This window comes from Nocardia sp. NPDC058176 (assembly GCF_042883805.1).
Classification (GTDB): Bacteria; Actinomycetota; Actinomycetes; order Mycobacteriales; family Mycobacteriaceae; genus Nocardia.
Genome location: NZ_JBHVVA010000002.1, coordinates 57,672 through 146,233, shown reverse-complemented (window position 1 = coordinate 146,233; position 88,562 = coordinate 57,672). Strand labels below are relative to the sequence as shown.

Sequence of the window (88,562 nt, the reverse complement as noted above, 5' to 3'; positions counted from 1 at the left end):
CGGGGCGATGCTCAAGCTCACCCACCAGATCGGTGACTATCGCGGCGCGCAGGGCGACAACATCGCCAAGACCTGGTCGGAGACCTACCGGGTGCTGGCCGAGCGCGCGATCGCCCAGGGCGATCTGGTCGCCGACCTCGACGCCGATGTGGTCGGCCTGCTGCTGCACGAGGTGACCGCGGGCGTGCACATCGTCGCGGTCGGCACCGAGTCGATCGAGGAGATGGCGGGCCGGATGGAACGCGCCTGGTACTTCCTGCTGCCCTCGCTGGTGCCCGCGGAGAAGCTGTCCTACTTCCGCGAGTTCGCCGCCCGCCGCCTGCGCCGCTACGTGGTCTGATTCAGACGCTGCGGTCGGCGGCGAGCACGGCCCGCACGTCGTCCTCGGCGCCCGCGGTCTCGATCCTGACCTCGTCGCGCCCGAAGGCGTGCAGCAGCAGTTCCGACGGCGGCCCGGTGAGCACGACCTCGGCGCCCTCGGCCTTGTGCGCGGTGAGCCGCTCGCCGTTCGGCGTCGCCAGCACGACCGCGGCCGGTGACTTGCGGTAGGCCCCGCGGGCGACGGCGCGCAGCGCGGTCCACAGCCGCGCCTCGTCGCGCTCGGCCAATTGCCTTGGCTCCCAGCCGGGTTCGGCGCGGCGCACGTCCTCGTGGTGGATGTACATCTCGGTGAGGTTGACCATCGCGTCGACCGGGCGCAGCGGCGACCACCACGGCGGGCCGGTGCGGATCTGCTCGGTGAGTTCGGCGAAGGAGCGCTGCGCGATCTGGGCCTGCTTGGCGTCGAGGTAGCCCGACAGCGGGCGCACCAGGATGCCGATCGCGGCATCGGGCCTGCGTTCGCGCACCACCAGGTGCGCCGCGAGGTCGTGCACGGTCCAGGTTCCGCACAGCGTCGGCGCGTCGGGACCCGCCTCGATCATCGATTCCACCAGGGCGCGGCGTTCGCGTTGAGCCAGACTCACGACTCGACCCTACGCGCCCGGCGCACCGGTGCCCAACGCGTCCGCGGCCCCGGTGCGCGGGGCGATGGGCAGGTCGAACGGGCTGTTCGGGGAGTGTCGGTGCCGGTGATTAGACTTCGATACGGCTCGTCGACCCTTCCGTCCGCGTATTCAGGAGCGAACATGTCCTCCCTTCGTCCTCCGCTCGCCGGCCTGGCCGAGGCGGCCGGGGGTGATGCCGCGCTGCGCACGGTCGCCGACCTGATCGGCAAGTCCGGTGTCGAGCTGGTCGCGCCGTCGGCGGTGCGTCCGTTCGTCGCCGCCACGATCACCCAGCAGCAGCCGCTGGTCGTGGTCACCGCGACCGGGCGCGAGGCCGACGACCTGACCGTGGAGCTGGCCGAGATCCTCGGCCCGTCGGTGGCGATGTTCCCGTCCTGGGAGACGCTGCCGCACGAGCGGCTCTCACCCGGCCCCGACACCGTCGGGCGCAGGCTCGAGGTGTTGCGCAGGCTGGCCCACCCCGAGGACACGAACTTCGCCGAACCGCTGCGCGTGGTGGTGACCACGGTGCGCTCGCTGATGCAGCCGATGACGGCGGGTCTCGGCGACATCGAGCCGATCGTGCTGCGCGTCGACGGCGAGTCCGATTTCGACGAATTGCTCGCTCGCCTGGTGGAATTCGCCTACACCCGGGTCGACATGGTCGGCAAACGTGGCGAGTTCGCGGTGCGCGGCGGCATCCTCGACCTGTTCCCGCCCACCGCGGATCATCCGGTGCGCGTGGAGTTCTGGGGCGACGAGGTGACCGAGATCCGCCCGTTCTCCGTCGCCGACCAGCGCTCGCTCGGTGACCTCACCCTCGACACCATCGTCGCGCCGCCGTGTCGCGAGCTGCTGCTCACCGCGCCCGTGCGCGAACGGGCCGCCGCCGTCGCGGCCGACAACGCCGCCGACGCCGCCCTGGTCGAGATGCTGGACAAGATCGCCGAGGGCATCCCGGTCGACGGCATGGAGGCCCTGCTGCCGGTGCTGGCCCCCGGCAAGCTGAGCCTGCTCACCGAGGCGCTGCCCGCGGGCACCCATCTGCTGCTGTGCGATCCGGAGAAGATCCGCACCCGCGCCGCCGATCTGGTGCGCACCGGCGAGGAGTTCCTCGAAGCCTCCTGGACCGCCGCCTCGTTCGGCAGCGATGCCCCGCTGGGCGCGCACGGCCTCGACCTGGCCGCCTCCGGCTACCGCAACCTGCCCGAATTGCATTCCAGCGCCGACGAACTCGGCCTGCCGTGGTGGACGCTGAGCCCGCTGAGTTCCGGCGACCCGGTCGAGGTGAACCTGCCGGTGCTGGCCGGGCCCACCGCGCGCGGGTCCGAGGAACTGGTCGCCACCATCTTCGCCTCGCTGCGCGCCCACGTGGCCACCGGCGGGCGCGCGGTCGTCGTGGTCACCGGCCACGGCACGGCCCAGCGCGTGCTGGAACGGCTCGGCGAGGCCGAGGTCCCCGCGGCCCTGCTGGCCGCGGGCGCGGTGCCGGAACCGGGCGTGGTCGGGGTGCTGTGCGGTTCGCTGCACGACGGCCTGATCTTCGACGACGCCGGACTGGTCGTCGTCGCCGAATCCGATCTCACCGGCAACCGGGTCACCGCACCCACCGAGGGCAAGCGGCTGCCCGCCAAGCGCCGTAACCAGGTCGACCCGCTGGCCCTGTCCGCGGGCGACATGGTGGTGCACGACCAGCACGGCATCGGCCGCTTCGTCGAGATGATCGAGCGCACCGTGGGCGGCGCGCGCCGGGAGTACCTGGTCATCGAGTACGCGCCGGGCAAGCGCGGCCAGCCCGGCGACCGGCTGTTCGTGCCGATGGAATCGCTCGATCAGCTCTCCCGCTACGTCGGCGGCGAACTGCCGAGCCTGTCCAAGCTCGGCGGCTCGGACTGGGCGAACACGAAACGCAAGGCGCGCAAGGCGGTTCGCGAGATCGCGGGCGAACTGGTGCAGCTCTACGCCGCGCGCCAGGCCGCGCCCGGGCACGCCTTCGCCCCGGACACGCCATGGCAGCAGGAGATGGAGGACGCCTTCGCGTTCACCGAGACCGTCGACCAGATGACCGCCATCACCGACGTGAAGTCCGACATGGAGAAGGCGGTCCCGATGGACCGCGTGGTCTGCGGTGACGTCGGCTACGGCAAGACCGAGATCGCGGTGCGCGCGGCGTTCAAGGCGGTCCAGGACGGCAAGCAGGTCGTGGTGCTCGTCCCGACCACGCTGCTGGCCCAGCAGCACCTGCAGACCTTCACCGAGCGCGTCGCCGGGTTCCCGGTCACGGTGAAGGGGCTCTCGCGCTTCACCGATGCCGCCGAGTCCAAGGAGATCATGGCAGGTATGGCCGACGGCACGGTCGACATCGTGGTCGGCACCCACCGCCTGCTGCAGACCGGCGTGCACTGGAAGGACCTCGGCCTGGTCGTGGTCGACGAGGAGCAGCGCTTCGGTGTCGAGCACAAGGAACACATCAAGGCGCTGCGCACCCACGTCGACGTGCTCACCATGTCGGCCACCCCGATCCCGCGCACCCTGGAGATGAGCCTGGCCGGTATCAGGGAGATGTCGACCATCCTCACCCCGCCCGAGGAGCGCCACCCCGTGCTCACCTACGTGGGCGCCTACAACGACAAGCAGGTCACCGCCGCCATCCGCCGCGAGCTGATGCGCGACGGCCAGGTGTTCTACGTGCACAACCGGGTGTCCTCGATCGACAAGGCCGCCAAGAAGATTCGCGATCTGGTGCCCGAGGCGCGGGTGGTCGTCGCACACGGTCAGATGAACGAGGACCAGCTCGAACGCACCGTGCAGGGCTTCTGGGAACGCGAATACGACGTGCTGGTCTGCACCACGATCATCGAGACCGGCCTCGACATCTCCAATGCCAACACCCTGCTCGTGGAGCGCGCCGACTCCCTCGGCCTGTCCCAGCTGCACCAGCTGCGCGGTCGCGTCGGCCGGTCCCGCGAGCGCGGTTACGCCTACTTCCTGTACCCGCCGGAGAAGCCGCTCACCGAGACCGCCTACGACCGGCTGGCCACCATCGCCCAGAACTCCGATCTCGGCGCCGGTATGGCCGTGGCGATGAAGGACCTCGAGATCCGTGGCGCGGGCAATGTGCTCGGCGCCGAACAGTCCGGTCACGTCGCCGGGGTCGGGTTCGACCTGTACGTGCGGCTGGTCGGTGAGGCCGTGGAGGCCTATCGCGCGGCCGCCGACGGCAAGCCGATCGTCACCGAGGAGAACAAGGAGGTGCGCATCGACCTGCCGGTGGACGCGCACATCCCGCCCGACTACATCGCCAGCGACCGGCTGCGCCTCGAGGCCTACCGCAAGCTCGCCTCCGCCCAGGACGACGCGGCGCTGGCCGCGGTCGTGGAGGAGCTGGTCGACCGGTACGGCCCGCTGCCGGTGGAGGTCGGCAGGCTGGTGTCGGTGGCCAAGTTGCGCCTGCTCGCGCGGTCCTACAGCGTGTCCGAGATCGTGGTCACCGGAACGACACTCAAGGTCGCACCGCTGACCCTGCCCGATTCCAAGCAGCTCCGGCTCAAGCGGATCTACCCCAGCGCCACCTATCGTCCGGCCAGCGGCCTGGTCCAGCTCCCGCTGCCGCGGGTCACCGACAGTGTCGGCGCCGACCGGGTGCGCGATGTGGCCGTGCTGCAGTTCGTCGCGGATCTGCTGCTCGCGCTGGACGGCAAACCCCAAGGGATGGTGGATCTCTCGGTGCCGACCGAAGCCACGGCGGCCCGATGAGCGGCGAGTTCTCGCAGGAGGCGGCCGATACCGCCGTCGTCGCGGCGGGCCTGGCCGATGCCGTCGAGGTGATGGACCGGCTCTGGCATTTCGGCGGCTGGGAGACCGCCCAGACCCACGACTCGCTGCGCCCCTACCTGCTCGAGGAGACCTACGAGCTGCTCGACGCCATCGGCGCCGGCGACGCCGAGACCATCAAGGAGGAACTCGGCGACCTGCTGCTACAGGTCCTGTTCCACTCCCGGATCGCCGAGGCCGCAGGCGAATTCACCGTCGACGAGGTGGCCGCCGCGCTCGTGGACAAGCTCGTGCACCGCAGCCCGCACCTGATCGCGGCCGATCTGCCCGCCGACACCTCGGTGGCCGACAAGATCGCCGCGCAGGAGAAGGCCTGGGAGGAGCGCAAATCCGCGGAGAAGGCCCGCCGCTCCTGCCTCGACGGCATCGCCATGGCCCAACCCGCGCTGGCGCTGGCCGAGAAGGTCCGCGCCCGCAGCGCCCGCGCCGGACTGCCCGACGACCTGGTCCCCGCCGCGCTGCGGGTGGTCGAACTCGGCGGTCCCGACAGTGCCGAGGAGCGCCTGCGCAAGGCCACGCTGGCCTTCGCCGATGCCATCCGCGCTGCCGAAGACGCCGCGGAATCCGCACGCGGAGAACGCCTTCCGCTCACGGCGGAGGACTGGCGGGCCTTCTGGCCGCACTGACCAGCGGCCGACGCGTCAACGGTCGCGGCGGTGACGACAGGTCATGGCACCACGACATCGACGCCCATCGGGATACCGGGATGGTCGGTGGTGAGATCGATGTGCACCCGGCCCGGCCCGGTGGGCAGATACACCGACGGCGCCTTGCGATCGAGTTCCTCGGGCGTGCAGAAGGTATTGATGCACAGGAACGGTTCCAGGTAGCGGGTTTCCGCACCCGCCGCGCCGGTGTCGAGATTGCGCCAGTGCAGTGTGGCGTGCAGATTACAGGCGCCGATCGGGTTGCTGGGAGTGAGCCACCACCCCGAGATGAGCTGCAGTGTCACGAAATGCTCGGCGCCGATGGGCGTGCCCCGGTGATAGGCGTTGGTGCTCACCGGACCGTCGTAGGCCGCGCCGGAGGCGGTGAGCGGGCCCGCGCAGATGCCTTCGCCCATGGTCGCTGTCGGCCCGATCGTCACCGGAACGCGCGCGCACGGTCGCGGGCCCTCGGAGGAGTAGAAGGGCACGCAGCCCTCGGTCCCACCGGTGGGAGTGATGGCGGGCTCGGCCTGTGCGAGCATCGGTGTCAAGGCGGCGACACCCAGGAGCGTGACCGCGGCGGCACGCAGCGAATTCCGAATGATCATCACACCAGCCTGTCGTCGACGAGCTTCGATCAGTTACCGATGGGCTAACGATACGCCGCCGGTTCCGGAACCTCACAGGGTCTGAGACGTTGCTGAGATGTGGTGGTCAATCCTCGCTGTGCCAGCGAGCAAGGGCCGCAGCGAATTAGACTCAGGGGGCGCGCACCGTTCGCGGTGGGCGCGTCGTGTCCGACGATCGTCGAGGTGAGGCAGATGGCAACTGGAATCGAACCCGCACAGCAGGAGACCGCGATCGATCACCCAGAACTGGATGTGTTGCCGGTCTGGCCACAGGAGACCATCGCGGTGCTGGTGACCACCGATGCCGGTCCGCACGCGATCCCCGTGTCGTGGCCGGTGCGCGCAGGTGACCGCCGGATTCTGCTCAGTCTGAAGTCCGATCGCGGCTCGCTGGCCCGGTTGCGGGCGCAGCCGCAGGTGGCGTTGCTGATCCTGGGTGGCGGTAATGTCGCGCTGTGTGCGCGCGGACGGGCCACCGTGCTCGCCGAGCAGATGCCGTCGGCGGCCGATTACACGGCCGTGCAGCTCGATGTCGAGGTGATCGACGACCACCGGCAGTCGGCCTTCGCGGTCGACCGTGGCATCCAGCGCACCGTGCTCGACGACACCGAGCTGCGCGCGCTGGAGGGTCGGGTCGAGACCCTGCGGTCCTGGGTGGACGACAAGCACTGACCCGGCCGAACGACGTAAGTTCCCCTACAGCACACCATCTGGACAGAAGGGTTTTCATGAGCGTCACACTGGCCAAGGGCGGCAATGTCTCGCTGTCGAAGCAGACCGACAATCTCACCAAGATCGCGGTGGGTCTCGGCTGGGACGTCCGCACCACGACCGGCGCCGACCACGACCTCGACGCCAGTGCGCTGGCGACCGGCGCCAACCTGAAGGTGCTCTCCGACCAGCACTTCATCTTCTACAACAACCTGCGCTCGCCGGAGGGCACGATCGAGCACACCGGTGACAACCTGACCGGTGAGGGCGACGGCGACGACGAGATCATCAACGTCGATCTGGCCGCCACCCCGCCCTCGATCACCAACATCTTCTTCCCGGTGTCGATCCACGACGCTCAGGCCCGCGGCCAGTCCTTCGGGCAGATCCGCAACGCCTACATCCGCGTCACCGACGCCAACACCGGCGTCGAACTGGCTCGCTACGACCTGTCCGAGGACGCGTCGACCGAAACCGCCATGGTCTTCGGCGAGCTGTACCGGCACAACGCCGAGTGGAAGTTCCGGGCCATCGGCCAGGGTTACGCGTCGGGCCTGGCGGGGATCGCCCGCGATTACGGTGTGAACATCTAGGACCGGGGAGGGAGGCGGTCGAGAGGTCGACCGCCTCCGTCTCAGCTCGCCTGTGTCGCCGGGATCCGCCGCGGCCGGGCCGTGCCGGCCTGGTCGAGCAGGGCGAAGTACTTGCGGAGCATGAGGGCCGCGGTGGTCGCCAGGCCCGCCGTGAGACCCCACCAGACGCCCGCGGCGCCCAGGTGCAGCGGGAAGGCGAACAGGAGGGCCGCCGGGAGGCCGACGCCCCAATAGCCGATCAGGGACAGGCGGAAGCCCGCCGAGGTCTCCTTCAGACCGCGCAGCAGGCCGGTGCCGATGTTCTGGGCGGCGTCGAAGAACTGCAGCACGATGCCGATGAGCAGCAGCGTGTGCGCGATCGCGAGGGTGTCGGTGTCGGTGCTCTCCAGGAACGGGGCCAGCACGAGGTTCGGCGCCAGCACGTAGACCGCGCCGGTGACCACGGCGAGGACCGCCGCGTGCCGCAGCGCCAGCCAGGCCAGCGCTTTGGCGTGGCTGTGCTCGTCGCGCGCCACGGCCTCGCTGACCAGGATCGATGCGCCGTGCGAGATACCGATCGCCACCTGGAACACGATGTAGATGATCTGGTAGACCACATTGTGCGCGGCCAGCGCGGCGGGCCCGAAGCTGCCCATCACCAGCGCGAGCACCGAGAACATCCCGGCCTCGGAGCCGTAGGTGAGCGCGATGGGGGTGCCGAGGCGCAGTTCCGCGCGGACCATCGACCAGCGCACCGGCCACGGCCGCGACGGCAGGGTCGCGCCGAGCCGCTCGTCGCGGCGCACCATCGCCCAGAACACCGCGAAGGTGATCAGGAAGACCAGCGAGGTCGCGATGCCGACCCCCGTGAGCCCGAAGGCGGGCAGACCGGCCCAGCCGTGGATGAACGCCAGCGCGAGCACCAGGTTCAGCGCCACCGAACCCAGCGTCACCAGCAGCAGCGCCTGCGGCCGCTGCATGCCGACGGTGTATTGCCGCAGCACCTGGAACCACAGACACGGCAGCAGGCCCGGTGCCAGCGCGATCATCATCGGGCGTGCCGCCGCCAGCACGCCTTCGTCCTGCCCGAGCCAGGGCAGTACCCAGCCGAGGCCGATCAGCAGCGCGCCACCGGCCAGACCGGCCAGGGTGGCGATGACGAACGCGGCCCGCACGATCGCGCGGACCTCGCCGTCGGCCGAGCGACCGCGCTTGCCCGCGGCGCTCACCGCGCCCGCGATCTGGTTCCCGCTGCCGGTGATCAACCCGACGCACATGGTGCGGATCTGGTTGAACAGCACGAGCGCGAGGCCACCGGCGGCGACCTCGCGCACGCCGAGCGTGCCCATCAGGGCGAGATTGGTCGTCGAGATCGCGACCTGCGCCAGCTGGGTGAGCGCGATCGGCGTCGCCAGCCTGGCCAACGCGCTGCTGTCGGTGATCCTGCCGGTCACCACCGCACCCTGTTCGTGCGGCGCGCGATCGCGCTCACCTGACCTCCATCAATTCGTCGTGGCGGCGCAGCGGGGAATAGCGGCGCAGCAGGGTGGTCACCGCGCATTCGGCGGCGGGGTCGAGCAGCTCGCGCGCGCTCATCCAGTCGTCGTCGAAGACCGTGTCGAGGTACTTCTCGCCGCCGTCGCAGACGATGGTCACCACGGTCGATCCGGCGGGGAACTCCTCGAGGCGCGCCAGGGCATTGTGCACCGAACCGCCCGCCGATCCGCCGATCAACAGCCCGTGTGTCCTGGCGACGGCGCGCGTGGTGGCGAAGGCGTCGACATCGCTGACCTTCACGCCCTCGTCGAGCAGGGCGTAGTCGACGGCGGTGCCGATGGTCGCGCCGGGCGGGGTGCCGGTGCCCGACTGCCAGTACGGACCGCCCTCGCCGCCGAAGGCGATCGAGCCGACGGGTTCCACGCCGATCACCCTGGCCGGTTTGCCGAGATCGCGCAACCGCGTGGCGGTACCGAACAGCGAGCCGCCGGTGCCGACCGCCGAGAGCAGGATGTCGACCCGTTCGACCTCGGCCAGCAACTCCTCGGCCACCGCGTAGTAGCCGACGGCGTTGGCGTCGTTGTTGTGCTGTTCGGTGAAGTAGGCGTCGTCACGGGCGGCCGCCATCGCCTCGGCGAGATCCTCTCGTGCCGAGGTGGCCAGCTCGTCGTCGCCGTCGTCGGCGACGAACACCAGGTCGGTGCCCATGGCTCGCATCGCGCGCAGTTTGTCCTTACAGGCGTGGTTGTCGACCACGGCGGTGAATCGGTAGCCACGTTCGGCCGCTACCACCGCCAGGCCGAGTCCGGTGTTGCCGGACGTCGACTCGATGATATGCCCGCCATCGCGCAGCAAACCCCGCTGCTCCGCGTCGAGCACCATCGAACGGGCCATTCTGATCTTCGCGGCGCCGGTCGGATTGAACTGTTCGAGCTTGAGTAACAGTCGGGTACCGGTGTCGGTGACGGCGAGTTCGAACAGGGGAGTGCGGCCGATCAGATCCGTCACGCGCGTGACGAGAGCCATGGGGTGTTCCTCCATCGGGATTCGGGAGCTCGGGTGGATCAGCGGGGTGGCGCGTCCAGACGCCAGCGCAGCCGGTCGGCGCCTGCGGACAGGACCACTTTCGGCGGAAGCGGCAGTTCGTGGAACGGGGACTCGTTGGAGTCCATCTGATACCCGGCGGTGTTCGGGTAGACGAGCAGATCGCCGACGCGGGCGCGCCGGGGCAGCGGGATGCGCCGCCTGCTCAACAGGTCGGACTCCAGACAGGTACTGGCGCCGACGCTGGTCGGGGTGTGGTGGCCGGGGTGTGCGGGCCACAGCACCGGATCGGGCAGGTATTCGCTGTCGAACCACTGCTCGGAAAGGCTCAAGCTGGTGCCGTCGACGGTGAGGATGTCATACGGCTCGGCCCCGACCGTACGCGACTTCACCCCTTGCACGCGGAAGACCGAGCTACCCGCCCGGTCGAGCAGGGCGCGGCCGGGTTCCACGGCGAGGCGAATGCCGTTGTCGCGCAGTCGTTCGGCGAGGCCGTGGTGGGTGAGGATCGCGGTGAGCATCGCCGCGCCCGGCACCGGGAAGTGGTACGGGTAGTACCCGCTCCTGGGCGGGCTCGCGTGGAACCAGTTGTCGCTGACGGTGTCCCGGAACCGGGCCCAGGATTCGGCGTCGAGGTAGTCGACCCCGAAGCCGCCGCCGATCGAGATGGTGTCGGCCGGATGGCCCTGCGCGCGGGCGCGCAGGCAGAGCTCGACCAGCGCGGCGGCCTGCTCCGAGCGTGCGACGGCGTCGTAGCCGGACAGGTGGAAGCTGAAGCCCGACAGGGTGATCGGTCCGCCGGGACGCAGCTGCTCGACGGCCTGACGCAGTTCCTCGGAATCGAGACCGAATCGACTGGTCGAGCCCTCGGGCAGCACCCGCAGCACGATGCGGGCCGGAATACTCAGTCCGACAAGCAGTTCGAGCTCGTCGAGCGAGTCGACCGCGATCAGCGCCCGATGTCGCGCCGCCAGCCACAACAGGTCAGCGGACTTGGCGGGCCCGGTGATCATCAGATCCTCGCCCCGCACCCCCTGCGCCAACGCCGCGACCAACTCGCCCGCACTGGCGACATCGATCCCGGCACCGCTGACCGCGCACGCCCGCGCCACACACGCCGCCTTGTTCGCCTTCTTCCCGAAGTACACGAACCCGTCGACCCCGGCCTGGACGAATGCCTCCTGAAAAGCGGTGACATTGCGTACGACCCGCTCGGGGAACAGCACATGAAACGGCCCACCGACCGCTTCGGCGATGTCCCCGAGCAACTGCGGGTCGTCGAGCAGCCGCCGTTCCACCGCGTCGACATACGCGGGCATCGGTGGTGCGCAGTGCGCTTGTGCCCCAGACGAACTCCCCTCCGCGCACAATCTGTGCGCGGAGGCGTCGGCTGCCGTGCTCATCGACGAGCCCCGGCACCCGCTAGTCCCACAGCGGCACCTCGGTACCCCGTCCCTCGGCGATGGCGCGGGTGGCCAGCGCGTGGGCGACCGCGATGTCGGTGAGCACCAGGCCGCTGTTGTAGACGAAGATCTTCTCGTCCTCGCTGCGGCGGGCGGGCCTGCTGCGGGTGAGGATCTGCGGGAGTTCGGCGTCGACCGAGCGCAGGGTGCCGTCCGGTCCGACCATGTCGGTGCCGGTCAGCGCCATCTGGGCCGCGCTCGTGGCGACCACCCGATCGGCCTCGACCAGCGTCGACGGGGCGAGCCCGTAGCCGACCAGCACGGCCACCGAACCCGGTGCCAGATGCTCGGATTCGAGCGCGACCTGGGTGCCGGGACCGGCGGTCGCCAGCACCACATCGGCGGTTCCGGCCGCCGCGTACGGATCGTCGACCACCTCGAGCAGCGCGTGTGGCGCCGCCTCGGCCAGGTACGTGTGCACCGCCGCCAGTCCCTCGGTGTGTGTCCCGTAGACCATCAGCTTGCGCAGCTGCGGGTTCACCGCCAGCAGATGCGGCAGGGCGTTGCGGCCCTGGGTGCCGGTGCCGATGAGCAGCGCGCTCTCCGCACCCCGGCGCGCCGTCTCGCGCACCAGCAGCGCCGAGACCGCGGGCGTCCGCAGCGCGCCGACCCTGGCGCAGTCCATCATCGCGATCGGCGCACCGGTGGTGTCGTCGTAGAGGGTGATCGTGGTGTAGTACCGCTTGGTGCTGCGGTCGTGGCCGGGATCGAACTTGTAGGAGGTCTTCATGGCGACAACCCGGCGCCGGCCGTCGCGGCCCAGCATCGCGTAGGACACCGACGAACCGCCGGGATCGGCCACGCTCAGCTTGCGCGGGTTGTCGGATTCGCCCGCCGCGAAGGCGAGATAGGCCTCCTCGACGGCACGCACCACCTCGGCGGGCGTGATCGGCACGTCGGCCAGGTCGCTGCGGGAGAGCACCCGCAGCGGGATGCTCCGGTCACGGTTGTTCAACGGATCCTCGTTCATCTGTACTGCCCCGCTCTGCTGTCCGATCGGTGCTCGCCCGGAACGGCGCGACCACTCGCTGGCCGTACCCATTCTCGGACGACTCCTGCGCGCGCCGACGCCGTTCGGGCAGCCGGATGTTCACGCGCTTGAGCCAGCGATCGGTGCCGTCGTAGCGGGCACGGAAGGGCACCCGCCCGTGGACGGCGACGTCGTTGTCCACCAGCAGGATCTCGCCGGGGGCGAGCGCGGGGGCGTGGCAGACCCTGGCCAGCTCGGCGGTGAGCCGGGCGTAGGCGGAGCGGAACACCGGATCGGCGTCGTCGAGCGGGGTGTAGGCGGGATCGTAACGCAGTGTGGCGCCGCCGGTTTCATCGAGCCAGACGGTCGGCAGGGCGGGGGCGGGGTGATCGAAATCGGTGCCGTAGGACACGTCGGGCAGGATCGGCACCGTCGGGGTGGTGAGCGCGGCCAGGTCGTCGTCGGACAGCTCGACCCGCCGCACCGACGACACCGTGGTGGCGACCCGGTCCGGATTGCGCAGGCAGGCCAGCATCAGCAGGTTCGCGCGCCGGGCGTGGAAGGCGTCCTCGGTGTGCGGGCTGAGCAGGGTGGAACTGCTCGCGCCCGACTGCTCGTCCTCGTGCCCGGCCGCGGGCACGATGTTGTTGACCAGCCTGCCGTTCTGCTGCCCCTGCCAGCCGAACGGTTCGCCCGCGCACCGCGCCAGCAGCAGCATGGCGATATCGAGTTCCAGCGAACCCGAGTGCGCCGGATCGGCCGCCGATTCGGCGGCGGCCTGCCAATGCCGGGGTGTCGGACCGAATTCGGCGTCGTCCACGCGCAGGCCGCGCACCACCGTCGCCCCCGCCGCGGTGGCGGGCGGGCGGACGGCCGCGCGCACCGTATCGGGCAATTCACCGACACATTGCTCGATCTCGGCGAGCAATGCCGGATCGTGCAATGTGGTGGTGTGTGTTTCGTCACCTAATCGGTGACGAATGTCGCGAGCGAGCGAGCGCACGGCAATAGCGGCGTCGGGCTCTAGCTCGCGATGTTCGATGTCGTGCAGGTGAAGTGTCATACGTTCGGACAGAACGCTTTTCACCGGCCTTCCCTTCTTCGCATCGGTCGAACGCGGGTGATGTGGAGACTCGATGTGCGAAGGTAGTGCTTGGTATCTAATTAGGCAAGACTTACCTAAAGCGTTGACTCGTAAATAGCCAATTCATATAACGAAGCTTTCTACCCCAAAGCCTGCGGTGATGGAAATCCGGGGGTGTGTTCGGCGCGCTGCGGTTCGGTATCGGTCGTGATGATCACCACCATCCGGCATCCATTTCAGGTTAGCCTCGCCTGGTTTGCTTTGTCGGAAAAGGGGTTCCGGCGCACGCGGTTCTGAGGGAAGGCAACAACACGATGGGGATCACGCGCAGACAACTGCTGCAATCCGGGATCGGCGTCACCGCACTGCTGCTCGCGGCCGCGTGCACGAGCGAGGACGGCTCCGGCACCGCCCAGCGGGGCGGCACACTGCGGGTCGGCGCGCTCGGCACCGCCGCCAGAATCGAACGCGATCCGCACGGCAATCTCAGCAACGACAGCGATTTCCTGATCGCCTCGCTGGTCTACGACGCGCTCACCGTTCCCGGCGCCGATCCGACCGTCGCCCCGCGGCTGGCCTCGCACTGGGAAGCCGACGCCGACAACCGCCGCTGGACCTTCACCATCGCCGAGGGCGCGAAGTTCCACAACGGCGCGCCGGTCACCGCCGAGGACGTGGTGTGGTCGATGCGCAGGCTGCGCTCGGTCGGCGGTGCGTCGAAGATGCCGGTCGCCGAGGACGACCTCACCGCCGACGGCCCCCACCGCGTCGTGTTCACCGTGCCCGAACCCAATACCCAACTGCCGCTGCTGCTCCGGCTGATGACCTTCACCGTTCCGCGGGGCACCACCGACTTCACCGCCGCGATCGGCACCGGCCCGTTCCGGCTCGAGTCCTTCCAGGGCGGTACCGCGCGACTGGTCCGCAACGAGGACTGGCACGGCGCGCCGCCGCTGCTCGACGCCATCGAGGTGACCATGTTCGACAGCGTCACCGCGCTCGGCAACGCGGCCATCGGCGGTCAGATCGACCTGGCCTCCAATGTCGGCGCCATCGCCGGGCGTACCGCCGCCGGACGCGGTGACCTGCAGGTCGTCCGGCGGCCGGACGACACCATGGTCGGCGTCGCCATGCGCACCGCCGACGGTCCGTTCGCCGATGCCAGGGTGCGCACCGCGCTGCGCCTCGGTGTCGACCGGACCGCGCTGGTCAACCAGGTGCACTCCGGCTTCGGCACCGTCGCCGCCGACATCCTCGGCACCGCCGACCCCGCCTACGACACCGCCCTCGCCCGCCGCGACCGCGATGTCGAGCGCGCGAAGACCCTGCTGCGCGAGGCGGGTTTCGACACCGGCCGCGGTTACCCCTTCGTCACCAAGGCCGAGGTCGCCGGTGAGGTCGAATCGGCGAAGGTGATCGCCACCCAGCTCGCCGAGATCGGCGTGCGTCTCGACGTACAGGTGGTCGAGCCCGCCGCCTTCTACGACGATGTCTGGCTCACCGCGCCGCTGTACACGGTGTCGTGGGGCACCAACGACTCGGTGGTGTTCTTCGCCGAGAAGCTGATGTCCTCGGGCACCAACCGCAATGAAACCGCCTTCCACGACGCGGAATTCGACGCCGCCACCGCCCGCGCGCTGGCCGCCTCCGGTGACGAGTACATCCAGGCCTGCAAGGAGATCCAGCGCATCCAGTTCGAGCGCGGTGGCTATCTCGTGTGGGGCATGGCCGACGGGATCGACATCGCGGCGTCCTCGGTGCGTGACCTGCCGACGCTCGGCGGCTTCGCCCGGGTCCAGCTGGAACGCGCCTGGCTGGCGTGAACACGGTGCGGGCCTTCGTCGTTCCGGTGCTGCGGCGGCTCGGGCTGCTGGTGGTGCTGCTCGCCATCGTGTTCGTCGCGGTGGACCTGCTGCCCGGCAGTGCGGCCCGTTCCGCGCTGGGCCGCGACGCCGATCAGGCCGAGCTCATGGCCAAGGAACACGAGCTCGGCCTCGATCGCGCCTTGCCGGTGCAGTTCTGGCACTGGATCTCCGGGGTGCTCACCGGCGATTTCGGGCAGACCGCACGCGGGAGTTCGATCGGCGCGCTGCTGGCCGACAAGTTCCCGCAGACGCTGCTGCTCGGTGGCATCGCCCTCGTGCTCACGGTGGTGTTGTCGCTGGCCCTCGGCTGCTGGTGGGCCCTGCGCCCCAACGCCTTCGGTGCCCGCGTCCTGCAACCGGCCACCACCGTCTCCGTCGCGGTGCCCGAATTCGTCTGCGGCACACTGCTGATCCTGGTGTTCTCCTTGGCGACCGGGTTGCTCCCCGCGGTGACCATCACCGGTCGATCCGGCTTCCCCGCCGGTCCGGAGATGTTGATCCTGCCCGTCCTCGCGCTGGCGATCCCGCAGATCGGCTGGAACACTCGGATCGTGCGCTCGGCCCTCCTCGACGTCGCCACCGCACCGCACGTGGAAAGCGCCGTGCTGGAAGGACTTCCGCCCCGCACCGTCCTCCTGCGGCACCTGCTGCCCTTCGCCGTCCCGACCATCGTCGCCGGATACGCCACCTCCGTCGGCATGCTCTTCGGCGGCGCCCTCGTCGTCGAGACCCTGTTCAACTACCCCGGCATCGGCGCCGTCCTCGCCGGTTCCGTCGCCGACCGCGACACCGCGACCGTCGCCGCCGTGGTCGCCCTCACCGCCATCGTCATCATGGCCCTCCTCGCCACCGCCGACTTCGCCCGCACCTGGGCCTCCCGAGGCGCCCGATGACGCACCACACCCCCGCGGATCAAGATCACCAGGCACTGGTGGCGGCGGCCTCTCGATCGACGGTGACACCAGTGCCTGGTGATCGACCGTCCAGGTGGTGGCGGTGGTCGGTGGCGGCGGGCGTGGGGCTGGTGGTGCTGCTCGCGGTCGTCGGGCCGATGCTCGCGCCCCATCCGGTGGAGCGGGCGGTGGGGATGCCGTTCGCGCCGCCGAGTGGGGAAGCGCTGCTCGGCACCGATCGGCTGGGGCGCGATGTGCTCAGCCACCTGCTCACCGGGGGAACGCATCTGCTGGTGGTCTCGGCGGTGATCGCGGTGGCGGTGACGGTGTTGTCGGCGGTGCTCGGGACGGTCGCCGCGGTGCGGCCGCGCGCGGGGGCGGTCATCGAACTCGCCGGTGACCTGGTCATCCTGCTCCCGGCGGTGCTCGGCATCCTGCTCGTGCTCACCGCGTGGCCCCAGGGCGGGGAGGCCGCGTTGATCACCGTCGCCCTGGTGTTCGGCGTGCCCTATTGCGCCCGCCTCTTCGCGGCCGCGGCGGCGAGCATCGCGAGCACCGGCTACATCGAAGCCGCGATCGCCAGCGGGGAATCCCTCCCGCACCTGGTCTTCCGGGAGGTCCTCCCCAACCTCCGCGCCGTCTTCGCCACTCAGCTCGGCCTCCGCTTCGTCGTCGCCGTCTACCTCGTCAGCACCGTCGCCTTCCTCGGCCTCCCCGGCATCGGCCCCGACAACTGGGCGATCATGGTCCGCGACAACGCCCCCGGCCTCCTCCTCAACCCCTGGTCCGTCCTGGCCCCCAGCGCCGCCATCGCCATCGTCGCGGTGGGGGTCAACCTGGTCGTCACCGGCGGCACCACGAACCGTCGACGCGTCACGTCGAAGAAGAACGCCCCGACCAGCGCGGCCGACCCAGGTTCTGGTGCAACGACCTCTGTGCGAACCAGCACGGGAGGGTATGAGACCTCGGCGGTCGACGGAAGCACCGCAGGGGTCGATCATGCGGATGCCATGGCAGGGGACGCTGCCGACGTGGTGGTGGTCGATGGGTTGCGCGTGGTCGCCGAGAACGGGGCGGTGTTGCTGGCGCCGCTGTCGTTTCGGTTGGTCGCGGGCACGGTTACCGCGCTGACCGGGGCGTCGGGGGCGGGGAAGTCGACGGCGATGCGGGCGTTGCTCGGGCATCTTCCGGTCGGGGCGCGGCACGAGGGCGCGGTGTGGGTCGGCGGGCAGGACGTGTTCATTCTCGATGCTGTTGCGCTGCGGTCATTTCGGCGTGAGCGGATCGCCTATGTCGGCCAGGACCCCGGCTCCGAACTGAACCCGCTGATGCGGGTGCGCAGTCTCCTCGCCGAAGCCGCACCCACATCCACCGCAGACGACCACCGAGCCGTCCTCGAACGCGTAGGCCTCGACTCCACCTTCCTGCGCCGCCGCTGCGGCCGCCTCTCCGGCGGCCAGCAACGCCGCATCGCCCTCGCCCGCGCCGTGCTCCGCCGCCCTACCGTCCTGCTCCTCGACGAACCCCTGGCGGGCCTGCACGGCGCACTCCGTACCGAAATAGCCCGCCTCATCACCGATCTCGCCACCAGCGAGTCGACCGCGATCCTGCTCTCCGGCCACGACACCGCCACCGTTCACGCCATCGCGGACGAAGTAGTCGAGGTCGTCCCGCTCCACGTCTTGCCGATCGCCGACGACTCGGGTGCCGGCGGCCGCGCTGCCGCCGAGGCATGCTCTCGGAGCCGTCCGGTCGCCGAGCCTCTCGGCACCGTCGGGGGCGCTGGAGCGGGGGCGAAGTCCACCGAGGTGGGCGGACGGAACGGTCTGGTTGCCGAGCGGGATGGTGCGGCCCGGCCGACTGGCTCGAAACCCGCGCGCGATCTCGGTGGACCGGCCGGCGTGGTCGAGCCGATCGATGAACCCGGGCGAGCGGCGTCTACGTTCGAGACCGGCGAGAACGGGCCGACGAGCGGTGCCGGAGCCGGTTCGGCGGCGGATGCGCCTACGGCGGGCGTGGTGTTCCGGGCCAGCGGGATCGGGGCGTGGGCGGAGGGCCACGAGTTGCTCGCCGATGTAGAGCTCAGCGTGCGGTCGGGGGAGGCGTTGGCGGTGGTCGGGCCGTCCGGGGCAGGGAAGACGACTCTGGCTCGGGTGATCGCGGGATTGCACACATCGGCGACGGGGACTGTCGAATTGCGAGGTGTGCGAACCGTGGTCGGTCGACGCAGGCGAATCAAGTCCGAGGTCAATGGAATTCAACTGGTCACGCAGAATCCCCTTGCCGCCCTGAACCCCCGCCGCACCGTCGAGCAAACCCTCGCCCGCCCGCTGCGCCGCATCGCCCGGGTCCCGCGCCACGAGGTCCGCGCCCACGTAGCCACTCTGCTCGCCGACGTGGAACTCCCCACCGACCTGTCCACCCGCCACCCCCATGAACTCTCCGGCGGCCAACGCCAACGCGTCGCCCTGGCCCGCGCTCTCGCGGCGAAACCGGCCGTCCTGATCTGCGACGAGATCACCACCGCCCTCGACACCGCCACCGCCGCCGCCATCATGACCCTGCTCGATCACCTGCGCGCCGAACACGGCACCGCCGTCCTCCTGATCAGCCACGACATGGCACTGGTCACCAAGCACTGCACCGAACTCCGCACCCTCGACCACGGACGGGTCGTCGAATCCGGTGCCCCGGCAACCGTGCTGGCGGGCCCCGCGCACCAGGCGACGGCCGACCTGATCGGGTGATCGATATCGCGTCGACTCTGAGAACTCGCTGTGAGAGGTGCGTCGAGGCCCGTGGATCTGGATGATTGAGCGGGTGTCTGTGCAGAAAGTCGGCGTCTTCGCCGCCGTGGCGATGGCCGCGCTGCTCGCGGGGTGCAGTTCGCTCGCGTCCATCCCCGGTGACATGCCGCCGGGACCCGGCGCCGCGCTGCCCGTCATCGATGTCGAAGCGCCCGGCCGGGCAGCCGCGCAATTGGCCGGGTGGGCCGGCGAGCAATCCGGCGCGCTCGGCATCGAACCGATCGCCCTCGAGGCCTACGGGTACGCGGCCGCGGTGATGGCCAAGTCGCGGCCCGAGTGCGGGATCGCCTGGACCACACTGGCCGGGATCGCCAGCGTGGAGAGCGGCCACGGCACCCATCGCGGCGCGGGCATCGATGCCGATGGCACCGTGCGCCCCGCGATCATCGGCGTCGCCCTCGACGGCACCAAGGGCAATGCCGAGATCCGCGACACCGACGGCGGCGCCCTCGACGGCGACACCGTCTACGACCGCGCGGTCGGCCCGCTGCAGTTCATCCCCGAGACCTGGAAGCGCTGGGCGGTCGACGCCAACGGCGACGGCGTGCTCGACCCGCAGAACATCGACGACGCCGCGCTCACCGCCGCCCGCTACCTGTGCACCCGCGGCGGCGACCTCACCTCGGCCGATGGCTGGCAGCGCGCCCTGTTCGCCTACAACCAGTCCAACAAATACATGCATGTGGTGCGGGACCGGGCCGCGGCGTACAGCATCGGGCGCCGTGCCTAGTCGTGGTCGCCCGGAGTGCCGGTTACTCCACGTCACGCCGAGACGATAGGCTCGGCACCGCACGGCCAATCCCGTGATACCTACCGTGCCTTCCGTCGTAAGGAGTCGTTTTCGTGGCCATCATCGAACAGGTCGGAGCTCGCGAGATTCTGGATTCTCGCGGCAATCCCACTGTCGAGGTCGAGATCGCCCTCGACGACGGCACCCTGACCAGGGCAGACGTGCCGTCCGGCGCGTCCACCGGTGAGCACGAGGCCGTCGAGCTGCGTGACGGCGGCGACCGCTACGGCGGCAAGGGTGTCACCAAGGCCGTCGAGGGTGTCCTCGACGAGATCGCGCCCGCCATCATCGGCCTCGACGCCGTCGAGCAGCGCACCGTCGACCAGGTCCTTCTCGACCTGGACGGCACCCCCGACAAGTCCCGCCTCGGCGCGAACGCCCTGCTCGGCGTGTCGCTGGCCGTCGCGCGCGGCGCGGCCGAGTCCTCGGGGCTCGAGCTGTTCCGCTACCTGGGCGGCCCGAACGCCCACGTGCTGCCCGTGCCCATGATGAACATCCTCAACGGTGGCGCGCACGCCGACACCGGTGTGGACGTGCAGGAATTCATGGTCGCCCCGATCGGCGCCCCCACCTTCCGCGAGGCGCTGCGCTGGGGCACCGAGGTGTACCACTCGCTCAAGGCCGTGCTCAAGGAGAAGGGCCTGTCCACCGGTCTCGGTGACGAGGGCGGCTTCGCCCCCGACGTCGCGGGCACCGTGGAGGCGCTCGACCTGATCAGCGTCGCCATCGAGCGCGCGGGTTACAAGCTCGGCACCGATGTGGCGCTGGCGCTCGACGTGGCCGCCACCGAGTTCCACACCGAGGGCGAGGGTTACAAGTTCGAGGGCAAGGTCCGCACCGCCGCCGAGATGGGCGAGTTCTACGCGGATCTGCTCACCCGGTACCCGCTGGTCTCCATCGAGGACCCGCTCTCGGAGGACGACTGGGACGGCTGGGTCGCGCTCACCGACGCCATCGGCGACAAGGTGCAGCTCGTCGGCGACGACCTGTTCGTCACCAACCCCGAGCGCCTCGAAGAGGGCATCGCCAAGGGCGCGGCCAACGCGCTGCTGGTGAAGGTCAACCAGATCGGCACCCTCACCGAGACCCTCGACGCCGTCGAGCTCGCGCACCGCAACGGCTACAAGACCATGATGTCGCACCGTTCGGGCGAGACCGAGGACACCACCATCGCCGACCTCGCGGTCGCCGTCGGCTCGGGCCAGATCAAGACCGGCGCCCCCGCTCGCTCGGAGCGCGTCGCCAAGTACAACCAGCTGCTGCGCATCGAGGACGCCCTCGGTGATTCGGCACGCTATGCCGGTGACGTGGCCTTCCCGCGTTTCACCGGCGATTTCTGATCGGATGACAGGGTAGGGAGCGAATGACCGAGCGACGTGCGCGTGGGACCAGTCCGGGTGGACGAGGCGACCGCCGCACGTCGCGGGCCGCGCGCTCCCGCCCCAGTCACCTCGACGCGCCCGGCCGCCCCGCGGCGGCCAAACGCACCACGCGCCGTCGCCCCGAATCCGCGACCGGCACCAAGCGCAAGACCGGCGGCAAGCTCGACCGCAACGAACACACCATCCTCGGTCTCTCGACCGGTAAGGCGGTGGTCCTCGCGGCCGTGCTGTGCGGCCTGGCGCTGACCCTGGCGGTGCCCACCCGCACCTACTTCAGCCAGCGCGCCGAAGCCACCGCACTGGCCCAGCAGCGCGCCGAACTCGACGCCGACCTCGCCGCCCTGCGCGATCGCCGGGCCCAGCAGGAGGACCCGGCCTACATCCGCTCCGAGGCGCGCGACCGGTTGCGCCTGGTGATGCCCGGCGAAACCCCCTACATCGTGCAGGTTCCCGGCATCGAAGCACCGGCGCCGCCGCCGATGAGTACCCGCACCGCGGCGCCCGACCCCTGGTACACCGACCTGTGGCGCAGCATCTCCGAACCAGCCCCGGAAGGACCACGGTGACCGCACCGAACGAACGCGACCTCGAGATCATCGCCCAGCAATTGGGCCGCGAGCCGCGCGGTGTCCTCGCCATCGCCTACCGCACCCCAGACGGCCGCCCCGCCGTGGTGAAGACCGCCCCGCGCCTACCCGACGGCACCCCGTTCCCCACCCTCTACTACCTGACCGACCCCCGCCTGACCGCCGAGGCGAGCCGTCAGGAATCGGCCGGGGTGATGCGCGAGATGACCGAACGCCTCGCCACCGACCCCGAACTGGCCGCCGCCTACCGCGCCGCACACGAGTCCTACCTGGCCGAACGCAACGAGATCGAGTCCCTCGGCACCGATTTCACCGGCGGCGGCATGCCCGACCGCGTGAAATGCCTGCACGTCCTGATCGCCCACTCCCTGGCCAAGGGCCCAGGCGTGAACCCCTTCGGCGACGAATCGGTCGCCTTGGCCGCCGAGGCCGGACTACGCGGCACCGCCGTCCCCGCCGACTGGCCCGCAATCCACACCTCCGACGAGTCGGCCTAGGAGGCCGTCCAACCACGGCCGAGCGGCAGCGTCCGATCCGGCCGATGAACTGGGCCGGGTCCGACGATTACAGCGAGCGGCGGTCCGATCCGGCCGACGAGAAAGCCGGGGCCCGACAGTCACGGCGAGCGGCGGCTGATCCAGCCAACGAGCTGGCCCCGGCGTTGCTGCGGGCGACGGTGTCCGATACGGCTGACGAGCTGGGCAGAGCCTCGACACACGGCGGGCGACGGTGTCCGATCCAGCCGACGAGGAGGCCGGGGCCGGCGATTACGGCGGTCGGCGGCGTCTGATCCGGCCGATGAGCTGGGCCGGGCGCGGCGGTTATGGCGAGCGGCGGCGGCCGATCGGGCCGACGGGCAGGGCAGGGTTCGGCGGGCGTTGGTACCGGTGTCGAGCGGTCGGGGCCAGGGTGTCGGTGTAGCAGGCATAATCGCGGGCAGCGACCGGTGCATGGCGCCGGAGATCAGGAGGAACCATGGGTGAGCGCATCGCCGCAGTGGACTGCGGAACCAACTCGATCCGGCTGCTGGTCGCCGAGGTCGGCGCCGACGGTGGCCTGACCGACGTGCACCGCGAGATGCGCATCGTCCGGCTCGGCCAGGGCGTCGACGCCACCGGTCGTCTCGCCCCCGAGGCGATCGAACGCACGCGGGCCGCGCTGGCCGACTACGTGGACGTGATGACGGCGACCGGCGTGACGCGCGTGCGGATGGTCGCCACCTCCGCCACCCGCGACGCTGCCAATCGCGACGACTTCTTCGAGATGACCCGCACCGAACTCGGCCAGGTCGTGCCGGGCGCGGTCGCCGAGGTGATCACCGGTGACGAGGAGGCGCGGCTGTCGTTCGCCGGTGCCGTCGGCGAATTGTCCGCCGACGCCGGGCCTTTCGTGGTGGTCGATCTCGGCGGCGGGTCGACCGAGTTGGTCGTCGGCGACGAGAACGGCGTCCAGGCAGCGCATTCCGCCGACATCGGCTGCGTACGCGTCACCGAACGCTGTCTGCCCGGCAATCCGCCCACCGCTGAACAGATCACCGCCGCACGGGAATTCGCCCAGCAGCGGCTCGACGAAGCGTTCGCGAAGGTCCCGGTCGACCAGGTGCACACCTGGGTCGGTGTGGCGGGCACGATGACCACGATCACCGCCGTCGCCCTCGACCTCCCCGAATACGACGCCTCCCGCGTCCACCTGACCCGCCTCAGCCTGGCCGAGGTGCACCAGGTCTGCGACCGCCTGATCGCCATGGACCACGACGAGCGCGCCGCCCTCGGCCCGATGCACCCCGGCCGCGTCGACGTGATCGGCGGCGGCGCGGTCATCACCGAGGTCCTCGCCGACGAACTCGCCCGCCGCGCCGGCGTCACCGAACTCGTCGTCAGCGAACACGACATCCTCGACGGCATCGCCATGTCGATCGTGAACGCCGCCTGACCGCAGATCTGGACCATTGATCACCAGGCACTGGTGGCGTTCGCTTCTCGACCGATGCTTGCGTGAGTGCCTGGTGATCAACCGTCCAACACCGTGCCCGGGGCGAGGGGCGAAGGCGCCTTGGTGCGGGCCCGCTACGTTCGCCGTGCGCCGGACATCACGGCGTATGACGACCGCACTGGTGATCGGTGTCGACGGCGTCGCCCAGGTGTAATCGGTGCGGGGGCTCGCTACCGTCGCTGTGCGCTGGACATCACGGCATGTGGCGATCTGACCGGTGACCGGTGTCGGCGGCGTGGCAGCGGGGTCGTCGGTGCGGGGGCTCGCTACCGTCGCTGTGCGCTGGACATCACGGCATGTGGCGATCTGACCGGCGATCGGAGTCGCCGGCGTGGCAGCGGTGTAGCCGGAGCGGGGGCTTCGCCGATCTCGGCGATCAGTTCTCGTCGGCGTTCCGCGCTGATCATCCGTCGATCGCGATAGGTGAGCGCACCCTCGAGCGCCCACAGCATTTCCAGTGTCAGACCCTTCACCTCGGCCGCGCGCAGGCGCCGGTAGGTTTCGGCGGCGCCGACCGCTTCGAGCTCGTCGAGGGAGTGCACGTCGGCAGCGGCCAGCATCGGTGCGGCGGCTCGGCCGATCTCGTAGCCACGCACGCTCCACTCACGAATCCGCAAATGCGCGTCGCCCCGGACGATTTCGGCCTGGCTCCATACGGCCGCACGCAAGCCGTCGGGGTCCCCTGGCCTGTTCTCCCGTGCGAGGACTTGCGTGCGCGCCTGCCGGGCGACACTCACCATCGGCCGGAATCGCCGGAAGATCTGGATCTCCCCATCGTGCCCGTGATCCCATTGGTCCAGGTAGGCGTGGTCGGTGCCGTAGCGCGTCGAATCGAGGGCGCTCGCCTGTAGTGCCCAGGCGCGGGCGTCTTCCGGGGTGTTCGGCGTGAGTACGAGCAGTCCTCGCCGACGCTCGATGTGTCCCCGTACCGTCCGATGATGGCGCCGGTCCCACCACTCTCCGCGTGCCTCCGGGTCCTGCATCCGATCCAGACCGAACGTCTGCCAGCGCACGGTGCCACACGAATCACCCAGTGGCAGAATCTGTTTCAATCCAGCGGCCGACCGATCATCGAACCGCGTACACCACCCCGGCACCAGTACGATCGGATCGGCCGGATCCGCGTCGAACGGCGTCGGCGCCAGGAACTCCCGGTCGATCAGCACAACCGTCCCCGGCCGCGCCTGATACAACAGTCCCCACAGCAACCGTGCCAACAGCCGCGCCCCATGATCGTCGGACAGCACATGCCAGGTCTCGTGAAACCGATTGGTGCTGAACCGAGCGTGCGTGCCCGGCCGCAACGTGATCACCGTCCGCGCACCACGCACCGACCGCACCTCGTGCCGGTGCAGTTTCAACCCATCACGCACGGATCGGGCATTGCCCGGACGCTGTCGCTTCATCCCCTTGATCAGGCCACACGCCGAACGGTCAGGCAACAGATTTTTCCACTCGGTAATTTAGTTTCCTGTGTTAACGACTTCTGCTCTGGAGTCGATGTGTCTGATGTCGAATGCACTGGTGCGCACCAGTTTTCGATTCGACATCCATCGAACAAAGGATCGACCATGTCGTTCACCAAGCTGCTCGGCGCGAGCGTCGCCGCCCTGGCCTTCGGAGCCGTCGTCGCGGCCGGGCCCGCTGTCGCCGAATCGAGCATCCCCGCGCCGGTCAGCGCACCCGTGCCGATCGAGCTCTCGACGGGGAGCGCGCTGACCGACTTCTTCGACACGCTGCTGCGCTCCCTGCACTGCAAGTCCTCCTACGAGTGCGACTACTAGCACCCGAGCTCCACTTGTCGCTCTCTGCATCGAATATAAGGACAACGAAATGCGTACTGTACGAACCCTTGTCATCGCCGCCCTGGTCGGCTCCGCGGCCATGATCGGCACCGGACCAGCCCTCGCCGCCGAGGCCAAGCCGATCGGCCCGTCGTGGGGATTGCCGTGCGACCACCCGCTCATCGGGCTCTGGTGCCTGATCGGTAGCGGCTCGTAGGACTCCGGTTCGAAGCCTCGGTGCGCTCGGCGATTCGGCCACCCGCACCGAGGCTTCGCTCTTTCCGGGATCTCGGCCAATCCTTAGACATATGGACTCATATGTCTTATTTTGGATACATGAGCACAACGACGTCTCATTCGGTCGGCTTCGAGCTTCGCTCCGGAGAGACCTGGCGAGACCCCTGGTCCATGTACGCCGCCCTGCGCGATCACGACCCCGTGCACCGGGTGATCCCGGCCGGGCGCGCAGACGACGACTTCTACGTCCTGTCCCGGCACGCCGACGTGTGGACCGCCGCGCGCGACCCCGCCACCTTCTCCTCCGCCGCGGGCCTCACCGTCGACTACATCGACCTGGCGACCGCCGGATTCGGCGGTGTCAAACCATTCGTGTTCATGGACCCGCCCGAACACACCGACTTCCGGCGCAGGGTGTCACCGGGATTCACGCCGCGCCAGGTGAATTCGGTCGAGCCCGCCGTGCGCAAGTTCGTCGTCGAACGGATCGAGCGGCTGCGCGCGGCGGGGGAGGGCGACATCGTCAAGGACCTGTTCAAGCCGCTGCCCACCATGGTGGTCGCCCACTATCTCGGTGTCCCGGAACGCGATCACGGCAAGTTCGACGAGTGGACCGACAACATCGTCGGCGGTGCCGTCGCCGGAGCCGGGCTGGCCGCGGGCGACCAGAACGCTTTCACCGCGGTCGGTGAAATGGTCGGCTACTTCGGTGAACTGATCGCCCGCCGTCGCCTGGAACCGGGCGATGACACCATCTCGCATCTGCTGGCCTCCGGCCTGGGCGCCGACGGTGACAACGAGGGCCTGATCGCCATTCTCGGTTTCGCCTTCACCATGATCACCGGCGGCAACGACACCACCACCGGTAATCTCGGCGGCGCGGTCCAGTTGCTCACCGCCAATCGGGACCAGTGCCAGCTGCTCATCGACGACCCCACGCTCATCCCGGACTCGATCGAGGAGTTCCTCCGGATGACCTCACCGGTGCAGGGTCTGGCTCGCACGACCACTCGCGATGTCGAGTTGCACGACACGACCATCCCCGAGGGGCGTCGCGTGCTGCTGCTCTACGGCTCGGGCAACCGCGACGAACGCGAATTCGGCGCCACCGCAGCCGAACTCGACATCCGCCGTAACCCCAAGCGCATTCTCTCCTTCAGCCACGGCCACCACCACTGCCTCGGTGCGGCCGCGGCCCGCATGCAGGCCCGGGTCGCGCTGGAGGAACTGCTCACTCGCTGCCCGGACTTCACCGTCGACCTCGACGCGGTGCGGTGGTCGCACGGCAACTACGTGCGCTGGCCCGTCTCGGTGCCGTTCCGTACGGTGGGCGCATGAGCGGCGACTGGCTGACCACCGAGCGGGCCGACCTGGCCGCCGAACGCATCCTCGACGCGGCCGCCGAACTCTTCGCCGAACACGGCGTCGCCGCGGTCGGCATGGCCGACATCGCCAAGGCCGCCGGCTGCTCCCGCGCCACCCTCTACCGCTACTTCGACAACCGGCACGCGGTCCGCATCGCCTTCGTCCACCGCGAAACCCGCCGCATCGTCGCCAACCTGAACGACCAGGTCAGCGACATCACCGACCCCGGCGCCCGAGTCATCGCGGCCATGCTCGGCGCCCTGCGGGAAGTCCGCGCCAACCCCCTGCTCATCGCCTGGTTCCGCCCCGGCGACTCCGGCACCGCGGGCCGCATCAGCCAGGACTCCGACGTCATCGAATCCCTCGCCGCGGCCATGTTCACCGACACCGACCTGACCGACCCCGAACGCAGCCGCCTCGCCCGCTGGCTCACCCGCATCATCGTCTCCCTGCTGGCCGCTCCCGGCCGCGACGAGGCCGACGAACGCGCCATGCTCGAGGATTTCGTCGCCCCGATCATCACCCGCACCTTCGTCTGACCGGACGTGTGACATCGCGGCGTCCCGCCAGAAGAATTAGAACGTGTTCTATATTCGAGGGACAGTTCCGGCGATCCCTCGGGAGTTCACGACATGTATCAGTGGTCCGACGAAGACCTGATGTTCCGCGACGCGGTGCGTGCCTTCATCGCCAAGGAGGTCACCCCGCACATCGAGCAGCTGGAAAGCGGCGCGCTGCCGCCGTTCGACATCATCCGCAAGTTGTTCGCGACGTTCGGACTCGACGAGATGGCGCGCGAGGGACTCGAAAAGTCCCTCGCCCGTGAAGAATCCGGCACCACCGGCTCGGGGAAGCCGAGCGGCGGATTCAGCGGTGCGGGCAGCATGGGCGTCGTCCTCAACAGTGAACTCGCCGGTGTGAGCCTCGGCCTGGTGGCGTCGATGGGGGTGAGCCTCGGTCTCACCGCGGGCACCATTCGCAGCCGCGGCACGCTCGCCCAGAAGAAGCGCTGGCTGCCGGAGTTGGTCACGATGGCCAAGGTCGGCGCCTGGGCGATCACCGAGCCGGACTCGGGTTCGGACGCTTTCGGCGGCATGAAATCCTACGTCCGTCGTGACGGCGAGGACTACATCCTCAACGGCCGCAAGACCTTCATCACCAACGGCCCGCATGCCGACGTCACCATCGTCTACGCCAAGCTGGACGAAGAGGACGGCCTCGATCGACGCGACCGCAAGGTGCTGGCGTTCGTGCTCGACAAGGGCATGCCCGGTTTCGTGCAGAGCCCCGCGTTCAAGAAGATGGGGATGAACTCCTCGCCCACCGGCGAACTGTTCTTCGAGAACGTCCGGATCACCCCGGACCGCCTGCTCGGCGAAACCGAGAACCCGGCCAAGGGTGACGGAAAGGCCAGTGCCAAGGAGTCTTTCGCGGCCGAGCGCATCGGCATCGCCTCCCTGGCGCTCGGCATCATCAACGAATGCCACCGCCTGTGCATCGACTACGCCAAGTCACGCACCCTGTGGGGCAAGGAGATCGCGCAGTTCCAGCTCATCCAGTTGAAGCTGGCCGAGATGGAGATCGCGCGAATCAACGTGCAGAACATGGTGTTCAACGCCATCGAGCGCACCGCCGCCGGCGACGCGGTGACCCTCGCCGAGGCATCGGCGATGAAGCTCTACTCCTCCCGCGCCGCCACCGAGGTCGCGATGGAGGCCGTGCAGCTGTTCGGCGGCAACGGCTACATGGCCGAGTACAAGGTCGAACAGCTCGCCCGCGACGCCAAGTCCCTGATGATCTACGCGGGCAGCAATGAAATCCAGGTCACCCACATCGCCAAGGGTCTGATCGCCGGGTAATCCGGCTCGTATACTGGGAAGATGCGCCTCCACCGGAGTGCTTTCGCCGGCGCCGTGGTCGCCGCCGCTGTCGTCGTTCTCGCGCCGTCGACGTCGGCCACGCCGTCCTCCGGCGTGACCGTCGAACCGCTGGCCGAGATCGACATCAGCGCATTCAGCCCCTTCGCGACGCTGCCCAGCGAGTTCACCTTCCGGCGGATCACCCTCGCACCCGGCGGCACCCTCGGATGGCACTACCACGACGGCAATGTCCTCGCTCTCGTCACCGCGGGCCAGGTGACCCGATACGAGGCGGACTGCGTCCCGACGACATACTCCGCCGGTCAGGGCCTGTCCGAGACCGTCGGCCCAGACCACGTCCACGTAGGCCGCAACCTCGGCAACGAGCCGGCCGAGTTGTACGTCGCGTACATCAACCGCGCGCACGAACCCCTCTTCGTGGACGCCGCCGCCCCGGACTGCCCGTAGCCACCGGCACGGCCGCGACTTCGGCGGTTCAGCACGCGGTCTGTGTGAGCGCCGAGTGTGCGAGGGTGGGGGACATGACGGTCGAACGGTTCGAGGTCCAGCGGCATATCGCCGCGTCACCCGCGGAAATTTTCACGCTGCTGTGTTCCCCCGAAGGGCACGTGGCCATCGACAGTTCGGGCATGCTGCAATCGGCGGAAGGCAAGCCCGTCACCGGCGTCGGCGACGAGTTCATCGTGCACATGGACCGCGAGTCGCTCAACGACCTCCCGATGGGCAAGTACGACGTGACAGTGATCATCACCGAATTCGAGCAGGACACCCAGCTCGAGTGGACGATCTCGGGCACCATCCAGCCGCCGATCGAGCACCGGTACGGCTATCGCCTGGCGGCCGTCGACACCGGCACACTGGTCACCTCGTACTACGACTGGAGCAAGATCGCCCCCCGCTACCGCGAAGCAGCCATCTTCCCGATCATTCCCGAGTCGGCCCTGCGAGCCACCCTCGGCATCCTCGCCCGCACCATCCAGAAGTAGTTCCTCGGGGACGCTATTGCCCAGTGCGCTCGCGGTGCTTGCATCCCGGCCAGCAGCACGGCCGCCGCTGCCCCTCTTCCAGTTCCTCCTGGGTTCGGCGGATGCGCCGCTCCCGGGTAGCGGCCTGTTTGGCGTCCTCGACCCAGCAGATGAACTCGTTGCGGGCCAGTGGGGTGATGTCGCGCCAGGCCTCGAGCGCCACGGAGTTGGCGGCCAGTGCCGCGCGGAGGTCGGCGGGTAGCTCATGGACCACCCCGCCGGGTACTCGCTCACCGCTCATGAGCCCACGGTAGCGCGCGATCGACGGCTGAGAAGCCACCGCCCCGCAGGGCGTCGAAACGGGGCGTTCAGTCGCCGAGGCAGGCTCCGGCACCGCCTGCGGCCAGCGTTTCGGTGCTGCAGTAGGCGGCCGTCGGGTAATACGGGCCCATGGTGGTAGCCGGGTCGCTGCCGGAGTCCTGGGAGGCCTGGATCGAGGACGGGTAGAAGGCGGCGCTCGGGATCATGTTCCGCAGGAACAGCACCTTGTCGACGTCGGTGCTTCCCCATGGAATCACCGTCACGCCCGGGTCGAGGTTCGCGGGCAGATCTTCGGGCGCGGCGACCACATAGGTGTACCGGCCGGACCCGTCGATCGCGGTCTGGAAGTCGGCCGCACAGGCGACGACGGGGTAGGGCGAGCGCAGATCGTTCTGGCACATCGACCAGTACCGCACCTGCTGGTTCGGGTCGGTCGGCGATTGCCCCGCCCGGGTGTCCGGGAAGGTCGGTGCTCGACCGCGCACCACCAGCAGGCGCCCCGGCTGGTGACTGATGCGCGTCCCGATGTACTTGTTGTCGCCGTTCGGGAACAGCCCGGACGTGCTCGCCGGGTTTCCGAACGTCGCCTCCGGTCGTCCACCCGGGAACGCGCTCGCGGCGGCCCCGGCGATCGCCTGGTCGAAGGCGGCCTTGGCGACGCCGGCGACCGGGCCGGTGTACGCGGCCGGGTCGAAGGGCTGCGCGCACGGCTGACTCGGCACCTCGGCGCCCGCGATCGAGAGCTTCACATCCGGCAGCGGAACGCCGCCGCTGGGCGAGTTCGGATCGTCGGGCACATAGACCCGGACGATGACCAACCCGATCGGAGTGCTCTGCCCATTCGCGACAGCCTGCAACTGGTTCCGGCTGTGATCGGCCGGCCCGTTGACCAACGTGGCGTGCCAACGCCGCTGTTCCGGGGGCAGCGCTTCGGCGTCGGCGTCGACGAACGGGTTGGCACTGCCCGGATCGGCGACGATCTGGTCGTCGCGCAACGTGTCCACGGTGTCGAGATCGGTCCCGTAGGTGTTCAGCGAGAAGTACCGGGCGGCCGGGTAGGTCCCGGACAACTCGATCGAGTCACCCGGCCCCAGCGCATAGGGCATCACCCAATACGTCGAGTTCGCGTCGGGGAAAGCAACATTGAGCACCGTGCTGTTGGACATGAACCGCCAAGCGCACAACGGCGAATCCGCCGAAGCCGGCGCGGCAAACCCCACCACGGCCGCGATCATGGCCAACACACAACCAACGCGAACGATCAACCCCACAACCGAATGCACGACGATCCCCTTCGCTACCCGAGCTGTCGAAGAACCCGCACGCCCACGTCACCGCGGCAGTCTGCCGGACCAACATAGCGGAATCGATCCCCCGACTCGACGACGCGGGCATGAACCTCGACCGCGGCCGATCGTCCGCCGAATCACCGCCTCCCTGGTCCGGCCTGAGCATCGCTCCGGAATGCGGGTAAACCTCCGGGTCTTCCCGGATGTGTGTACCGAATTCCGCCGCCTACAGTTCCTGCATGACCGAGAAATACTGTCTCCCTAGAGAAATGGATGGCAGGTAGCCGTGGATTCCCTTGTCAGTCGTGGTGGGTTCGCCCTCGTTGTGTTGCTGCTGTCGGCCGTCGTAGCGGGATGTGCGTCGGAAAACAACACTCCGGACGAGAGCTATCACTCGACAGAGGTGACGATGCAGAATGCCGGAACAACAATCGGCGGTACGCTGACCCTCCCTGATCGAGACGGACCGTTTCCCGCGGTGGTTCTGATACCCGGCGGTGGAAAGCAGAACCGTGATGAGGAATTCGCCCAGCACAAGCCCTTTCTGGTGCTGGCCGACTCTTTGACCAAGGCGGGATACGCGGTCCTCCGAACGGATGACCGCGGGGTCGGCGCGACGACCGGCGACAAGAGCGAGGCCTCCTACGACGACTTGGCCTCGGATGTCCTCGCCCAGATCTCTTACCTGCGGCAACGACCGGATATCGATCCCACACGGATCGGGGTTCTCGGTCACAGCCAGGGCGGTTCGCTGGCGCCCTTGGTAGCGCAGAAGGCCCCTGACGAGGTGGCCTTCGTCGTGCTCATGGCCGGACCCGCGCAGACCGGCTGCGCGGTGCTCCAGCACCAGATGCGTGTGCAACTCCAGGCGACCGGAACAACCTCCGCCGATCGCCTGGCGGCCAGCGACGACGCCATCCGAATCGAGTGCGACCTGCTCCGCGACGGCAATTTCGACGAAGCGCGAAAGAATGCGCGAGAAGCGAATCAACAACTACCGGAAAACGAACGGGCCCCTGACGAAGCCATAGACCTGGCAATCAATCAGGAATACGCATCCCAGGCGACTCACGACCCCGAACCGGCATTGAGATCCCTGCGGATCCCCACTCTCGCACTGTTCGGCAGCAAGGATGTCCAGGTCGACGCCGCGGCAAACGAACCGCTCATGCGAAACTTCCTGTCGAACAATCCGAAGGCGACAGTGCACACCTTCGAGGGCGCCAATCATCTGATGCAATCAGCGGACACCGGCATGCCGGACGAATACGTGCGAATCGAAACCACGATCGACCCGGCAGTACTCGACTACCTGAAGACCTGGCTGAATCGAATGGTGCGCAACTAGACCTTCGCCAGTGCCCAGCCGACCGCCCCGCTCCCGGCGCGCCTACGGTGCGCGCCGGGCCTCCGGCATCGCGCATGCCAGCCCATCGGCCATTCCGGTCGGCCGCACACCGAGGCCCTGATTGAGCCGGGCCCGCTGGTTCTCCCACGCGATGCTCGCCGCCAACTCGGCCAGCTGCGCCTTCGAGAGATGAGCGAGCAGCGTTTCGCGCAATTCATCGATCTCGACAGCCGGAGTAGCCGTCATCGCCTCCGCGAACGCGATCACCAGCTTCTCCAACTCGGAATAGGCATCGCTGGTCCGATACCGGGGCAGGTCGACGAGCTGCTGCTCGGTCAACCCCGACGTATGCGCGAGCGCCGACCCGATGTCCAGACAGAACTGACAGGCCACCAGCCCCGCCGTCTTGAGCTCGGCCAACTCCTTGAGCCGGGGATCCAGCTTGTTGCTGAACAGCAGTGCCGTCTCGTACGTCATGGTCGCCGCCGCGATCTGCGGCCGCCGCCCGAGCCACCCGACCAGATCCCCCTGATGGCGCCGAGCCTGCCCCATCACCTTGGCGTACGCCCGAATTCGCTTGGCCACCCGCATCGATAACACCCCTTCGTGCCGACGATTCACCTACTCCTGAACCTACGCCGGGGTCCCCGCCGAACCCAGGGTGATTCTCCTCGCTCGGCATGTCTCGATATCGAGACAGTCGGCATCGCGATTTTCGCTCTTCGGAACCGTCTACGCCGCAACGACCTTGTTTCCACCGGACCGCCCGCTGCTTGCCGCCACGGTGCGCGCACTTCCCACAGCCTCGACCTCGTCGACCGCACACCCGGAACCTGACCTGCGTCGTGGCGCGTCCGTCACCACGCCGGCCGCTGATCACGCTCGGCTTCTGGAGTCTGCTGGAACTCGTCGTGGCCGATGCTGTCAGTCCGCACCAGGACGCCTGGGCAGGGTGGGAATTCGTCGGTCGGTGGAGCCGGCAGGTGATAGCGCCGTGTACGCGGAAGCGCGACTTCGACAAGCTTGCCTTCCTCGAGCATCCACAGGCCGAAACAACTGTCCTCCTCGTCGTGGATCAATACCTGAACGCTCTCCGGTCGGGGCCACGGGAGAGCCTCGAGGCACGCGAAGAGTCCCGTCCGGGGTCGCATCCGCTCGAATTCGGTTGCCCAGCCGACGCCGAAGGAACCAGGCCACTGGCTCTCGATCGGCTCGAAACGGCCTCTCCAGCTACGACTTTCATCGTCACGGGTCAGCGGATCCATGACCTCGCAAGCGTCCAAGGCCAACACGATGACCTCCGCAAATCTGCTCATGACTCCAAATCAGAGCACGTGCCGCAGAGTTCTGGGCAATGTCACCAACAGTGACCCCCGATCGAGTTGAGTGGTCGCTACGCGGCCACCGGTCGCGATACCACCAACCTCGCCGGGGGCTCGTGCAGCTGCGGACTCACTGCGGACCGAGCAGGCCGGTTGAGCAGGGAAGCTGCTCCGACCGGCCTTATACCTGCGGCATCAGAGTGCCCCCACAGGGACTCGAACCCTGACTTGGCGGATTTTAAGTCCGCTGCCTCTGCCAATTGGGCTATAGGGGCGTCCGGGACAGCCTAGCGACTCGTACGGTTGTACCGGAATTTCCCTGTCATTGATTGTTGTCGGCGTGTCGGGGTGGGGTGGGTTGGTGCAGGTCAGGGGGTTTCAGCGGATGGTGACGACTTGGGCGTGCCAACCGGTCGCTCCGTTCGGGAACGGGGTGGTGCGTTCTTCGGGCTGGGTTCGGCCGGTCTGGTCGGTGGCGCGGACGCGGACGGTGTGGGTGCCGGGGGTGGCGTCCCACTGGTAGGTCCATTGGCGCCAGGTGCGGGTGGAGTATTCGGCGGCGAGGGTGGCTGGTTGCCAGGGTTGGTCGTCGATCTGGATCTCGACGGCGGCGATGCCGCGGTTCTGGGCCCAGGCCACGCCGGCGACCACGACCGGGCCTGCGGCGAGGCGGGCGAAGCCCGAGGGGACGTCGATGCGGGCGGCGGTCTTCACCGGTGCCTCGGCTGACCAGCCGCGACGGGTCCAGTAGGCCTCGGCGCGGTCGAATCGGGTGACCTCGAGATCCACCACCCACTTCGTGGCGGAGACGTATCCGTAGAGACCGGGGACGATCAGCCGGGCCGGGTAGCCGTGTTGCTGGGGGAGTGGTTCGCCGTTCATGCCGACCGCGAGCAGGCCCTCGCCGAGCGCGGCGATCGGTGTGCCCGCGGTGAACCCGTCGATGCTGCGGGAGAGGAGCATGTCGGCGTCCGGGTCGACACCGGCCTCGTCGAGGAGGTCGGTGAGTCGGTAGCCCGTCCAGGTGGCTGTCCCAGCCAGTGGTCCGCCGACCTCGTTCGAGACGCAGGTGAGGGTGAGCACCGATTCGACCGCCTCGCGGCTGCGCAGATCGTCGAAGTCGAGGCGGATCTCGCGCTCGACCATGCCGTGGATGCGCAACTCCCAGTCGGTGCTCAACAGCGTCGGAACCTGCAGGGCGGTGTCGATGCGATAGAACTCGGTGTTGGGGGTGAGGAAGCGGGTGATGCCGGGGACCGGTAGGTCGACCGCGTCGGTGACGGCGGGCGCGGCGACGCGGGGACTCGGCAGCAGGAAAGCCGCACGGTCGGCGACGATGTCGCGCAGTCGAGTACCGATCCAGCGGGCCGCGGGCACCGTTGCCGCGGCCAGTACACCGGCAGCCGATGCCGCGACGAGGAATCCGCGACGGGACAGTCCCAGCCCGTGGAGGCCACCCTCACCTACCGGGGGACTGGGCTCCCCCGAACGGGCCACACTTCGGGCGAGCAACCCATAGATCACAACACCCGAAACCACACCACCGAGCAACCCGGGCAACACGAAAAGCATTGTGGCCCCTGGACGTTGCATCGCCAACCAGGCGAGCACCACCCCGAACCCGACCATCACCACCGCGCCGCGCACCCCACGCCCGGCGAGCAGCCCGATCGCCACCGCCCCGACGACCATCACCACACCCATCGAAACGAACAGCGCGATCTTGTCATTCGTCCCGAACCGGCGAATCGCCTCTTCCTTCAACCACTCCGGCGTGTTGTCCACCATCGTCGCGCCGAGCACGAGGAACGGCGAGGACCGCGGGCCGACGAAGGCGGCGACGAGATGGCCGACGCCGAGAAACACCGCGGCAGCGACGATTCCGGCGAGGGCACGCCGCCAGCGGGAGAAGGGATCGGTCATGGGAGGCTCCTCGGTCGGTCCGGCCGAGGAGCGGCTCCCGCCGCGCTCAGCCGAGCAACATACTCGTGATGGGTGAGGTGGTGGGTCCGGGTGACCCGCCGGCCGGTTCGACGGTGACGGCGAGCGTGTCGGCCGAGGACGCGAGCGCGACCACCGTGCCGTCGCCGGACATCACCTGCACCGACCGCGGATCGCCATCGGGCGGAATCACCCACAGCTGATAGGCCTGGTCGGCGGACAGGGTCGGCAGCCCGCGCAACGACACCGCGGCCGCGCCGAGATCGGCCGAGGAGTGCACGGTCATCTCGCCACCGCCCTCGATCGTCGTGCTGCCTTCGCGACTGCCGGGCGCCTCGATCACCTGCTGGGCGGTGATCGCCCCCGGCTCCTGCCCGGCGCGATCGACACCGATCCCGATGCCGACTCCGACAGCGACCGCCACGGCAGCCGCCGCGGCGGCGATCCAGCGGTAGCGGCGGGACCGCCGGGCGGCGAGTTCGTTCGGCGCGGGGAAGCGCTGATCGAGTGCCCGCAGCAGCGCGGCTTCCAGACGGCTCGGCGGCGCGGTCGCGTCGATGAGCGTCATCGCGGCGAGGGTGTCGTGCACCCGCCCGACGGCGAGGTGGAAATCCTCGGCCATCACCGGATCGGCCGAGGCCAACCGGTTCTCGATCTCCCGGCGACGGGTCTCGTCGACGGCGTCGAGGGCGTAGGGATACACCTCGTCGTGCAGCGACCAGGAAGTGGGCCGATAGGAATCGCTCATCGGGTGTCACCTCCTGTCAGGCAGTTCTCCAGGCGTTTGAGCCCGTCTCGAATACGGCTCTTCACCGTGGGCAGCGGAATTCGCAGGGACTCGGCGACCTCGACGTAGGTGCGCCCGCCGTAGTAGGCCAGCGCGACCGCTTCCCGCTGCAGCACGGTCATGGTGTCGAGACAGTCGAGGACCGATTGTTCGTCGAGGCGCTGGTCGACCGCCTCGGCCACCGAATCGTGATCGCGGCCGAGATGGGCGTGCCCGAAGACGATGTCGCGTTCACCGGCGGACTGTTCGGCGCGCACCCGGTCGACCGAGCGCCGGTGGGTGAGCATCATCAGCCACCCGACCGGACTCGCCCGGCCCCGGTCGTACTCGGCCGCCAGCGTCCACACCTGGAGGTAGACCTCTTGAGCCACCTCCTCGGCGACGCTGGGATTGCGCAGCACCCGCAGCGCCAACCCGAACACCCGCCGCGAGGTGGCGCGATAGAACTCGGTGAACGCCGTGCGATCGCCGTCGGCGACCGCGCCGAGTAGTTCGACGAGCCGGTCCTGCATCGCCGACTCGCTCCCGGCACCGGCCGGGCAGGCGGCGCCGGTCTCGGAGCGCAAGCGGATCTGCGACAAGCCCGGCTCGTTCGTCATCGTGTGACCCCTGCGTGCATGAGAGGGACTTCGGCCAGCACCCGCGTCCGGATGGGTGTGGTCGAGATCTTCCTCCGCCACGGCGCTCAGGTGTGGGAACCGCGCCGCGAGCGTCATGGTCACGCCGCAGGCGGCTGGAGCACGCTGTCGATCATGTAGACGGTCGCGTTCGCGGTCTGCACGCCGCCGCAGATCACCGAGGCATCGGCGACGGTGAACGTCTCACCGGAACCTTCGACGGTGACATCGGCGCCTTCGACAGTGGTGTGGGTGCCGCTGATCTGGCCGGGCTCGATACGGCCGGGAACCACGTGATAGGTGAGGATCTGGGTCAGCATCGCCGAATCGGTCTTCAGCGTCTCGACGGTGGCGGGGTCGAGTTTCGCGAAGGCGGAGTCGACCGGGGCGAAGACGGTGAACTCGCCGCTGTTGAGGGTGTCGACCAGGTTCACGTCCGGGTTGAGCTGGCCGGAGACCGCCGAGACCAGGGTGGTGAGCATGGGATTGTTGCTCGCCGCGACGGCGACCGGTTCCTGGGCCATCCCGCTCACCGAGCCGGGACCGTCGGGAACCTGTGCGGCGTATTCGGCGCAGCCGGGCCCGACCGGGCCTGCGGCGGGCGTGCCCGCGGGGGCGTCGGTGGTCGTCATCGCCGGCGGGCTCATCGTGGTGGTGGCATCGGCGGTGTCGGAATCGGAGTCCGAACAGGCCGAAGTGCCGAGTACGGCGGCGGCGAGTACGGCCGTCGCCATCATGGTGGTGTGCTTGATTCGCATCTGCGTCACTTCCGTTCGAGCGGCGCGACGGCCGCGGAGCTTTCGACGCAGGGACTTCGGCTGGCCCACCCGCTCGGATGGGCCGGACCGCGAATCAGCACACCACCGGCGAACTACAGCTCGCGTTCGGCCTTGCCCAGCTTCGAGTGCCTGCGCCCGTAGGCGAAGTACACCGCGACGCCGATGAGCATCCAGAGCACGAAGCGGATCCAGGTGTCGACCGAGAGATTGACCATCAGCCACAGGCAGGCCACGACCGCGAGGATCGGCAGCAGCGGCACCCACGGCACGCGGAACCCGCGCGGCAGATCGGGCCGGGTGCGCCGCAGCACGATGACACCCACCGACACCAGGACGAAGGCGAACAGCGTGCCGATGTTCACCATCTCCTCCAGCGTGCCGAAATCGACGAAACCGGCGAGCACGCAGCAGATGATGCCGACGATGACGGTGAGCCGCACCGGCGTGCCCCGCGAACCGGTGTGCGCCAGCCAGCGCGGCAGCAGCCCGTCGCGCGCCATCGCGAACAGCACACGGGTCTGGCCGAGGAACAGCACCATCACGACCGTGGTCAGACCGGCCAGCGCGCCGATGGAGATGACGTTCTTCGCCCAGTGCACCCCGTGCAGCTCGAAAGCCGTTGCCAGGGTGGCGTTCTCACCGGCGAGTTCGGTGTAGGACACCATGCCGGTGAGCACCAGCGAGACCGCCACGTAGAGCACGGTGACGATGGCCAGCGAACCGAGGATGCCGCGCGGCACCGCCTTCTGCGGGTTCTTGGTCTCCTCGGCGGCGGTGGCGACCACGTCGAAACCGATGAACGCGAAGAACACCAGGCTGGCCGCGGCGAGCAGGCCGTACCAGCCGAAGTTGCTGCCCTCGGCGCCGGTCAGGAACGAGAACAGCGACTGGTGCAGACCGCTCGCGGCATCGTCGACCGCTTCGGCGGGCGGGATGTAGGGACTCAGGTTCGAGGCCTTGAAGTAGGTCAACCCGAGGACGACGACCAGCGCGATGACCGCCAGCTTGATCGCGACCGCGATGGCCGAGACCCGCGAGGACACCTTCGTGCCGATGGCGAGCAGGATGGCCAGCACGACGATCAGCGAGACCGCGCCCCAGTCGAAGGTGACCGAGCCCAGCTTCATCGTCGCCGACTCGAACCCGAACACCGTGCCCAGATACTGCGACCAGCCCTTGGCGACCACCGACGCGGCGAGCGCGAATTCCAGGATCAGGTCCCAGCCGATGATCCAGGCGATCAGCTCACCGAAGGTGGCATAGGAGTAGGTGTAGGCACTGCCCGCGACGGGCACGGTCGAGGCGAACTCGGCGTAACACAGCGCGGTCAGGCCACAGGCGATCGCGGCGAAGACGAACGCCAGCGAGACCGACGGCCCGGCGACATTGCCCGCGGTGCGCGCGGTGAGGGTGAAGATGCCCGCGCCGACGACGACCGCGACACCGAAGATCGTGAGGTCCCACGCGGTGAGATCTTTGCGCAGCCGCGAATCGGGTTCGTCGGTGTCGAGGATCGATTGCTCGACGGATTTGGTGCGGAACAACCCACGCCGGGCGGGCGGTCGGCCCGCCGCTGGTGTGACTTCCGGTGTCGGCACGGTCTTTCTCCTTCTGTACGAACGTAGCCGGGGATTACCCGGAGTTGGTCAGTGCACGCCTTGCATGCGGCGCTTGATCCACGGGGCGCACGCGATGACGACGAGACCCGCCGCGATGGCGGCCGCACCGCTGAAACCGAAGTAGGACGTCTCGCTGTCGGGGCTGTAGTAGCGGGCCAGCGTGCCTGCCATCGAGGTGCCGATGCCGACCGAGAAGAAGTACAGCGCCATCATCTGCGAGCGGAACGCGGCGGGCGCGAGATGGGTGGTCACCGCGAGACCGATCGGCGAGAGCAGCAGTTCCGAGACCGCGAACCCGCCGAGGATGACGAACACCGCCAGCACCGGCACGGTCTTGCCGTCGAAGCCCGACAGCAGCGCGAACAGCCAGAACGCGATGCCCATCCCGATCACGCCGAGGCCGAACTTGATCGGCGTGCTCGGCGCCCGGTTGCCCAGCTTGGTCCACATCAGCGCGAACAGCGGCGAGAGCGCGATGATCCACACCGGCTCGACCGAGCCGATCCAGCTCGCCGGCGCCTCCCAGCCGAAGATGCGCCAGTCGATGCGCTCGTCGGAGTACACGGCGAGCATGGTGAACATCTGCTGGAACAGCGACCAGAACACCGCGTTGGCGATGAACAGCGGGATGAACGCGCGCACCCTGGTCCGCTCGACCGGGGCCACCTTGGGACTGGTGAGCAGGACCGCGAAGTAGGCGATCGAGGCGACGACGATGACGCCGGTGGTGACATCGGAGAGGTTGTCCAGGGTGATCAGCTTCGTCAGCACCGCGATCAGCACCGCGACGGCGGCCACGGCGAGGGCGCCGAGGATCGGGGTCAGCTCGCGCCGGGTGATCGGGTTGGGCACCTCGCGCCCGTGTGTGCCGAGGTTGCGCCGGAAGACGACGTACTGGGCCAACCCGAGGGTCATGCCGACCGCGGCGGCACCGAAACCGGCGTGGAAGCCCCACTCGCGCTGCAGCAGGCCGGTGAGCAGCGGGCCGGTGAACGCGCCGATGTTGATGCCGAGATAGAACAGCGTGAACCCGCCGTCGACGCGCGCGTCCGTGGGCGAGTACAGGGTGCCCAGCAGCGAGGAGGCGTTGGCCTTGAGCGCACCGCTGCCGAGCGCGACGAGTACCAGGCCGACGCCGACTCCGGTCAGCCCCGGCAGCACCGCCAAGGCCAGATGGCCGACCACCACGACGACGCCGCCGTAGAGCACGGTGCGCTCCATGCCCAGCACCCGGTCGGCAATCCAGCCGCCGAGCACGGTGGACAGATACACCAGGCCGCCGTAGGCGCCGACGATGCCGAGCGCAGTGCCCTGATCGAGGCCGAGACCGCCGTCGGTGGCGGAGTAGTAGAGGTAGTAGCCAAGGATCGTGAGCATGCCGTAGAAGGAGAAACGCTCCCACAGCTCGACTCCGAAGAGATTCGTGAGGCCGATGGGGTGCCCGAACAGGGTGCGTTCGGCAGCCGCATCGGCGGGGCCGGGCTGGTCGCCGAGCCGCTCTTGGTCCATGGACATAGGGGAACGATCCCACGTCCAAACGGTGGACAGCAATTTTCCGGCATCTGTCCGGTTCGGCGTGCCGCGCCGCCGCGACCACCGCAAACCTGTCGCGCGGTGTGCCTTCGCACGAATTACGCTGGAGGGGCTCGACTCCCGCGACGGACGAGGAAATCAGACATGCTGACTGCCGAGGTGACCGTCCCGGTGGACCGTGGCGCCGCGTTCGCCACCCTCGCCGACGGCTGGCTCTACGCGAGCTGGGTGGTCGGCGCCTCGCACATCAGCGGGGTCGACCCCGACTGGCCCGCGGTCGGCAGTGCCATCCGGTACCGGTTCGGACTGTGGCCGGTGCTGATCAGCGATTCGACCGTGGTGCGCGCGGTCGACGCGCCCAACCGGCTCGAGCTGGAGGCGCGGCTGTGGTCGATCGGCTCGGCCTGGATCCGGCTCACCCTCGCCGAGGACGAGCCGGGTCGCACCACCATCCGCATGGCCGAGCGGGCCGTGCGCGGCCCGGCCCAGCTGATCCCCGGCCTGGCGCAGGACCTGGTCTTCGCGGCTCGCAACCAGGAGTCGCTGGACCGGCTGGCCGATCTGATCCGCGCCAGGGCCGGGGCTTGACCTCGCCTACTGACTCGGCGCGGGCAGCTCACAGTTGTCGACCTTGGGATTGACACCGACGTAGTTGAGCGGGCCCGCCAGCATCGTCACCGCGATGGTGCCGAGGGTGGCGCAGTTCTGCTCGCGTTCGGTGTAGTAGCCGCGCTGACCTGCGGCGATGATGCCGACGAGCAACCAGACCAGGACCACGAGCGACAGAATGCGTGGCATGTTCGTCACCTCCGGCCTCAGTAGTAGTGCCGACGGCCGCCGACGGGACGGCCGATGCTGCCGGTGATCGCCAGGACAACGCCGATCACCAGGAGGATGACACCCGCGGTGTTCAGCAGGGGAATGCCGAACACCAGTCCGGCGATGAGGAGTACTGCACCGAGAAGAATCATGGAACTCAACCTGTTCGATCGGAAAACACTGTTCGCGGCGGGCCTGGTGGCTCGCTCGCAAGGGGCGTATGCCCGGAATTCCGGATCGAAAACAGCTTCGGTTGCGCGGGAACGGATTTGCGGGGCGGTCAGCGGGGCGCGGTGGCGTCGCGGCGCGCGGCCGTCGCGTTGTCGGCGGTCATCCGGTAGGCAGTGCGCTCGAGCGTCGACAGGATCTCGGTGATCGGCAGGTTGCCGGTGGCGAAGCGGCCGATCAGGGCCAGCGCCATATTGCCCATGATCAGGCCGAGGTCTTCCAGATAGCGCGGATCGAGATCGCGCAGCGCGACCTCGGCGACCGGCAGGATCGCGGTCAGGCCCTGATTGTCGAGGCGTTCGCCGCCGGGCCCGGTGCGGGCGTGATGGTAGGCGACGAGCATCTTCGGATTGCGTTCCCAGGGCTCGAAGACCGCGCGCAAGATGCGAAACAGGCTCTCGCGCACCGTTTCCCCCGGTTGGACCGGGGCGATGTCGGCGTAGGTGTTGGCGTCCATCCACTGCTGTAGCGCGGCGATGATCAGCTCGTCCCTGGTGCGGAAGAGCCGATAGATCTTGGCCAGCGACACGTGGGCGCGCGCGGCGACCGCGCGCAGCTGAACCGCTTCGTAGCCTTCGGAGTTCAGCAGCTCCAGCACCACCGCGATGATCTTCGCCGATGCGTCCGATTCCGTTCCGCTGCTCACCCCTGAATGGTAACGTCGCCCACCGGTAACCCAGTTACCGCAGGATGTATGCCTCGTCTACGACGCCGAGACCGACGAAAGGCGGCCCCGCCCGCGGGGTCGACGACCACTCCATGACTTCCCTGTTCCCCCGCGCGGCCCGCCACTGCGGCGCCGTGGTCGCGGCGCTGCTGCTGCTTCCCCTCCTCGCCTCCGGTCAACCGGCGACCGGCGCGCCCCCGAACCGCGCCGTCGGACTCGCCGACTGCCTGCCCGGCTCCCGGCCCGAGACCGGACTCCAGGGCGACGTCCCCGCCGCCGACCGCGACAGCGGCCGATCCCGCGACGGATTCCACTGCAATCTGCGCCTGCTCGGCACCTCGGCGGGCCGCGGTGGCGGCATCACCTCGGTCACCTATGACCACTGTGCCTACATCGGCACCTTCTTCCCCGGCAATCTGCTCGGCCCCGACCAAGGCGTCCGCGTCATCGATGTGTCGGACCCGACCGCGCCCGTGCACACCACCACGCTCACCGAACCGGCCATGCTGGCCGGCACCTGGGAGAGCCTCAAGGTGAACCGGACCCGCGAACTGCTGGTCGGCGCCGGGGTTCCGGCACTGACCGGCGCCGGTCTGCTCTCGGTCTACGACATCAGCGACTGCGCGCATCCCCGGCTGCTCAATCCGGGGCCGGGCACGGATCTGGCACTGCCGGTGCCGATCACCGCGCACGAGGGCGGCTTCTCCCCGGACGGGCTCACCTACTGGGCCTCGGGCACCGCGCCCGGCCTGCTCAGCGCCGTCGACCTCACCGACCCGGCGAATCCACGGGTGATCTGGCAGGGCCTGCCCGGCCTGTCCATGCACGGCTTCGGCTTCTCGCCCGACGGCACCCGGATGTATCTGGCGAACAACATGGGCGGGCTGAAGATCCTCGACGTCGGCGCGGTGCAGCGCCGTGAGCCCGAACCGCGCGTGCCCGAGCTCGCCGACCTGCCGTGGACCGACGGCTGGGCCACCCAGCACAACGTGCCGGTGACCTACGGCGGGGTGCCACACGTCTTCGCCGTCGACGAGGCGGGCTCGGGCGGGGTGAAGCTCATCGACGTCTCCGACGAGCGAAATCCCCGGATCACCCGGTCGATCAAGCTCGAGATCAACCTGCCCGAGCATCAGGACAGCATGATCGCCTCGGCCTCGGGCGGTTCGCTGTTCGCCTACGACGCGCACTACTGCGCCGCCGACCGGCCCGTCGACCCGACGGCGCTGGCCTGCAGCTGGACCTCCTCGGGCATCCGCGTCTTCGATGTGCGCGACCCGGACGCCATCCGCGAGATCGCCTACTTCAACCCGCCCGCCCGCACCGGCGAGAACGCCGACCTGTGGAACTCGCCGCACACGCTGGCCTCGATCATCGGCCCGCCGCTGCTGGCCGCGCCCTCGGTGGCCCAGGCGATGCTGCGGGGCGAGTTCGATCCCGAGGAGGCGATCGGTTCCCGCACCGGCACACTGGCTTTCGGTGACCTGTCCACCGACTGGTGCTTCTCACCGCCGGAATGGCGGGGCAACCAGCTGTGGACCACCTGCGCGGACAACGGATTCCTCGCGCTGGAACTCTCGCCCGCGATCTACACCCCACCCGCCGATCAGCTCTCGACCACCGGATCGTGATGCGCGAGAACCTGTTCCGCGCGGCGGCGCTGGGCAGTCTCGCGGTCCTGCTGCTGGCCATGGGCGCTGCCCTTCGGCCGTGGCTGGTCGCGGGGGAGTCCGCACCGGTGCTCGACGCCGTCGAGATCGGTTTCGTGCAGGACATGGTGGCCCACCACGGTCAGGCGCTGATGCTGGTCCAGCGCCTGGACCGCGACGCCGATCCGGCCGTCGTCGCGCTGGCCGGACAGATCGCCGACACCCAGCGCACCGAGCTGGGGATGCTGCTCGGCTGGCTGCGGCTGGCGGGTGCACCCGTCACCAACGCCACCCCGATGTCGTGGATGCCGACCGGGCACGCACACACCGGTTCGACTGTCCCGCAGCGGGACTCGGCGATGCCGGGCATGGCGAGCACCGCCGATCTCGACGAGCTCGCCGCTGCCGAGCCCGGGCGCGCGGAGGTGCTGTTCCTGCGACTCATGCAGCGCCATCACCACGGCGGCATCGCGATGGCCGCCGCCGTCGACGCCCTGCTCACCGGCGGCGAAGTGCAACGCAGCGCCCGCGACATGATCACCGAGCAGGGCCGCGAGGCAGGCCTGCTCGGTCTCCTGCTCGACCAGCGCGGCGGGTGAACCCCACTTCTGCTGCTGCTGAATTCCTCGCCGCCGCCCCCACGGACGATGTTCCACTCCCGATGAAGGTTGACCACATGTCGAAGTTCACCCGCCGATCCCTGCTGACCGGCGCCGCCGCCGCCGGCCTCGCCCTGGCCGCCGCGCCCGCGGCCGCGCTGCCCCGACCTGGAATCGGCGCCCGCACCGGCGGCGTGCCGCTCACCCGAGAGGAACGCCGGGTGGTGGTGATCGGCTCGGGTTTCGGCGGCGGTGTCACCGCCCTGCGGTTGGCCCAGGCGGGCGTGCCCGTCCTGCTGCTCGAGCGCGGAAAGCGTTGGGCCACCGGGCCGAACGCGCAGACCTTCCCCCGCGCCTCCGCGCCCGACAAACGGCTGCTGTGGCACCGGTCGGACCCGGTGCTGTTCGGGCAGCCGCTGGTCTTCGAGCCGTATGTCGGTCTGGTGGAAGCGATTCCGGGGGAGGGCATGACCGCGCTGTGCGCTGCCGGTCTCGGTGGCGGTTCGCTGATCTACCAGGGGATGTCGCTGCAACCCTCGCGCGAGGTGTTCGAGGCGCATTTCCCTGCCGCGCTCGATTGGGCCGAGCTGGACCGCGTCCACTATCCGCGCGTCGCGCGCATGCTCGGCCTCGCCACCGCCCCTGATGAGCTCGTCGCGCACGAGAACTACTCGGCCGCACGGATTTTCGCCGATCGGGTGCGCGGCGCCGGACTGCCGCTGTCGAAGATCCCCATGCCCATCGACTGGAACTACGCGCTGGCCGAGCTGCGCGGGGAGATGACCCCGTCCTACACGAACGGCGACGGCGCGATGGGGGTGAACAACGGCGGCAAGCACTCGGTCGACGTCACCTACGTCGCCGCGGCCGAGGCCACCGGGCTGGTGGATGTGCAGACCCAGCACGAGGTGACCGATATCGAGCGGGCTCCCGATGGCCGCTGGGTGGTGCGCGTCGACCGGGTCGACACCACGGGTGCCGTGCTGGAGAACAAGATCATCACCACCTCGGCGCTGGTCCTCTCCGCGGGCAGCCTCAACACCTCCAAGCTGCTGGTACGCGCGGGCGCCACCGGCCAGATCCCCGATCTGCCCGACGAGCTCGGTCGCGGGTGGGGCACCAACGCCGACCGGATCTACGTGTGGCGCGACCCCGCCGCCGGTTTCGGCGCCGCCCAGGGCGGCCCGGTGGTGTACGGCAGCAAGAACTGGGACGACCCGCACCACGCCTTCACCGTCATCCAGGCATCGATCCCGCCGCTGGCGCTCGACCCCGGCGCCACCATGCTCGTCGGCTACGGGGTGAGCGCGGGCCGCGGCGAATTCGTCTACGACGCCCGCGCCGACACCGCGACCCTGCGCTGGCCCGGCGACGGCGACCGCGTCATCCAGGACAACCACATCGGCCCCACCGTCCACCGCATCGCCGGCCCGAACGCCGCCCTCCTCGACACCAACACCCTGTTCCCCTCCACCTGGCACCCCCTCGGCGGCGCCAACATGGGCACCGTCTGCGACCTCGACGGCCGCGTCCTCGGCCAACGCGGCCTCTACGTCATCGACGGCGCCCTCATGCCAGGCAACACCGCCGCCTGCAACCCCTCCATGACCATCGCCGCCCTCGCCGAACGCGCCCTCGACAACCTCGTCCACACCGATGTCGGGACGGTGATCTGACGACCTAAACTGGCCGTTGATGTCTGCTGAACTGCGTGGCCTGACCGTGCACATCGATACGGGGCGGTGGGCCGAAACAGCCTTCGACACTGTGGATCTCGTGGTGCCCGCCGGTCAGCTCACCGTCCTCCTCGGCGAGTCCGGATCCGGCAAGTCCATGGTCGCGGCAGCGCTGGCCGGGAGACTACCGGCATCGGCCGAGGCCACGGGGGATGTGCGGATCAACGGTGCTGTGGTCGACGGTCGGCAGTGGGAGTCTGTGCGCGGCAGCACCGTCGGCTACCTGCCGCAGGACGGGATCGCCGCTTTCGACCCAGAGCTGACGGTCGGCGCGCAGCTACGCGCATTGGAACGCCGCCACCAGCAGTGGACCGTCGACCGCGCCTGCGCCGCCGCCTGGTACCCCCTAGACGCCCTCGACCTGCTCCCACGCCACCATTCCGGCGGCCAGATCCAGCGCGCCGCCTTGGCCGCCGCACTGCTGCCCGCCCCCACCGTCCTCATCGCCGATGACCCGACCGCCTCCATCGACACCGGAACCAAATTCCAGATCTGGAAAACCTTGCGCGAGTACGCCGACACCGGCGCCGCCGTACTCACCATCACCCACGACGTCGACATCCTCACCGCCACCGGCGTCGCCGACCGGATCGCGATCATGCGCGCAGGCCGAATCATCGCCGCCGGCCCGGCCACGGAGATCCCCACCCATACCGACCCGTACATCCAGGGCTTCTTCTGCCCCTTCGGGCAATAGCCATACCGGCGTTCGAGCGCGGCCGCACCGGCCCGGCCCACGGGCTCGAAGATGACCTCCGCCATGCGTCGCGCGTCTGCGGTCGGCTCGATGAGAACGCGCCGCCGATTGTCCGGATCCTGTGCACGCGAGACATATCCGGTCCGTTCGAGCCGGTCGATAACCGTAGTGATGACGGCCGGGCTGAGTCGCAGCGCGGAACTCAGCTCACCCGCGGAGAGCGGGCCACGCCCCAACACGATATCGAGGCAACGCCCGGGTCCGTCCGGTCACCGTGACGGAACCGAATTCGTTCCCGTCCAAGATGTCTCAGCTCATGGCGCGGATCGCCCGCGCACTCGGGCTCGGCCGCCGAACGGCATAGACGAGCCCGGCCATCCGAGGCTCAGGCCCGCATGAGGTGCTCGCGACCCCAGGCCTCCAAGGGGAGCAGTGCGCTGTTGAGGAGCTCGCCCAGCGGTGTCAGGGAGTATTCGACGCGGGGCGGCACCTCGTTGTACACCCTCCGGTGGACGATCCCGTCGGCCTCCAACTCGCGCAATTGCGTGGTGAGAACCTTCTCGGTGACGCCGTCCACCGCACGGCGCAACTCGCCGAAGCGGTGGGGGCGTTCGCTCAGCGGCCAGAGGATCATCATCTTCCACTTGCCGTTGAGTACCGACAGGGTGGCGTCGAGTCCGCATCGGTACGCGCCAGGTCTGCGTGTGATCGGCACTGTTGTTCCTTCCCCTCTACCTGTCCGCTATCCGGGAAGTGCGTACCCACTTCACTGTGCATACTTGTTCGGCCCGGGTACCACGCCAACACTAAACAGCATGTCCGACAACAAAAATAGAGCGCTCACCGTCCTCGGGCTCGGCGACATGGGCTCGGCCCTCACCCGTGCGTGGCTCGCGGCGGGATACACCGTCACGGCGTGGAATCGCAGTTCCAGGCGGGCCCCGGAAGGGGCGGCGGTCGCCGCGACCGTTGCTGACGCCGTCACCGCGAACACGCTCGTAGTGGTGTGTCTCCTCGACGACGCGTCGGTACGCGAGACCCTCGAAGGCGTCGATCTGACCGGCCGCGACATCGTCAATCTGACCACGAGCACACCCGCTGAGGCTCGTGCGCTCGCCGAATGGATCACCGCGCGCGGCGGGAGTTTCCTCGACGGCGGAATCATGGCCATCCCCTCCATGATCGGCGCCGCCGACTCGGGTGCGTACGTCTTCTACAGCGGTTCGGCACAGCTGCACGAGACCCATGCCGAGGCGTTGGCGGTGCCCGCCGGAGTGAACTATGTCGGCACGGACGCCGGATTCGCAGCCCTCTACGACATCGCTCTCCTCAGCGCGATGTGGGGCATGTTCGCCGGGGCCGCACACGCGTTCGCTCTCATCGGTGGCGAGGACATCTCCCCGATCGAATTCGCGCCCCTCATGGTGGCCTACCAGCAGGCAATGGCCGGGTACGCCTACGGCACCGCCGCGCAGCTGGTGAGCGGGGACTACACGCAAGACGTGGAGTCGAACCTGGCGATGATGGCTACGACGAACGACACGCTACGGCGTACCGCGCTGGAACAGAGCGTCAGCCCGGAGCTTCTCGAGCCCTTCATGGAACTGATGGAGCGCCGAGTTGCCGAGGGTGGCGGGAAGGAGTCGACCACCGGCGTCGTCGACCTCCTACGCGGCTGACAGGACAACCGCGCGGACACGGATAGGGGCCCACCGACAGCGTGACGAACCAGGCCCGAGAAGCGGCGGTCCGACCTCCCATTGCACCGCCACCGGCCAGTCCGAAATCCGCGGGCCTGGCCTGTTCGCCCCGGGCCCACAAGTATTGGCCCAGCCGGTTGTCGGACTCCATGACTTCGAGGGGAGGGCGGTGCGCTTCGGCTGGGCGGCCCTGGCGCGGAGGGCATCGGCGGCGAGACGAGCCCGGCGACGCCGGTGAGTGGGATCAGATGATCGGCACCATTGTCAGCGGATCGCTCTACACGGCCGGTCTGGGCGGCGCCGCAGAAGGCCTCCACCGTTGCGGGATGGGCGAGCGCTGGATACATTGACGCCGTGACTCTTTCAACTGGGAAGGGCGTCGTGCGCCTCAGTCGGTGATCCCCCGCAGGGCCCAGACCCCCGACGCGCGCCCTCGTGCAGGTGCTGGGTCGATCACCCGAGATCGGAAGCGCTTGCAGCGCAACCGTTTGACGGCGATCAGCGAGATCGGGTTCGACTATCGGCCAGGACCGCCCGGACGTACCGACGTCCACCAGATCATGCCCCGCATCGATACCATCCCTCTGACCGATCTCATCGACACCTTCGAAATCAGTGCCGACATGGAGCCCGTGGGCGACGCTTACGGTGGTCTCGTACCCCTGTTCGTCCGGTTCGCGTCAGCGATGGAGCATTTTCACGGATCCTCTTCCCTCACCATCGGACAGAAGACTCCCGTACTTGCTTGCAGTTGCGGGGAATTGGGCTGCTGGCCGCTGCTCACGCGCATAACCTTGACCGGCGACCTTGTCGTGTGGGATCAGTTCCAACAGCCGTATCGCACCACTCGTGACTGCGCCGCATTCGGCCCATTTCTGTTCGACCGCAATCAATACGACAAAGCTGTCGAGGGCCTCGACGCCGCAATCACCGCCACCGTTCCGCCGTCTCGATGACCCCGGAATGTGCTAGCTTCGGTGAATCGTGCCATGTCAGGCAGCCTTCCATCGGTTGTCAGGGCTTGACACACTCCCACGTAATGACGCCACAGGGATGGCTGGTTGCTTTCCTCGCAACGAGCCTGGCGCTGAAGGTGTCGACGGCCGCTCATAACTCCGACCAGACAACGTCACTGGCGTACTCGGCTCCGTCACGAATATCCGCCTCGGCCGACGACAGGGTGATCAGATCCGTGAAGCCATGAGGGCATACCCCGCCAGTCTGTGGGCTCCGGGATGGTCATGCGCAATTCCTTGATCTCTGTTGCAGTGCCACGACGCGTGTGACTTATCCCTACGGCATGCGGAAGAAGAGCCATCAGATTCCTGGATCTACTGGATCTGCAAGCAGCACCACGCGGTCGGCTGCCGGGTCGAACCCGAGCAGCGGATAACCATATTGGCCCTCGGCACTCATGAGCACCGGCTTGCCAAGTCGGCGGCCCACCGTGCGCATGAAGCCACACAGGATATCTACTCCGGCCTGACCTTGCAGTTCGCGAAGGTTCACGTCGAAGTCGATCTCTGTGGCAGACATCGGCCAAAAGATCACCTGTACGCCCGGGACGGGTCTCACCCGAAGGGTGAGATATTCCGCATCTGCAGGGCGCGGCAGCACCTCCGCCGCAGGCGGTAGCCGTCGCGCGGTGCCCCCTTCCGCGTACTCCCATACCCATCCATCGGATCGGACCAGGTCGAACACCGCCTGCCAGTCCTCGACCGTGGCGTCCGGCACCCACAGATCCGGCAGCGCACCCATCAGGTTGGGGTCGAAGAAGTTCTTGACGTCGTTCCACAGTAGATCCGGCACCTGGCCATGCTGTCAGGGCGTGCTATCCGACCGCACCCTGATTTCATCGCTCCAATGAATGGACGCCCGAACTCGCCGATCCAGCCATGAATCAGTGGCGAGGGGTACACCTGACTAGTCGGACCACCTGGATTCCTTCTGGAGCGCGGGAACAGCAGCAGCGGAAGCGTCAAGCCGTACATGGCAACAACTGCGCCGATCGAGGCGGCTTCACGTACAGCCTCGATGACGAAAAGAACCAACAACGGCACAAAGAGAGCGACCGCCACGCTCAGCAGAGCCATGGACAACCACTGTTCGCGCTCCCCTGCTTGAAACATCCCCACCGCCGGTTGCTGGGGTGTTACGCGGTCAGCCCGAGCACCTCGTCGGCAGTTTCCGAGTCCGCACCGACCGTGAGTGAGAATCGCACGCCTAGTGCTCGTCCGAGTCTGTCGATAACTGCCAGTGTCGGCACTCCTCCGCCACCCGCTTCGAGTCGGGATACGGCGGGTTGTGTCATCTGGGCTCGGCGGGCCAGCTCGGTTTGGGACATGCCGAGTGTGGTGCGTCGAGTGAACACGGCTCGGCCCAGGGCGATCTCCATGTGGGCGATCTGTCGTGCGGCGCGATATTCGTCGGTGTCCCGCTTGGCGGCCAGCACGGGGTCATCCGTGATCCGGCTGCGCACGTTCTTCCTCTTTCCTCCCATGAGGTGTCCACCGCATCGACGATTTGTCGATGTCGTGATTCGCGGGTCTCTTGGAACACCGTCATCATGATGGTCCAGTCGGCAGGCGCGAACCAGTATGTGGGCTGGAAGTCGTTGGGGCGGAGGCGGATGCGTAGGTCCTAGACGCGGTGACCTAGGGATTCGGGACGTTCGGCGGCGTAGGGCTGGGGCGCGCGGCGCGCGCGAGCGCGCCGCGCGGGGTGGGTCAGCCTGCGGAACCGGGGTTTCCCGAGCCCGCGGACGAGCCGGTGGGCGGGGGTGGGCGCCAGCGGGAGGAGCCGAGGTCCCAGTCGGCGGAGCCGGTGCTGGAGCCGAGGTCCCAGTCGGCGGAGCCTGCGCCGCTGCCGGTGGGTGGGCCGACCTCGACCGAGCCGGACGGGAGGATGTCCCAGTCGATGCCGGGGACGGCGGCGGCGGTGCCGGGGACAGCGAGCAGGGCGGCCGCGGCGAGGGCGGTCAGGGCGCCTGCGCGGGTGATGGATGTGGGTACGGACACGGGTGATACCTCCGAGCGCTTGTGATAGCACCCAGACGGTAACTGAAATAAGTGGGTTTCACACCAGATCGGTGGCGCGCGACTAAGCCGTGACCTGCGCTCGCTGGCCCACTTCCATCTGCACCTGGTATCGATCGGCCCGGTACCAGCTGTGCGTGTGCTCGATCGGCACCTCGGCGCTGAACGACACCCGGTCGAAATGCAGCACCGGTGCACCCTTCTTGACGCCGAGCAGCGCCGCGACCCCGGCCTCGGCGCCCTGGGCGTCCACCGTCTGCACGGCTCGCTCGATCGGCCGACCGTAGCGATCGGCGGTGGTCCGGTAGATCGAGCCGGTGAGGTCGTGTGAGATCAGGCCGGGCAGGAGTTCGGGATTGAACCAGGCGTCGTCCACGCTGACCGGCTCGTCGTCGGCCAGGCGCAGCCTGCGCACGTGATACGCGCGCGCACCCTGGGGCAGGCGCAGCGCGCGGGCGGTCGCCTCGGGCGCCTCGCCCTCCTCGGCGACCAGTACCAGGGTGGTCGGCTGATGGCCGAGTGCGCGCATCTCCTCGGTGAACGAGGCCAGATGCAGGCGCGACTGCACCGGCCGATGTGCCACGAAGGTGCCCTTGCCGCGGACCCGGACCAGGTATCCCTCGTTGACCAGCTGACCGATCGCCTCGCGCACGGTGATCCGGCTGACGCCGTAGTCCTGCATGAGATTGCGTTCGCTGGTCATCAGATCGCCCGGCTGCAGCTCGCGCGTGCATTTCTGCAACAGGATCGCGCGCAGCTGTTCGTGTTTGGGCACTGCGCTGTCGCGCAGCGGTGCGGGCATGGGGGCGGCTCCTTCCCCTGATCGGCAACCGGTCCCTACTGGTCCTATCCGGTTGGTTCGAGGATACGCGACCGGAGCCCGCGAGCCCAGAGGCGAGTTCGCCTAGCGGATGCCCGGCGTCCGCGGATCGGTGCCGAGGCAGCCCAGGATGATGCAGCCGGGCGGCGAATCGGCGAACGGCGCCTTGGGAGTCTCGCCGAGGCAGTCCAGGAAATTGCAGCCGGGGTAGGAGTACGGGCCGACGCCGAGGGTGCCGAAGAAGGCGTCCGGGCGCGAGATCATCGGATCGGTGACACTCACGTCGGGCCGCTCCCGATACGGACCGGGGTCGGGAATCCGCACGTCGCGGAACGCCGAGACCAGCGTGCGCATCACATTGTGGGTGTAGTCCGAGGAAGCGCCCGGCATCGCGACACCGGTCCAGTTGAGGACGAGACCGAGGCTGGGCACGATGTAGCTGTCGTTGCGCAGCATCCCCGACATCTTCACCGCGTCATCGGGCAGGCCGGGGAATTCGAGCCGGCAGGGCGCGCCGTTGATCACGAAGAGAAATCCGTAGCAGGGCATGCTCGCCGAGGGGGACAGGGCCGCGCGCATGTAGTCGTCGGAGATCACCTGCTGCTCGTTCCAGCGGCCCCGATTGACCACTAGCAGGCCGAGTTTCGCGAAATCGTCCGGTGGCAGGATGAGATGCGCGTGGCCGTAGGTGTTTCCGGCGCGGTCGCGGGCCCAGTAGTAGTCGGTGCGGGCGATGCCCAAGGGGTCGAACAGCTTTCGCTGGGCGAAGGCCTGGAAGTCCTCGCCGATCGCCTGCTGCACGACGTAGACCAGCAGGTCGACCGCGCGCTGGCTGTAGCGGAACATGGTGCCCTGCGGGCGTTCGATCGGCATGGCCAGCGCCTGGGCGACGACATTGGGATCGAGCTGGGCCAGCCCGGTCGCGCCCTCGGCGACCACGGCCACCTCCATGCCGGAGGACTCGGTGAGCAGATTGCGCACGGTGATCTCGCGATGCGCGGCGTCGCCGAGACCCTCGGGCAGGTAGTCCCCGATCGGCGCGTCGATCGCGAGCAGCCCTTCGTCCACGGCCGTCCCGGCGACGAGGGCGACGATGCTCTTGGTCCCGCTCCACAGATTCCACGCGACACCACCGGATTGCTCGTTGCGCGGGCCGGTCGCGATCAGGCAGTTGTTGCGGTAGAGCTGGATGTTGAACCGGGTGTCGTCGGTGGCCAGGTCCATCGCGGCGGCGACCAGCGCCGGATCGAGGGCGGCCTGCTCCGGGCTCGCGGTCTGCGGCGTGCGGCCGGAACTGGGCGCGCATTGCAGCGCGGTGCCCGGTTCAGCCTGCGCCGAGGCCGGGAGCAGGGCCCCCGAGGTGAGCGTCAGCGCGGTAACCGCCGCTGCCACAACATGTTTCAGATAGCCGCGCACACAACCCTCCCGGAAGACGGACTCCGGAAAGAATCGTGAACGGTAGCGTTCCTGTTACGCGTTTTCGGCCGCTGACGTGCCCCCAATCATGGGGTCCTCAGTCGTAGGAGCGGCAGATCTCGATCGCCTCGTCCTTGGCGCCGTTGAACACATCGATCACGCCGTTGAGCTCGTCGGTGGGCGCGCGGCGGTCGAGCGTGTCGGCCAGGGTGTTGGTGTTGTCGCGGTAGGTGCGCAGCGGCTCGGCGACCTCGGCGACCACGTCCTCGGTGATCTTGCGGTCGAGGTCCTTGGCGTTGTTGCGCAGCGTGGCGACGGCGTCGTTGGCCTTGGTGTCGGTGTCGGGCGCGCGGTTGTTGCTCGCCTCGATGTAGGCGTTGAAGGAGGCCACCGAACTCTTGTTGGCCGCGCGCAGACCGTCGCAGGCGCCGACATTGGCCCGCTCGATCTTCGCGGCCCGCGCCGCGGCCACCTCGGAGGTGTAGGCGGCGAGATCGGTCTGATTGGCTTCGGCCGTTCCCTGCACGTTGTTGGTGCAGCCGCTGAGCAGGATCACCCCCGCCGCGGTGACCGCGAGCGCGGCGCCGAGCCTCACTCGTTCCTGTACTCGCATGTTCCTCTCCTCCCTCAAGGACCGCCGGTCACCGAGATGCGCCGATGCCGAACATATCGACCGTACTGGCTCGGTACGGGTGGCGTCAGCTCGCGACGGCGATTTCGATGACCAACCGAGACGTGCGCCGGGGCCGCTCCGACCCCGGCACACCCCCTGATCAGCCCTGGTCGAGCAGGCCGCGCATGGTGGTGATCTCGGCCTCCTGATCGGCCACGATCGTCGTCGCGAGCTGACGCGCCTCGGGGTTGGTGCCCTCGGCCAGCTCGGTCTCGGCCATGTCGACCGCGCCCTCGTGGTGGGCGATCATCATCTCCAGCCACTGCCGGTCGAAGTCGGCGCCGGTGGCCGATTCCAGCGCGCTCATCTGCTCGTCGGTCATCATCCCCGGCATCGCGTGGCCCTCGTGGCCCTCGCTCGCGGTCGGCGCGGGCTTGCCGAAGCTGGTCAGCAGCTCGGTGATCTGGGCCATCTCCGGGGCCTGGGCCCGCTCCACCTGCTCGGCGAGCGCGATGAGCTCGGCGTTGCTCGTGCGGCTCGGCACCAGCTGCGCCATCTCGACCGCCTGCGCGTGATGCGGGTACATCATCTGCAGGAAGGTGACGTCGGCGTCGTTGAAATCGGTGCGAGCCGCGGCCGTCGCGCTGGTCGAGGTGGTCGTCGTGGCGTGCTCGCCGGTGTGGGTGGACTCGGAGCTGTCGTCGCTACACCCCGCGACGAGCAGGACGGCTGCTGCGGCGACGGCGACGGTCGTGATTCGGGTACGGCTGATGGACATGGTGATCCTCCTGGGGATTCGGTGTGGGTTTCTGGCAGAGCGGGCCGGTGACGGCCGGTCCATCAGATCCGCAGAATCGCCAGTTGGGAGAGCGTGAGAACGGTCCACGGTGGTGGTCGACGGCGTCGGCCGCGCGAGATCTTCGACACCGAACGGGCCTCGGCCGAGGTGTCGCCGAGGCGGTAGAGCAGGACCAGGCTCAACGCGATGGCGAATGCGGCGAGGATGAAGACGCAGGCGTGCACGGCCGCGTGCTCGGAGCAGCCGGGGGCGCCACAGCCGGTGCCCGCGGCGTGGGTGTCGTCCGACTCGCGCGCGACCACGACTTCTTCCGCGCCGAGCGCGTGCACCTCGGCAGTGCGGGTGGCCGGTTGTTCGTCGGCGTCGTGTGCGGCCGGTTGTGGTTCGGCGCTGTGCGCGACCAGTTGCGCGACCGGCTCGGTGGTGGCCGGTCGCCCCTCGGACATGGGTGTGATCGTCGGTCCCGGGGGCTGGTGTGCGGTCGATCCGCTCTCGACGGTGTGGGCGGCATGGGCCGAGGCCGGGGCGAAGACCGCCGAATGCATGGCGACGATTCCGGCCAGCAGCGTCAGCACGGCGAGGGCCCTGGCGATGCCGAGGGCCCGCGGATGCGGAGGCTGGTCGATCACGGCGGCCAGTCTAACCAGCGCGATCGTTCGGCGCTAATACCCGCACACGGTAGGGGTAGGCCTACTGGGTGGCGATGTCGACGACCAGGCGCGGGGGGTCGGCCAGCGCGCTGACGGCGAACGGCGGCCGGTCGGCGTCGACGCCGATGAACGACTGGGTGACGCCCTCGTAGACCAGCGACTTGTATACCCCGGTGATGCCGGGCGCGCCGGGGTCGGTCACCGGATCGGGTCCGGCATACGGCGGGACGGTCGAGTCGAACGGGTAGGCCGAGCCGAGGATGCGGACCTCGAGGATCGACCGGCCCGCCACGTCGACGGCGCGACCGCTGCCGTCCTGCACCGCGCTGTCGGTGTAGGCGACCTGCCAGCCGGGCGACCCGGTGCCGCCGAGTTCGAAGACCACCCGGTCGAAGCCGGGCTGGCTACCGACCCTGATGTCGGTGACGGTGAGCGCGGCACCCGCGTCGGCCGGACCGGACTTCGGGTCCGCGTCGGTGGGCCCCTCGCCGGGCGCTTCGACGAAGGTGCTGGTGGTGCTCGTCGTCGTCGACGGCGACGCGGCCGGCGCGTCGTCGGTCCCGCAGCCGGGCAGTATCAGCGCCGCGGCGGCGATCAGCACGAACACGGGGGCGTTGCGCATGGGGCCGATGGTACGCAGGGGGAGGGGGCCGATGGGGGGAGGAAAGGCGGGCGTGTTCGGCTACGGCAAGTTTGCTGGGGAGCCGGTTCGTGACGGGCTCGGCACAGGTGACGGGCCGGTCGGCGGCCCGTGACGGGCGGTGGAGCCCACGACTGGGCCGACGATGCGCCCGCCGCTGGTCAGCGGTGGTGTGGACAGCTCGCCGTCTCGGGTCGAAATGCTGGGGAACAACGGGATTCGTGCGAGCGTGCGATCCGGGCTCATCTGCAAGGGTGTCGCAAATCGGTGGAAGCTGTTCGTGCTCACCGAAATACATGGTATGACACCGCACTGTGAGCAAGACCACCGACGGATATCAGGGTCGGATGTGACGGTGGGGCAACGATCTAGCACACTTGTCGGGTGGACAGTGTCGAGGACGTATTGAACCGGCTGCGCCGGTATCCGGACGTGGAGGCGCCGAACCTCTATGCCGTCGACGCGGCCGATCGATTGATCCTCGACACCGCCGCGGACGCGCTGGCAGCCGTGGGTAGCGGCGAGGTTGCGGTGATCGCCGATGCCTACGGCGCGCTCACCATCGGCGCGGCCACCCGGCACGACCTCACCGGCCTGCGGGTGCACCAGGACCTGATCACCGGCGAACTCGCGCTCGCGGGCAATGCCAAGAACCTCGGGCTCACCGACCGCTACAGCACCCACGCCCTCGACGCCGACCTGCTCACGGGCGCGCGCCTGGTCCTGATGCGCCTGCCCAGGATGCTGTCCGGTCTGGCCGAGACGGCCGAGGCCATCGCGCGCTACGCCGCCGAGGACGTGGTGGTCTTCGCGGGCGGGCGCGACAAGTACCTGACCCCGGCCATGAACGGCGTGCTCGCCGAATCCTTCGCCCGGGTGCAGGCGGGGCGGGGCAGGCAGAAGTCGCGGGTGCTCGTCGTCGACGGGGCGCTGCCGGTCGGCGAGTCGCGGTTCCCGGTTCGTGAGCACCTCATCGAGATCAACGGTGACGTCGTCGCCTTCGGCGCCGCGTTCTCCGGCCCGCGCCTCGACATCGGCACCCGCTTCCTGCTCGAACACCTCGACCGGATGAAGCCCGACGCCCGCGAGGCCATCGATCTGGGCTGCGGCACCGGCATCCTGGCGGTGGCGCTGGCCAAGTCCCGCCCGCACATCCGGGTGGTCGGCACCGATCAGTCCGCCGCGGCGGTCGCCTCGGCCAGGGCCACCGCGGCCGCCAACGACGTCGCCGACCGGGTGACGGTGGTGCGTGACGACGCCATGTCCTCGGCCGCGGACAACAGCGCCGACCTGGTGCTGTGCAATCCGCCGTTCCACGTCGGGGCGGCCGTGCACACCGGCTCGGCGATCAAGATGTTCGCCGAGACCGGGCGGGTGCTGCGGCCCGGTGGCGAGCTGTGGACGGTCTACAACTCGCACCTGAACTATCGCGGGGTGGTCGAGCGGATGGTGGGGCACACCGACGTCATCGGACGGAACCAGAAGTTCACGGTGACGCGGTCCGTTCGTGGTCTGCGCGACGTACAACGATAGAGACGTACATCGAGAGAGCGGCTCGAACACGGTAGAGTCCGATTTGTCCGAACGGGCGGTGATGCGGTCAGTGGCCGGGTCACTGGGAACTTTGTCCGATCGTGGCGCGTTGGACAGGGCAGTTGGAGCTGTACAGCGACAAACCACTCCAAGAAAGGCGCACGGTGCGTACCTCATCGAATCCGGTGTTCAAGAACTTACCTCGCCAAGAGGGAGTCGGCGGTTACGCGAACTTCGGTTCGGGCACGGCCGGCGCGGTCCAGCTGGGTAAGCAGCAGCAGTACGGCGAGTACGGGCAGCAGTACGGCCAGCCATACCAGCAGGGCCCCGCCACCCGCACGATGACCATCGACGACGTGGTCACCAAGACCGGCATCACCCTCGCGGTGCTGACCGTCGCGGCGATCGCCTCCTACGCGCTGTCCACGGCGAATCCGTCGCTGGCACCGCTGTTCGTCATCGGCGGCGGCATCATCGGCCTGGTGCTCGTCCTGGTCGCGACCTTCGGTCGCAAGATGGACAACCCCGCCATCGTCCTGTCCTACGCGGCCTTCGAGGGCCTGTTCCTCGGCGCGCTGTCGCTGATGTTCACCGACGTCACCTTCGGCGGTGTGGGCGGTAGCGCCCTGATCGGCCAGGCGGTGCTCGGCACCTTCGGCGTGTTCTTCGGCATGCTCGTGGTCTACAAGACCGGCGCCATCCGCGTCACCCCGCGCTTCACCCGCATGCTGATCGGCGCCATGGTCGGCGTGCTGGTGCTGATGGTCGGCAACCTGGTCGCGAGCTTCTTCACCGACGGCGGCTTCGGCCTGCGCGACGGCGGCCCGCTCGCCATCGTGTTCAGCCTGGTCTGCATCGCCATCGCCGCGTTCAGCTTCCTGCTGGACTTCGACGCCGCCGATCAGCTGATCCGCGCCCAGGCCCCCGAGAAGGCCGCCTGGGGCGTCGCCCTCGGCCTGACCATCACCCTGGTCTGGCTCTACATCGAGATCCTGCGCCTGCTGAGCTACTTCCAGCGCGACTGATCCGACAACGAAAAGCGGCCCACCTCATCGAGGTGGGCCGCTTTTTTCGGTCTACCTCAGCTGAGGCGCTCGATGACGAGGGCCATGCCCTGGCCGCCGCCGACGCACATGGTCTCCACGCCGAACTGCTTGTCGTAGGTGGTGAGGTTGTTCAGCAGGGTGGTGGTGATGCGGGCACCGGTCATGCCGAACGGGTGACCCAGCGCGATCGCGCCACCGGAGACGTTGAGCTTGTCCTCGTCGATCTTCAGCTCACGCGCCGAACCGAGCACCTGCACCGCGAAGGCCTCGTTGATCTCGAACAGGTCGATGTCGGAGACCGTCTTGCCCGCCAGGGCGAGGGCCTTCTTGACCGCCTCGATCGGGCCGAGGCCCATGATCTCGGGGGACAGGCCGGAGACACCGGTGGACACGATGCGGGCCAGCGGGGTGAGGCCCAGCTCCTTGGCCTTGGTGTCGCTCATGATGACAAGCGCGGCCGCGCCGTCGTTGAGCGGGCAGCAGTTGCCCGCGGTGATGGTGCCGTCGGGACGGAACACCGGCTTGAGCTGGCTGACCGCCTCGTAGGTGACGCCGGCACGCGGGCCGTCGTCCTTGCTCACGACGGTGCCGTCGGGCAGCGTCACGGGGGTGATCTCGCGCTCGAAGAAGCCGCTCTTGATGGCCTCCTCCGCGCGGTTCTGCGAACGCACGCCCCAGTGGTCCTGGTCCTCGCGGGAGATGCCCTTCAGCCCGGCGACGTTCTCGGCGGTCTGGCCCATCGCGATGTAGGCGTCGGGGATCAGGCCGTCGGTGCGCGGGTCGTGCCACACACCGGCGCCGCCCTCGGCGGTCTTGGCGGTGCGGGCCTCGGCCTCGGCGAACTCGGGGTTCTTGGTGTCGGGCCAGCTGTCGGCCGAGCCCTTGGCGTAGCGCGAGACGGTTTCGACGCCGGCGGAGATGAACACGTCGCCCTCGCCGGCCTTGATCGCGTGGAAGGCCATCCGGGTGGTCTGCAGTGAGGACGCACAGTAGCGGTGCACGGTGGTGCCGGGCACCACGTCGAGACCCAGCTTCACGGCGACGATGCGGCCCTGGTTGAAGCCACCCTCACCGGCGGGCGAGCCGGTGCCGAGGATGATGTCGTCGATCTGCGTCGGGTCGAGCGCGGGCACCTTGGCCAGCGCAGCCTGCACCATCTGCGCGGTCAGGTCATCCGGACGCATTCCCGCCAGTGAACCCTTGACGGCACGACCGATGGGGGAGCGGGCGGTGGAGACGATGACGGCCTCTGGCATGAGGACTCCTTTTCAGATGGCTGCGTGAACGGCTGTTTACATACCGGTCATTTCTGAATCTACGTCTCGCTGTGCGCTATCGGAAGGGCAGGGCGAGTACGCACGGCTTCGACCAGAACAGGAAGCAGTTGTGCCGCGGCCAGTTCGTACCCGGCCGCGGAGGGATGGAACCCGTCGGTGGCGAAGAGGATCTCCGGCGAGGCCTTGAACTCGGAGGCGACCAGCGGTGAACCCATCGGCACCGCGATGCCGCCGGCCACCTTGGTCGCGACTGTCTGCGCCTTGGCCAGGCGCACACTCCAGTTCGCCACCACCGTGCGCAGTGGCTGCGGGATCGCGGTGACGGTGCCCAGGTTCGGGCAGGTGCCGACCACCACCAGCGCGTCGGCCTGGCGCAGCCGTGCCACCGCCGTGGCCAGCCTGCGCGCCGAGGCCCGGATCGAGTGCTTCTTGGTGATGTCGTTGGCGCCGACCAGGATGACCGCCGCGTCGGGCGCTGGCCCCGCCACGAACATCGCGTCGACCTGCCCGGCCAGGCCCTTGGAGGTGGCGCCCGAGATCGCCTTGGTGCTGAGCCGGATGCGCAGCCCGGTGGCCTCGGCCAGCCCGCGGGCCACCCGCACCCCCGGCACGTCGGCGGCGCTGAGGCAGCCGAGCCCGGCGGCGGTGGAATCGCCGAAGACCATCAGATGCAGATCGACGGGCGTGCCCTTGCGCCACGGCTCGGGCAGTACGGCGCCGGGCGCGTACACGCCGTCGGCCTCCGGCGGCTTGGAGGTGTCGCGGCCGATGACCGCGCGAGCGGCCCCGGCCTGGGTCATCAGCAGGCGATAGGTGGCCCAGGAAACGGTGCCGGCGCCGGACCCGGCGAGCACCGTGGTCGCCCCGGTGACAACCGCGGTCCGCCAGCTGATTCGAGGTGCGCTCACACTGGAAAATTCTACGACGTGGCCCGCCGGAGACGGTGCCACTGCTCACAGGATCCGACCAGGTCGAGCCCCCGAGCTATGGTTCTGCAACGATGGAGAGCATGCGCATTGCGGATCACGTGGTCGACCTCATCGGTAACACCCCCCTGGTTCGGCTGAACTCGGTGGTCGGCCCGGACGCGGGCCTGGTGGCCGCCAAGATCGAATACCTCAACCCGGGCGGCAGCTCCAAGGACCGGATCGCGGTCAAGATGATCGAGGCCGCCGAGAAGGACGGACTGCTCAAGCCCGGTGGCACCATCGTGGAGCCCACCTCCGGCAACACCGGCGTCGGTCTGGCGCTGGTCGCCCAGCAGCGCGGGTACAAGTGCGTGTTCGTCTGCCCGGACAAGGTCAGCGAGGACAAGCGCAACGTGCTGCGTGCCTACGGCGCCGAGGTCGTGGTCTGCCCGACCGCCGTGCCGCCGGAGCACCCCGACAGCTACTACAACGTCTCCGATCGACTGGTCCGTGAGATCGAGGGCGCCTGGAAGCCCAACCAGTACTCCAACCCGGGCGGCCCGGAGAGCCACTACGAGTCCACCGGTCCCGAGATCTGGCGCGACACCGAAGGCAAGATCACCCACTTCGTCGCGGGCGTCGGCACCGGCGGCACCATCAGCGGCACCGGCCGCTACCTCAAGGAGATCTCCGGCGGCAAGGTCAAGATCGTCGGCGCCGATCCCGAGGGCTCGGTCTACTCCGGCGGCACCGGCCGCCCCTACCTGGTCGAGGGCGTCGGCGAGGACTTCTGGCCCACCGCCTACGACCCGTCCATCCCCGACGAGATCATCGCCGTCTCCGACGCCGACTCCTTCGAGATGACCCGGCGCCTGGCCCGCGAGGAGGGCCTGCTGGTCGGCGGTTCCTGCGGTATGGCCGTGGTCGCCGCGATCGAGGTGGCCCGTCGTGATCCCGAGGCCGTCGTCGTCGTGCTGCTGCCCGACGGTGGCCGCGGCTACCTGTCGAAGATCTTCAACGACAAGTGGATGAGCTCCTACGGCTTCCTGACCACTCCGCTCGAAGCCGGGCCCGAACCCCTGGTCGGCGACGTCCTGCGCGGCAAGTCCGGCGCCCTGCCCGACCTGGTGCACACCCACCCGTCGGAAACCCTGCGCGACGCCATCGAGATCCTGCGCGAATACGGCGTCTCCCAGATGCCCGTCGTCGGCGCCGAACCGCCCGTCATGGCGGGCGAGGTGGCGGGCAGCGTCACCGAACGCGACCTGCTCTCCGCCGTCTTCGAGGGCCGCGCCCAGCTCACCGACTCCGTCGCCCAGCACATGAGCCCCTCGTTCCCCCTGATCGGCTCCGGCGAACCCCTCTCCAGCGCCACCAAGGCCCTCTCCGACACCGACGCCCTGATGGTCGTCGAAGACGGCAAGCCGGTCGGCGTCATCACCCGCCACGACCTCCTCGGCTTCCTGAGCACGGGGTCGATCTGATTCCAGACTTTCGGGACCGAGATTCTCAGGTCCTCGAATAGGGATCCACGTCGCGCAGCCGTTGCCGGTGAATTCGCTGTAATTCACCGGCGCGGGTGAGAAAGTCCGCGATTGTCTCCAGTTCGGCGGGGTCGAAATACTTCAGCAGCATCTTGTAGCTCTCGACGAATATGGGTACGACGAGTTCCTGTACTCGATGGGCCGCGAGTTCGGTGGCCATCACCACCACGCGACGACGGTCGGTCGGGTGCAGCGAGCGCGCGATGTAGCCCTGCTTCTCCAGCCGGTTGAGCATGATCGTGACACCGGCGGAGGTGAGGCCGAGCCGTTCGGCCAGCAGTCCCGGCGTCGTGCCCTTCTCGTCCTCGAGCAGGACGATCTCCAGCGCCCGCCGATCGGTCTCGTTCACGCCGAGCACCCTGATCAGTTCGCGGGTCAGCTCCTCGACGGTTCCGTGATAGAACTCCAGGGCCCTTTTGAGCTCGACCGAGATCCGGGCGGGTTCGGTTGGTCTAGGGCGCACAGGCGTTCCCCTCGATCACTGGAAACAGGCAACCGCTCGGATCGGCAGCCCGAACCGTGGCTGACGAACATCACGAGAGCCGACACCGCTCCTGGCGCGGTGGTGTCGGACATGCACTGTACGACACCACCGCCGACGCGATGCCGCGCATCGCGCAATTCGGTCCAAGTGCCCACTTCACCAAACCGTAAGTGGGCCAATGGTTATCGGGAACGGAAACCCGGCCGGCTCAGGTGACCGAGGTGGTGGTGAGAGTCGGCGAGGGGTTCGGGTAGCACGCGGTCGCGACATTGCCGACGAACGACACGTTGGTCGTCATCGTCATGCCGGGGCTGGTGTAGCTGGTGCCCGCGTACTTGCTGGTGATCGGCGTTCCGGCGGCGCCCGCGGTGACGTTGATGGTCACCGCGGGCGGGGTGAAGCTGGTGCCGCCCGCGATGGGTCCCGGCACGGTCAGGACGACATTCCCGCTCGAGGTGTCGACAGTGCCCGCCACCGTGCCGCCGGAGACGGTGGCCGAAACCAATGTCGAATTCGCCGGAGCCGGAATGGTCATCTTCAGATTGCTGATGTTGTTGACGGTGAAGCCGGACGCCGAACTGGGAACCGACGAGGCGCCCGGCGTGACGGTGATGGCCACCGCGGAGCCCGACGCCGCCGAGCCCGGCGCGGTACCGGTCACCGAGGTGGTCATGCTGGAGGTCTGACCGATGCCGAGGATGGTGCCCCGGCAGCTCCAGTTCACGCTGATGGGGTCGGCGTGTGCCGGTGGGGCCAGACAGAAGACGGTGGCGATGGCCACCGGGGCGAGGATGCCGGCGCGAAGCAGGGGCGAGGTCGATCTCATGGCTGTCTCCAGGAAATGTTGAGCAACGGTACGATGGGTTGTCGGACCGCAATTCGGGGTGTTCGAAAAATATAGCCCGGCCGCCATTCTTTCGTGTCGAAATCATCAATTCACGAGTTTGAAATCATCATTGTCTGCGATTAGATATTCACTCTGAATAGTTAATTTCGGAAAGGTTTTCCAGGCGGGTCTCCGAATATTCTCCCGATGCGGAAAGCTCGGGCGGAATCAGTGGGTGAGCAGCGCGTGCAGTGTCACCCACTGATCCGGGTGGACGTGGGCGACGATGGTGTCGTCGGCGATGCCCGTGGCGGTCAGGGCCCTGTCCACGCCCTGGTAGCGGGTGTGGAGGGAGGCGCGGACGGTGCCGCCGATTCCGGAGAAGGCGGTGCGGACCAGGTCGACGTAGGAATCATGGTGTGGCACCAGTGGTTTCGGGCGGCGGGCGATGTGGAGGATCGCGGAGTCGACCGAAGGGATCGGGCGGAAGCTGGTCCGGGGGACCGATCCGCGCAGTTCCCAGGTGAACCAGGGCCAGGTCGTCGCGGTGCGCAGGCTCCAGCGGCCGTAGTCGCCGGTGCGTTTGCGGGCGTATTCGCGCTGGGTGAGCAGGGTCGCCGAGGTCAGGGCGGGGGCGGTGAGGCACCAGTCGACGATCGCGGCGGTGGCGGAATAGGGAATGTTGCCCACCACGGCGAAGGGGGTTCTCGGTGCCGTGGCCTTGGTGAAATCGCCTCGGATCACCCGGATTCGGTGGTCGGCGTGGGTGCGCGCCGTGAGCCGGGCGGCCAGGAGCGGGTCGATTTCGTACGCGGTGACCTGGGTGCCCTGCCCGGCCAGCGCGCGGGTGAGCACGCCCTCGCCCGCGCCGGGTTCCAGGACGAATCCGGTGGGTTCGGCGACGGCGAGCATCGCGTCGACGACGGCCGTATCCACCAGGAAATTCTGGGACAGCGTCCTTCTCGCCTGGTCGCGTGGGGTACGTCCACCGGTCTTGCCGGTGATCTTGCGTTGGGTGTGTGAATGGTTTCGGTGGGTGTGATCCTGCGCCACAGCAGTAGCCCTCTCGGGTCCTCGAGTCGAATGAGTCTCGAAGGGCCCTGGGCGCGCCGGTGGACGCCGAAGAAAGTATTCGCGTCCGCTAGCGGGCCAGAGCCCGGGCGTGGCGGAGACGAGTGAACGCGGAACATGTCATGGCGGACACCGTAGGAACCGGGTGGTCCCGGCCGCAACCGAATTTCGGCCGGGACCTGGTGGTCAGCGGGTGGAGCGTTGGCCGGTCGCCTGGACCGCGGCGACCGCGGACGCCGCGGCGGTGATGGCGCTGTTGATGGAGATCTCGCCGCGCATGCCGGGCGCGGCGACCATGTCACCGGCGAGGTAGACGCCGTTGCCGCGGTCGATGGCGGGGCGGTCGCGCCAGGTGGTGCCGGGCAGGTCGAGGGCGCCGGTGCGGTTCTTGGCGGTGGCGGTGCGGCGGAAGGTGGTGCGCGAGCGCCAGTCCGGGAGGACGGCGTCGGCGAAGAGTTCCAGGCGCTCGTGGGCGTCGGCGCGGGATTCGTTGTCGCGCACCGGCATCTGGAGTTGATAGAGGGATTCGCCCGCGGGGGCGATGGTGTCGTCCTGCATGGTGTAGCACTCGTGGAAGCCGCCCTCGTCCAGGTCGGAGACGATGTGCCGGTCGCGGCGGTCCTCGGTGACCGCGAGATCGAGCAGCGCGGCCAAACCGCTGGTGCCGTACAGGGATTCATCGCCGAGTAGCCGGCGTGCGGAGTCGAGTTCGGTGGCGACGATCACGGGCCCACCGGTGGGCAGTTCGGTGATCCGCGCCCCGGTTTCGATCGAGACGCCGAGTTCTGTCGCGCGGGCGACCATCCGGTCGATCGTCTGCTGCCAGCCGCCGCGCACCCACCGCACTCCGGGCACCTTCGGTCCGAACACGCGCTGGAACAGGCCCCAGACGAAGGCGGCCGACAGCCGGCCGGTGTTCGCGTCGTAGGTCGCCACGCTGATCGCGTTGGCCAACTGCGTGGCGGTGCGCTCACCCCAGCGTGCCGCCGCCCAGGTGTGGAAGTCGACGTCGACGGGCGCGCTCAACGCTTTGCGTGACTGCGCGCGCAGCATGCCCACCGGCGGCAGCTTCCTGATCCGGCCGTCGGTGCGGAAGCCGACCCTGGCGGCGCTGGAGAGCGGGGGCCAGCCGAGCCCGGCGACGAATCCGCGCTCCTTCAACCAGGTGTAGTGCGGGCCGTCGGCGTAGAAGACGTGCGCGCCGTCGTGCGCGACGTGCGGCGGTGGGGTGGCACGGCCGCGCCCGCCCAGGGTCTTGTGCGCTTCGAACAGCCGGACCGGCACGCCGGTTTCGGCGGTGGCGATCGCCGCGGTGAGACCGGCCAGACCGCCGCCGACGACGGTGATGGGTGTTGTCATCGAGAAACCTCCGGGGAAACGACCCCCGCCGTGCGGCGTGGGGCGGGATCGGTGTCCACCCAGTCGATCCGGGCGGCGACCAGTTCCGCGGTGGCCCGCAGATACCGGTCGGTGTCGACATCGGCCGGGTGACCGCCGTCGAAGATGTCGTGCATCATCCAGAAGTGGGCCAGCGCGCCGACCAGTACCGCGGCGGTGGCGTCCCAATCCTGCTCGCGCGCCTGGTCACCGGCGAGCTCGACCAGCGCGCGGGTGACCGTCGACATCACCACCGCGTACTCCTGCTGCCGGAACACTTCCAGCAGCGGCGCGGGGATCGAGTTGTCGCGCAACAGGATCCGGGTGACATCGCGATCGTGGTCCAGGCGCGCCAGGCCGACCCGGCCCAGGGTGAGGAGCTTGTCGACCGTGCGGCCAGCGGGGGAGAGCTCCGCCAGCATGTCGGCGATGGAGAAATCGGGCGCGAGGAACTGCTCCCATTCACCGCGATCCTCCAGCCGGGCCGCGACCGCCTGGACGAGCAGTTCGTCCTTGGACTTGAAATGCCGGTACAGCGCGCCCGAGCCGCCGGAGAGACCGGCGGCCTGTTCGATCTGCGCGACGGAGGTCTTGGCGAAGCCCTGCTCGCCGAACAGGCGCAACGCCTCGGTCATGATCCGGTCTCGCGATGTGGTCGCCATGTCACCTCTCAGGTAAGTAACCGCTTACTTACTGTGACTCGAGCTCGGGGCGGACGCAAGACCCGGCCGCTGACCGGTCGCCAGGCAACGTTCTCGCTACACACTGATTCGATACCGATATCTCGGGTAGATACTCGGAGCAGGCGCTTCGGCAAATCGGCCGCGGCGGCCGGGAAGAGCGAAAGGAAGTGCTGTGGATACCTCCGTCGTTGCGATCGATTTCCAGCAGGGCTTGACTGACGCGTGGAGTTCGGTCGCGCAATTCGTTCCCAAGGCGGCTGCCTTCGTCGCCATTCTGATCGTCGGCTGGATCATCGCGAAAATTGTCGCGAAGATCGTCAACGCGGTGCTCGAGCGCGTCGGCTTCGATCGACTGGTCGAACGTGGGCAGATCCGGAAAATGATGTCCCGCAGCAAATATGACGCCTCCGATCTGCTCGCCAAGATCGCCTATTACGCCATTCTGCTGATCGCCTTGCAGATCGGTTTCGGGGTGTTCGGGCCGAACCCGGTCAGTGATCTGCTCACCGGCATCGTGGCCTGGCTGCCCAAGGCGGCGGTGGCGATCGTGATCGTGGTGATCGCGGGTGCCATCGCCCACGCGGTCAGCGAGATGATCAGCAATGTGCTGGGCGGGCTGTCCTACGGGACCATGCTCGGCCGGATCGCCGCGGTGTTCATCTGGGGTATCGGCATCATCGCCGCGCTGAACCAGATCGGCGTCGCGACCGCGGTGACAACGCCGATCCTGATCGCGGTCCTCGCCACCATCGGCGGCATCCTGGTGGTCGGTGTCGGCGGCGGCCTGGTGCGGCCGATGGAGCAGCGCTGGAACAACTGGCTGGGCAACCTGGAGGCGGAGATGCCCGCCATGAAGGGGCACGCCGAGGCCTACCAGCGCGGGCGTGAGGACGCCGCGCGGGCGGGCGAAGGGGTCACCACGACCGCCTACTCCGAACAGGAACGGTGGGTCACCCCGGGATCGGGTGGTGAAACGGCTCGCTGACCAACCGGCGCCGGCGTCGCGTCACCGTCGCGGTGGCGGGGCGCCGCCGTCGTGTTCAGGCCGCGGCGGTGGGTTCGACGGCGGCGTACTGGCAGATCGCGGCCAGGCGCAGTTGCAGCCAGTCGGCCTCGGGCCAGGACCGCGGCGGGCCCGCCACGATTCCGTCGGCCTCGGCGAAATGGTCGAGCAGTCCGCGCACATATCCGTCGAGCAGCACGCTCAGTGGAATACGCGCGGAGTCCTCGACGCCGAATTCGAGAATGTCGCGCACCGCGGCGGCGTGCTGATCCAGCTGTGCCGACAGGGCGGGCAGCGTGGCGGCCGCGGCCAGCGCCGGTTCGCCGAATTCGATGTTCAGTTGCTGAAGGTGTCGACGTGCCGATGATTCGAGCAACGCGGGGCCGGGCGCAAACATCACAAGATGGTAGCAATTTTATAGCGAACCGGGAAAATTCGTGCGATCGATCACAGCGGCCGAGTTCTGGTGAATTCCACGCGATCCAGCATTCCCATCGAATTCCGCTGAGTGCAACCATGGCCGCCCCGCGCCAGTCCTGCTGCACTGGTGCCCATGGGCACCGATCGTCGGAAACTGAAGACCGTCACGGGCGTGAGCGGATCGCGCGATGTGTACGCCGCGGCACTGGATCCGACCCGCTCCACCCTCGACGAGGCGGTGCGTATCGCCAAGATCGCCGAGGAGCACAAGATCGGCGCGCTCTTCGCCGCCGACCTGCTGTCCTTCGGCGCCCAGGGCGCGATCGGCGCCCAGGAACCGATCGTCCAGCTGGCCGCGCTGAGCTCGGTGACCACCGACATCGGCTTGATCGCCACCGTCACCACCACCTTCCACCACCCCTACAACCTGGCCAGGCTGTTCGGCACCCTCGATCACATTTCCAACGGGCGCGCCGCCTGGAACGCGGTGACCTCCTCGCTCGGCGAGGAGAACTACGGCGACGGCGACCTGCCGAGCCCGGAACAGCGCTACGCCCGGGCCACCGAGGCGCTCGAGGTGGTCAACGAGCTGTTCGACAGCTGGCAGCCGGGTGCGCTGCGGGCCGACGGGCAGGGCGGCACGGTCCTCGACGAGACCCTCGTGCGGCCGATCGAGCACGCGGGTGAGTACTTCTCGGTGCGCGGCCCGCTGAACATCCCGCCGCTGCCGCAGGGCAGGCCGGTGCAGTTCCAGGCCGGGCAGTCCGCGGGCGGCATCGAGCTCGGCGCCCGCTTCGCCGAGGTGGTGTTCACCTCGCTGCCCACGCTCGAGGACGCGGTCACCTACGCGAAGAAGATCCGCACCCGGGCGGCCGAACTCGGCAGGCCCGACGGTCTGCCGCTGATCTTCAGCTCCTTCCACGCCACCTACGGCGCGACCGAGGCCGAGGCGCTGCGGCTGGTCCGCGAGGCGGCCGAGGCCACCGATTTCGACGCGGGCCGCGCCCAGCTGGCCGACATGCTCGGTGGCAACGTCGACCTGTCCGACCTGCCCCTGGACAAGTCACTCCCGGAATCACTGCTGCCGCAGGTGGATTCGGTGCACCGCAGACGCGGCCGGGTCGAGATCTTCACCAAACTGGCCGCCACCGGCGCCACCCTGCGCGAACTCATCGTCGCCGCCAAGGACACCGGCCACTGGGCCGCCGCGGGCACCCCCGAACAACTCGCCGACGCCATCGAGGAGCGCTACCGCGCGAACGTCCTCGACGTCATCACCCTCGGCGGCCTCCTCGACCCCCGCACCAGCGACTTCGTCCTCAACGGCCTGCTCCCCGAACTCCGCCGCCGCAACCTCATCGACTCCGACTACCTCGGCGCCACCTACCGCGAGAACCTCGAACTCCCGCCGCTGGTCAGGTGATCACCAGGCGCTGATGGCGCTTCGTACTCGGCCGATCCTGCGCCTGGCAGCCTGGTGATCAATCGTCCAGTGCCGCAGGGTGAGCGAAGGGGGTTCGTTGGAGTTGCGCGAACCGGGCGTCCGATGGATTCTGAGCGGGTATAACTCAACTCGAGAGAACTTTCGGCAAACCAGCTCGGCGAGCGAAAGGATCCGCTGTGCACGTCACCGACCCGGCCGTCCAGCTGCTCGGCATGAACCCGATCTTCGCAGCTGTCGTGGGGTACGCGGCGCAGACGGGAGTCGTGTCCGCGCTGCGGCGTTCGGCCTACGCACCCCTGTTGGGCCGTCTCACCGCCGCCCTCGTCTGGGGTTGCGGGGGAGTGGCCAGTCTGTCGGTCGTCGGCATCCCGACGGCGATCACCGTGCCGCTCGCGCTGACGGTGCTCGCCGTGGTCGTCGCCGTGCTGGCGCTGGCCTTCGCGAGCGGACTGATCCGGCCGGCACCGGTCACCGCCCCGCTACCGGCCGGAACCTGACCTACCGGAACGCGTTGGCGTCGGTGAGCGCCTTGCCGAGCACCAGCTGGTGCACCTCGGCCGTGCCCTCGTAGGTGAGCACCGATTCCAGATTGTTGGCGTGCCGCAGCACCGGATAGTCCAGCGTGATCCCGTTGGCGCCCAGGATGGTTCGGCACTCGCGCGCGATCGCGATCGCCTCGCGGGTGCTGTTGAGCTTGCCCGCGCTGATCTGCTCGCCGGTGATCTCGTGCCGATCCTTCAAGCGGCCCAGATGCAGCGCCAGCAGCTGGCCCTTGCCCAGCTCCAGCGCCATGTCGGCGAGCTTGGCCTGGGTGAGCTGGTAACCCGCCAGCGGCTTGTCGAACACCTCGCGGGTGCGGGCGTAGTCGATGGCCGCGCTCAGGCAGTCCCGTGCCGCGCCGAGGGCACCGAAGATGATGCCGAAGCGGGCCTCGCTCAGGCAGGCCAGCGGCGAGCTCAGGCCGCGGGATTCGGGCAGTAGCGCGTCGGCGGGCAGGCGCACGTCGTCGAAATCGAGTGCGGCGGTGAGCGATGCGCGCAGCGAGAGTTTGCGGTGGATCTCGCGGGTGGTGAAGCCAGGCGTGCCCGCCGGGACCAGGAAGCCGCGCACCCGCGGCTTCTCGTCGCCGAATTCCTCGGCGTAGGCCCACACCACCGCGACATCGGCCACCGAGCCGTTGGTGATCCACATCTTGGACCCGTTGAGGATCCAGTCGTCGCCGTCGCGGCGCGCCCGGGTGCGCATGCCGCCGGGGTTGGAGCCGAAGTCGGGTTCGGTGAGGCCGAAGCAGCCGATCAGCTCACCGGCCGCCATCGCGGGCAGATACTGCTGCTTCTGCTCCTCGGAGCCGAAGAAATGAATGGCCGTCATGGCGAGGGAGCCCTGCACCGACACCATGCTGCGCACGCCGGAATCGACCGCTTCGAGCTCCTGGCAGGCGAGCCCGTAGGCGGTCGCCGACGCGCCCGCGCAGCCGTAACCCTCGAGGTGCATCCCCAGCAAGCCGAGCTTTCCCAGCTCCGGCGCGATCTCACGCGCCGGGAACGTGCCGTCCTCGAACCAGTCGGCGATGTGCGGCCGCAGCCTGCGCTCCCCGAATCGGGCCACCGTGTCGCGGATTTCGCGCTCCTCGGACGACAGCAGCGGATCGATCGCGAACAACTCTTCGACTGTCACCATGGCGCCAGCCTAACCGCAGCCCCGCGCCCGAATCCGACAGTTCGTGCATACCAAATACCCCTGCGCAACGGGCCGAAACCGGCCAACTAGTCTGAGGCTCATGAGTGAGCTGGGATTCTCGACCAAGGCCGTGCATGCCGGATATGAACCCGATCCTCAGACCGGTGCCGTCAATGTACCCATTTACGCGAGCTCCACCTTCGCCCAGGACGGCGTCGGTGGGATGCGCGGTGGCTACGAGTACGCGCGCACCGGCAATCCGACCCGCACGGCGCTGGAAGCCAACCTCGCGGCCATCGAGTCGGGCAGCTACGGGCGCGCGTTCGCCTCGGGCATGGCGGCCACCGACTGTGCGCTGCGCGCGTGCCTGCGCCCCGGCGACCACATCGTCATCCCCGACGACGCCTACGGCGGCACCTTCCGGCTCATCGACAAGGTCTTCAGCCAGTGGGGCATCGAGCACTCGCCCGCCCACATCGCCGACCTCGACGCGGTGCGCGCGGCCATCCGTCCCAACACCAAGCTGGTGTGGATCGAGACCCCGACCAACCCGCTGCTGAGCATCGGTGACATCCCCGCGCTGGCCGACATCGCGCACGCCGCGGGCGCCAAGCTCGTCGTCGACAACACCTTCGCCACCCCGTACCTGCAGCAGCCGCTGCTGCTGGGCGCCGACATCGTCCTGCACTCGACCACCAAGTACCTGGGCGGCCACTCCGATGTCGTCGGTGGCGCGCTGATCACCAACGACAAGGAACTCGACACCGCGTTCGCGTTCCTGCAGAACGGCGCGGGCGCGGTCCCCGGCCCGTTCGACGCCTACCTCACGCTGCGCGGCATCAAGACCCTGGCCGTGCGGATGGAGAAGCACTGCGACAACGCCGAGGTGATCGCGGAGTTCCTGAACAACCACCCCGCCATCTCGCACGTCATCTACCCCGGCCTGCCCACCCATCCGGGCTACGAGGTCGCGCAGAAGCAGATGCGCCGCAGCGGCGGGATGATCTCGGTGCGGCTGGCCGGTGGCCGCGAGGCGGCGCTGAAGTTCTGCTCGCGCACCGAGATCTTCACCCTGGCCGAATCGCTGGGCGGCATCGAATCGCTGATCGAGCACCCCGGCGCGATGACCCACGCGAGCACCGAGGGCTCGGAGCTGGAAGTGCCCGCCGACCTGGTCCGCCTCTCGGTGGGCATCGAGGACATCAGCGATCTGCTCGCCGATGTCGAGCAGGCACTGAGCTGAGTCCGGGACCCCACAGATGACGAAGCGGCCGCATCCGGAATCCGGATGCGGCCGCTTGCGTTCGGGTTCGTTCCGCGCGGGCTCGGCGAGACCGTGCTCAGCTGTGGTACGGCTCCGCGCTGACCAGGGTCACCTTCATGGTGTTGCCGTTGGGCAGCGTGTACTCGCGGGTCTCGCCCACCTTGGCGTCGATCAGCGCGCCACCGAGCGGGGAGTTCGGCGAGTAGGTCTCCAGGTCGGCAGCGCCGAGGCCCTCTTCGCGGGTCGCGATCAGGAAGGTCTCGGTATCGCCTTCGTCGCCGTCGTAGTAGACCGTGACGACCGAACCGGGAAGCGCGACACCGGATTTGGTGGGGGCGACGCCGACCTTGGCGTTGTTCAGCAGTTCCTGCAGCTGGCGGATACGCGCCTCCTGCTGACCCTGCTCCTCACGCGCGGCGTGGTAGCCGCCGTTCTCCTTGAGGTCGCCCTCTTCGCGACGCTCGTTGATCTCGGCGGCAATGACCGGACGATTGGCAATGAGCGAGTCCAGCTCGCCCTTGAGCCTGTCGTGCGACTCCTGGGTAAGCCAGGTCACATTCTCGGTCATCTCGATCACTCCCTAGTAGTTGTTCCCGGCGCACCGGGATTCCCTGAAACCAGCGCGGTACCCTCCGAAGGGAGGGCATGCACCAGCCCGACGGCTGGAGCGATCCTGGGGGTGAACCCGTAACCCGGAAACAGCACCGCTGGCCGCCAATGCAGCAAACACGGCTCCGAGCCCCGGAACCGTGTATCAGGCCATTTTAGCATGTCTCACAAAGATGCAGGTCAGGCTAGGCGGGGCCGCTCATGGGAGGCGTAGATAGCCCGGTACTTCCTCGGTGCAGCCATAGATGTCGCCCGCCGAGGGGCGCGCCGAGGACTTGATCGTGGTGCTCACCTGGACGCTGCCGTGCTCGGAACCGGGGATCAGGACTTCGCGCCTGCCGACCTCGGCGCCATCGCGGTCCATCGCCCGCACGAAGCAGACCACATCGCGCTCGGGTTCGGCGCGGGTCACCTTGATCCGCACGTCGATCGTGGCGTCGTCGACGACCACATAGCCGAGCTGTTCGGTCTCGATCGCCTTCGGGCCGTATTTCTGCCAGCCCATGAACGCCACCCCGAAACCGGCGATGACAACGCCCACACCGAGTAGAACCGCGATCCACACGCGGCGCGCCGGAGGTTTTGTGCCGTAGCGTTCGGCGTGTCGGGCTGCGGCGGCGGCCGAGGTCGCCGCGGAGTCCGGTGCGGGCTCGGTCATGGGTTCTCGCTCCCGGGGGTGGTCGGAACAAACAGTGGGTCGGATGGAACTATAGGGAACGAAGTTCTGACACCCGCGAGCGAGAGCGATGGTGAACGAGACGTGAGTGGCCTTCGCCTCATGGCGGTGCATGCCCACCCCGACGACGAATCGAGCAAGGGCGCCGCGACCACGGCCAGGTACGCGGCCGAGGGCGTCGACGTCCTTGTCGTGACGTTGACCGGTGGTGAACGCGGCAGCATCCTGAATCCGGCCATGGACACCCCCGGTGTCCTCGACCGGATCGAGGAGGTCCGGCGCGAGGAGATGGCCGCGGCCGCCCACGCGCTGGGGGTGCGCCAGCACTGGCTGGGTTATGTCGACTCGGGCCTGCCCGAGGGCGACCCGCTGCCGCCGCTGCCCGAGGGCTGCTTCGCGCTGGTCCCGCTCGAGGAGTCCACCGAGGCGCTGGTGCGCGTGGTGCGGGAATTCCGGCCGCACGTGATCACCACCTACGACGAGAACGGCGGCTACCCGCACCCGGACCACATCCGGTGCCACGAGGTGTCGATGGCCGCCTACGAGACCGCGGGCGATCCGGCGAAGTTCCCCGACGCGGGCGAACCGTGGACGCCGCTCAAGCTGTACTACGACCACGGCTTCAGCATGAAGCGCCTGGAGACCTTCGCCGAGGAGTACGAGCGCATCGGCGAACCGTTCCCGCTGCAGGAGTGGCTGGACCGGATGCGGCAGTTCAAGCGCGGTGACGCGATGAACCGGATCACCACGCAGATCGAGTGCTCCAAATATTTCCCCCAGCGTGACGACGCCCTGCGCGCGCACGCGACCCAGATCGATCCGAACGGGGCGTTCTTCGCGATCCCGTTGGAATTGCAGCAGCGGCTTTGGCCGACCGAGGAGTTCGAATTGGCCAAGACGAGAGTGTCGACCGCGATCCCGGAGACCGACCTGTTCGCGGGTATCGAGGACGCCGACCGGTGATGGTGGATTTCCTCGCTCAGAGCACGCCCACCGGACCCGAGTTCGGTAAGGCCTCCCCGCTCGGGCTGCTGATCGTGCTGGTCCTGCTGGCGGGCACGGTCCTGCTGGTGCGTTCGATGAACAAGCATCTCAAGGGACTGCCCGAGACCTTCGAGCCCGAGCATCCCGAACCGGATCAGCAGGCCGACGACGGCACCGAGCCCGGCGCGATCGCGATCGACACCGACGAGCGCAAGCCCAAGACCGGTTAGCTGGCGCGGGGCTGGGCCATGTCGGTCACCAGCTCACCCACCAGATCGCGCGCCGCGGCCGCGTGTTCGGCGAGCTGGCGCGGTGCGTCGGCGGCGCTGAGTTCGATCATCTTGTTCATCAGTCCGAAGAGGACGACGAGCCGGCGCAGCGCTGCCCTGCGCTCCGCGGCGGTCAACTCGGTGGTGCCCGTACTTTCTGACCCTGTCACAGCTATGTGATCGTCACATCAGCCCCAGGTGTTTCGGACGGCGTCACCAGTCGATCAGGTCGAGTTCGTGCAGGCGGCGGAAGACCATCATCGAGCCGGGGGCGACGTGGTCCATGGCGGCGTACTCGGTGACGGTGAAGTACCGGAATTCGGCGATTTCGCCGGTGGCGTGGGGTTCGCCGGTGAGATCGGCCAGGAAACAGGTCATGTGCAGACCGGTGTTGGTGGCGTGGCCGTACGCCTCGGCCTCGAAGATGCCGAGTTCGGCGACACCGGCCAGGCCGACGCCGAGTTCTTCCTCGATCTCGCGATGTAGCGCCTGTAAGGGGGTCTCGCCGGGATCGATCTTGCCGCCCGCCATGTAGAAGACGTCCTTGCCCTCCGGGCGCGTCTGGATCAGCCTGCGGTCGCGGACATGGGCGAGGGCGGCGGTGCGGATCATGGAGAACACTCTATGGAGCGATCGGCTCCGGCTCATATCGAGCCGGAGCCGAGTCGCGCCGGGCCCCGGTCACGGCGTGATGGTGTGCGTCTCCGTCGCGGTGAGCGCGTCCGTGCGGGAGGTGTCCTTGAGGTCGACGCCGGAACGGCCCAGTCGGCGCGCGCCCGCCACCAGACCGGCGACCACGCGGGCGGCGTCGGCGTAGGTGAGGCCGTCGGGCGGGTGGATGTTGGAGATGCAGTTGCGTTCGGCGTCGGCGCGGCCGGGGCGGGGGAGGTGGGTGAGGTAGATGCCGAGGGAGTCGGCGACCGAGAGACCGGGGCGTTCGCCGATCAGCACCAGGACCGTGCGCACGCCCATCGCCTCGGCGATGTGGTCGCCGAGGGCCACGCGGGCCTGGGTGGCGATGACGGGTGCGGCCAGTGTGTAGCGGCCCGCGAACTCGGCGGCCAGGGCGGCGAGCAGGCCGGGGCCGTGCTGGCTCAATGCCAGCGGTGACAGGCCGTCGGCGAGGACGAAACCGAGATCGGCGCCGCTGGGGGTGATGGCCGACAGGTCGGCGGGCAGGCGGCCGAGGTCGGGGCGGCGAAGGTACTCGGCGCGCCCGCCCGCCCGGCTGGCGACGGTGACCGGGGTGCCGAGCCCGAGTGCGCTCACCTGCTCCGTGAGCGCGGGCGCGTCGAGCGGGAGGTGCACGGCATCGCGGGCGGCGGCATGGGCTGCGCGCAGGGCGAGGACATCGGTGGTCGGCAGGGCGTCGCCGGTGCGCCCGAGCCCGATCCTGGACTGGGTACTGCGGCGTAGATCGCGCCAGAAGTCTTGGTCGGGAGCGTGATTCGTCGCCACGGTGTCGTCCGGCGAGCGCGGTGTGGTGTTCGGCGATGCGCTCATCGGGTGCCCGCCAGTGCTCGTAGTGGTGAGGACAGTGGTTCGACTTGTCGTACACGGCCATTGGCGTCGAGCATGCCCAATCCCGACAGCCAGGCTTCGAATTCCGGTGCGGGGCGCAGGTTCAGGACCTTGCGGGCGTAGAGGGCGTCGTGGAAGCTCAGGCTCTGGTAGCCGAGCATGACGTCGTCGGCGCCGGGGACGGCGATGACGAAGGCGCAGCCGGCCGCGCCGAGCAGGGTGAGCAGGGTGTCCATGTCGTCCTGGTCGGCCTCGGCGTGGTTGGTGTAGCAGACGTCGACGCCCATCGGCAGGCCGAGGAGTTTGCCGCAGAAGTGGTCCTCGAGACCGGCGCGGATGATCTGTTTGCCGTCGTAGAGGTATTCGGGGCCGATGAAGCCGACGACCGTGTTCACCAGCAGCGGTTGCAGATCCCGGGCGACGGCGTAGGCGCGGGTCTCCAGGGTCTGCTGGTCGACCGGCCGATCGCCGATGCCCAGGTGCGCGTTCGCGCTCAAGGCCGAACCCTGCCCGGTTTCCAGGTACATCACGTTGTCGCCGACCGTCCCGCGCCCGAGCGAGCGGCCCGCCTCGTTGCCCTCGCGCAGCAGCGAGATGTTGACGCCGAAACCGGTATTGGCGCCCTCGGTGCCGGCCACCGACTGGAACACCAGGTCCACCGGCGCGCCCGCTTCGATCAGCCCGATGGTGGTGGTGACGTGGGAGAGCACGCACGACTGGGTCGGGATGTCGAAGCGCAGGCGTACCTCGTCGAGGAGGTGGAGCAGGTCGGCGGTGGCCTGCGGGGAGTCGGTGGCGGGGTTGATGCCGATCACCGCGTCACCGCAGCCCAGCAGCAGTCCGTCGAGGGTGGCGGCGGCGATGCCGCGCGGGTCGTCGGTGGGGTGATTGGGTTGCAGGCGGGTGCTCAGGCGGCCGGGCAGGCCGATGGTCGTGCGGAATCCCGCGGTCACCTCGGTGGCTTTCGCGACCGCGATCAGGTCCTGATTGCGCATGATCTTGGAGACCGCGGCCACCATCTCCGGGGTGAGTCCCGGCGAGACCGCGGCCAGTGTCACCGCCGCGTCCTCGGTCGCGGCGACGGCGAGCAGCCAGTCCCGCAGGCCGCCGACGGTCAGGTGCGCGATCGGCGCGAAGGCGATCCGATCATGACTGTCGATGATCAGCCGGGTGACCTCGTCGGTCTCGTAGGGCACGAGCACCTCGGACAGGAATGTCGTCAGCGGCACCTCGGCCAGCGCCCACTGAGCGGCCGCCCGCTCGGCGTCGGTCTCGGCCGCGCAACCGGCGAGCTGATCGCCGCTGCGCAGCGGGGTGGCCTTGGCGAGCAGGTCGATCAGGCCGTCGAAGGTGTAGGTGGTGGCACCGACGGCGCTGCGGTACACGGTCATCGTGTGCCGCCTCCTTTCGCGGGTTCGTGCCCGGCGGCGAGCGGATCGCCGCCGGGCGCCTCGGCTACTCGAGCTCGTGTTCGGCCTTGGCCAACACCGCGAACTCCTCGTCGGGGGACTTGGCGACCAGGTGCTTTCGACTGTAGAGGCCGAAGTAGGCCATGAAGGCGCAGAAGACGCCGAGGGTGAACAGCGCCGCCTTCGGGTCGACCAGGAAGGTGGCCGCCACCGACACCGCCGCGATGACCAGCGCGAAGGACGTCGTCGCGATGCCGCCGGGAGTGCGGTACGGACGCGGCATGTTCGGTTCGCGCACCCGCAGCACGATGTGGCTCACCATCATCAGCACGTAGCTCAGCGCCGCGCCGAACACGGCCATGTTCAGCAGCATCGCGCCCTCGCCGGTGAGCGAGAGGCCGAAGCCGATCACGCCGGGCACGATCAGCGCCAGGATGGGCGCCTTGCGCGAGTTGGTCACCGACAGGCTGGTCGGCAGGTAGCCCGCTCGGGAGAGCGCGAAGGTCTGACGGGAGTAGGCGTAGACGATGGAGAAGAAGCTGGCGACCAGACCGGCCAGGCCGATGTAGTTGACCACCTTCGCCGCGGGACTGTCGCCCAGTGCCTGCACCAGCGGGTTGCCCGAGGACGACGCGTCCGCGGCGCCGAGCGCGCCGGTCACCAGGAACAGCACCACCGCGCCGGTGACCACCAGCAGCAGCATGGCGACGATGATGCCCTTGGGCACGTTCTTGGACGGGTTGCTGGCCTCCTCGGCGGCCAGCGGCACACCTTCGACGGCGAGGAAGAACCAGATCGCGAACGGGATCGCCGCCCAGATGCCCATGTAACCGAAGGGCAGGAAAGCCGAGGCGCCGGTCGCGTCGGGGTCGGGGGTGATGTTGGTGAGATTGGACGAGTCGAACTTGCCGATCGCCGCGATCGCGAAGACCACCAGGCCGACCAGCGCGATGCCGGTGATCACGAACATCGCCTTGAGCGCCTCACCCGCGCCACCGAGGTGGATGCCGATGAACAGCGCGTACACCGCCAGATACACCCACCAGCCGTCGGTGATCCCGAACAGGTTCAGCGATTCCACATAGGCGCCGATGAAGGTGGCGATGGCGGCGGGCGCGATCGCGTATTCGATGAGAATCGCTGTGCCGGTGGCGAATCCGCCCCACGGGCCCATGGCGCGCCGGGCGAAGGTGTAGCCGCCGCCCGCCGCCGGTAGCGAGGAGGACAGCTCGGCCATGCCGAGCACCATGGCCAGATACATCGCGGCGATCACGATCGCGGCGATCATCAGGCCACCGAAACCGCCCTCGGCCAGGCCGAAGTTCCAGCCGGAGTAGTCGCCGGAGATCACATAGCTCACGCCGAGCCCGGCCAGCAGCACCCAGCCGGCCGAGCCGGAGCGCAGGGTGCGTTTGGCGAGATATTCGTCGGTGGCTGCGTCCGCGCCGGTGGCGGGAATCGCGTCAGTACTCAAGGGGTAGCTCCTCATCAACAAGCAATGCGCACTCGGCGGCAACAGTGAAGCTCGAGGGTTGAAGAATGGTTGACGACTGTTACGGCCGTGGATCACCGAGGTCAGCGACGCGTATCAAGCGTCGCCGACCTGCGTAAACGGTGCGATTACTGGTGTTTCACATCACTGCGGAACAGTGTCACCGGTGGGCGGCGGTGGCTGGGTTTCCAGCTCGGCCACCTCCTCGTCGGTGAGCAGGCGGGAGCGGATCAGGAACCGCACGCCTTCGGGTGCTTCCAGGGAGAAGCCCCCGCCACGGCCTGGAACCACGTCGACGGTGAGGTGGGTGTGCTTCCAGTACGCGTATTGGTCGGCGCTCATCCAGAACGGAGTCTCGCCGGGTAGATGGCCGAGCAGCACGTCCGAGGCACCCACGCGGAACTCGCCGCGTGGGTAGCACATCGGGGAGCTGCCGTCGCAGCAGCCGCCGGATTGGTGGAACATGACCGGGCCGTGTTGCCCGGTCAGGTCCCGCAGCAGCGCCGCCGCCTTCTCGGTCAGGTCGACGCGCCGCACCATCAGAAGAAGCCGAGCTTGGTGGGCGAGTAGCTGACCAGGATGTTCTTGGTCTGCTGGTAGTGATCGAGCATCATCTTGTGGTTCTCGCGCCCGATGCCCGACTTCTTGTAGCCGCCGAAGGCCGCGTGCGCGGGGTAGGCGTGGTAGCAGTTGGTCCACACCCGGCCCGCCTTGATGCCGCGGCCGAGGCGGTAGGCGGTGTTCATGTCGCGCGTCCACACACCCGCGCCGAGACCGTAGAGGGTGTCGTTGGCGATCTTCAGCGCCTCGTCGGTGGAGTCGAAGGTGGTCACCGCGACGACGGGACCGAAGATCTCCTCCTGGAACACGCGCATGTCGTTGCTGCCCTTGAAGATCGTCGGCTCGATGTAGAAGCCGTCGCCCAGGCCGTCGACGCTGCGGACCGCGCCGCCGGTGAGCACCTCGGCGCCTTCCTTCTTGCCGATGTCGATGTAGGACAGGATCTTCTCGAACTGATCGTTGCTGGCCTGGGCACCGATCATGGTGGCCTCGTCGAGCGGGTTGCCGCTGACGATCGCCTTGGTGCGCTCGATGCAGCGGGCCATGAACTCGTCGTAGATCGACGACGCGATCAGCGCCCGCGAGGGACAGGTGCACACCTCGCCCTGGTTGAGCGCGAACATCACGAAGCCCTCGATGGCCTTGTCGAGGTAGTCGTCATCGGCGGCCATCACATCGGGCAGGAAGATGTTCGGGCTCTTGCCGCCCAGTTCCAGGGTGACCGGGATGATGTTCTCGCTGGCGTACTGCATGATCAGGCGCCCGGTGGTGGTCTCACCGGTGAAGGCGACCTTGGCCACGCGCGGGCTCGACGCGAGCGGCTTGCCCGCCTCCACGCCGAAACCGTTGACCACGTTGAGCACGCCCGGCGGCAGCAGATCCGCCACCAGCTCGACGACCTTCATGATCGAGGCCGGGGTCTGCTCGGCGGGCTTGAGCACCACCGCGTTGCCCGCCGCCAGCGCGGGGGCCAGCTTCCAGGTGGCCATCAGGATCGGGAAGTTCCACGGGATGATCTGGGCGACCACGCCGAGCGGCTCGTGGAAGTGGTAGGCGATGGTGTCACCGTCGACCTCGCTGATCCCGCCCTCCTGGGCGCGCAGCACCCCGGCGAAGTAGCGGAAGTGGTCGACGGCCAGCGGCAGATCGGCGGCCAGCGTCTCACGGACCGGCTTGCCGTTGTCCCAGGTCTCGGCGACCGCGAGGGCCTCGAGATTGTTCTCGATCCGGTCGGCGATCTTGTTCAGGATGTTGGCGCGCTCGGCGGCCGAGGTCGCGCCCCAGGCCTCGGCGGCGCGGTGCGCGGCATCGAGCGCCAGCTCCACATCGGCCGCGGACGACCGCGCGATCTCACAGAACGGCTGCCCGTCCACCGGAGAGGTGTTCTCGAAGTACCGTCCCTCGACCGGCGGCACCCACTTGCCGTCGATGAAGTTGTCGTATCGCGGCGCGTAACTGACGACGCTGCCCTCGGTACCCGGCTTGGCGTAGATCATGGGTGGTGGCTCCTCGCTGATTCCGGTGAATCGTGACGCCCATCACTATGCGCCCCGAGGGTTGATGAAACGTTGAAGCCGACCGATCAGGCGCGGAGGGCGCTGTGGAGGCGGGCTGCGGCCATGGCGCGGCGGGGGTCGTGGGGTGGGAGGAGGGTGAGGGCGTGTTCGTGGACGGCGATGTCGTCGGGGGCGGATTCGCCGTAGGTGAGGGCGTGGTGGGGGTGGGGGCTGGCGAGGACGGCGTTGCGCATGGCCACTTCGAGGTAGTCGCGCCATTCGCTGATGCCGGGTGTGTCGGAATCGGGGAGCAGAGGGCCGTGGTAGAGGCGGACGGCGGTGTCGAGGTCGCCGGATTCCAGGGCGCGCAGGACGTCGACGGCGTCGCAGGACAGGGGAGTGGTGAAGCGGTAGACGCGGCTGGTGATCTCGCCGCCGGTGGCGCGGCGCAGATACGACATCTCGGATTTGAGGGTGCTCGCGCCGACCGCGCGGTCGCCGTAGACGGCGTAGTGCAGGCGTTCGTGGTTGTAGCCGTCGTCGTCGAGGGCGAGCAGGGTGAGGATTTCGAAGTGGCGTGGGCGCAGGCGGATCGGGGTGCCGTCGCGGGTCAATCGGCCGGTGCCGAGGCAGGTCAGGCGCATACCGGCCGGGGCAGGGGCGGTCGCGTGCAATTTGGATTCGATGGCGGTGGTCATGGTCCGCACGGTGGCCATGGCCAGGGGGTGCGAGCGCTTCCAGGTGGTCGACAGGTCGAGTACGCCGAGCAGGGTGCCGTCGGCGGCGCGGATCGGCGCGCAGTAACAGACCCAGCCGTGCAGGGCGGCGACCAGGTGTTCGGCGGAGAACACGGTGTGCGGCTGATCGGTGCGCAGGGCCAGCGACAGCGCGTTGGTGCCCATGTGCGCCTCGTCCCAGCGACCGCCGGGCGCGAAGTTCACCTGCTCGGCGCGCCTGCGCATGACCGGGCCGCCGTAGGTCCACAGGATCGTGCCGGAGGCGTCGGTGACGGCCGCGACATAGCCCGCGTCGTCGGCGACGCTGTGCAACTGGTCCTGCAATTCGGTGACCGGCCCGCGCAGCGGCGAGTCCTGCCAGCGCGGTCCGATGTCGTCGGTCTCGCTCTCGGGGGCGTGATCACGTCCCGGATCGACCGTCCGCAGCGACCGCAACCAGGACTGCGCCACCTCGGTGCGCACCGCCGAACTCCGGCCCAGCGCGGAGGTGTCGGCCTGGTCTGGCACCCACTGCGCCCACTCCCGTTCCAGCGCAGCACGCTGCGCGGAGAGCGTCAGCCGCTGAGCCATCGGGGCACGTGTCTTTCCTGCGGGGTCACATGGCGAATGTTGCAGTTCTCATCATGCCCTAGATTCACCCGCTGAGCAGCAGTTTCCCGTGCTCATCCGCCCGGGACGGCCGCGCGGGGCTCGCGACCCCGTGGGGAAGTGTGGATGCGCCGCGCCTACCGCTGCTCAGTTCTGTTCGTGCTCGGCGAGTTCGGGGAGGCGGGGGACCGAGGCGAGCAGGCGGCGGGTGTAGGCGTGGTCGGGGGCGCGCAGGACCGTGTCGACATCGCCGGATTCGACGATGCGGCCGTCCTTCATGACAAGGACGCGGTCGGCGATGTGCTGGATCACGCCGAGGTCGTGGGAGATCAGCAGGAGGGCGGTGCCGAACTCGGCGCGGAGGTCGGCGAGCAGGTCGAGGATCTGGGCCTGGACGGAGACGTCGAGGGCCGAGACCGGTTCGTCCGCGACGAGCAGTGCCGGGTTCGGTGCCAGGGCGCGGGCGATGGCCACGCGCTGGCGCTGGCCGCCGGAGAGGGTGCGCGGGTGGCGGTCGAGCAGATCGCGGGCGAGGCCGACGGCGTCGAGGATCTCGCGCACACGCTCGGCCCGGGCCTTGCCGCGCACGTCGACGGTGTCGAGACTCTCGCCGATGACGCGCTCCACGGTGTAGCGCGGATCGAAGGAGCTCAGTGGGTCCTGCGCGATCAGTTGCGCCGCCCCGCGCAGGGGCCGCAGCTCGCGATCGGAGAGTTCGCTCCACGGCTGACCATCGACCACCACTCGCCCAGACGAGGGCGTGACCAGCCGCAATGCCAGCCGCGCGGTGGTGGTCTTGCCCGAGCCGGATTCGCCGACGATGCCGAGGGTTTCGCCCGCGAACAGGTCGAAGTCGACATCCTCGACCACGGTGCGTGCGGCCGAACCGGAACCGTAGGTCTTGCGCAGCTCGCGTACCGAGAGCACGACGCGGGTGTCGTCGATCGAGCGTGGTGGCAGGGGTGGGCGCTCGCGATCGGAGAGGCTGGTGGTCCGCTGCTGGTGGACTCGCGGTGGCGACACTGAAGCCCCGCCGGCAGCGGATGCCGGTCCCGTCGGCACTGATACGGAAGCCGGCTTGGTAGCCACCGGTTCGGCAGTCGGTCTTGCGGGAGCTGGTCCGGAGGCCGGGTCGGTGGCCGCCGGCGCGGCAATCGTCCTGGTCGGCGTCGGTGCGGCAATCGTCCTGGTCGGCGCCGGTGTGGGCGTCGGTGCGGCAGTCGGATCGGTGGGGACCGACAGCCGTGATCCGCGAGAGGCGGCAGAGGGGACGGCTGCGAGCAGCTTCTTTGTGTACGGGTGCGCCGGGCGGGTGAGCACGTCGAGGGTGGTGCCCTGCTCGACGACTTCGCCCTCGCGCATGACCAGTACCCGGTCGGCCACTTCGGCGACGACCGCGAGGTCGTGGCTGATCAGCAGCAGTGCGGTGCCGTCGGCCTTGCGGGCGCGCAGGAGTTCCAGAATCTGTTGCTGCACAGTCACATCGAGGGCGGTGGTCGGTTCGTCGGCGATGATCAAGCGTGGATCGCCTGCGAGTGCGGTGGCGATGAGCACCCGCTGGCGCTGTCCGCCGGACAGCTCGTGGGGGTACTGGCGCAGGCGCAGTTCGGGTTCGGGCACGCCGACGTCGGTGAGTAGCCGCACGCTGCGTTCGGTGAGCGCGCGCCCGCGCAACGGGGTCAGTGCGCGTTGGACTTCGGCCAGTTGCGCGCCGACCGAGAACAGCGGGTCGAGCGAGACCAGCGCGTCCTGCAGGACGAAGCCGATCTCGGCCCCACGGATCCTGCGCCACTGCCGGTCCCGGTGCCCGCGCGCGTCCTGCCCGACGATTTCGAGCCCGTCGGCGCGCACGACCGCGCCCGGTCCGGCCAGGCCGACCAGCGTGCGTGCCGTCACCGACTTGCCCGAGCCGGACTCGCCGACCAGCGCGACGGCCTCGCCGGGTTCGATCCGCAGATCGATGCCCTTGACCACGTTGCGAACGTCGCCCTTGGCTGAGAAGCCGACTCGCAGGTTCGTCACATCGACCAGACTCATGTCGGCCTTCCGTCGTAGTGCCGTTGCCAGCGCCGTCCCAGCGAGCTCACCGCGATGACGGTCGCGGTCACCGCCACGCCGGGCAGCACGGCGATCCACCAGGCGTTGCGCAGATAGTTGCGGCCCTCGGCGAGCATGGCGCCCCATTCCGGTTCCGGCGGTTGGGGTCCCATGCCGAGGAAGCTCAATCCCGCCGCGCCGAGGATGGCGGTGCCGAGGCCGATGGTGGCCAGGATCGGGACCTGGGCCACCGCGTGCGGCAGGACATGGCGGCGCACCAGGGTGGCGCGGGTGAGCCCGAAGGTGCGGGCCTGCTCGACATACCCGGATTCCTGCACGACCAGGGTCTGGGCGCGCACCACCCGGGCGAACCGGGGGATCGAGGCGATGCCGAGCGCGAAGATCAGGTTGGTGGTGCCGGGGCCGGTGAACGAGATCAGCACCAGGGCCAGCAGCAGATCCGGGAACGAGGAGACCACGTCGAGGAACCGGGTGATCAGCTCGTCGAGCGGACCGCGCGCGAGCCCGGCCAGCAGTCCGAGCAGCGTTCCCGCGACGACCGCGATCGCGACGGCCGCGACCCCGATGAGCAGCGAGTACCGCGCGCCGTGGACCACCCGGGTGAACACATCGCGCCCCAGATGGTCTGTGCCGAACCAGTGTTGAGCACTCGGCGGCAGCTGCGCGGCCAAGGGATCGGCGGCGAGCGGATCCGTACCGGCCAGGACATCGGGGACGAGCACCGCGACGCCGACGAGCACCACGGTCACGGCCGCTATGGCGACGCCCGGTGCGAAATCGAAATGTCTTGCGCGCGCGATGGTCTGTGCGGCGATGCCGCGAGGGGAAGCGGCAGTCGTCATCGTGTCTCACCTTGCTCGGGAAGTCGCGGTGGAGTTGAACAGGCTGTGGGCGAGGCGATCTGGTGGGAAACCGTGTGGCGCGGACCGGCGTGCGTCATCACGTCCCTTCCCCGCGCGAATCGCGTCGCAGGCGTGGATCGAGCACCAGGTACAGCAGGTCGACCAGTGTGCTGATCACCACGTACACCAGCGCCGACAGGATCGCCACCGCCAGCACCACCGGAAGGTCTTGGGCGAGAACGGCTTCCACCGTCACACGGCCCAGCCCCGGCCTGCCGAACACCTCTTCGATGATCACCGCGCCGCCGAGCAATCCGCCGACCAGCCACCCGGTCAACGTCACGGCGGGCAGCGAAGCATGCCGCAACCCGTGCCGCAGGCGCAGTTCGTTCTCGCTCACCGACCAGGAGCGCACCGTCACCGCGAACGGTTCGTCGAGCGCTCGCTCCAGCCCGTCACGTAGCACCTGCGAGATCACCGCGCCCAGCGACAGACCCAGCGCGAGCGCGGGCAGAACCAGGGCCGAGAGCCCCTTGTTCGCCGCCACCGGGAAGATCTTCAACTGGAAGCTGAACACCGACAGCAGCACGATCCCGAGCCAGAACGACGGCGTCGAAACCAGCGCCAGCTCAACGGTGTTCGCGATCGACCGGGCCCGCCGACGCCGTGCGGTCGTGGTCGCGACGACGACCGCGAACACCAGCGCGACCAGCAGCGCCGCCCCGGTGAGCGCCAGCGTCGGCCCGGCCTGAGAACCGACGACTTCAGATACCGGCCGCTGCAGCACATAGGACCGCCCGAAATCCCCGTGCGCGATATTCCACAGGTAGCGCCCGTACTGGACCACGGCCGGACTGTCGAGCCCCCATTCGGCCCGGATCGCGGCCTCGATCTCCGGGGTGCGCGGCTGCTCGCCGATCAGCACGTCGACGATGTCACCGGGCGCGAGCCGCACCCCGAGGAATGCCAGCGTGGCCGCGCCCCACAGCACCCCGAGGCCCGCGAGCACCCGCAGCACGATCCGCCCGCCGATCCCGGCACGGCGGCCGGGATCGGCGGTCTCGACCGCCTTCCGCGCGGTGATGTCGAGCGTCACCGACAGCACCCCGGCGCGACGGTCGGCTCAGCCACGATCGATCCAGATGTCGTAGG

90 protein-coding genes, 1 tRNA gene and 2 pseudogenes (1 of these 93 only partly in view) are annotated in these 88,562 nt (G+C 68.7%); 37 read left to right on the top strand and 56 right to left on the bottom strand.

All coding sequences use genetic code 11. The features are described from left to right. Positions 1–340 (top strand): annotated as a pseudogene (locus ACFVVM_RS13270) (TetR/AcrR family transcriptional regulator); the annotation flags it as partial. A 1-nt stretch (position 341) separates the two neighbouring features. Here the strand turns inward: ACFVVM_RS13270 and ACFVVM_RS13265 are convergent. Then, positions 342–965: a TIGR03085 family metal-binding protein gene (locus tag ACFVVM_RS13265; RefSeq protein WP_387617131.1), complete on the bottom strand. Its 624-nt coding sequence runs from the start codon at positions 963–965 to the stop codon at positions 342–344. Positions 966–1,127: 162 nt separating this feature from the next. On the opposite strand from ACFVVM_RS13265, the gene mfd reads away from it, so the two are divergent. Both mfd and ACFVVM_RS13255 read left to right on the top strand, forming a co-directional pair. After that, the gene (gene mfd / locus ACFVVM_RS13260) at positions 1,128–4,742 is read left to right on the top strand and encodes a transcription-repair coupling factor (protein ID WP_387617129.1); all 3,615 of its coding nucleotides are present in this window, start codon (positions 1,128–1,130) and stop codon (positions 4,740–4,742) included. Continuing rightward, positions 4,739–5,446: a MazG family protein gene (locus ACFVVM_RS13255; RefSeq protein ID WP_387617127.1), complete on the top strand. Its 708-nt coding sequence runs from the start codon at positions 4,739–4,741 to the stop codon at positions 5,444–5,446. Before mfd ends, ACFVVM_RS13255 begins: the two co-directional genes overlap by 4 nt. Before the next feature lie 41 nt (positions 5,447–5,487). Here ACFVVM_RS13255 and ACFVVM_RS13250 read toward each other — a convergent pair whose 3' ends face one another. Further along, positions 5,488–6,075, bottom strand: a complete 588-nt coding sequence (locus ACFVVM_RS13250; protein WP_387617125.1) for a hypothetical protein — start codon at positions 6,073–6,075, stop codon at positions 5,488–5,490. Positions 6,076–6,288: 213 nt separating this feature from the next. Here ACFVVM_RS13250 and ACFVVM_RS13245 point away from each other — a divergent pair, with 213 nt between their 5' ends. Further along, the gene (locus ACFVVM_RS13245; RefSeq protein ID WP_387617123.1) at positions 6,289–6,768 is read left to right on the top strand and encodes a hypothetical protein; all 480 of its coding nucleotides are present in this window, start codon (positions 6,289–6,291) and stop codon (positions 6,766–6,768) included. Between the two features lie 56 nt (positions 6,769–6,824). Then, positions 6,825–7,400 (top strand): TerD family protein, encoded by a 576-nt coding sequence (locus ACFVVM_RS13240; protein ID WP_387617121.1) that lies wholly within the window; start codon positions 6,825–6,827, stop codon positions 7,398–7,400. A gap of 41 nt (positions 7,401–7,441) precedes the next feature. On the opposite strand, the gene ACFVVM_RS13235 is transcribed toward ACFVVM_RS13240, so the two are convergent. From ACFVVM_RS13235 to ACFVVM_RS13215, 5 genes are all read right to left on the bottom strand, one after another. Then, on the bottom strand, positions 7,442–8,833 hold the full coding sequence (locus ACFVVM_RS13235) for an MATE family efflux transporter (RefSeq protein WP_387617119.1): 1,392 nt from the start codon (positions 8,831–8,833) through the stop codon (positions 7,442–7,444). Positions 8,834–8,867: 34 nt separating this feature from the next. Further along, the gene (locus ACFVVM_RS13230) at positions 8,868–9,902 is read right to left on the bottom strand and encodes a PLP-dependent cysteine synthase family protein (RefSeq protein ID WP_387617117.1); all 1,035 of its coding nucleotides are present in this window, start codon (positions 9,900–9,902) and stop codon (positions 8,868–8,870) included. A 38-nt stretch (positions 9,903–9,940) separates the two neighbouring features. Beyond that, positions 9,941–11,239, bottom strand: a complete 1,299-nt coding sequence (locus ACFVVM_RS13225) for an alanine racemase (protein ID WP_387617115.1) — start codon at positions 11,237–11,239, stop codon at positions 9,941–9,943. A 103-nt stretch (positions 11,240–11,342) separates the two neighbouring features. After that, positions 11,343–12,353 carry an ornithine cyclodeaminase family protein gene (locus ACFVVM_RS13220; protein WP_387617113.1) on the bottom strand — a complete coding sequence of 337 codons (1,011 nt, stop codon included), beginning with the start codon at positions 12,351–12,353 and terminating at the stop codon, positions 11,343–11,345. Then, entirely contained in the window at positions 12,325–13,416 is a 1,092-nt protein-coding gene (locus ACFVVM_RS13215; RefSeq protein ID WP_387617111.1) for a TauD/TfdA family dioxygenase, read from the bottom strand. The genes ACFVVM_RS13220 and ACFVVM_RS13215 overlap by 29 nt, the downstream gene beginning before the upstream one ends. A 335-nt stretch (positions 13,417–13,751) precedes the next feature. Here ACFVVM_RS13215 and ACFVVM_RS13210 point away from each other — a divergent pair, with 335 nt between their 5' ends. The 8 genes from ACFVVM_RS13210 to ACFVVM_RS13175 all read left to right on the top strand — a co-directional run bounded on the left by ACFVVM_RS13210 (position 13,752) and on the right by ACFVVM_RS13175 (position 23,693). Further along, positions 13,752–15,260: an ABC transporter substrate-binding protein gene (locus ACFVVM_RS13210; protein ID WP_387617109.1), complete on the top strand. Its 1,509-nt coding sequence runs from the start codon at positions 13,752–13,754 to the stop codon at positions 15,258–15,260. Continuing rightward, a complete protein-coding gene (locus ACFVVM_RS13205) occupies positions 15,257–16,195 on the top strand; it encodes an ABC transporter permease (protein ID WP_387617107.1) in 939 nt (312 codons plus the stop codon). The genes ACFVVM_RS13210 and ACFVVM_RS13205 overlap by 4 nt, the downstream gene beginning before the upstream one ends. 71 nt (positions 16,196–16,266) lie before the next feature. Then, the gene (locus ACFVVM_RS13200) at positions 16,267–18,942 is read left to right on the top strand and encodes an ATP-binding cassette domain-containing protein (protein WP_387617105.1); all 2,676 of its coding nucleotides are present in this window, start codon (positions 16,267–16,269) and stop codon (positions 18,940–18,942) included. A 61-nt stretch (positions 18,943–19,003) separates the two neighbouring features. After that, a complete protein-coding gene (locus ACFVVM_RS13195) occupies positions 19,004–19,732 on the top strand; it encodes a lytic transglycosylase domain-containing protein (protein WP_387617103.1) in 729 nt (242 codons plus the stop codon). A 113-nt stretch (positions 19,733–19,845) separates the two neighbouring features. After that, entirely contained in the window at positions 19,846–21,132 is a 1,287-nt protein-coding gene (eno, locus tag ACFVVM_RS13190; protein ID WP_071930149.1) for a phosphopyruvate hydratase, read from the top strand. Positions 21,133–21,155: 23 nt separating this feature from the next. After that, entirely contained in the window at positions 21,156–21,740 is a 585-nt protein-coding gene (locus ACFVVM_RS13185) for a septum formation initiator family protein (RefSeq protein WP_387617101.1), read from the top strand. After that, positions 21,737–22,258 carry a DUF501 domain-containing protein gene (locus tag ACFVVM_RS13180; RefSeq protein ID WP_387617099.1) on the top strand — a complete coding sequence of 174 codons (522 nt, stop codon included), beginning with the start codon at positions 21,737–21,739 and terminating at the stop codon, positions 22,256–22,258. The genes ACFVVM_RS13185 and ACFVVM_RS13180 overlap by 4 nt, the downstream gene beginning before the upstream one ends. 478 nt (positions 22,259–22,736) lie before the next feature. After that, complete coding sequence (locus ACFVVM_RS13175; RefSeq protein WP_387617097.1) at positions 22,737–23,693, top strand: exopolyphosphatase; 957 nt, start codon at positions 22,737–22,739, stop codon at positions 23,691–23,693. Positions 23,694–24,019: 326 nt separating this feature from the next. On the opposite strand, the gene ACFVVM_RS13170 is transcribed toward ACFVVM_RS13175, so the two are convergent. Then, positions 24,020–25,159 carry a TfoX/Sxy family DNA transformation protein gene (locus ACFVVM_RS13170; protein WP_387617096.1) on the bottom strand — a complete coding sequence of 380 codons (1,140 nt, stop codon included), beginning with the start codon at positions 25,157–25,159 and terminating at the stop codon, positions 24,020–24,022. 165 nt (positions 25,160–25,324) lie between these two features. Between ACFVVM_RS13170 and ACFVVM_RS13165 the strand changes: the two genes are divergently transcribed. From ACFVVM_RS13165 to ACFVVM_RS13135, 7 genes are all read left to right on the top strand, one after another. Beyond that, complete coding sequence (locus ACFVVM_RS13165) at positions 25,325–25,537, top strand: hypothetical protein (RefSeq protein WP_387617094.1); 213 nt, start codon at positions 25,325–25,327, stop codon at positions 25,535–25,537. A 49-nt stretch (positions 25,538–25,586) separates the two neighbouring features. Continuing rightward, positions 25,587–25,754: a hypothetical protein gene (locus ACFVVM_RS13160; protein WP_387617092.1), complete on the top strand. Its 168-nt coding sequence runs from the start codon at positions 25,587–25,589 to the stop codon at positions 25,752–25,754. A 119-nt stretch (positions 25,755–25,873) separates the two neighbouring features. Continuing rightward, a complete protein-coding gene (locus ACFVVM_RS13155; RefSeq protein WP_387617090.1) occupies positions 25,874–27,112 on the top strand; it encodes a cytochrome P450 in 1,239 nt (412 codons plus the stop codon). After that, entirely contained in the window at positions 27,109–27,678 is a 570-nt protein-coding gene (locus tag ACFVVM_RS13150; protein WP_387617089.1) for a TetR/AcrR family transcriptional regulator, read from the top strand. The genes ACFVVM_RS13155 and ACFVVM_RS13150 overlap by 4 nt, the downstream gene beginning before the upstream one ends. A gap of 93 nt (positions 27,679–27,771) precedes the next feature. After that, positions 27,772–28,998 (top strand): acyl-CoA dehydrogenase family protein, encoded by a 1,227-nt coding sequence (locus tag ACFVVM_RS13145; protein WP_387617087.1) that lies wholly within the window; start codon positions 27,772–27,774, stop codon positions 28,996–28,998. Positions 28,999–29,019: 21 nt separating this feature from the next. Next, complete coding sequence (locus ACFVVM_RS13140; RefSeq protein WP_387617085.1) at positions 29,020–29,466, top strand: cupin domain-containing protein; 447 nt, start codon at positions 29,020–29,022, stop codon at positions 29,464–29,466. A gap of 74 nt (positions 29,467–29,540) precedes the next feature. After that, entirely contained in the window at positions 29,541–30,005 is a 465-nt protein-coding gene (locus ACFVVM_RS13135) for a polyketide cyclase (RefSeq protein ID WP_387617083.1), read from the top strand. A gap of 13 nt (positions 30,006–30,018) precedes the next feature. On the opposite strand, the gene ACFVVM_RS13130 is transcribed toward ACFVVM_RS13135, so the two are convergent. Next, positions 30,019–30,285, bottom strand: coding sequence for a YdeI/OmpD-associated family protein (locus ACFVVM_RS13130; protein WP_387617081.1), 267 nt, complete (start codon positions 30,283–30,285; stop codon positions 30,019–30,021). A 67-nt stretch (positions 30,286–30,352) separates the two neighbouring features. Continuing rightward, positions 30,353–31,540: a hypothetical protein gene (locus ACFVVM_RS13125; RefSeq protein ID WP_387617079.1), complete on the bottom strand. Its 1,188-nt coding sequence runs from the start codon at positions 31,538–31,540 to the stop codon at positions 30,353–30,355. 340 nt (positions 31,541–31,880) lie between these two features. Here ACFVVM_RS13125 and ACFVVM_RS13120 point away from each other — a divergent pair, with 340 nt between their 5' ends. Beyond that, entirely contained in the window at positions 31,881–32,942 is a 1,062-nt protein-coding gene (locus ACFVVM_RS13120; protein WP_387617077.1) for an alpha/beta hydrolase family protein, read from the top strand. A 42-nt stretch (positions 32,943–32,984) separates the two neighbouring features. Here ACFVVM_RS13120 and ACFVVM_RS13115 read toward each other — a convergent pair whose 3' ends face one another. The 9 genes from ACFVVM_RS13115 to ACFVVM_RS13075 all read right to left on the bottom strand — a co-directional run bounded on the left by ACFVVM_RS13115 (position 32,985) and on the right by ACFVVM_RS13075 (position 41,522). Continuing rightward, the gene (locus ACFVVM_RS13115) at positions 32,985–33,533 is read right to left on the bottom strand and encodes a carboxymuconolactone decarboxylase family protein (protein ID WP_387617075.1); all 549 of its coding nucleotides are present in this window, start codon (positions 33,531–33,533) and stop codon (positions 32,985–32,987) included. Positions 33,534–33,799: 266 nt separating this feature from the next. Continuing rightward, the gene (locus ACFVVM_RS13110) at positions 33,800–34,207 is read right to left on the bottom strand and encodes a hypothetical protein (RefSeq protein WP_387617073.1); all 408 of its coding nucleotides are present in this window, start codon (positions 34,205–34,207) and stop codon (positions 33,800–33,802) included. Between the two features lie 258 nt (positions 34,208–34,465). Next, positions 34,466–34,539, bottom strand: a tRNA-Leu gene (locus ACFVVM_RS13105). A 103-nt stretch (positions 34,540–34,642) separates the two neighbouring features. Beyond that, positions 34,643–36,187: a molybdopterin-dependent oxidoreductase gene (locus ACFVVM_RS13100; RefSeq protein WP_387617071.1), complete on the bottom strand. Its 1,545-nt coding sequence runs from the start codon at positions 36,185–36,187 to the stop codon at positions 34,643–34,645. Between the two features lie 46 nt (positions 36,188–36,233). Beyond that, positions 36,234–36,953 (bottom strand): anti-sigma factor domain-containing protein, encoded by a 720-nt coding sequence (locus ACFVVM_RS13095; protein ID WP_387617069.1) that lies wholly within the window; start codon positions 36,951–36,953, stop codon positions 36,234–36,236. After that, positions 36,950–37,591, bottom strand: a complete 642-nt coding sequence (sigK, locus tag ACFVVM_RS13090) for an ECF RNA polymerase sigma factor SigK (RefSeq protein WP_387617067.1) — start codon at positions 37,589–37,591, stop codon at positions 36,950–36,952. Before sigK ends, ACFVVM_RS13095 begins: the two co-directional genes overlap by 4 nt. 119 nt (positions 37,592–37,710) lie before the next feature. Beyond that, positions 37,711–38,367: a fasciclin domain-containing protein gene (locus tag ACFVVM_RS13085; RefSeq protein ID WP_387617065.1), complete on the bottom strand. Its 657-nt coding sequence runs from the start codon at positions 38,365–38,367 to the stop codon at positions 37,711–37,713. Between the two features lie 113 nt (positions 38,368–38,480). Then, complete coding sequence (locus ACFVVM_RS13080; RefSeq protein WP_387617063.1) at positions 38,481–39,986, bottom strand: amino acid permease; 1,506 nt, start codon at positions 39,984–39,986, stop codon at positions 38,481–38,483. A gap of 48 nt (positions 39,987–40,034) precedes the next feature. Beyond that, positions 40,035–41,522, bottom strand: a complete 1,488-nt coding sequence (locus tag ACFVVM_RS13075; protein ID WP_387617061.1) for a peptide MFS transporter — start codon at positions 41,520–41,522, stop codon at positions 40,035–40,037. A gap of 162 nt (positions 41,523–41,684) precedes the next feature. Between ACFVVM_RS13075 and ACFVVM_RS13070 the strand changes: the two genes are divergently transcribed. Beyond that, a complete protein-coding gene (locus ACFVVM_RS13070) occupies positions 41,685–42,128 on the top strand; it encodes an SRPBCC family protein (RefSeq protein WP_387617059.1) in 444 nt (147 codons plus the stop codon). Between the two features lie 6 nt (positions 42,129–42,134). Here ACFVVM_RS13070 and ACFVVM_RS13065 read toward each other — a convergent pair whose 3' ends face one another. The 3 genes from ACFVVM_RS13065 to ACFVVM_RS13055 form a co-directional block, all read right to left on the bottom strand. Then, positions 42,135–42,338: a hypothetical protein gene (locus ACFVVM_RS13065; protein WP_387617057.1), complete on the bottom strand. Its 204-nt coding sequence runs from the start codon at positions 42,336–42,338 to the stop codon at positions 42,135–42,137. Positions 42,339–42,355: 17 nt separating this feature from the next. Further along, the gene (locus ACFVVM_RS13060; protein WP_387617055.1) at positions 42,356–42,511 is read right to left on the bottom strand and encodes a DUF6131 family protein; all 156 of its coding nucleotides are present in this window, start codon (positions 42,509–42,511) and stop codon (positions 42,356–42,358) included. A gap of 128 nt (positions 42,512–42,639) precedes the next feature. Further along, positions 42,640–43,233: a TetR family transcriptional regulator gene (locus ACFVVM_RS13055; RefSeq protein WP_387617053.1), complete on the bottom strand. Its 594-nt coding sequence runs from the start codon at positions 43,231–43,233 to the stop codon at positions 42,640–42,642. A 113-nt stretch (positions 43,234–43,346) separates the two neighbouring features. Between ACFVVM_RS13055 and ACFVVM_RS13050 the strand changes: the two genes are divergently transcribed. The 4 genes from ACFVVM_RS13050 (at position 43,347) to ACFVVM_RS13035 (ending at position 47,935) form a co-directional block, all read left to right on the top strand. Next, the gene (locus tag ACFVVM_RS13050) at positions 43,347–44,885 is read left to right on the top strand and encodes an LVIVD repeat-containing protein (RefSeq protein WP_387617051.1); all 1,539 of its coding nucleotides are present in this window, start codon (positions 43,347–43,349) and stop codon (positions 44,883–44,885) included. Further along, positions 44,885–45,502, top strand: a complete 618-nt coding sequence (locus ACFVVM_RS13045) for a DUF305 domain-containing protein (RefSeq protein ID WP_387617049.1) — start codon at positions 44,885–44,887, stop codon at positions 45,500–45,502. The genes ACFVVM_RS13050 and ACFVVM_RS13045 overlap by 1 nt, the downstream gene beginning before the upstream one ends. Positions 45,503–45,579: 77 nt before the next feature. Continuing rightward, entirely contained in the window at positions 45,580–47,178 is a 1,599-nt protein-coding gene (locus tag ACFVVM_RS13040) for a GMC oxidoreductase (RefSeq protein ID WP_387617047.1), read from the top strand. Positions 47,179–47,197: 19 nt separating this feature from the next. Then, positions 47,198–47,935 (top strand): ATP-binding cassette domain-containing protein, encoded by a 738-nt coding sequence (locus ACFVVM_RS13035; RefSeq protein WP_387617045.1) that lies wholly within the window; start codon positions 47,198–47,200, stop codon positions 47,933–47,935. Positions 47,936–48,021: 86 nt separating this feature from the next. Here ACFVVM_RS13035 and ACFVVM_RS13030 read toward each other — a convergent pair. Then, a pseudogene (locus ACFVVM_RS13030) lies at positions 48,022–48,174 on the bottom strand (MarR family transcriptional regulator); the annotation flags it as partial. A 146-nt stretch (positions 48,175–48,320) separates the two neighbouring features. After that, positions 48,321–48,650 (bottom strand): winged helix-turn-helix transcriptional regulator, encoded by a 330-nt coding sequence (locus tag ACFVVM_RS13025; RefSeq protein WP_387617044.1) that lies wholly within the window; start codon positions 48,648–48,650, stop codon positions 48,321–48,323. Between the two features lie 100 nt (positions 48,651–48,750). Here ACFVVM_RS13025 and ACFVVM_RS13020 point away from each other — a divergent pair, with 100 nt between their 5' ends. Then, on the top strand, positions 48,751–49,614 hold the full coding sequence (locus ACFVVM_RS13020) for an NAD(P)-dependent oxidoreductase (RefSeq protein WP_387617042.1): 864 nt from the start codon (positions 48,751–48,753) through the stop codon (positions 49,612–49,614). 494 nt (positions 49,615–50,108) lie between these two features. Then, complete coding sequence (locus tag ACFVVM_RS13015; RefSeq protein WP_387617040.1) at positions 50,109–50,591, top strand: hypothetical protein; 483 nt, start codon at positions 50,109–50,111, stop codon at positions 50,589–50,591. A gap of 361 nt (positions 50,592–50,952) precedes the next feature. Here ACFVVM_RS13015 and ACFVVM_RS13010 read toward each other — a convergent pair whose 3' ends face one another. From ACFVVM_RS13010 to ACFVVM_RS12970, 9 genes are all read right to left on the bottom strand, one after another. Beyond that, the gene (locus ACFVVM_RS13010; protein ID WP_387617038.1) at positions 50,953–51,444 is read right to left on the bottom strand and encodes a hypothetical protein; all 492 of its coding nucleotides are present in this window, start codon (positions 51,442–51,444) and stop codon (positions 50,953–50,955) included. Positions 51,445–51,787: 343 nt separating this feature from the next. Beyond that, positions 51,788–52,135: a helix-turn-helix domain-containing protein gene (locus ACFVVM_RS13005; protein WP_387617036.1), complete on the bottom strand. Its 348-nt coding sequence runs from the start codon at positions 52,133–52,135 to the stop codon at positions 51,788–51,790. A 226-nt stretch (positions 52,136–52,361) separates the two neighbouring features. Beyond that, positions 52,362–52,652 (bottom strand): hypothetical protein, encoded by a 291-nt coding sequence (locus ACFVVM_RS13000; protein WP_387617034.1) that lies wholly within the window; start codon positions 52,650–52,652, stop codon positions 52,362–52,364. An 82-nt stretch (positions 52,653–52,734) separates the two neighbouring features. Further along, positions 52,735–53,472 (bottom strand): GntR family transcriptional regulator, encoded by a 738-nt coding sequence (locus ACFVVM_RS12995; RefSeq protein WP_387617032.1) that lies wholly within the window; start codon positions 53,470–53,472, stop codon positions 52,735–52,737. A 102-nt stretch (positions 53,473–53,574) separates the two neighbouring features. Further along, positions 53,575–54,882 carry a serine hydrolase domain-containing protein gene (locus ACFVVM_RS12990; protein ID WP_387617030.1) on the bottom strand — a complete coding sequence of 436 codons (1,308 nt, stop codon included), beginning with the start codon at positions 54,880–54,882 and terminating at the stop codon, positions 53,575–53,577. Positions 54,883–55,003: 121 nt separating this feature from the next. Then, on the bottom strand, positions 55,004–55,519 hold the full coding sequence (locus ACFVVM_RS12985) for a hypothetical protein (protein WP_387617029.1): 516 nt from the start codon (positions 55,517–55,519) through the stop codon (positions 55,004–55,006). A 160-nt stretch (positions 55,520–55,679) separates the two neighbouring features. After that, entirely contained in the window at positions 55,680–56,297 is a 618-nt protein-coding gene (locus ACFVVM_RS12980) for a DUF305 domain-containing protein (protein WP_387617027.1), read from the bottom strand. 62 nt (positions 56,298–56,359) lie between these two features. Beyond that, positions 56,360–56,947 (bottom strand): hypothetical protein, encoded by a 588-nt coding sequence (locus ACFVVM_RS12975; RefSeq protein WP_387617025.1) that lies wholly within the window; start codon positions 56,945–56,947, stop codon positions 56,360–56,362. A gap of 61 nt (positions 56,948–57,008) precedes the next feature. Continuing rightward, a complete protein-coding gene (locus ACFVVM_RS12970; protein WP_387617023.1) occupies positions 57,009–57,590 on the bottom strand; it encodes a hypothetical protein in 582 nt (193 codons plus the stop codon). A 402-nt stretch (positions 57,591–57,992) separates the two neighbouring features. Between ACFVVM_RS12970 and ACFVVM_RS12965 the strand changes: the two genes are divergently transcribed. Further along, complete coding sequence (locus ACFVVM_RS12965; protein ID WP_387617021.1) at positions 57,993–59,141, top strand: class I SAM-dependent methyltransferase; 1,149 nt, start codon at positions 57,993–57,995, stop codon at positions 59,139–59,141. 164 nt (positions 59,142–59,305) lie between these two features. Beyond that, positions 59,306–60,166 (top strand): Bax inhibitor-1/YccA family protein, encoded by an 861-nt coding sequence (locus ACFVVM_RS12960; RefSeq protein WP_387617019.1) that lies wholly within the window; start codon positions 59,306–59,308, stop codon positions 60,164–60,166. A gap of 56 nt (positions 60,167–60,222) precedes the next feature. Here the strand turns inward: ACFVVM_RS12960 and ACFVVM_RS12955 are convergent, their stop codons facing one another. Together ACFVVM_RS12955 and ACFVVM_RS12950 are read right to left on the bottom strand one after the other, a co-directional pair. After that, positions 60,223–61,443 (bottom strand): acetyl-CoA C-acetyltransferase, encoded by a 1,221-nt coding sequence (locus ACFVVM_RS12955; protein ID WP_387617017.1) that lies wholly within the window; start codon positions 61,441–61,443, stop codon positions 60,223–60,225. Between the two features lie 59 nt (positions 61,444–61,502). After that, positions 61,503–62,372, bottom strand: a complete 870-nt coding sequence (locus ACFVVM_RS12950) for an SGNH/GDSL hydrolase family protein (protein WP_387617015.1) — start codon at positions 62,370–62,372, stop codon at positions 61,503–61,505. Between the two features lie 101 nt (positions 62,373–62,473). On the opposite strand from ACFVVM_RS12950, the gene ACFVVM_RS12945 reads away from it, so the two are divergent. Then, the gene (locus tag ACFVVM_RS12945) at positions 62,474–63,856 is read left to right on the top strand and encodes a cystathionine beta-synthase (protein WP_387617013.1); all 1,383 of its coding nucleotides are present in this window, start codon (positions 62,474–62,476) and stop codon (positions 63,854–63,856) included. A 25-nt stretch (positions 63,857–63,881) separates the two neighbouring features. Here ACFVVM_RS12945 and ACFVVM_RS12940 read toward each other — a convergent pair whose 3' ends face one another. The 5 genes from ACFVVM_RS12940 to ACFVVM_RS12920 form a co-directional block, all read right to left on the bottom strand. Further along, positions 63,882–64,379, bottom strand: a complete 498-nt coding sequence (locus tag ACFVVM_RS12940) for a MarR family winged helix-turn-helix transcriptional regulator (protein ID WP_387617011.1) — start codon at positions 64,377–64,379, stop codon at positions 63,882–63,884. Positions 64,380–64,608: 229 nt separating this feature from the next. Then, a complete protein-coding gene (locus tag ACFVVM_RS12935; protein ID WP_387617009.1) occupies positions 64,609–65,226 on the bottom strand; it encodes a hypothetical protein in 618 nt (205 codons plus the stop codon). A gap of 228 nt (positions 65,227–65,454) precedes the next feature. Further along, positions 65,455–66,231 carry a 23S ribosomal RNA methyltransferase Erm gene (gene erm / locus ACFVVM_RS12930; protein WP_387619177.1) on the bottom strand — a complete coding sequence of 259 codons (777 nt, stop codon included), beginning with the start codon at positions 66,229–66,231 and terminating at the stop codon, positions 65,455–65,457. A 252-nt stretch (positions 66,232–66,483) separates the two neighbouring features. Then, positions 66,484–67,656 (bottom strand): FAD-dependent oxidoreductase, encoded by a 1,173-nt coding sequence (locus ACFVVM_RS12925; RefSeq protein ID WP_387617007.1) that lies wholly within the window; start codon positions 67,654–67,656, stop codon positions 66,484–66,486. Continuing rightward, complete coding sequence (locus tag ACFVVM_RS12920; RefSeq protein ID WP_387617005.1) at positions 67,653–68,336, bottom strand: TetR/AcrR family transcriptional regulator; 684 nt, start codon at positions 68,334–68,336, stop codon at positions 67,653–67,655. Before ACFVVM_RS12920 ends, ACFVVM_RS12925 begins: the two co-directional genes overlap by 4 nt. Before the next feature lie 193 nt (positions 68,337–68,529). Here ACFVVM_RS12920 and ACFVVM_RS12915 point away from each other — a divergent pair, with 193 nt between their 5' ends. After that, entirely contained in the window at positions 68,530–69,342 is an 813-nt protein-coding gene (locus tag ACFVVM_RS12915; protein ID WP_387617003.1) for a hypothetical protein, read from the top strand. 55 nt (positions 69,343–69,397) lie between these two features. On the opposite strand, the gene ACFVVM_RS12910 is transcribed toward ACFVVM_RS12915, so the two are convergent. Beyond that, positions 69,398–69,757, bottom strand: a complete 360-nt coding sequence (locus tag ACFVVM_RS12910) for a DUF6401 family natural product biosynthesis protein (protein ID WP_387617001.1) — start codon at positions 69,755–69,757, stop codon at positions 69,398–69,400. Between the two features lie 156 nt (positions 69,758–69,913). Between ACFVVM_RS12910 and ACFVVM_RS12905 the strand changes: the two genes are divergently transcribed. Together ACFVVM_RS12905 and ACFVVM_RS12900 are read left to right on the top strand one after the other, a co-directional pair. Then, positions 69,914–71,203, top strand: coding sequence for an NtaA/DmoA family FMN-dependent monooxygenase (locus ACFVVM_RS12905; RefSeq protein ID WP_387616999.1), 1,290 nt, complete (start codon positions 69,914–69,916; stop codon positions 71,201–71,203). Between the two features lie 197 nt (positions 71,204–71,400). Further along, positions 71,401–71,721 (top strand): hypothetical protein, encoded by a 321-nt coding sequence (locus tag ACFVVM_RS12900; protein ID WP_387616997.1) that lies wholly within the window; start codon positions 71,401–71,403, stop codon positions 71,719–71,721. Position 71,722: 1 nt separating this feature from the next. Here the strand turns inward: ACFVVM_RS12900 and ACFVVM_RS12895 are convergent, their stop codons facing one another. Then, positions 71,723–72,904: an acyl-CoA dehydrogenase family protein gene (locus tag ACFVVM_RS12895; protein WP_387616995.1), complete on the bottom strand. Its 1,182-nt coding sequence runs from the start codon at positions 72,902–72,904 to the stop codon at positions 71,723–71,725. Between the two features lie 100 nt (positions 72,905–73,004). Here ACFVVM_RS12895 and ACFVVM_RS12890 point away from each other — a divergent pair, with 100 nt between their 5' ends. Next, positions 73,005–74,147, top strand: a complete 1,143-nt coding sequence (locus tag ACFVVM_RS12890) for a cystathionine gamma-synthase (RefSeq protein WP_387616993.1) — start codon at positions 73,005–73,007, stop codon at positions 74,145–74,147. 97 nt (positions 74,148–74,244) lie between these two features. Here the strand turns inward: ACFVVM_RS12890 and greA are convergent, their stop codons facing one another. Together greA and ACFVVM_RS12880 are read right to left on the bottom strand one after the other, a co-directional pair. After that, on the bottom strand, positions 74,245–74,736 hold the full coding sequence (gene greA, locus ACFVVM_RS12885) for a transcription elongation factor GreA (protein WP_071929989.1): 492 nt from the start codon (positions 74,734–74,736) through the stop codon (positions 74,245–74,247). Positions 74,737–74,976: 240 nt separating this feature from the next. After that, entirely contained in the window at positions 74,977–75,435 is a 459-nt protein-coding gene (locus tag ACFVVM_RS12880; RefSeq protein ID WP_387616991.1) for a DUF4307 domain-containing protein, read from the bottom strand. A gap of 120 nt (positions 75,436–75,555) precedes the next feature. Here ACFVVM_RS12880 and mca point away from each other — a divergent pair, with 120 nt between their 5' ends. Both mca and ACFVVM_RS12870 read left to right on the top strand, forming a co-directional pair. Beyond that, the gene (gene mca / locus ACFVVM_RS12875) at positions 75,556–76,416 is read left to right on the top strand and encodes a mycothiol conjugate amidase Mca (RefSeq protein ID WP_387619174.1); all 861 of its coding nucleotides are present in this window, start codon (positions 75,556–75,558) and stop codon (positions 76,414–76,416) included. Next, a complete protein-coding gene (locus ACFVVM_RS12870) occupies positions 76,416–76,667 on the top strand; it encodes a hypothetical protein (RefSeq protein ID WP_387616989.1) in 252 nt (83 codons plus the stop codon). Before mca ends, ACFVVM_RS12870 begins: the two co-directional genes overlap by 1 nt. On the opposite strand, the gene ACFVVM_RS12865 is transcribed toward ACFVVM_RS12870, so the two are convergent. The 12 genes from ACFVVM_RS12865 to ACFVVM_RS12810 all read right to left on the bottom strand — a co-directional run. Continuing rightward, positions 76,664–76,876 carry a hypothetical protein gene (locus ACFVVM_RS12865; protein ID WP_387616987.1) on the bottom strand — a complete coding sequence of 71 codons (213 nt, stop codon included), beginning with the start codon at positions 76,874–76,876 and terminating at the stop codon, positions 76,664–76,666. The two genes, ACFVVM_RS12870 and ACFVVM_RS12865, sit on opposite strands and share 4 nt — an antisense overlap. A 43-nt stretch (positions 76,877–76,919) precedes the next feature. Then, a complete protein-coding gene (locus ACFVVM_RS12860) occupies positions 76,920–77,318 on the bottom strand; it encodes an NUDIX domain-containing protein (RefSeq protein ID WP_387616985.1) in 399 nt (132 codons plus the stop codon). A gap of 69 nt (positions 77,319–77,387) precedes the next feature. Beyond that, complete coding sequence (gene eutC / locus ACFVVM_RS12855) at positions 77,388–78,209, bottom strand: ethanolamine ammonia-lyase subunit EutC (RefSeq protein WP_387616983.1); 822 nt, start codon at positions 78,207–78,209, stop codon at positions 77,388–77,390. Next, complete coding sequence (locus tag ACFVVM_RS12850) at positions 78,206–79,618, bottom strand: ethanolamine ammonia-lyase subunit EutB (RefSeq protein WP_387616981.1); 1,413 nt, start codon at positions 79,616–79,618, stop codon at positions 78,206–78,208. The genes eutC and ACFVVM_RS12850 overlap by 4 nt, the downstream gene beginning before the upstream one ends. Positions 79,619–79,682: 64 nt before the next feature. Beyond that, positions 79,683–81,125, bottom strand: a complete 1,443-nt coding sequence (gene eat / locus ACFVVM_RS12845; RefSeq protein ID WP_387616979.1) for an ethanolamine permease — start codon at positions 81,123–81,125, stop codon at positions 79,683–79,685. 147 nt (positions 81,126–81,272) lie between these two features. Continuing rightward, positions 81,273–81,668, bottom strand: a complete 396-nt coding sequence (locus ACFVVM_RS12840; RefSeq protein ID WP_387616977.1) for a DUF779 domain-containing protein — start codon at positions 81,666–81,668, stop codon at positions 81,273–81,275. Beyond that, the gene (adh, locus tag ACFVVM_RS12835; protein WP_387616975.1) at positions 81,668–83,185 is read right to left on the bottom strand and encodes an aldehyde dehydrogenase; all 1,518 of its coding nucleotides are present in this window, start codon (positions 83,183–83,185) and stop codon (positions 81,668–81,670) included. Before adh ends, ACFVVM_RS12840 begins: the two co-directional genes overlap by 1 nt. Positions 83,186–83,271: 86 nt before the next feature. Then, positions 83,272–84,492 carry a transcriptional regulator gene (locus ACFVVM_RS12830; RefSeq protein ID WP_387616973.1) on the bottom strand — a complete coding sequence of 407 codons (1,221 nt, stop codon included), beginning with the start codon at positions 84,490–84,492 and terminating at the stop codon, positions 83,272–83,274. Positions 84,493–84,657: 165 nt separating this feature from the next. Further along, the gene (locus ACFVVM_RS12825; protein WP_387616971.1) at positions 84,658–86,547 is read right to left on the bottom strand and encodes a dipeptide ABC transporter ATP-binding protein; all 1,890 of its coding nucleotides are present in this window, start codon (positions 86,545–86,547) and stop codon (positions 84,658–84,660) included. Next, entirely contained in the window at positions 86,544–87,410 is an 867-nt protein-coding gene (locus tag ACFVVM_RS12820; RefSeq protein ID WP_387616969.1) for an ABC transporter permease, read from the bottom strand. The genes ACFVVM_RS12825 and ACFVVM_RS12820 overlap by 4 nt, the downstream gene beginning before the upstream one ends. A 97-nt stretch (positions 87,411–87,507) precedes the next feature. After that, entirely contained in the window at positions 87,508–88,506 is a 999-nt protein-coding gene (locus tag ACFVVM_RS12815; protein ID WP_387616967.1) for an ABC transporter permease, read from the bottom strand. A 27-nt stretch (positions 88,507–88,533) separates the two neighbouring features. Further along, positions 88,534–88,562 carry the end of an ABC transporter substrate-binding protein gene (locus tag ACFVVM_RS12810; protein ID WP_387616965.1) on the bottom strand. 1,606 nt of this gene lie beyond the right edge of the window, so 29 of the gene's 1,635 nt are visible here — the last part of the coding sequence; the start codon falls outside the window, past its right edge; it ends in the stop codon at positions 88,534–88,536.

What these genes read in the sequence shown, in the direction of transcription:
- ACFVVM_RS13070 (WP_387617059.1), top strand. Translation starts at nt 41,685, where the DNA reads ATGCTGACTGCCGAGGTGACCGTCCCGGTGGACCGTGGCGCCGCGTTC.
- ACFVVM_RS13155 (WP_387617090.1), top strand. Translation starts at nt 25,874, where the DNA reads ATGAGCACAACGACGTCTCATTCGGTCGGCTTCGAGCTTCGCTCCGGA.
- adh (WP_387616975.1), bottom strand. Translation starts at nt 83,185, where the DNA reads ATGATCTACGCCAAGCCGGGTACCGAGGGCAGCGTCGTCAGTTACGCG.
- ACFVVM_RS13135 (WP_387617083.1), top strand. Translation starts at nt 29,541, where the DNA reads ATGACGGTCGAACGGTTCGAGGTCCAGCGGCATATCGCCGCGTCACCC.
- ACFVVM_RS13165 (WP_387617094.1), top strand. Translation starts at nt 25,325, where the DNA reads ATGTCGTTCACCAAGCTGCTCGGCGCGAGCGTCGCCGCCCTGGCCTTC.
- ACFVVM_RS12870 (WP_387616989.1), top strand. Translation starts at nt 76,416, where the DNA reads ATGGTGGATTTCCTCGCTCAGAGCACGCCCACCGGACCCGAGTTCGGT.
- ACFVVM_RS13100 (WP_387617071.1), bottom strand. Translation starts at nt 36,187, where the DNA reads ATGACCGATCCCTTCTCCCGCTGGCGGCGTGCCCTCGCCGGAATCGTC.
- ACFVVM_RS12825 (WP_387616971.1), bottom strand. Translation starts at nt 86,547, where the DNA reads ATGAGTCTGGTCGATGTGACGAACCTGCGAGTCGGCTTCTCAGCCAAG.
- ACFVVM_RS13230 (WP_387617117.1), bottom strand. Translation starts at nt 9,902, where the DNA reads ATGGCTCTCGTCACGCGCGTGACGGATCTGATCGGCCGCACTCCCCTG.
- ACFVVM_RS13160 (WP_387617092.1), top strand. Translation starts at nt 25,587, where the DNA reads ATGCGTACTGTACGAACCCTTGTCATCGCCGCCCTGGTCGGCTCCGCG.
- eutC (WP_387616983.1), bottom strand. Translation starts at nt 78,209, where the DNA reads ATGAGCGCATCGCCGAACACCACACCGCGCTCGCCGGACGACACCGTG.
- eat (WP_387616979.1), bottom strand. Translation starts at nt 81,125, where the DNA reads ATGAGGAGCTACCCCTTGAGTACTGACGCGATTCCCGCCACCGGCGCG.
- ACFVVM_RS12920 (WP_387617005.1), bottom strand. Translation starts at nt 68,336, where the DNA reads ATGGCGACCACATCGCGAGACCGGATCATGACCGAGGCGTTGCGCCTG.
- ACFVVM_RS13045 (WP_387617049.1), top strand. Translation starts at nt 44,885, where the DNA reads ATGCGCGAGAACCTGTTCCGCGCGGCGGCGCTGGGCAGTCTCGCGGTC.
- ACFVVM_RS12890 (WP_387616993.1), top strand. Translation starts at nt 73,005, where the DNA reads ATGAGTGAGCTGGGATTCTCGACCAAGGCCGTGCATGCCGGATATGAA.
- ACFVVM_RS13065 (WP_387617057.1), bottom strand. Translation starts at nt 42,338, where the DNA reads ATGCCACGCATTCTGTCGCTCGTGGTCCTGGTCTGGTTGCTCGTCGGC.
- ACFVVM_RS13225 (WP_387617115.1), bottom strand. Translation starts at nt 11,239, where the DNA reads ATGCCCGCGTATGTCGACGCGGTGGAACGGCGGCTGCTCGACGACCCG.
- ACFVVM_RS12925 (WP_387617007.1), bottom strand. Translation starts at nt 67,656, where the DNA reads ATGACAACACCCATCACCGTCGTCGGCGGCGGTCTGGCCGGTCTCACC.
- ACFVVM_RS12830 (WP_387616973.1), bottom strand. Translation starts at nt 84,492, where the DNA reads ATGGCTCAGCGGCTGACGCTCTCCGCGCAGCGTGCTGCGCTGGAACGG.
- ACFVVM_RS13130 (WP_387617081.1), bottom strand. Translation starts at nt 30,285, where the DNA reads ATGAGCGGTGAGCGAGTACCCGGCGGGGTGGTCCATGAGCTACCCGCC.
- sigK (WP_387617067.1), bottom strand. Translation starts at nt 37,591, where the DNA reads ATGACGAACGAGCCGGGCTTGTCGCAGATCCGCTTGCGCTCCGAGACC.
- ACFVVM_RS13210 (WP_387617109.1), top strand. Translation starts at nt 13,752, where the DNA reads ATGGGGATCACGCGCAGACAACTGCTGCAATCCGGGATCGGCGTCACC.
- ACFVVM_RS13215 (WP_387617111.1), bottom strand. Translation starts at nt 13,416, where the DNA reads ATGACACTTCACCTGCACGACATCGAACATCGCGAGCTAGAGCCCGAC.
- ACFVVM_RS13195 (WP_387617103.1), top strand. Translation starts at nt 19,004, where the DNA reads ATGATTGAGCGGGTGTCTGTGCAGAAAGTCGGCGTCTTCGCCGCCGTG.
- ACFVVM_RS13220 (WP_387617113.1), bottom strand. Translation starts at nt 12,353, where the DNA reads ATGAACGAGGATCCGTTGAACAACCGTGACCGGAGCATCCCGCTGCGG.
- ACFVVM_RS12820 (WP_387616969.1), bottom strand. Translation starts at nt 87,410, where the DNA reads ATGACGACTGCCGCTTCCCCTCGCGGCATCGCCGCACAGACCATCGCG.
- ACFVVM_RS12955 (WP_387617017.1), bottom strand. Translation starts at nt 61,443, where the DNA reads ATGCCAGAGGCCGTCATCGTCTCCACCGCCCGCTCCCCCATCGGTCGT.
- ACFVVM_RS12860 (WP_387616985.1), bottom strand. Translation starts at nt 77,318, where the DNA reads ATGATCCGCACCGCCGCCCTCGCCCATGTCCGCGACCGCAGGCTGATC.
- ACFVVM_RS13035 (WP_387617045.1), top strand. Translation starts at nt 47,198, where the DNA reads ATGTCTGCTGAACTGCGTGGCCTGACCGTGCACATCGATACGGGGCGG.
- ACFVVM_RS13085 (WP_387617065.1), bottom strand. Translation starts at nt 38,367, where the DNA reads ATGCGAATCAAGCACACCACCATGATGGCGACGGCCGTACTCGCCGCC.
- ACFVVM_RS13075 (WP_387617061.1), bottom strand. Translation starts at nt 41,522, where the DNA reads ATGTCCATGGACCAAGAGCGGCTCGGCGACCAGCCCGGCCCCGCCGAT.
- ACFVVM_RS12895 (WP_387616995.1), bottom strand. Translation starts at nt 72,904, where the DNA reads ATGGTGACAGTCGAAGAGTTGTTCGCGATCGATCCGCTGCTGTCGTCC.
- ACFVVM_RS13005 (WP_387617036.1), bottom strand. Translation starts at nt 52,135, where the DNA reads ATGGGAGGAAAGAGGAAGAACGTGCGCAGCCGGATCACGGATGACCCC.
- ACFVVM_RS13175 (WP_387617097.1), top strand. Translation starts at nt 22,737, where the DNA reads ATGGGTGAGCGCATCGCCGCAGTGGACTGCGGAACCAACTCGATCCGG.
- ACFVVM_RS12840 (WP_387616977.1), bottom strand. Translation starts at nt 81,668, where the DNA reads ATGGTGCGGCGCGTCGACCTGACCGAGAAGGCGGCGGCGCTGCTGCGG.
- ACFVVM_RS12980 (WP_387617027.1), bottom strand. Translation starts at nt 56,297, where the DNA reads ATGTCCATCAGCCGTACCCGAATCACGACCGTCGCCGTCGCCGCAGCA.
- ACFVVM_RS13040 (WP_387617047.1), top strand. Translation starts at nt 45,580, where the DNA reads ATGTCGAAGTTCACCCGCCGATCCCTGCTGACCGGCGCCGCCGCCGCC.
- ACFVVM_RS13125 (WP_387617079.1), bottom strand. Translation starts at nt 31,540, where the DNA reads ATGATCGCGGCCGTGGTGGGGTTTGCCGCGCCGGCTTCGGCGGATTCG.
- ACFVVM_RS13060 (WP_387617055.1), bottom strand. Translation starts at nt 42,511, where the DNA reads ATGATTCTTCTCGGTGCAGTACTCCTCATCGCCGGACTGGTGTTCGGC.
- ACFVVM_RS12905 (WP_387616999.1), top strand. Translation starts at nt 69,914, where the DNA reads ATGGGCACCGATCGTCGGAAACTGAAGACCGTCACGGGCGTGAGCGGA.
- mca (WP_387619174.1), top strand. Translation starts at nt 75,556, where the DNA reads ATGGCGGTGCATGCCCACCCCGACGACGAATCGAGCAAGGGCGCCGCG.
- ACFVVM_RS13095 (WP_387617069.1), bottom strand. Translation starts at nt 36,953, where the DNA reads ATGAGCGATTCCTATCGGCCCACTTCCTGGTCGCTGCACGACGAGGTG.
- ACFVVM_RS13140 (WP_387617085.1), top strand. Translation starts at nt 29,020, where the DNA reads ATGCGCCTCCACCGGAGTGCTTTCGCCGGCGCCGTGGTCGCCGCCGCT.
- ACFVVM_RS12945 (WP_387617013.1), top strand. Translation starts at nt 62,474, where the DNA reads ATGCGCATTGCGGATCACGTGGTCGACCTCATCGGTAACACCCCCCTG.
- ACFVVM_RS13115 (WP_387617075.1), bottom strand. Translation starts at nt 33,533, where the DNA reads ATGCGGGTGGCCAAGCGAATTCGGGCGTACGCCAAGGTGATGGGGCAG.
- ACFVVM_RS13240 (WP_387617121.1), top strand. Translation starts at nt 6,825, where the DNA reads ATGAGCGTCACACTGGCCAAGGGCGGCAATGTCTCGCTGTCGAAGCAG.
- ACFVVM_RS12935 (WP_387617009.1), bottom strand. Translation starts at nt 65,226, where the DNA reads ATGAGATCGACCTCGCCCCTGCTTCGCGCCGGCATCCTCGCCCCGGTG.
- ACFVVM_RS13185 (WP_387617101.1), top strand. Translation starts at nt 21,156, where the DNA reads ATGACCGAGCGACGTGCGCGTGGGACCAGTCCGGGTGGACGAGGCGAC.
- ACFVVM_RS13110 (WP_387617073.1), bottom strand. Translation starts at nt 34,207, where the DNA reads ATGGATCCGCTGACCCGTGACGATGAAAGTCGTAGCTGGAGAGGCCGT.
- ACFVVM_RS13250 (WP_387617125.1), bottom strand. Translation starts at nt 6,075, where the DNA reads ATGATCATTCGGAATTCGCTGCGTGCCGCCGCGGTCACGCTCCTGGGT.
- ACFVVM_RS13150 (WP_387617089.1), top strand. Translation starts at nt 27,109, where the DNA reads ATGAGCGGCGACTGGCTGACCACCGAGCGGGCCGACCTGGCCGCCGAA.
- ACFVVM_RS13255 (WP_387617127.1), top strand. Translation starts at nt 4,739, where the DNA reads ATGAGCGGCGAGTTCTCGCAGGAGGCGGCCGATACCGCCGTCGTCGCG.
- ACFVVM_RS13050 (WP_387617051.1), top strand. Translation starts at nt 43,347, where the DNA reads ATGACTTCCCTGTTCCCCCGCGCGGCCCGCCACTGCGGCGCCGTGGTC.
- ACFVVM_RS12850 (WP_387616981.1), bottom strand. Translation starts at nt 79,618, where the DNA reads ATGACCGTGTACCGCAGCGCCGTCGGTGCCACCACCTACACCTTCGAC.
- ACFVVM_RS12995 (WP_387617032.1), bottom strand. Translation starts at nt 53,472, where the DNA reads ATGCCCGCACCGCTGCGCGACAGCGCAGTGCCCAAACACGAACAGCTG.
- ACFVVM_RS13245 (WP_387617123.1), top strand. Translation starts at nt 6,289, where the DNA reads ATGGCAACTGGAATCGAACCCGCACAGCAGGAGACCGCGATCGATCAC.
- mfd (WP_387617129.1), top strand. Translation starts at nt 1,128, where the DNA reads ATGTCCTCCCTTCGTCCTCCGCTCGCCGGCCTGGCCGAGGCGGCCGGG.
- ACFVVM_RS12985 (WP_387617029.1), bottom strand. Translation starts at nt 55,519, where the DNA reads ATGCGAGTACAGGAACGAGTGAGGCTCGGCGCCGCGCTCGCGGTCACC.
- ACFVVM_RS13170 (WP_387617096.1), bottom strand. Translation starts at nt 25,159, where the DNA reads ATGAAGCGACAGCGTCCGGGCAATGCCCGATCCGTGCGTGATGGGTTG.
- ACFVVM_RS13020 (WP_387617042.1), top strand. Translation starts at nt 48,751, where the DNA reads ATGTCCGACAACAAAAATAGAGCGCTCACCGTCCTCGGGCTCGGCGAC.
- ACFVVM_RS12880 (WP_387616991.1), bottom strand. Translation starts at nt 75,435, where the DNA reads ATGACCGAGCCCGCACCGGACTCCGCGGCGACCTCGGCCGCCGCCGCA.
- ACFVVM_RS12910 (WP_387617001.1), bottom strand. Translation starts at nt 69,757, where the DNA reads ATGTTTGCGCCCGGCCCCGCGTTGCTCGAATCATCGGCACGTCGACAC.
- ACFVVM_RS12970 (WP_387617023.1), bottom strand. Translation starts at nt 57,590, where the DNA reads ATGCGCAACGCCCCCGTGTTCGTGCTGATCGCCGCCGCGGCGCTGATA.
- greA (WP_071929989.1), bottom strand. Translation starts at nt 74,736, where the DNA reads ATGACCGAGAATGTGACCTGGCTTACCCAGGAGTCGCACGACAGGCTC.
- ACFVVM_RS13145 (WP_387617087.1), top strand. Translation starts at nt 27,772, where the DNA reads ATGTATCAGTGGTCCGACGAAGACCTGATGTTCCGCGACGCGGTGCGT.